The organism is Bradyrhizobium sp. th-b2, assembly GCF_000426785.1.
Classification (GTDB): Bacteria; Pseudomonadota; Alphaproteobacteria; order Rhizobiales; family Xanthobacteraceae; genus Bradyrhizobium; species Bradyrhizobium septentrionale.
In genome coordinates this window covers 1-112,200 of sequence record NZ_AUGA01000021.1, presented here as the reverse complement: position 1 = coordinate 112,200, position 112,200 = coordinate 1, and the positions used below count along the sequence as shown (strand labels likewise).

Here is a 112,200-nt window from a genome sequence, read left to right as displayed (position 1 = left end):
GCGTACGCCGCCGCGAACGCAAGAACATCGCCTCCGGCATCGCGCACGTGAATTCGTCGTTCAACAACACGACCATCACCATCACCGACGCGCAGGGCAACACCATCGCCTGGTCGTCGGCTGGCACCATGGGCTTCAAGGGCTCGCGCAAGTCGACCCCCTACGCCGCGCAGGTCGCGGCCGAAGACGTCTCCAAGAAGGCGCAGGAACACGGCATGCGCACGCTGGAGGTTGAAGTGGCCGGCCCGGGTTCGGGCCGTGAATCGGCGCTGCGCGCGCTGCAGGCTGCGGGCTTTACCGTCACCTCGATCCGCGACGTGACCACCATCCCGCACAACGGCTGCCGTCCGCGCAAGCGTCGGCGCGTTTGATCTGTAAGTCGCGGGCGGCGGTCTGCCGCCCTGCGATGGTTTTTGGAATTGACCGCGCGGACTGTTCCGCGATCTCCAACGCCAGGTTCGGCCATTCGACTGGCCCTGCGACTGGCAAAGGGTGAAAAAAGTGACGATCCAGAAAAATTGGCAAGAACTCATTCGACCGAACAAGCTGCAGGTGACGCCGGGCTCGGACGCGAGCCGGTTCGCCACCGTCGTCGCCGAACCGCTCGAGCGTGGCTTCGGCCAGACGCTCGGCAACGCGCTGCGCCGCATCCTGCTGTCCTCGCTGCAGGGCGCTGCGGTGCAGTCGGTGCACATCGACGGCGTGCTGCACGAGTTCTCCTCGATCGCCGGTGTCCGTGAAGACGTCACCGACATCGTGCTCAACATCAAGGACATTGCGATCAAGATGCAGGGCGAAGGCCCGAAGCGCATGGTCGTCAAGAAGCAGGGCCCGGGCGCCGTCACCGCTGGCGACATCCAGACCGTCGGCGACGTCGTGGTGCTCAATCCGGACCTGCAGATCTGCACGCTGGACGACGGCGCCGAGATCCGCATGGAATTCACGGTCGCGACCGGCAAGGGCTATGTCGCCGCCGAACGCAACCGTCCCGAGGATGCCCCGATCGGCCTGATCCCGGTCGACAGCCTGTTCTCGCCGGTCCGCAAGGTCTCCTACAAGGTCGAGAACACCCGTGAGGGCCAGATCCTCGACTACGACAAGCTGACCATGACGATCGAGACCAACGGCGCGATCACGCCGGATGACGCGGTGGCCTACGCTGCGCGCATCTTGCAGGATCAGCTCAACGTGTTCGTCAACTTCGAAGAGCCGCGCAAGGAAGTCACGCAGGAGATCATCCCCGATCTCGCGTTCAACCCGGCGTTCCTCAAGAAGGTCGACGAGCTCGAGCTGTCGGTGCGTTCGGCAAACTGCCTGAAGAACGACAACATCGTCTACATCGGGGACCTCGTGCAGAAGTCGGAAGCGGAAATGCTCCGCACCCCGAACTTCGGCCGCAAGTCGCTGAACGAGATCAAGGAAGTGCTGGCCCAGATGGGTCTGCATCTCGGCATGGAAGTGCCGGGCTGGCCGCCGGAGAACATCGACGAGCTCGCCAAGCGCTTCGAGGACCACTACTGATCCATTTTCACCGTCGTGGCCGGAAAACCTCCGGCCACGATTTTTTAATGGGCGAACGCAGGATGCCCACCTGCAAGACTTGTCGCTGAACCACCGCGGCAGAATTGAAGAAGGAAGAAGTCAATGCGTCACGGCAAGGTTCATCGGAAGCTCAACCGCACCGCCGAGCACCGGCGTGCGATGTTCGCCAACATGGCGGCCGCGCTGATCAAGCACGAGCAGATCGTCACCACGCTGCCGAAGGCCAAGGAGCTGCGGCCGATCGTCGAGAAGCTCGTCACCCTCGGCAAGAAGGGCGGGCTGGCCCTGCGCCGTCAGGCGATCTCGGAGCTGCGCGACGTCGACCAGGTCAGGAAGCTGTTCGACACGCTGGCGACCCGCTACAAGGACCGCCAGGGCGGCTACACCCGCATCATCAAGGCCGGCTTCCGCTACGGCGACAACGCGGCGATGGCCGTGATCGAGTTCGTCGATCGCGACGTCGACGCCAAGGGCCAGGACTCCGGTCCGACCCAGGACAAGGAAGCCGAGGCGGCGTAAGCCAGTCTCGAGCCAAGGTTTTGAGAACGGCGCCTTCGGGCGCCGTTTTTTGTTGGTGGCTGCGTTCTATCTCTTGTCGTCCTGGCGAAAGCCAGGACCCATAACCACCGACATTTGGGGTTGGAGAGACTGTGGCCCCAGCATCGCGTAACAATTCGCATCTGGGGTAATGGGTCCTGGCTTTAGCCAGGACGACGAGGTGTGTTCTACTTCCTCACGCGTCGGTGAGATGCAATTGCGGTGCATCATGCCGCGCCCGATATCTCGGTCAGCATCAATGGAGATGAAGCCATGAAAATCGACCTTTCCGGAAAAACTGCGCTGGTGACCGGCTCGACCGCGGGCATTGGCAACGCCATCGCCAGGGGGCTGGCCGGGACCGGCGCCGAGGTCGTCATCAACGGCCGCGGCCAGGCCAAGGTCGATGCAGCCGTTACCGCGATCGCCAAGGCGGTTCCGGGCGCCAAGCTCCGCGGCATTGCCGCCGACGTCTCGACATCGGCAGGTTGCAAGGCGCTGCTGGCGGCGCTGCCCGAGGTCGACATCCTCGTCAACAATGCCGGCATCTTCGAGCCGAAGGCGTTCTTCGACATTCCCGACGAGGACTGGAGCCGCTTCTTCGAGGTCAACGTCATGTCCGGTGTGCGGCTGTCGCGCGGCTACATGCAGGGCATGCTGAAGCGCAACTGGGGCCGCATCGTCTTCATCTCCTCGGAATCCGGCCTCAACATCCCGACCGAGATGATCCATTACGGCACGACCAAGACCGCGCAGCTTGCGATCGCGCGCGGGCTGGCGCAGCTGACCCGCGGCACCGCGATCACCGTCAACTCGGTGCTGCCCGGGCCGACCATGTCCGAGGGCGTCGAGACCTTCGTCAAGGATCTGGCGAAGCAGAACGGCCAGTCGGTCGAGGAGGCGGCCTCCAACTTCGTCAAGCAGCACCGGCCGACCTCGCTGCTGCAGCGCTTTGCCAGCACCGAGGAGATCGCCAACCTCGTGGTCTATGTCTGCTCCAAGCAGGCCTCCGCCACCAATGGCGCCGCGCTGCGCGCCGAGGGCGGCATCGTCAACACCATTGCATGAGGTCCGGCCATGTCAGCTTACGTGATTTCCGAGGTCGACGTGAAGGATGCCGCAGGTTTCGAGGCCTATCGCACGATCGCGGCCAAGGCGATCGCGCAGTATGGCGGGCGTTATCTGGTGCGCGGCGGTGCTGCTGACGTGGTTGAGGGCGGACCGCCGCCGAACAACATCATCGTCGTCGAATTCCCGTCGATGGCGCGTCTGCGCGAGTGGTACGCCTCAGCGGAATACGCTGAAGCGCTCAAGCATCGCCGCACTGCGCTCGACCGCAGGCTGATCTTCGTCGAGGGCGTGCCGCCGAGCTAACCTTTCGCTCCGTCGAGGAACTCGCTGAAGCCTGACGGGCGGTAGGGGCCGAAGCACAATTGCTCGAGAACGCCGATTCCGGTCCGGTCGCCCTGGCGGGCGCGCATCACCTGTTGCACGTGCACGTTCTCGCGCGCCAGCGGGTCGAGCGTCGAAGGATCGAACGATTCGCCGCCGATCTCGAGCTCACCCTTCCACATGCCCTGGCCCCATTGCGGATGACCGTAGCCGAGGCCCTTCATCTGGAATTTGAGGATCGGATCGAGCGCGATCGTGCTGGTGTGGCCGTCGACGTCGACCAGGTCGATTTCAGCCGACTGCGCCAAGCGTGTGTTCGGCACGTAGGTCACGCGGTGCCGCGCGGTCGCCATGCGGCGGTCGAGCCCGTCGACGACGCCGGGGATCTCGGCCTCGCTCCGGTAGAGCGGCGCGATGATGCCCTCGCGGACCAGCGCCTCGCCGCGCGTCCCATCGAAGAAGATGGCGTGCGAGATGTGGTCGTCCCAGACCAGCGGCGCCCACAGGAAGAACACGCTCGGCGGCGGCATCGGCGCGCCTCCGACATCGCGTTCGCCGACATTGCGAACGCCCCAGGAGCGATCCTTGGTGCCGTAGCATGAGCGATCGTCGACCTTGATCTCGCCATCGGGGTGGCTGATGACGCCGCGCCAGCGGCCGAACTGGTCGAACCGGGTCGAGTCCATGGCGCGGCGGTCGCCCGACCAAAGCGTCTGGCGCGCTTCCTGGATCGCAGCGGTGCGCGCGGAAAAGGTCAGGTCGCAGGCCAGCCCCGTCGCATTGTCGTCGAGCAGGACCCGGGTGCGCAGCATCGGTTCGAGCACCTCGAGTCTGAAAGGACCGACCTGCATCTCGGTACGCTCGATCGGCGCCCGCCGCGAACCGTAGAAGCAGTGCTGCCGTCCGCCGCGCTCGACGACGCTGAACGCGCAATCGAGGACCTTGCGGTGCGGGTAGATCGCGATGCCAATGCCGAAATAATACGCGCCGTCGGCGGTGTAGCCGTTGAACCAGGTGCGGTCGTAGACATTGCGGTCGCTGGTGATGGGAACCGCGATCGGTTCCGGCGTCTGGTGGATCGGGAAGTCGTCGAGTTTGTTGAGCACGCGGATCCCTTTCGGTACTCCCTAGTCCTGCCAGTATGCAAAACCGTCGTGATCCACGCTTGCGCGCAGGCGCCACGGGTCATCTTCAGGAACAGCGCGTCGCCGCGCTCGGAGCGCTGGACGCTCAGCGCGGAGACGACGCCCATCATGATGCCATGCAGGGTGTAGCGCCGGTAATCCCGCCAGCACTGATCCCAACCATAGTCCCGCACGCCGCGACGGATCAGTTCCGAATGATATGATCGCACCAGATCGGCTTCGTGAAGCCGCCGTTCCGACGGTTCGATGCCGGCCGACAGGAAATAGGCGACGTCGACGATTCCAGGGCCAACCGTCAGCGTCTGCCAGTCCAGCGTCGCCATCGGTCGGGTATTGCCGCGGACGTCGAACAGGATGTTATCCAGCCTGAAGTCCGCATGCTGCAGGGTTCGCGGCGTCGATTGCTCCGACTGGTAGCGCGGGACCGCGTCCGGAAGCCGGTCGATCAGATCAAGGAATTCCGGCTCGATCACGCCACGATATCGCTCCTTGTAGTGACCGATGATGGCGGGCAGCGTCGCGTGGAAATCCTTGCGCCGGCCTGCGGCCACCACGAAGCAGTGCACCGCGTCCAGCGTCGGATCGTTCCATCGCGGCGCGTGCAGGGCGGCGGCCTCGGCCATCGCTGTCTGGCAGTCCGCGATCGAGCATCCGGCGAGCTGGTCGCCCTGGCGTGCGGGCGCCAGATCTTCGAGAATCAGCGTGAAGTCGTCGGTCGCCGGATCGATTTCGGCGAGGATCGGCCGCGGCGTGTTGATGGCGACGGTCGCCGCCAGCTCGCGATAGAACGCGACCTCGCGAACATAAAGCATGTGCGCGGAACCGGAGCGGCGGCTGTCGGGATCTGCGGCAGGGAATTTGCCGATGACGCTTAGGGGCGCGTTCGGCGCCTCTCCGTCATAAGTGAGACGAAATCGATAGGAGTCGCCGACGAGGCCATTACCGACCGGCTTGCAGGCGAGATCAGTGACCCTGACCTGGTCGATCACACCGGCTTCGCGCAGCGCCCGCGTCATCCACTCCGGATCGATCCGCGACGGATCGGCCGTGAGCAAATTCATCGGCTTCCTCCCATCCCCGTGGGCGTCACCACCGTTCCAGCCGCGTCTCGCGTTGGCCGGATTGAGGACGGGGTGATCGTTGCGCAAACTATACAGGTGATGTCGCGTCTTTGGCAAAAGCGACGCGCCGGCCTGTGGGGAAGTCGGGTGGGGCGGGTTGGCGTCAGCGTCACCCGCCGCCCTTGGAGAGGTGGTGGGTTACGGCTTCGCCTAACCCACCACCCTACGCATTCGTCCCGATCCTACTACCAGCCTTCCAGCACGATCTTGCCGCGCGACTTGCCACTCTCTAGCAGCGCGTGGGCGCGCTTGAGATTGGCGGCATTGATGGTGCCGAAGGTTTGATCGAGCGTGGTGCGCAGCACGCCCTTGTCGAGGAGGTCGGCGACATCGTTGAGCAGATGGTGCTGCGCGATCATGTCAGGCGTCTGGAACGACGAGCGCGTGAACATCGATTCCCAGTGCACCGACACCGCCTTGCCCTTGAACGCGGCGACGTTGAACTCCGAGGGATCGTCGATCAGGCCGAACTTGCCCTGCGGCGCAATGAAGTCGGCGATCGACTTGTAGTGCTGGTCGGTGAAGGTGAGGCTGGCGACGAGGCCGACCGGCGGCAGCTTCAGCTTCTCGATCTGCTCCTTCATCGGCTGCGAGTGGTCGATCACCGCGTGCGCACCGAGATCGAGGCACCATTTTTGCGATTCCGGCCGCGTCGCGGTGGCAACTACGGTGAGGCCGGTGAGGCGGCGGGCAAGCTGGATCAGGATCGAGCCGACTCCGCCGGCGCCACCGGTGATCAGCAGCGTACGCGGGTCGAGGCTCTTGCCCGGCACCGCGCCGAGCCGGTCGAACAGCAATTCCCAGGCGGTGATCGAGGTCAGGGGCAGGGCGGCGGCCTGCGCGAAGGACAGCGATGCCGGCTTGTTGCCGGCGATACGTTCGTCGACCAGATGAAATTCCGAATTGGTGCCCTGGCGCAGGATCGAGCCTGCGTAAAACACCTCGTCGCCGGGCTTGAAGAGGGAGACGTCGGGCCCGACCGCGTCGACCACGCCGGCCGCGTCAAAGCCGAGGATCTTGTAGCTGCCGTCGGTCGGCGCCGCGCGCTTGCGCACCTTGTAGTCGACCGGGTTGGCCGAGATGGCCTTCACCGCGACCCTGATGTCGCGCCCCTTCGGCTCGGGCTTGGCGATCTCGAAATCGACGAGCGAATCCGCCGCCTCGATCGGCAGCGATTTTTGGTATCCGACGGCCTTCATGCCTTGTCTCCGTGGTGGGCGATTGCCTGCCGTGATACCTGTCGCGCTGGCGTCCATTTGGCAAGTACTGTAAAATCAGGGAACTAGTCCCTGTTTGTATACTATTGGGAAAATACCGATGAAACGGAAGAATTTTGCGCGCCGGCCGGGCTGCGCCGTCGAGGCGGCGCTCGACCTGATCGACGGCAAATGGAAGGGCGTGATCCTGTATCATCTGCAGGCCGGCACCCAGCGCTTCGGCGAGTTGCGGCGGCGGATGCCCGGCATCACCCAGCGCATGCTGACCAAGCAGCTGCGTGCGCTCGAGGACGATGGTCTCGTGATCCGCAAGGTCTATGCCGAGGTGCCGCCGCGGGTCGAATACACGCTCTCCGAACTCGGCGAGAGCCTGCGCCCGGTGATCGATATTTTGAAGGCGTGGGGCGAGGGCCATCAGGAGCGGCAGTCCTGCGCGCCGGCGCCGGAGGTCGTCGTGAAGAAGTCCAAGCGCGCGGCGTAGAAGCGTGCTCCTGCGTGAGCAATGCCATGCCTTTGTCCGGGAATTACGAGATGCAAATCAAGGTAACACCAGAAGAGCTGAGATACATAATTCGCTGCGGGGCTGCTCTCGCGCAAAATGTCCCTGAGAAATCGCTTCCGACATATTGCGGATTCGACAAGCAGCAGATCGTCGATTTTTCCGGTCGAATGAGGAGCGAACTGGATAAGGCCGGTCTAGATATGTAGACGCTGGAGCGGCAGTCGTAGCGCGCCCACGCCGTGAGAGCAGTTGAAATGAAAACGGCCGGAGCGATGCCCCGGCCGTCTGTTTATTGACGACAGATCGGATCGTCTCAGAACGCAACCTGCGTGCGCAGCGCGACCGCATCAAACTTCGAGCCGACATCCGCAGTCGAAGTCGCCGACGCCTGCTTGGCGACGTCGCCGTGCAGGTAGTTCAGCATGAAGCGGACGTTGTTGTTGACGTACCAGTTCAGCGCCGCGGTGTAGACGGTCTGCCGTCCACCGGCGATGCCGACCGCCTGGCCGATCTGATCGTTGAGGTTCATCTGGCTCACGCGGCCGGCGATTTCCCAGGCGCCCCAGCCGCCGCTGGCGAGCGAGAACGGATCATGCGGCTTGATACCGCCATAGGAGGCCGTTGCCGGGTTGTAGGCGTGATTCTCGCCGGTCAGCACATAGCCGACCTGCGCGTAACCGCCGTCGAATTTCAGGCTCGACGCACCGAACGGCGGCAGCCCGGTATTCGCAGTGCGATCGACGTTGAACCAGTAGTACTCGCCCTGTGCGATCAACGGGCCATAGGTCGCCGCCGCCTCGACGCCGTAGACCTGCGCCCCGGAGACGTTGGCGATCGCACCGGTAGAAATCAGCGTCGTCGGATCGATGCGCAGCTCGGGCCGGTCGCTGAGCGTGAGCGTCTGCGCCTGCGTCACCAGATTGCGCGGCGGCTGGATCAGCCATTCCGCGTCGGCACCGATATGCACCGAATAGTTATTCCCGCTGATCGGATTGCCGGCGACACGGACGACCGCGCCATACTGCTCCGATGATCCGGGCGGGGTGACGCTGGACGCCGAGTGAATCTGGCCGGTGGTCGGTCCGGTTGCATAGGCGCCGACCCAGAGCTGGTCATTCCACCAGCGGCTGCCGACGGTCGAACGGAAGTCACCTGCCGCGACGTTCTGCGCGATGATGCCGGCCGAGGCGCGCTCCATGAACAGGATGTCGTTCGAGCTGGTGGACTCGTCGAGCGTCCAGGCCAGATCCATGATGCCGCCTTCGATCGCCATCTTGCCGCCGAACGGCTTGAAGCCGGTATAGCTGAGATAGGCATTCTCGACGCCGGAGGTGCCGCCGCCGGGCAGCGATCCCGCCGCCGTGCCACCGAAGCCGTCGGACGAGCCGCCGAAGTCGTAGATCAGCGCGTAATTCCAGTCGCCGAAGAATTTGCCGATCACGCCGATGCGGGCGCGGCGGAGATTCTCGCCGCTGTCAAGCTTCTGCGGCGACGTGCCCGCGGTGTTCGGACGATAGTCGTAACCGCCGACATCCCAGTGGATGCGGCTCGTGATCGCGATGCAGTTCTGTTCGTCCGCGGTGCAGATCGTCGGCCGGTTGTTCGGCAATGTCACCACGACGCCGGACGGCGCGACCGGACCCTTGACCGGGATGGCGGCATTGGCGGTTACGACCCGCGCAGCCTTGGCGTCCGCGGCCTTCGCGTTGGCGTTTGCGCTGGCCGCCGTCGCGGTGTTGGCATTGGTCTGCTTCTGCAGTTTGTCGAGCTTCTGCTCGAGCATCTTCAACTGCTGCTTCAGTAGCGCGATCTCCGCATCGCTGCCGCCTCCGGCCGATTGTGAATAGGCCGGCGAGGCGGCGAGCGCCCCTGCCAGCCCTATGGCGATTGCACCAACTTTTGTCGCACTCATTGTGCACCCCTGTTGTGTTTGAAGTCCCCACTCACTCACTGAAACGTCCTAGGAGTTGATCGTGACTGACACACGACAGTGCTGCCTAGCATCGCAGTTCCGCTTGTTGTCCGCGGGCAACAAGCGGAGCGGCGCAGTGAGATTACAATCATCATAGAAGTTTGGCGGCGCGCTTCAACGCGGCTGCCACGGGTTTTGCACCGCGGCGGCGGGGGGCAGTTATCGGGCCCGGCGCCCTTCAATTGCCAGGCGAACACGCCTATATTCCGGCGTTTTTCACGAGAGGTGAGAATGCTCCGACCCGTCCGCTTTGCTGCCCTATCCGCTCTCTTCACGTTGGCTTTCATCGGGAATCTCGGCCCGGCCGCGGCCCAGGACCGCCGCGTGCCGTCCTCGCAGGCTGAGCTGCAGCTGTCCTATGCGCCAATCGTGCAGCGGGTGCAGCCGGCGGTGGTCAATGTCTATGCCGCCAAGACCGTGCAAAACCGCAATCCATTCCTGGACGATCCTATTTTTCGTCGATTTTTCGGCGTGCCCGGGCAGCAGCCCGAGCAGATGCAGCGTTCGCTTGGCTCCGGCGTGATGGTCGATGGCTCGGGCCTCGTGGTCACAAACAATCACGTGATCGAGGGCGCCGACCAGGTGAAGGTCTCGCTCGCCGACAAGCGCGAATATGAGGCTGAGATCGTGCTGAAGGACAGCCGCACCGACCTTGCGGTGCTGCGGCTGAAGGGGACCAACAAGGAGAAGTTCGCGACGCTGGATTTCGCGAACTCCGACCAGCTGCAGGTCGGCGACGTCGTGCTCGCGATCGGCAATCCGTTCGGCGTCGGCCAGACCGTGACGCACGGCATCATCTCGGCCCTGGCGCGCACTCAAGTCGGGATCACGGATTATCAATTCTTCATTCAGACCGATGCCGCGATCAATCCCGGCAATTCCGGCGGCGCGCTGGTCGACATGACCGGCCGGCTCGCCGGCATCAACACCGCGATCTTCTCGCGCTCGGGCGGCTCGCAGGGCATCGGCTTTGCGATCCCTGCCAACATGGTGCGCGTGGTGGTGGCCTCCGCGAAGGGCGGTGGCAAGAATGTGAAGCGGCCATGGCTCGGCGCGCGACTGCAGGCGGTCACACCGGAGATCGCGGAGACGCTCGGGCTGAAGCTGCCGACCGGCGCGCTGGTCGCCAATGTCGCGCCGAACGGCCCGGCGGCGAAAGCCGGGCTGAAGCTCTCCGACCTGATCGTGGGCATCGACGGCCAGGCGATCGACGATCCCAACGCGTTCGACTACCGCTTCGCGACCCGCCCGCTCGGCGGCAGCGCGGAGATCGAGGTGCAGCGCGCCGGCAAGCCGGTGAAGCTCACCGTGCCGCTGGAGACCGCACCCGATACCAACCGTGACGAGATCGTGCTGACTGCGCGCTCGCCGTTCCAGGGCGCAAGGGTCGCCAACATCTCGCCGGCGCTGGCCGACGAGCTGCATCTCGACGCAGGCGCCGAGGGCGTCGTGGTGACCGAGCTCGCCGATGACGGCACCGCCGCCAATGTCGGCTTCCAGAAGGGCGACATCATCCTCGCCGTCAACAACGAGAAGATCGCGCGGACCAGCGACCTCGAGAAGGCATCGAAGACGGGGACGCGGGTCTGGCGCATCACGCTGGTGCGCGGCGGCCAGCAGATCAACGTGACGCTCGGCGGATGAACCCCAAGTGAGCCCAAAGCAACCGCGCGAGGCCAGCAACCTGTTCGCTGCGGCGGGGATGGAGCAGGACGCTCCGCACCCGCTGCCGGACCGGTTGCGCCCGCGCACGCTGGCCGACGTCGTCGGCCAGGATCACATCCTCGGGCCCGACGGTGCGCTGACCCGCATGCTGGAGACGCGCACGCTGGGCTCGCTGGTGTTCTGGGGACCGCCCGGCACCGGCAAGACCACCGTGGCGCGGCTTCTGGCCGACGCCACCGAGCTGCATTTCGAACAGATATCCGCGGTGTTCTCCGGTGTCGCCGATCTGAAGAAGGCGTTCGATGCCGCGCGCGCCCGCCGCGAGACCGGCAAGGGCACGCTGCTGTTCGTCGACGAGGTGCACAGATTCAACCGCGCGCAGCAGGATTCCTTCCTGCCGGTGATGGAGGACGGCACCGTGGTGCTGGTCGGCGCCACCACCGAAAATCCGTCGTTCGAGCTCAACGCGGCGCTCTTGTCGCGCGCCCGCGTGCTGGTGTTTCACTCGCTCGATACCGCCGCGATCGAACGGCTGTTCGCCAATGCCGAGAAGGTCGAGGGCAAGAGCCTGCCGCTCGATGCGGAAGCCCGCGCCGTGCTGGTGCGGATGGCCGACGGCGACGGCCGCGCCTCGCTGACGCTCGCCGAGGAGGTTTGGCGCGCCGCGCGCAAGGGCGAGGTGTTCAACGCCGAGCAGTTGCAGGACATCCTGCAACGCCGCGCGCCGATCTACGACAAGTCGGCCGACGGCCACTACAATCTGATCTCGGCGCTGCACAAGTCGGTGCGCGGCTCCGATCCGGATGCGGCATTGTATTATCTCGCGCGCATGCTCGATGCCGGTGAGGATCCGCTGTTCCTGGCCCGGCGCGTGGTGCGCATGGCGGTCGAAGACATCGGGCTTGCCGATCCGCAGGCGCTGGGTGTCTGTAACGCCGCCAAGGATGCCTATGATTTCCTGGGCTCACCTGAAGGCGAACTCGCGATCGCGCAGGCCGTGGTCTATCTCGCCACCGCGCCGAAATCGAACGCGGTCTACAATGCGTTCGGCTCGGCGATGCAGACCGCGAAGCAGGGCGGCTCGCTGCTGCCGCCAAAGCACATCCTGAATTCGCCGACCAAGCTGATGAAGTCGGAGGGCTACGGCTCCGGCTATCAGTATGATCACGACATGCCCGATGCGTTCTCCGGCCAGGACTACTTCCCGGAAGCGCTGGGCCGCCAGACTTTTTACGATCCGCCCGACCGAGGCTTCGAACGCGAGATCCGCAAGCGGCTGGATTACTGGGACAGGCTGCGCAAGGAGCGGGGCGGCTAGCGCTTCACTTGACGCTCTTCACGAACTCCATGATCTCATCCGTCAGCCGTGTGTCTGACGTGTTGATCGCATAGACCTCCGACATGTGGCTGTGCTGCGGCAGCATGAAGCTGCGGGCGCAGCCGCTCGGCCGCTTGCAGCTGGCCTGCTTCATGAGTTCGAATTGCTCCACGAAGCGCGGCGGATCGAGCTCGGCCGCGGTGATCAGGAACGGGATCGGGCTCGCAACCAGGCCTTGCAGCGAGGAGCGTTCGGCGTAGCGCGACGAGTCGGAGCCGTAATAGGCGAGCTCGGCGTCGCCGGCCGGCGAGGCTGTCAGATCGTAGATGCCGGACACCATGATCGCGCCGGGGAGGCCGCCGCCCTTCACCTTGTGAAATTCGGCATGCGAGACATAGCTTGCGACATGGATGGCACCGGCCGACTGGCCCATCAGGAAGATGCGTTCGGGTTTGCCGCCGCGGGGCGCGATGTTCTCCGCGACCCATTGCACGATCGCGCCGATGTCTTCCGTGCCGGCCGGCCAGGGAAACGCCGGCGCCAGGCGATAGGTGGCGTTGACGCCGACAAAGCCGTTCTTGGCGGCCCACAACATGACGTTGTCGTAGAACGGACTGCCGGGCGTGCGCTTGTTGCCGGCAATGAGGCCGCCGCCGTGGATGTAGATCAGCACCGGGCGTGGCGGCGACGCTGTGTCCGGCGTGAAGACGTCGAGCAGATGGCGATCGGCGAGGCCATACTTGACGTCGCGCTCGACCTTGACGCGCTGATAGGGCTCCCTCTGTTGCAGCGGTGCGTAGAGCGCGGCCGTCTTGGGCATCTCGACGACGCGGCCGAGTTCCAGGAGCTTCCAGGCCAGATCTTCCGGCATCGGGCTCTCCTGGGCCAGCGCCGGGCCTGACAGCATCAGGGCCGCCGCCAAAGCCGATACCGCCAGTCTCATTCCAGGGCTCTCCGTCGCTTGCCGCGTGCGGCCGAAACTGGCCGTGTTGCGCGGGATTTATACCGATTTCGCCGTGACGATTCGCGGCATTTGCGCTACCCAACGGCTTAACTTCGGAGTTGCAACCCCATGAGCCGCCGCGTCAAGAGACCCCTCCGCCCCGCTGCCGACCGCGCCAAGGGCGCGCGTCCCAAGGGTGCGCGTCCCCATCGCGGCTCGGCGGCCGAGCGGGGGCCGGCGCATCGTCCGGGCGGCAAGCCAGCGGTGCGGCTTGGCGACAAGCAGCGTGCGCCGAAGCCGTTCGTGCCTGAGCCCGAGAAGCATGTCGCCGAGCCACCGCCGCTACCGACCAAGGTGCAGACCGTGGTTGTGACGGCGGACGAGAACAACATGCGGGTCGACCGCTTTCTCGAGGCGCGTTTCCCCGGCCTGTCCTTTTCCCACATCCAGCGCATTGTTCGTAAGGGCGAGTTGCGCGTCAACGGCAAGCGCGCCGACAGCAAGGACCGGCTGGAAGAAGGCCAGAGCGTCCGCATTCCGCCGCTAAAGCTCGATACGCCGAAGGCCGCGGCCAGCCTCTCCGAAGCCGCCAAGAAGACCCTTCAAGACCTCAAGGACATGACCCTGTTCGAGGACGCCGACGTGATGGTGCTGAACAAGCCTGCAGGTCTGGCGGTTCAGGGCGGCTCCGGTATCACGCGCAATGTCGACGACATGCTGGAGGTGATGCGCGACGCCAAGGGGCAGAAGCCGCGGCTGGTGCATCGGCTCGACCGGGAGACCTCGGGCTGCCTGCTGATCGCCAAGACGCGTTTTGCCGCGACCGCTCTGACCGGCTCGTTCCGCCATCGCTCGGCGCGAAAGATCTACTGGGCGCTGGTCGCCGGCGTGCCGAAGCCGAAGCAGGGCCGCATCTCGACCTACCTCGCCAAGGAGGAGAGCGAGGAGGACAGCATCATGCGGATCGCAGCGCATGGCGACGAGGGCGCGAGCCACGCCGTGACCTATTATGCCGTGGTCGAGACCTCGGCGACCAAGCTCGCCTGGGTGTCGCTCAAGCCGGTGACCGGCCGCACCCATCAATTGCGCGCCCACATGGCGCATATCGATCACGCGATCGTGGGCGATCCAAAATACTTCAACAAGGAGAACTGGCAGCTGCCCGGCGGCCTGCAGAACCGGCTGCATCTTCTGGCTCGCCGCATCGTGATTCCGCATCCGCGCGGCGGCGTGATCGATGCCACCGCGCCGCTGCCGCCGCACATGCTGCAATCCTGGAATCTGCTCGGGCTCGAGGCCGACCGCTTCGACCCGATCGAGAACGCGCCCGAGGAGTGACGGGCGGGCGCCCGCAAATCCGTTTCAGACAGCAAGAACGATCAAACCGCGCCGCGCGCAGCCTCTATCTTGCCGCGCGCCGGCCGTTGCCGGCGTGCAATCTTGAAAGGGGCTGTCCATGATCGGGACCTGGCTACGCGTCGCGCTTGTTGTTGTTGGCTCGGTTCTCGCCTCAGTGGCGGTGCATGCCGAGACCGTCGTGCTGCGCGGCGGCAGCGTTTACGCCTCGCCCGATGTGGCCGCGCTGCCGGATGCGGTGGTCGTGACGACCGACGGCGTCATCAGCGCGGTCGGCAAATCAGGCGATGTCCAGGTGCCCGCGGATGCGCGCGTGATCGATTGCAGCGGCAAGACCATTGTTGCCGGGTTCTGGAACAGCCATGTGCATTTCACGCAGAACTCCTGGCGCAATGCCGGTGCTGCGCCCGCTGCGGCGCTGACGCAGCACATGCAGGAGATGCTGACGCGTTGGGGCTTCACCACGGTCTGGGATCTCGGCTCCGATCCGGGCAACACGCTCTCGCTGCGCCGGCGCATCGCGGCGGGCGAGGTCGCCGGTCCCAACATTCTGCTGGCCGGCAATGTCTTCCCCAAAGGCGGTCATCCTGTGTACCTGCCGCCCGAGCTGCAGCTTCCGGAAGCTGCGACGCCGGAGGAGGCTGCGAAGTGGGCGCGCGACTGGCTCGCGATGGGCGAGGACGGCATCAAGCTGTTCACCGGCGCGTTCATGGGCGACAAGCCGGTCGTGAACATGGATCCGGCGATCGCCAAGGCGGCCGTCGATGCGGCGCACGCGCAGGGCAGGCGGGTGTTCGCCCACCCGCAGAACAAGATCGGCGTCGAAACGGTGATCGTAGCTGACGTCGATGTGCTTGCGCACACCACGCCGGGCGAGCGCGCCTATAGCGAGGACCAGCTGGCGCGGTTCAAGGCGCAGGGGACTGCGCTGATCCCGACGCTGGCGCTGTTCACCACCGTCGTGCTCGATCCCAACGTCACCAACCGTATGGTGGCCGCGACCGTCAACCAGCTCAAGCAGTTTTCGGAGAATGGCGGCACGGTGCTGTTCGGCACCGATGTCGGCTTCACCACGCAATACGACACCACGCAGGAATATGAGCTGATGCATCGCGCACTGTCGGAGCGTCAGGTGCTGGCCTCGCTGACCACAAATCCGGCCACGTTCTTCAAGGCCGCGAAGAAGGGCCGGGTGGAGCAGGGTTTTGACGCCGATCTCGTGGTGCTCGACGGCGATCCGCTCAGCGACGTCGGCAATCTCGCGAAGGTGAGCACCACCATCCGCGCGGGTCATGTGATCTATCGGAAGCCGTGATGGCTGGCCGCAGAACGCACTGCAGTGCAACGCGAGCACCTGCTACGATGCGCATCGTGCCTTGCCGGCATAACTGCGGGTGACGGTGGAGGAACTCCCCGCCGCAGGTGCGCGCTGCCAAAATATCGAAAACAACCCCATGCAAAGTAGCTGGCGGCTGCCGGCGTTCGACAAGGCAACTTGACACGTCGGGCAAATCAGGGATAAATTTCCAATATACCGAAATGCGCAAGCGTCCCCTCGACCGCAATGGCGTGCTCGCCAGTTGCGATTGCGGCCGAGTCCCCACAATTGAAATTGCCCCGGCTGGGTCGGTCTATTTCGCCGGAAGGCTATCCAAACGGGCCAGTTTGATTTCGTCTCATGATCTTGAGCGTGAGCAAGACCGCCCCGAGCACAAGAAACAGCAGGCCGACGACAATTGTGCTGGTGGATTCGAATGTCACACCCACTGCTGTCAGCAGGCAGCCAAGAACGATAGCAAAGAGCCCACCCAGCTTCTTTACCAGCAGAAGCTGTCCGTCGCTTGCGCGCGCCACCATGATCAACCTCACCATTCAAGTGATGCGGTCATTGCCGCCATCGCCGCGGGCCGGTGTTGTTTGGACAGGCGGCGGGCTCACATCCGCACGCGGCCATGGTACTCTCGAGCGCCAGCGATGGGAATCTCGTTGATGGCCCGATGACTTCTCTTTGATTCAATTGCGCATCTGATTGGGCAATGCTGCTTACCTGATAGCGCCGGAGCACCGCAGGGACAGATTGAACGGCGCATCTCGCAACGCGGCAATTCCGCGACAAGCAATGCATTCAGCACATTTGTCGTAAAGTGTTCTGGACCAGCACAAACACTGCAAGCGCCGTCAGAGCGGGTCGTTGACACCATGTTTTTTTGAGCGCCTACTTCTGGTTGCCGACTAGAGGACCTGAAACAACAAGGTCGAAATCGGGAAGGAAAGCCAATGTGGCCACCTTCGATCGCTGAACAGGCGGACCGGCCTTACATCTCGACGGGGCACTTGCCCGATCCCGAGATGGTGCAGGAGCTGGTTTCCCAAGCTCATCTGCGCTTCAAGTCGAACAGCGAAGGCACCAATTCGCAGGTTTATCCGGCCCTGGCCAGGGTGCCGAGTGAACTGTTCGGCATCTGCGTGGCCGGTGCCAGCGGGCGCATCTACGGTGCCGGCGATATCGAATACGAATTCTCGATCATGAGTGTGTCGAAGCCATTCGTGTTCGCGCTGGTGTGCGAGGCCATCGGCCCTGAAGAGGCGCGCGCAAGACTGGGCGCGAATGCGACCGGGCTGCCGTTCAATTCGCTGGCGGCAATCGAGCACGGGGCCGGGCGCACCAACCCGATGGTGAACGCAGGTGCGATCGCGACCACCAGCCTCGTTCCGGGTGCGAGCGCGGAAGAGCGATGGCGGTTGATCCATGACGGCCTTTCACGCTTTGCCGGTCGCAAGCTCCCGCTCAACGAGGAAGTCTACGCGTCGGCCTCAAAGACGAATTTTCGCAATCGAAGTATCGCACGGCTGCTGGAGAGCTATGACCGGATCTACTGCGACGCTCGACAGGCGACCGATCTCTACACCCGGCAGTGCTCCCTCAATGTGAGCGCCAGGGATCTCGCCGTGATGGGCGCGACGCTGGCTGACGGCGGGGTGAATCCAGTCACGCGGCAGCGGGTGGTCGATGCGGCCGTGTGCCACTATGCGTTGGCCGTCATGGTCACGGCTGGGCTGTATGAGACGTCGGGCGACTGGCTGTACGACATCGGTCTGCCCGGCAAAAGCGGCATCGGTGGCGGTATCGTTGCGGTGTCGCCGGGAAAAGGTGGTTTCGGCACCTTCGCCCCGCCACTGGATGCGGCCGGCAACAGCGTGCGAGGGCAGCTCGCCGCGAAGTTCCTGTCGCAAAGACTGGGCATGGATCTGTTCGTGTCCCAACCGGACGAGTGAAACAAGATGCTCTGAGGATCGGTAGGGCCGTGGCTCGATCGATCGCAACGCCAGGCAGGTTGGAGGACGCGATGGCAACGCAAGCTATCTCGATCGGCGACGTTCATCAGGAAGAGCGTGCATCATGGGTGCCCATGATCGCGATTGCGTTCGGTCAGATGATCATGTCGTTCAATGTCGCGTCGTTGCCGGTTGCCATGGGGGGAATGGTGGCCAGCTTCGGCGTGCCCCCGACCACGGTCGCGACCGGAATCGTGGCCTACTCGATGCTGGTGGCCGGGTTCGTGATGCTCGGCGCGAAACTCGCCCAAAGGTTCGGGGCGGTGCAGGTCTTTCGCGTTGCCGTCGTGCTCTTCATGATATCTCAGATCGCGATGACGTTCAGCCCCACGGCGTCGGTGATGATCTCCGCTCAGGCGCTTTGCGGCGCTGCGGGCGCGGTGATCGTGCCTTCGTTGGTGGCGCTGATTGCCGAGAATTATGCCGGACGCCAGCAAGCGACGGCCCTTGGTGCGCTTGGCTCGGCGCGGGCTGCCGCCGGCGTGCTGGCTTTTGTCGTCGGTGGGTTGCTCGGCACCTATATCGGCTGGCGCCCCGCGTTCGGAATTCTCATTGCTGCTTCGGCGATCGCTTTCGCTCTGAGTTTCCGTCTGCGGCCCGACCGCGGTCGCCCGGATGTTCAGATTGATCTGATCGGCGTCGCCCTTGCCGCGAGCGCAATCATCTTCATCAGTTTCGGGTTCAATAATCTGAACGGTTGGGGGGTGATCCTGGCGACGCCTAACGCGCCGTTCGACTTGCTGGGCGTTTCGCCCGCACCGGTCCTGATCGTGCTTGGCATTGTACTCGGGCAGGCATTCCTGATGTGGACGCATCGGCAGCAGGCCGCAGGGAAGACGCCCCTGCTGGCGTTGGAAGTGATCGACTCTGCAGAGGAAAGGTGCGCCGTCTACGCGCTGTTCGCAGTCGTGGCGCTCGAGGCTGCCCTGAACTTTACCGTGCCGCTCTACATCCAGATCGTGCAGGGACGTTCGCCAATTGCGACTGCGATCGCGATGATGCCCTTCAATCTGACCGTTTTTCTGTCGGCGATGCTGATTGTCAATCTCTACGAGAAACTGACGCCTCGCCAGATCGGACGCTTCGGCTTTGGCCTCTGCACCGTCGCGTTGCTATGGCTCGCGTTCGTCGTGCGCAACGACTGGAGCGAGTTTCCCGTTCTCTTTGGACTCGTGCTGTTCGGCATTGGCCAGGGCTCCCTGGTGACGCTGCTGTTCAACGTTCTGGTCACGTCCTCACCCAAGGCGTTGGCCGGGGACGTCGGGTCTCTGCGCGGCACCACACAGAATCTGGCGGCTGCAGTCGGCACCGCGGTTGCCGGAGCTCTTCTCGTCGGTCTGTTGAGTACGATCGCGCTCGGCAGGATCGCGGCCAGTCCGGTGCTGACCAAGGAGCTTCAGAGTCAGGTCGATCTCGGCAACATCACTTTCGTCAGCAATGACCGGCTGCGCAGTGTGCTCGAAGGCACCAGCGGTACGCCGCAGCAGGTCGAGGAAGCGGTGCGGGTCAACACCGAAGCGCGTCTGCGTGCGTTGAAGATCGGATTGTTGATCATGGCCGGCCTCGCCTTGCTCGCAGTCATTCCCGCGGGCCGGCTGCCGGATTACCGGCCGGGAGAAATACCGGACGACGGAGCGACAGGCGGGGGCGAGCGATCGGCCTAGTTGGGATGCGCCGCAGCTGCCTGGGATCGAGGAGGATGACATGGCTACCTATGAGAACAGTTCCACGATGCTCCGCGGCCTGCCTGGCCCGCCGTTATGGGTGTGCGTGCTGCTTGGGCTCGTCATGATCGCCGCGGGCCTTCTGGTCTTGGGCGATGTCGTGCTCTTCACCGTGATCAGCGCCATCTTCATCGGCTGGACGGCCATCGTCGCCGGCGCGTTCGAAATCCTGCACGCGTTCTGGACCAAGGGCTGGGGCGGATTCGTGTGGCAGCTTCTGCTCGGGGTCCTCTACCTTGCATGTGGAATCGTCCTGCTGAGCCAGCCGGTGACGAGTGCGCTGATCCTGACCTATGTCCTCGGTCTCTCGCTGTTGGTCTCCGGGGTTGTGCGTATGCTGGTCGGCATCGGCCATTGGCAGCAGTCCGGCTGGATCATGCTGGCCTCCGGGCTGTTTGGCGTCCTGGCAGGCCTCGTCATTCTGACCGGGTTTCCGGCAACCGGGCTGTGGGTGCTCGGGTTGCTGCTGGGGATCGATCTGCTGTCTCATGGCGTCGGATGGCTGACCTACGCTTTGCAGCCTGCTGCCAGAGCAGCCCGGTAGGCCGTCAATCCCTTCCAGCCGCAATCTGGTCGGCCCCTCGTACACAGCGAGATCAATGATAATCTCGAGCGATGTGCCATAGGCGGAGCGTGGACATGTCAGATTTGAGCAAAAGCTTCGGGGTGCCTGCACTGATCGCCTCGATTGGGTTGAGCCTTCTTGGCTCGCTGCCTGCGCAAGCTCAGCAGGATACTGGCGTGCTGTTCCAGAATGTCCGCGTCTTTGATGGCAAGAATGGCGCGCTCTCCGGGCCGTCGAATGTGCTGATCCGGAACAGCAAGATCGAGAAGATTTCGACTGCGGCGATCACGGCCGACGCGCAGGTGATCGCCGGCGACGGACGGGTGCTGATGCCCGGGCTGATCGACGCGCATTGGCATGCGATGCTGGTACGCCCGACGCCGGCGGCTGCGATAGCCGGTGATGTCGGCTACACCAATCTCCTTGCGGCCGCGGAAGCAACGGCCACGCTGATGCGCGGCTTTACCACCGTTCGCGACATGGGCGGGCCGGCCTTTTCCCTCAAGCGGGCGATCGACGAGGGGCTCGTCGCCGGTCCGCGCATCTACCCGTCCGGTGCCATGATCACCATCACCAGCGGCCATGGCGACTTCCGGCAGCTGTCCGAACTGCCCAGAACGATCGGCGGCATGCTCAGCCGCATGGAGAGGATAGGCGGCGCCATGGTCGCGGACAGCCCCGATGAGGTACGTGTGCGCGCGCGCGAGCAGCTCATGCAGGGGGCTACGCAGGTCAAGCTCACCGCGGGCGGCGGGGTCGCGTCGCCATTCAGTCCGCTCGATGTGTCCACGTTCACTGAACCGGAGTTGCGCGCCGCGGTCGAAGCTGCCGAGAACTGGGGGACCTATGTAGCGGTACACGCCTATACATCGGTCGCGATCCAGCGATCGATCGCGGCGGGAGCCAAATGTGTCGAGCACGGTCACCTGATGGACGACGCGACGGCCCGCCTGATGGCCGAGAAGGGAATTTGGCTGAGCACCCAGCCCTTCGTCGATCTGTCGGGCGCCAGCGCCCTTGGGCCTGCGGAGCAGGACAAGATGCGACAGGTCGTTGCCGGCACCGACAGGGTCTACGGCTTTGCGAAGAAGTACAAATTGAAGACGGCATTCGGCACCGACGTCTTGTTCTCGAAGGCGCTTGCTGACCGGCAAGGCGCCATGCTGACGACGCTCACGCGATGGTATACGCCGGCCGAAGCGCTCACGATGGCGACATCGACGAATGCCGAATTGCTCGGTCTGTCCGGGCCTCGAAATCCGTATCCAGGCAGGCTAGGCGTGGTGGAGGAAGGCGCGCTGGCCGACCTTCTGTTGGTCAACGGCGACCCGATCGACAACATCAAGCTGATAGAAGACCCGGCAAAGAACTTCCTGGTCATCATGAAGGATGGGAAGGTCTACAAGAATCTTCTTGGTGGTGACCGGAGCAAATAGACAGAGCAGGCCCGGCTTTGCGTCAAAGCATCAGCTTGTAGCCGATGTGGCTGCCGGTGAATCCCAGCCGCTCATAGAAGCGGTGCGCATCGGGGCGCGCCTTGTCGGTCGTGAGCTGCACGAGGTTGCAGCCTCTCGCCCTGCATTGCGCGATCGCCCATTCGAACATCTGCTGGCCGACGCCTGAACTCCGGTGCGTCTCCGCAATCCGGACCGCTTCGATCTGCCCGCGCCAGGCGCCCAGCCGCGCCAATCCGGGGATGAAGGTGAGTTGCAGCGTGCCGATCACCTCGTCATCCGCGGTCGCCACGACCAGCAGCTGGTTGGGATCGGCGAGGATGGTATCGAATGCATCGATATATCTTGGGTTCGGCGGCGAGCTCGCATCCTCGCGCTGCTGCCCCAGGACGTCGTCGGCGAGGAGCGCAATGATCGCCGGCAGGTCGGCGCGTCGAGCCTGGCGGAAAGCGATTGATGTCATTGAGCAGGATTTCCACAGAGACGAAGTCGGACACCTTACAGGCTCGCGCAGGCTATGGACATCCAGCTGGGTGAAAATGAAATCCGCCGGCCTTTCGGGCCGGCGGATTGGTGTGTCGCGAGGTGCGGTCGTCAGTGGTCCCAGCCGCCGCCGTGATCCCAGCCGCCGCCATGATGATGGTCGCCGCCGTCGAAGTCGAAGAAGTCGAAGAGATCGCTGAGCGCCGGGCTGTTGACCGGAACATAGGGATTATTGGGCGCCGCAACCGGGTTCGGGAAGTTGTCGCGGCTGCGATGGGTGATCGGCTGCAGGTCCCAGTTCCGCTCGATGAATTTGACGATCGAGACGTGATCGGCATATTCATGCGAGATGTGGCCCTGCCGCGCGAACGGCGACACCACGATCAGCGGAATCCGCGTGCCGTCGCCGAAGTAATCGAGCGGCTGCACATAGCCTGAGTCGAAGTAGCCGCCACCCTCGTCGAAGGTGATGAAGATCGCGGTATCCTTCGCATAGTCGGAGGCCTCGACCTGGTCGACGATCTTCTTCGTGAAGCCCTCGAACAGGTTGAGCTTGGACGACGACGGGTGACCGTCGGTGAAGCCGCTCGGCTTGACGATCGAGACCGCCGGCAGCGAATGCTTGGAGAGGTCGGAGTACAGGTCAGACGAGTCCTTGATATGGGCTGCGACCTGGTCCGGGTGCGACATGATCGAGGTGTCGTACTGGAACGGGTTGCAGATGTTGCAATACTCGTCCGCGTTCGGACCGGCCACGCCCCAGTTGAGCTGGTAGGGATCGTTGACGTAGTTGTTCCACTGGTCCCCGTAATACTTCCAGGAGATGCTGCGCTCGTTCAGGCTGTCGCCGATGCTCTTGCGGGTCGACGGCGGGATCGTGAACGCCGTGTTGGACGGATTGGTGTCGGTGTAGGCGTTCTTGCCGTTGCCGAAATAACCCGGATTGTAGTTGTTCAGGAGATAGTAGTGGCCCGGTTCGCAATTCGCGTTGATCCGGAGCCCCTTCAGATAGTCCAGGATCGGCTTGACGCCGGGCTGGCTCGGATCCGAGCAGTCGCTGTAGGAACCGCCGCCGGACACCGGACTCGTCTGGTAGGGTGCCGGGAAGCCACCATTGCCGCCGGCGCCGTAGCCGTCCTCGGTGTACCAGTTGTTGGTGCCCGAGGCCGGATTCGGGTTCTCGATCTGATGCACGATGCCGGCGTCAGGCGTGCCGCCGAACACCTGCGTGCCATTCGGCGGCACGGCGGCGTTGCCATAGGTGTCGCTGAAATAAAGCATGTCGGCATGACCGAACATGATGTGGTTGGCACCGGTGCCGCCGTTGACGGACTGGTGGAAGTTGTCGCTCATCGCGTATTTCTGCGCGAGAGACGTGAAGTACGGCACGTCGCCCTTCTGCACATTGTAGAAGCCGAGCGCCGTCGAACCTTCGCCCGTGGTCGTCGCCGTCGGCGAATAGTCCGTCGAGAAGTTGGAGGGCTGCGCCGCGCCGTTTGCGCCGGCGCCGACGGTCACCTCGACCCAGGCGAACAGATTGCCGCCGCAGCCCGACGGATTGTCGCGGCTGGCCGCCGAGTGGTTGCAGTTCAGCTGCTGCCACATCTGGTAGAAGCGATGCACCGGGCTTGCCGAATAGGTGTCGTAGGGCATCGTGTCGCTGTTGGTGAGCTGGAACGGACCGGCCGGCAGCGCGCTCACATTGGTGATGCGTGCGTCGGGGGTCGCCGACGTCTGACCGGTGCCGCCGGTCAACAGGTATTGGTAATACTCGGACGGCAGGCCGGATTCTGATTGCTGCGCCAGCGCAAGCGACGCCTCGCAGCTGGTGATCGGCGAGCTGCCGCATTTGTTGGGGATGTAGGAGACCTTGGGGCCGCCGACCAGCGGAGCCGGCAATTGATCCCTGGGGAAGTTCTGCTTCGGTGGGCTCAGCAAGAACGCATCGTTCAGGCCGGTATCGGTCGCGGCTTGCTGATGCGCCTTTTCGAAGTTAGGCCCGGGGATCGCGTTCTTGTTGTGATCGAGCTTGACGATGCCCTGCGAGAGCAGGTTGAACACGCTCTCCTCGTGCCGCTCAGGCACATAGGTCGCGAACACGTGGTCGAAGCTGCGGTTCTCGCCGATGATGACGATCACGTGCTTGATCGGCGACCGGGTCTCGTGTCCACCGTGATGGTTCCAGTCCTCCGCCAGCACCGGGCCGGCGGTGAACTGACCTAGCGCAAGCGCGCTGAGGGTAAGGCGGCATCCCTGCAGCCAACGTGACCTGTGCTTGTCGCGCATTAAAGCTCTCCTTTTTGCAGATTAGGCGGTTTGGTGGAACTTGCAGTGTCTCGCGGCACGACCTTGATCCGTCCCATCATGCCGCCGTCCTCATGTTCGAGGACGTGACAGTGGTAGACAAAGGTGCCAACGATGCTGGGATCGCGAAAATCCATGCGCAGGCGCACGCTCGGATACTTCAGCATCCGGCCGTTGTAGTAGGGCACATTGACGGTATCGCGCAGGAACGGCTCGTTGACGGCGACGCCGGACCAGTCGAGCAGCTGGAAGTGAAGCTGGTGGATGTGGAAATCATGCAGCTCCATCGAGCGGTTCTCGATGATCCAGTCCTCGACGTCGCCCTGCCGCACGGTGACGTCGGGAATATCAGATTGCGGATCGAACGGCTTCGGCGTCTCTCCGTCGAGGGTCATGAAGAACTTGGTCGGGCTGTTCGGGTCGTTCGGGTTCTCCGGCTGCTCGGAAAAGAACAGTTTTCTGACGCGCACTGGTGCGACGTCGCCGACCCACGGTCGGTCCGGTTTCCGCAGCGGCTCGGCGTGCGCGGGCAGAGCGGCCTGCGGTTCGCTCGCATTGACTGAGGTCGTGATGGCCACGAGCGCGCGGTTGGGGTCGTTCTCGCCGGCGGGCCCGGTGTCGACCGCGCGCGTCACCAGCAAGGCCTGCGCGCCGGCCGGCGGTCCTTCGACGATGAATTCGGCGCGCGCGCCCGGCGGCAGGCCGATATGGTTGACCCATTGCACCGAGGGCGACGGGCTGCCCTCGAACTGCAACGGCACCCCATCGAGCCCGACGATGCCGATCTGCTGCGGCGCGCGGCCGACCAGCAAAGCCAGGTTGAGATAGGTGATCGCGGACGCGTTCAGCACGCGCCAGAGCTGCCGCTCGCCCGGCTTCATCGTGAGCCCGGCCGGCGGATAGTTCGGATAGGGCACCGGCACGAAGTTGACGGAGAGATCCTTCGACGGCTTGCCGAATCCGGTGCCGGAATTGGCGACGTCGCCATCATTGTCGAGCTGGCTCTTGGTCATGACCGGCTCGAATTTCGACGGCGGTGCATCCGGATTGACCAGATCCTGGTCGCGGATCACGAGCACGCGCTCGGGGAGGCCGGCCAGCGACGGATCGGCGCGCTCGATGCCTTCGATGATCAGCGCGCCGGAGGCGCCGCCGAGCACCTGGGTCTTGCTGAAACCGTGCAGATGCGGGTGATACCAATAGAGGCCGGGCGGCGCGTCGTCCGGGATGCGCAGGCGATACTCGAACGGCGCATCGTCGGGCTGGATCGAGGTTTTCAGAACGTCATCCTGGTGGCAGACCGGCGGCACGGTCAGCCCGTGGAAGTGCAGATTGGTCGAAATCGGCGTCATCGCGCCGCTCGCGCAAACGTCGGCTTTCGGTCTCGTCGTGCAGATCGGTGCGCCGGCGAGTGGGCGGTCGATCGCAGGCGTTGCCGTGTCGAGGTCGACCAGGTCGTTCTTGAAATGGATGACCAGCTGATCGCCCGGCCTCACGCGCAACGTCGGCGATGGCTTGCCGTCCGGTGTCAGGTAGCAATAGCGGCTCGTTCCATCCGGCAGCTTCTGATCGTGGATACTGAGGTCGGTTTCGAGCACGCCGTCGCGGCTGCGCAATTCGGCGGGTTCCTCGAGCGCGCTGCCGGGCTCCGGCCGTGCACAAACGTCCTGTTGCGTTCGCGGCGCGTCCTGCAAACCCGTTGCGCCGAGCCAGGCGGTCATGCCGCTCGCAGCAAGCCCGAGGCAAGCCGCAGCGATGACACAACAAGCTGTCGAAAGTCGTCGTGCCACGCCGCCCTGCCAATACGTCGACATAGGCGCGCAAACGCGCAACCGACGCCATGCGTGACGTCAGTCCACGTCTTGCGACCGCAATGGTCGACAAATGCTTCTGTTTGGTATCGGAAGGCTAGCCGCGCGTTGTTGCCGAAATCTGGCAGGTTTTTAACACGCAGATGACAGCTTCTTGCGGCACTTCGACGCAGAACGCGAGCAGGATGTTCAAACTTGCTGAGCGATCAATCGGATGGACCATTCGCCGACGCAATTGCGGAGAAGGCGCGACGCGCCGGCAGCCGTCGGATATTTTTTCGTCGTCGCCGATTCTGTCATGTGCCGTCGTGCCGACGGCGGTTTGGTTCCAGCAAACCGCCGAGGCCGCAATCTCGCGCTACCCCGCGGCGGCCGTCGACAGGAAGTTGGCGTCTTGCTCGACGGGCTCGCCCAGTTCGTTCTCCCATTTTGCAACGACGGCGGTTGCAACGCCGTTTCCGATGACGTTGGTCATCGTCCGTCCCATGTCCAGGAAGGCGTCGATCCCGATCAGCAGGACCAGGCCGCCCGCCGGCAGGCCAAAGGTGGGGAGGGTGGCGGCGGCAACGACAAGCGACGCGCGCGGCACGCCGGCGATGCCCTTGCTGGTGATCATCAGGAGCAGCAGCATCGCGATCTGGGTGGTGAGCGGCATCTCGATGTTGAAGGCCTGTGCGACGAACAGGGCGGCGAAGGTCTGGTACATCATCGAGCCGTCGAGATTGAACGAATAGCCGAGCGGCAGGACGAAGCCGGTGATCCGCTCCGAGACGCCGAACTTCATCAACTGCTCGATCATCTTCGGGAAGGCGGCCTCGCTGCTGGACGTCGAGAACGCGATCATCATCGGTTGCCGGAGCAGGCGGAGCAATTCCTTGATCGACCCGCCGAGCACGACGCTGCCCGCACCGATGATGATCGCCCAAAGCACCACCAGTCCGAAGTAGAAGGCGCTGACGAACTTTCCATAGGTGACGAGGACGCCGAGCCCCTGCGTGGTGATGACCGCGGCCATGGCTGCGAACACGCCGAGCGGCGCAAAGCGCATGACGTAGTCGGTGAACTTCAGCATCACCGGAACGATCTGATCGATCGACCGCGCGATATCAGGGGCAAGCGTGCCTTTGACCGCACTCAGCGCAAAGCCGAAGAACATCGAGAAAACGAGGATCTGCAGCACCTCGTTGCCGGCCATCGCCTGGACGACGCTGATGGGGAAGACGTGGGCGGCGAAATCCTTGACGTTCAAGGCGCTGGTCTGGACATTGGCCGTGGCATTCGCATCGGGCAGCGCAAGACCGAGACCGTGTCCCGGCTGGAGCAGGTTCGCGAGCACCAGCCCGACCGAGAGCGACAGCAACGAGGCGGTGATGAACCAGGCCAGCGATTTGACGGCGATGCGTCCCACCGCACCGCCGCTGGCGCCGAGGCTGGAAATCCCGGAGACGATGGTGGCGAACACCAGTGGTGCGATGATCATCTTGATCATGCGCAGGAAGATGTCCGACACAATCGCGAAATAGCCGGCGATCGCCTTGGCTTGTTCCGGGTTCGCGAGAACGTTGCACGCGTAACCCACGGCGATGCCGAGAAACAGGCTCACCATGATGTACGTGGTCAGCCTGTTCGGGGTCTGGACTTTGCTGCCTGCCTGCATGACGTGATCCTTCGCCACCGGAGAGTAGCGGCATCCGAGCTGTGGCGCGCCGTTCCGGCGTCTCGGAGTGCCGCTAGAGCATGATCCGGGAAAGTGGAAACCGGTTTTCCGACAAGATCATGCTCAAACAAGGAGATTGAACGGAGAGCCGATCCGGCTAACCGAGCTTTGACAGAACGGCCGTACGGGCCTGGCTTGCTGGCGCGTTGCGGGCGCGGATCGCCTCGATGAGGCGGTCGATATCTTCAGTGGTGTTGAACATGGCGAGCGAGACGCGGATGCCGTCGCGCTCGGGCGAGACGCGGATGCCGTTCTGCGTGAAGTAATCCAGCCATTCGGCAGCCGGCAAGGCGATGACATAGATGTGCGGCGCGCGGTGCTGCCGCTCGCGCGGGCCGACCAGACCGACATCGAGCCGATCGAGCCGTTCGATCAGGTAATCGCCGAGATCGAAGCAATGCTGCTGGATCTTCTCGATCCCGACCTGGTTGATGAGATCGATCGCTGCGCCCAGGGCCTGGATGGCCGGAAGGTTGAAATTGCCGAGCTCGAAACGGCCCGCAGTCGCGGGCAGGGCCATGTTGTCCGGCCTGGCGATGAAGTCGAGCGGCGGTTCGGCGAGGCTTGCCGCCGCGAGATAGGCCGGCTCCAGCTCGGTCCGCGTCGCGTCCCAGTAGAGCAGGCCGAGCCCTTGCGGCACGAGCAGGCCCTTGTGCGTGCCGGAGCCGATGAACGTGGCCTTCATGGCCTTGGCGTCGATCGGCACCACGCCGATGCCCTGCATCACGTCCACGACAAAGTAGAGCGAATGCTGCGCGCAGAGTTGGCCGACGCTCTCCACATCGAAGCGATGACCGGCGTGAAAGGTGACGTGCGACATCGAGATCGCGCGCGTCCTGTCGTCGATATGCGGCCGGAAGCTCTCCGCGTCGATGATTTCAGTCATCGGAATGAAGATGATCTCGACGCCCTTCTTTCGCAGGTTGAGGAAGGCGTAGGCGTTGTTGGGATGATCGCCGTGGATCATCAGAACCTTGTCGCCGGCCCGAAGCGGCAGCGCGTTGGCGGCGATGTTCATGCTCTCGGAGGTGTTCTTGGTGAAGGCGATCTCATGCGGCTTGGCCCCGAGGAAAGCAGCAACTTTCGCGCGGGTCTCTTCCAGGCGATTGAGCCAGATCTGCTTGGGGCCCGCATTCTCGAAGCCTTCCCAGAGAAAGCGTTCGTAAGCCTCCTTCACCGGACGGGACAGGGGCGTCTGAAAGCCGCTGTCGAGATAGACCACGTGCTCGGCGGCTGGAAAGGCCTTGCGAACGGCTGATAGGTCGTAGTGCTGGCGCATGATCACTCCGGTGACTCGGGCATGGGCTTTGGGCACGGCAAAACATTCCGCCGGATAGCCGGCGGCGGCGATCAGTGCTGGTGATGGCGAAGTGGCCTTGATGCAGACTTGGAGAGAGCTGCCTCAATCGTGGTCAGCTCAATCAACTGCCCAGAGGATACACAGGATTTGCCCGAGATCGAGTTCAAATTCAAAAAATGAGAGTATTCATTCCGAAAAGTGAGAATCTATCAGGTCTTCTTCATAATCCTGTAGGATGGTTTCGGACAGCAGCGCTGCCGCCTCCTGCAATGGAGCGATGAAGGCATCGAGCCCTGCGAAGCCGACCCGCGCGGCAGGCACTGAAACGCCCAGGCATGCGATCAGATCGCCGGCCGGCGAGACGATCGGCACGGCGCAACCCACGACACCCTGCACGAATTCCTCGTTGGTCTTCGCCCAGCCTCTGCGCCGTGTCTCGTCAAGCAAAGCCAACAACGCGTCGGGGTCGGCAATCGTCGTCGGCGTGTAGCGGACGAGGGGGAGCGATTTGACCAGCCGCTCGCGGACCTTCGCGGGCAGCCGGCTCATGTAGATCTTGCCCGTCGACGTACAGTGGAGCGGAGCCGCTTCGCCGGGATTGAACTGCAACGCCTGCTGTTGCTTGGAACGAACGCTGTCGACATAGACCACGACGTTGTCGCGGACGACGCCGATCTCGCATTGTTCGCCGATGCGGTCGGCCACTGCGCTCAGCACAGCGTGGCGGCGCACGGTGCGGAACGCTGCGCCGATCGTCTTGGCGGCCAGCGTCACCAGCTTGCTTCCGACCACGTAGCGCTTGGTCCCGAGCGCCTTCTGGATAAGGCCTCGGGTTTCGAGATTGCCGATCAGCCGATGCGCGGTCGGAAGTGGAAGGGAGAGCGCGGCGGCGATCTCGGCAGCCGACAACGCCTTCTTCTGTTCGGCAACGAAGACCAGGATCGCGATGGCCCGATCCAGCGGCCCGTCGTTGGAACTGTCAGGTTCGTTGGCCACGATCCATCCCTCTGCGTCGATACCGCCCTATAGCTTCTACAGCAACGCAGACGCTTGCCTAGCGCCTGAACTGGGTCAGAAACAGTCGCAACGAATCATGTGGGCTCTCGACATCAGAGATCACCCAGCCGTCGGGACCGTTGACGACGATGAAATTGAGCGTGACCGCGCGGCCCTCATTGTCGAACGTGACAGTCGCATCGGTCCGGTCGAACTGCCTGCGCAGGATCGCGATCGAGATCGGGCCGATCCGCCAGCTCGGGCTCTGCACCAGGAAATCGTAGGGTGCGTCGTGCAGGGCGGTCCAGGCCGCGCGCAGGGGGGAATCGAAGAATTGCCGGGCGGTTTCCTCGTCGCGCGGCAGGCCATTGGAAAACGCCGCGCTGCCCTGTCCGTAATGGGCGTAGACGTTGCGGATCAGCGATTCCGGTGTGCGGAACCCGGCCTCGGCGCCGGCGGCTCCGAAGGCCACCGCAACGAGTGAAAAACCCGCGAGGATATTGACCCGTCCCATCAGCTTTATTTGCCGTTGCTGCTGACATATCTTGCAGGGAAATCCTTCTGAGCGAAAGCCTGCCGGCGTAATGCTGGCTACAGCGGCGCACTCGAAAGCGCAAAATACAACGCAAACAGGAAGCCTGCGACCGTCGGCAGCACGATGACCGATCCACCCTGATGGATCGCTTCCGGGATCATGGCGTGCGCGACGAGGGCAAGTACCGCTCCGCCGGCGACCGCCTGCAAGAAGGTCGAAACCAGCGACGGGGAGTTGCCGATCAGGTCATGCCCCGCCACCGCCGAGACGATGCCGGCGACCACAACGGTCGACCACAGCAACAGCACCGTCCCTGCGCTATACCCTGCCTTGCGAAGTATCGCGGCGCTTGCGGCCGCCTCCGGAATGCCGCCGATGAACATGCCGAGGATGAGGCTGAGCGACAGCGTCTGCATTCCATCGAACTTGGCCCCGATCACAAGGCAACCCGGGATCGTGTCCAGGATGTTGCCCAGCACGATCGCCAATCCCGCGCCATGGCCGGTCTTGACCCGCAACGTGTCCGACTCGCGCCGGGTGAGGTGATGGACGTTGCTGGCGGCGATCGCGGCCCAGGTCGCGGGATTGACCCCACTGGAGCTGAGGTTGCTGATGGCCCGTTTGTGACTGAGGCGCCTGACGGCGGCTTCCAGGTCACGATCTTCGTGGATCAGCCGCTCGAAATCGTCCTTGCCGATCCGCAGCAACTCGGTCGTTATCGTGGCGCGAATCGTCGCGCTGCGTGGATTGCCGGTCAGAAGCGCCATCTCCTCCAGGATCTGGCCCTCCGAAAGCTGCGCGATCGGCTTTTCCGCCGACGAGGTGTTCTCACCGCGATCCGGCAACACGGCGACGTTGCCATGCTTGACGATGTAGAGCGCATCGCCCTTGTCGCCCGCGCGAAACGGGTCGTCGCCTGCGTTCAAGGTCCGTACTTCAATGTACGGCAGCAACGCTTCGATGCGCTCCGGCGGAAGATGGCGCATCAGATCGGATTTGCTGAGCAGTCCGATCAACTCTTGCGAGCTCTTGCGCTTCTGATTGACGGCGAATTCGTAGAAGCGGGTCGGCAGGCGGACCGCCGCGCCGCGCTGCTCGAGGAACATCGCGCCGCAATAGTAGATCACCGCGCCGAGCGCGAAGCCGCCGCCGACGAATTGCCAGGCCTCGGTCCGGCCGAATTGCTGATGCTGGAGGGCATGGACGCTTTCAAGAGCAAGCTCTATGGCGAGCGCACAGATCAGCGAGCCCGCCGCGAAAGCCAGCAGCGTCGCCAGCACACTCTTTGGAATCCGCACCCAGAGACCAAGAAGCGCGCCGAGCATCGTCGATGATGTCGTGACAAAGCCGACGAAGGCCACGGCGGCTATGTCAACAAATCCGGTCATCGGCCCCGAGAATGCTCTCATCGGCACCGTATCGAGCCTGCTTATAGGAAATCGATATGAATCGGCCGGGGTCCGTATAGGCATGACATAGGAGCCTGCAGAATTCAGGTTGCGGGGCGATCATATCTGATGCATCTGGAACGAGACCTGCGGCGCGGACGTTTGTCTGCAGCAGTTCAATCGTGCAGGGAGCGACAGTCTTGAGACAGCGGGCTCGCCTACGACCTGTCGAAATCAATTCCGCGCCGGAGCGCGCCTCGCCGAGCGAGCCTGGCGTAGTGGCAGCGAGCGTCTACGTCAGCGGGCGACGGGTTTCCGATATTTCGATCGAGGAAGCCGGCGAGTGGTCGAAGAAATCCGGCCATGTGGTCTGGATCGGGTTGCATGAGCCTGACAAGGCACTGCTCGAGCGCGTTGCGGCGCAGCTGGACCTGCACCCCCTGGCGATCGAAGACGCCTCGACTGCACATCAGCAGCCAAAGGTCGAGCAGTACGACGACGCGTTGTTCGTGGTGGCGCGCACCGCGCAAATCGTCGATGACGAGATCGCATTCGGCGAGACGCATATCTTTGTCGGAACCGGCTACGTCGTCTCGGTGCGGCATGGCGCATCGAGCTCTTACAAGGCTGTTCGGGCTCGCTGCGAGTCGTGTCCGGCTTCGCTTTCGCAGGGCGAGGACTACATCCTCTACGCCATCCTGGACTTCATCGTCGACAATTACGGACCCGTTATCGAAAGCGTGCAGATCGAGGCAGACGAGCTCGAAAAGGAAGTGCTGCAGAGGTCGCTCGTCCGGCGGGAATTCGACCGCTTGTACAGGTTGCGGCGGGATCTGCTTAGTCTGCGGCGCGCGGTCGGTCCGGTGGTCAACGTCTGCAAACGGCTTGAGCATGCCGATCTGATCGCGATGGACAAGGAAATGAAGCCGCTGTTCCGCGACGTCCTCGATCATGCCAAGCGGGCCGAAGAGGATATCGATTCGCTCCGCGAAATTCTGGCCTTCGTCTTCGAAGCCAGCATGATGGCCGGACAGGCGCAACAGACGGCGATCACCCGCAGGCTGGCGGCATGGGCCGCGATCCTCGCCGTGCCGACGGCGATTGCCGGCATCTACGGCATGAACTTCGAGCACATGCCGGAGCTGAAGTTGGAGTACGGCTACTACTATGTGCTGGCCGGTATCCTCGGCACCTGCGGTCTGCTCTATGCGCGTTTCAAGCGTGATGGCTGGCTTTAGCCACATCCGCTTCTGCCAGACAATCCGGGGTCATCGGACGGGCCGGTCAACGGAACCCGGGATCGGCGGTGGCTGCTTCGAAAACCGCCGAGGCGGGCGAAAAACCCGCGAGGATATTGATCCGTCCATCAGCTTTATTTGCCGCTGTCCCTGACATATCTTGCGGGCAAATCCATCTGAACGAAAGCTGGCCGGCGCGATGCGCGAACTGTTTGACGAACCCGCAGAACAATCCCCGCTCGATCCGCAGGAGGCGGTGCGGCGCCACATCCGCACGCCCCGGCGCAAGCGTTTCTACACCGGCGCCGGCGTCACTGACGCAGACGGCGGATTTGCGATCACGCTCGACGGCAAACAGATCCGCTCGCCGTCCGGCAAGCCGATCGTGGTGCCGACGCGCGCCATTGCGGACGCGGTCGCGGCGGAATGGAATGCGCAGGGCGAGACCATCGATCCCATGACCATGCCGCTGACGCGGCTTGCCAACAGCGTGATCGAGGGGGTGATCGATCGCGTCGACGAGGTCGCCGAAGACGCCGCAAAATTCCTCGGCAGCGATCTGCTGTTCTATCGCGCCGGCCATCCGGATTCCCTGGTGGCGCGCGAGGCCCGGCATTGGGACCCGATCCTGTTCTGGGCCGCCGATGCGCTCGGCGCCCACTTCGTGATGGCCGAGGGGGTCATGCATGTCGGCCAGCCCGAGCCCGCGATCAGGGCGGCGCGCGCGGCGTTCCCGGCCGATCCATGGTCGGTCGCGGCGCTCCATGTGGTGACGACGCTGACCGGCTCGGCGCTGCTGGCGCTGGCCTTGATGCACGGTGTCCGCGACGAGGACCAGATCTGGGCCGCTGCGCATGTCGACGAGGACTGGAACATCGAGAAATGGGGCGTCGACGAGGAGGTCGCTGCCCGCCGCGCCGCCCGGCGGGTCGACTTCAAGGCCGCCGCCGGCGTCCTGAGGGAGCTCAAGCCGGCTGCCGGTTAACGAGGGGTTTACGGCGCCGGGCTAGCCTGCGGGCTGATCCTGCCGCCTGGCCGAGACCTCCGACATGGCACTTGCCATCAATCCCGTGCTGCCGGTGCTTGCCTCGAACGAGGCGGGCAGTGTTGCGCCAGACCTCACGCTCGAGGCGGGCAGCGTCGTCAATGCGCAGGTCTTGAAGGTGCTGTCGGCCGATCTGGTGCGGATCGCGATCGCGAGCCTGTCGATCGACGTCCAGACCGAGGTGCCGCTGCAGCAGGGCCAGAACCTGCAGCTTGCGGTCTCGCAGACCAGTGACGGCAGCGTTCGCCTGCAGCTGGTCGGGCCGGGCGCCGACAACGGCGATGCGGTGCAGCTGTCGCCGCGCGTCCAGGGGGCGGCCGACGTCAGCGCCGCGTCGCAGCCCGTCGCCACGGCGCCGAAGGCGGTGCTGACGCCACTCGAGCGCGTCACCATCACCGCAACGGCCCAGAACGCGGCGGCGGTGCAGGGCAGCCAGGCGCCGCTGTTTGCCAATCTCGCGGCGGTCGCCTCCGCCAATCTGCCGCCAAAGCTTCAGGCCGCGATCGCACAGGTGCTGGCGCAGCAGACCGGCCTCGACGAGAATCTGAGCGGCGATGCCGTCAAGACCGGCTTCCAGAAATCCGGCCTGCTGCTCGAGGCGACGCTTGCTTCGGGCGTTGCGCCCACAAGCGGCAGCGCGCCCGATCTGAAGGCCGCGCTGATCGTGCTGCGCCAGGCGCTGACGTCGGTTGGTGCCGGCGACACCGCCAGGCCTGCATCCACGCCGCTCGAGCGGCCGACGCTTGCCAATGCCGGCACGACGCCGAGCCTCGTGCCGCCGGCAACGCCCGACCTCGACGTTCAGGAGATCCTGCTGCCGCAGGCCCGCGTGCCGATCGCCGACGATCTCGGCCGCGGCGCCACCGGGCTCGCCGGGGCGCTCGCGGATGCGCTCGATGCCGGGCCGTCGTCGGGCGGCGCGCTCAATCTCATCCAGGAAGCGCTGCACGAGCTCGGCAACCCGGCACGACAAGGCGCCGCGCCAAGGGAGATGCTGCCGGGCGAGGTGCCCGCACGCAGCAACACGCCGCCACCGCCGTTTCACGGCGCGCTGCCGTCGGCGCAGGCCGTGGCCGAGCCGTCGATAGCGCCGGGCACGCCGATTGCTGCCGCCGCGCATCGCCTGTTGGAAAACACCGACGCGGCACTGGCGCGGCAGACGCTGCTCCAGGTCGCCTCGCTGCCGGATCGCGGCGACGCATCGCGTCCGCAGCTCGACGCGATGGTGCCGCGCTGGAATTTCGAGATCCCGTTCCTGACCCAGCAGGGCACGGCGATGGCGCAGTTCGAGATTTCCCGCGACGGCGGCGGCAGCGAGGTCGACGCGGCCAAGCGGGTATGGCGGGCGCGCTTCACGCTCGACGTCGAGCCGGCCGGCCCGGTGCATGCGCTGGTCTCGCTGAACAGCGAGCGCACCTCAGTGCGGATGTGGGCCGAGCGTCCCTCGACCGCCGCGCAATTGCGCGCCGGCGCATCCGAGCTGAGCCAGGCGCTGACCAGGGCCGAGCTCACGCCCGGCGATATCGAGATCCGCGACGGCAGCCCGCCGCAACCCGCGCCCGCGCGCGCCGGCCATTTTCTGGACCGCGCATCATGAGCGACGCGAAGAACCAGCTCGCCGTCGCCCTGCATTACGACCACGCCGGCGCGCCGCGCGTGGTGGCCAAAGGCAAGGGCGCGATCGGCGCCAAGATCATCGAGGTCGCCAAAGCCAACGATATCCCGATCGAGGAGAACGAGGTCCTGGCCGGTGCGCTCTCCAATGTCGAGCTCGGCGACGAGATCCCGGCCGAGCTCTACAAGGCCGTCGCCGAAGTCTTGGTGTTCGTGCTGCGGCTCTCGGGCCGGGTGCGCTAGCCGCTTCGAGCGAAGTGGGCACCGGCCCGCGTGAAGAAAACGCGTCAAACAAGCAAGCCTTATTGCCATCCTTTCACCACGATGGCATCAGCATCGTCGTCAACCCGAACCGTTTCAGGTCCTGTCGTGATCCATCGTCGCCATGCGCTCGGTCTGCTTGCTACCGCCTGCATCTTGCCGTCGCGCAGCTTCGCCAACGTGTCCTACCAGCGCAGCGAGTTTCGCGAGGATCTGGCAAAGCGCTTCTTCGATCTCGGCACCGAAGGCACCTTCGTCGGCTACAAGATCGACGACTATCTGATTATCGCGAGCGACAAGGTTCGCTCGGGCGAGGGCAAGTTACCGGCCTCGACTTTTAAGATCCCGAACGCGCTGATCGCGCTCGAGACCGGCGTGGTGCAGGACCCCGACAAGGACGTCTTCAAGTGGGACGGCACAACCCGCAGCATCGAGGCCTGGAACAAGGATCACACGCTGCGCTCGGCGCTCGCGGTATCGGCATTTCCGGTGTTTCAGGAGATCGCCCGCCGGATCGGCGAGGAACGGATGAAGAAGTACATCGACATCATCGACTACGGCAACCGCGACATCGGCGGCGGCATCGATCAGTTCTGGGTGACCGGCAATTTGCGGATCGATCCGGTGCAGCAGATCGATTTCCTCGACCGGCTGCGCCGCGGCGTGTTGCCGGTCGGCAAGCGCAGCCAGCAACTGGTGTGCGACATCCTTCCGGTGACGAAAGTCGGTGACGCCGTCATTCGCGCCAAGACCGGATTGACCGACAAGGAGCACGGCTCGCTCGGCTGGCTGGTCGGCTGGGCCGAGAAGGGCGGTGACGTCACGGTGTTCGCGATGAACATGGACTGCAAGACCCAGGCGCAGATCGACGCGCGGATGAGCGTCACGCAGCAATGCCTCACCGATATCGTCGCGTTGTGACGGGCTGACCTGCGCGCGCCGCGGCTGGTCGTGGCCGCGCGCCTCGACTAGCATCCTCCGACAAAAGCAAGAACCGGAGGAAATCATGCAATCAGCATCCGTCTGGCTGTCGTCGCTCACGCTGGCCGCGGCCGGCGGCTGGCTCGCGGCCACGATGTTCTCAGTGCCGGCCACCAGCAAGGAGCCGCGCTTCCCGCAGCTCACCATGGAGCAGCTCAACGACCTGCAAAAGCCGCTCGGCGAGCAGATCATGAAGGTGTCGAGCGTCGGCATCGGCGGCCCCTACAATCCGATCATCCGGAGTCCGGTGCTCGGCCAGCGGCTCTACGATCTCTTCTACTATTTGCGCTGGCAGACCTCGGTGCCGACCAGGCTGAACGAGTTCGCGATCCTGATCATCGGCCGGCAATGGCGCTCGCAGGTCGAGTGGTTCGCGCATGCGCCGCTCGCGGCTAAGGCAGGTCTGTCGGCGGACGTGATCGCCGAGCTGAAGGCCGGCAACCGGCCGTCGAAAATGGCCGAGGACGAGGCCGTCGTGTACGATTTCGTCACCGAGCTGACCACGACCAAGAAGGTCTCCGACGAGACCTTTGCGCGGGCCAAGAAGCTGTTCAACGATCAGCAGATCGTCGACCTCACCGCGCTCGCCGGCAATTACGTGATGGTCGCGATGATCCTGGCGATGGCCGAGGAGACCGTGCCGCCGGGCAAGGAGGAGCCGTTCAAGGTCGGCGAGAAGTAGCGAACGCCGCGGCGATCGGGTGCGTGCTACCGCCCGATCGCCCGCAGCAAGGCCGGCATCAGCTTCGGGTCGCGGCATTGCGCGACGTTGAAGCGCATGAAGGCGGCGGCCGTCTGCGAGGCGCTGAACACGTTGCCGGGCGCCAGCACGACATTGTCGGCGAGCGCTGCGCGCGCCACGTCGGCGGAGTCGCGGCCGTCGGGCAACTCGCACCACAGATAGAAGCCGCCGCGCGGCATCAGCCAGGGCTCGATGCCGATGCGCTGCAGTTTGTCGCCGACGTCGCGACGGGCGCGGGCGAGGCGGCGGCGCAGCTCCTCGACATGCTTGCGGTAGAAGCCGCTCGACAGCACGCTTGCGATGATCTCGGTTGCGACCGCGCTCGGGCCGCCAAAACCGGTCGCGACCTGGAGGTCGACGAGATCCTCGATCCAGTCAGCTCGAGCGGCGATGAAGCCGCAGCGCACCGAGGCCGACAACGTCTTGGAGAAGCTGCCGATCCGGATCACGCGGTTGAGCCCGTCGAGCGCCGCGAGCCGCGCCGATGGCTCCGGCTCGAAATCGGCGAAGATGTCGTCCTCGACGATCGTCACATCATGGGCCGCCGCGGCATTCAGCACGCGGTGCGCAGTTTGCGGCGACAGCGTCGCGCCGGTCGGATTATGCAGCGCCGAGTTGGTGACATAGAGCCGTGGCCGCTCGGCGGCCAGCACCGCCTCGAAGCTTGCGACGTCGGGTCCAACAGCGGTGTAGGGCACGCTGACGATCTTGACTTGATGTGCGCGCAGCAGCGCCCGGAAATTGAAGTAGCAGGGATCGTCGACCAGCACGGTGTCGCCGGGCCGCAGCAGGAAGCGGCAGACCAAATCGATCGCCTGGGTACCGGACGCGGTGAGCAGGAGCTGCTCGGGCGGCACCTCGAGGCCCTCGTCGGCAAACCGCGCCATGAGGATGCGGCGCAGCGCCAGCGAGCCGCGGGTCGCGCCATAGTCGGAAAGCACGGCGTCGTCGGCGCGCGCCAGGCCGCGCAACGCGCGCCGCAGCGCTTCGGTCGGCATCCACTCGGCCGGCAGCCAGCCGCAGCCCGGCTTCAGCGCGCCGTCTTCGGCATCGAGCGATTGCCGCGACACCCAGAACGGATCGACGGCGCGGTCGCGCTGCGGCTGGTCTTTTGCGAGAGCGAGCGGGGGCAGTGCGGTTGAGGAGACATAGAAGCCGGAGCCGGGCCGGGGCCGGATCAGGCCCTCGGCCACCAGTCGGTCATAGGCCTCGACCACGGTGGAGGGCGAGACGCCCATGGTGGCGGCAAGGCCGCGGATCGAGGGCAGGCGGTCGTCAGCCACCAGCGCCCGGCTCGCCATCCTGGCGCGGATCGCGTTCATCACGTCGGTGGTCCGCGTCGCCTTCGGCGGATCGGATTGCGGCGCATCGGATGGCTGTTGCAAGTGTATGCCTACCTTCATCCATACAGTTTTGCGATATTGTACTGATCTGTAGCTGCCTTGGCGAGCCCCCGACCGCTATGTTCGGCGGTCGGAAGGCAAGGTGTGATGGACAAGGCTTCGATCGAGGGCTGGGGCAGCGGCCTGCTCGGCGTGATTATCTTCAGCGGCTCGCTGCCGGCCACCCGCGTCGCCGTGGCCGGGTTCTCGCCGCTGTTCCTGACCTCGGCGCGCGCCGCGATCGCGGCGCTGCTCGGTGCCGCGCTGCTCGCGGTGCTGCGGCAGCCCTGGCCGCAGCGCAAGGACCTGGTCTCGCTCGTCATCGTCGCGCTCGGCGTCGTGATCGGCTTTCCGCTGCTGACCGCGCTGGCGCTGCAGCATATCACCTCGGCGCATTCGATCGTGTTCATCGGGCTGCTGCCGCTGTCGACCGCCGTATTCGCAGTGCTGCGCGGCGGCGAGCGGCCGAAGCCGCTGTTCTGGCTGTTCTCCTGCATCGGCAGCGCGACGGTCGCAGCCTTCGCATTGTCGGGCGACGGATCGGCGTCGCTGACCGGCGATCTCCTGATGGTTGCGGCGATCGTCGTCTGCGGCCTCGGCTATGCCGAAGGTGCGGCGCTGTCGCGCCGGCTCGGCGGCTGGCAGGTGATCTCCTGGGCGCTGGTGCTCTCGGCGCCGGTGGTACTGCTGATGACGATCATGACGCTGCCGCCGAATTGGGACGGCATCGGCGCGCCGGCCTGGCTCGGGCTCGCCTATGTCTCGATCTTCAGCATGCTGGTCGGCTTCGTGTTCTGGTATCGCGGGCTCGCCATCGGCGGCATCGCCAGCGTCGGCCAGCTGCAATTGCTGCAACCGTTCTTCGGCCTCGCGCTGGCCGGGCTGTTGCTGCACGAGCCGGTCGCCTGGTCGATGATAACAGCGACCATGCTGGTCGTGGTCTGCGTCGTGTTCGCGCGCCGGTTTGCTTGAGTGGGGTGGAGGAGGCCCGGGGGGGCCAGGCGCCACGAGCCAAATCGCAGCCCCACAACACAACGCCGTCCGCTTGAAATATCCGCGGGCGGCGTTGGTCCTAGCCCCAGGAAGGGTGTTGCAAAATCCCTGGCAGTTATAGGTCTGCCTGCCCCAGCAAAGGTTCAGGCAAAATCGCTCGCCGGGACGTCATCGCTTCAAGCTCCTCCCGGATAGACCGGGCTATGGCGATTTGCCGATCCGGCCGAGGTGGGTGGTGCTAAACCCGACCGAATATTTCAGCCCATAGCCGAGCGCGCGGTCGATCCCGATATGGGCGAGCCAGATCATCGCGATCGACAGCACCAGCGGCCCTTCGCCGGCAAAGCCCAGCGTCATCAGCGCCACCGGCGCCAGATAGGTGTGGGCGGCGTTGTAGGCGATGGCGCCGACGCGAGGGCCGGCGAGATAGGCGGCAAAGCTTAAGTCCGGCACCAGGAACAGCAGGACATAGACCAGCCAGGACCCATCCCATTTGTAATAGAGCACGGTCATCCCGACGAACAGCACCAGGCCCTCCAGCCGGAGCAGGGTGCGCACCCCGCCGGTTGCCGTGCCGGTCTCCGTCACGGTTGTTTCGGTCATCGCTGTCTCCCCCACATGTCGGAAAATCCTACCGTTTTTGCGCCCGATACCGCCCACAAGCGGCTTTCCGGTTCCGAAATTGCCGTGCTAAAGCCATTTCCGAACGAAGCGGGACCCCGGCTGGCGCCGGGACGCGGACTGTAGCTAACACGGGCGGAAACAAATGAAAGACATCCTCGACACCCTCGAAGAGCGGCGCGCCGGCGCCAAATTGGGCGGCGGCGAAAAGCGCATCGAGGCGCAGCACGCCCGCGGCAAGCTGACCGCCCGCGAGCGGATCGAGCTTCTGCTCGACAAGGGCTCGTTCGAGGAATTCGACATGTTCGTCGAGCACCGCTCGACCGAGTTCGGCATGGAGAAGACCAAGGTTCCCGGCGACGGGGTCGTCACCGGCTGGGGCACGGTCAACGGCCGCAAGACCTTTGTGTTCGCCAAGGACTTTACGGTGTTCGGCGGCTCGCTGTCGGAAACCCATGCGCTGAAAATCACCAAGCTGCAGGACATGGCGATGAAGGCGAGGGCGCCGATCATCGGCCTCTATGACGCCGGCGGCGCGCGCATTCAGGAGGGCGTCGCTGCCTTGGCGGGCTATTCCTACGTGTTCCGCCGCAACGTCATCGCCTCCGGCGTGATCCCGCAGATCTCCGTCATCATGGGCCCCTGCGCCGGCGGCGACGTCTATTCGCCGGCGATGACCGACTTCATCTTCATGGTGAAGAACACCAGCTACATGTTCGTCACCGGCCCCGACGTGGTGAAGACCGTCACCAACGAGGTGGTCACCGCCGAGGAGCTCGGCGGCGCCTCGGTGCACGCCACGCGCTCCTCGATCGCCGACGGCGCGTTCGAGAACGACGTCGATGCTCTCTTGCAGATGCGCCGGCTGATCGACTTTCTGCCGTCGAACAACACCGACGGCGTGCCGGAATGGCCGAGCTTTGACGATATCGGCCGGGTCGACACGTCCCTGGACACGCTGATCCCCGACAATCCGAACAAGCCCTACGACATGAAGGAACTGATCCTCAAGGTCGTCGACGAGGGCGACTTCTTCGAGATATCGGAGACCTTCGCCCGGAACATCGTCACCGGCTTCGGCCGCATCGCCGGCCGCACCGTCGGCTTCGTCGCCAACCAGCCGATGGTGCTGGCGGGCGTGCTCGACAGCGATGCCTCACGCAAGGCCGCGCGCTTCGTGCGGTTCTGCGACGCCTTCAACATCCCGATCGTCACCTTCGTCGACGTGCCGGGCTTCTTACCCGGAACCGCGCAGGAATATGGCGGCCTGATCAAGCACGGTGCGAAATTGCTGTTCGCCTATTCGCAGTGCACGGTGCCGCTCGTCACCATCATCACCCGCAAGGCCTATGGCGGCGCCTTCGACGTCATGGCCTCGAAGGAAATCGGCGCCGACATGAACTACGCCTGGCCGACCGCCCAGATCGCGGTGATGGGCGCCAAGGGCGCGGTGGAGATCATCTTCCGCAGTGACATCGGCGATCCCGACAAGATCGCCGCGCGAACCAAGGAATACGAAGACCGCTTCCTGTCCCCCTTCATCGCCGCCGAGCGCGGCTACATCGACGACGTCATCATGCCGCATTCGACCCGCCGCCGGATCGCGCGGGCCCTGGCGATGCTCAGGGATAAGAAGGTCGAGATCCCCGCGAAGAAGCACGACAATTTGCCGTTGTGAGGGGGATGCGCTCGTAGGCTAACATCCGATCCGAAAGGCTGGGCGCGTGTGGATTAAGTCTGTCGAGATAAGGAACTACAAATCGTTTGAACAAAGCGGTCGGCTCAATTTCGATCGGCATATGAACGTTGTGGTGGGTGCAAATCATTCAGGGAAATCGGCACTCCTGAGTGCGCTCGCAAATAAATATCGCGGAGCACCGCATAGGAGCTCTGCCCTGCGAAAGAGCGAGCCTTCTAATCCCACTTCGTCTGTAGATTTCCGGTTTTGTGTTTCGGGTCGGGAGGTGCGCGACGTCATTCTGGCGTACAACCTGAATTTAGATGTACCAATCCCTTTGGAGTGGGCTTCAGGTGCGTCGCAGAAGGAGGTGTTAGACCGACTGCTGAATATGGAGGAACTTACAGTATCGGCGAGGTCAATCGCCGGAGATAAGAATGGCCCCGGTTGGACTCAATCTCCTTTCCCTTCAACAAACCTCTTCGAGCTAGATGGTCCGGGAACCGCAGCGTTTCTACATGTCGTGGCACAACAGGAGAAGAATGACATTCTCGCCACGCAACTCGCTCCCGGACAGAATGACAGTTTTGCCGCCAGCATTGCACCGAGACTGGAGCAATCAATATATTTTTTTGACGCCCAACGTGTGCCGCGGAACCAGTATGCTTTCGGCTCGTCAACACAACTCAATTCCAATGCAGATAATCTCGCCGAAGTGCTGAATGTACTGCAGGCGAATCGAACAGCCTTTGCCGAGTACGTTGACGCTGTAGCTCGAGTCATTCCGGCTGTGAAATGGATCAGCGTGACGCCCTCAAGTGTGCACGGAAACCAAGTCGAAGTTCGAATTTGGAATGTTCCAGACTCTACGAAGAGAGATGATTTAGCCATCCCGCTGGCCGAGTGTGGAACGGGGGTCGGTCAAATTCTATCGATCCTGTATGTGGTTATGAGATCAAGTGGCAATGTCATCGTCATTGACGAGCCAAATAGCTTTCTTCATCCGCGGGCAGCTAAATCACTGATGGGCATTTTGAAGGAAGACAGGTCAAATCAATACATCATATCGACGCACTCTCCGGAAATTTTGGCGTCGTCGGAGCCGGACCGCTTCTATTCACTTAAGTTCGCTAAGGAAAAAACAGTTGTCACCGAAGTCACCAGGTCAGACTTTGCCAGTATCAAGCAGGTCCTGAGTGAGTTAGGCGCGCAGCTTTCAGACGTATTTGGTGCCGACAACGTGCTCTGGGTCGAGGGGCCGACTGAAGTTCAGTGCTTCCCACTTCTTTTGGCCGCAGGAGGACGTGTACCAGGCTCAGGACTGACCTTCGCTCCTCTCCGAAATACAGGGGACTTGGAAAGTCGACACGGAGCGATCGTCGCGGACATCTATCGAAACCTTAGCTCGGCTCATTCCATCCTTCCAACTACTGTCGCAGTTTCGCTGGACGGAGATCAGCGAAGTATAAAGGACCAAGAAAATCTCGAACGTGCATTTGGGAGTGTGCTGCATTTCTTGGATCGTCGCTGCTATGAAAATTACCTCATCCATCCGGTCGCGATTTGCAGTGTACTCAACGCGACCGAGACATTCGGAGGAGTGCTGACAGCAAGCCAAGTGCACGAATGGATACTTGAGAACGGGAAGGATGAGAGACTAAAGGCGCAAGAGTATGAAGTTTTGTCTCCGGAATGGCTCGCGCGAGTCGACGCGCCTCGGTTGCTGGAGCAGCTCTTCCAAGATATCTCCGGCGCGAAGGAGATTTACCGAAAGCCGTTGCACTCTGTTGCACTTACCAAGTGGTTGGTCGAACATGATCACAGATTTCTTGATGAACTGATCAATTATGTTGTTGGACTAGTGCCGAAGCTTGATGCGTAGAAGCTGGCGAAGTGCAACCCATCGCAACTCGAAATAGCTAGGTCGACGCTATAGCCGACGTCGCAACGAGGGCTGTCCGATGACCGAAGACGATCCGACCGACGATATTTCTGAGATCGAAGCGCGGATCGAGGAGCTTGCCGAGAGCGCCGAACGATCGCGGCGGATCATTCTCGGGTCGAAGGTCGCGATATTGGGTGGCTTCGCATTGCTGTTCGTCGCGCTGCTTGGCCTGTTCGGGGCCGGTCAGACCGCGGCGCTCGGATCGATTGCGCTGGTGCTCGGCGGCATCGTGTCGCTTGGCTCGAATGTCAGCACGTTGCGGCAGACCGAGGCCGCGATCAGCACCGCCGAGGCGCGTCGTGCGCGTCTGATCGGGGCCATCGACCTGCGCCTGGTTCATGATGCGCCGCTGAAGTTGATGTGACGCGATGATCGTAGCCCGGATGAGCGCAGCGATATCCGGGGGCCGGACTATCGGTGCGGCGCGCGCCGTTTGCGCGATGTTGGGGCCACAGCTTGCTTCAACAACGCAGCGCTGTGGTTATGGGTCGTCCCGGCTCCCGTGCGCAATTGCGCACTAGGCCGGGACGACAGCGGAGGGAGTTGCGTCCCCCTAATGCGACGCCAGCGGCACGTAATCGTAGTCGCCGACGCCTTGCAGCACCAAAAACATCAGCGACGTCGTGCCGGCGTTGGTGACGAGGTGAGGGCGGGTCGGTTTCACGGCGTAGACCTCGCCTACCTTCAGGTTCACTTCCTCCTTCGGCTCCTGCAGGAACAGCCGCATCTGTCCCTCCAGCACGTAGAACGTGTCGGGGATGTTGCTGTGGGTGTGCCACGGCACCTTCTGGGTCGGCGAGAGCTGCAGCTCGGTGATGCGGAAGCCGGGGCGGGCGGCGTGCTGGGCGCGGCGCTCGACTTCGTAGAGGTGGCTGGCATCCGTGATCGGTTGTCCTGGCTTCATGGCGGCCTCCCGGAGATGGTCTTGTGCCGCGATGCTAGTCCTGTTCGATGCAGCGCGAAACCGGCCGAATGGGCATGACGGGCACGACGCGATAGCGTGACGCGCGCGATCTCCTCGTGCTCGCGGAGGAGAAGACGGCGTGATGGTTATGTGACGTCACAACATCGCGAACGCAGCCGCGACGCATAGGGTTCCGCGAAAGCTGAACGCGCGGTTCAGCGAGCGTTCAGGCCGTGGCGAAAAAACTGGCTGACGCCTTGGTCCAACGCAGCAGCAAAGGAAAACACTCATGGAACGCCGGGATTTTCTGAAGATCGCCTTCGGTGTCGCCGCCGGTGCGGTGACGTTCGCAGCGACCGCGCAGGCCGCGCCGCTCGCGCCGCTTCCGCTCAATCAGGATGCACGTGCGCCAGCGGCTGGTGATGCGCATTCGGCCGTCACCACCGGCGAGGAGGTCGATCGCCTGAAGCCCGAGCAGGTGCGCTGGCATCATCGCCACTGGGGTTGGCATCACAGGCGCTGGCACCACAGGCATTGGGGCTGGCGCCGCCGCCATTGGCGCCGGCATCACTGGCGTCATCATCACTGGCGCCGCTGGTGACATTGACTTGATATCAAAGAAAAACCCCGCGCGAGGCGGGGTTTTGTTTGCGCAGGTGCGCCGCGATCAGATCGGGCGGCAGCGGCCGTAGCGCCAGGCAAAGCCGTAGGGGCAGGCGCGGACGCGCGGCGCGACCACGACCGGGCCGGGTGCGACGACGATGGGGCGCTCAACCACGACCGCGCCCGGAGCGACGACGACGGGGCCACGATTCCTGACGCAGCCGCCATAGGGGCCGCGGTGCCAGCCCGGGCCGCAGCCACCGGCAGCATCAGCGGCGCTGATGCCGGCGAATGCGGTCGTCACCAAAACTGCTGCTGCAAAAAGATACTTCATGTCTTCTCCTTTTTAATTGGGCCGCGCTGCGGCACCGCAACAAACTTTTACTTACCGATTCGCCCGGCCGGATCATTGCAGAAGCCGTGCCCGATGTCGCCGACCTTAATGTTGCGGGCTGAATGCGACATGAATGTTGCAGCTCACGGCTGCGTCAGCGCGCCGCAAGCAGGTTCAGCATCAATTCGAAATATTTCACAGGCGCGAAGGCGGTGCGCGCATGCCCGCTGGAATGCGCGATGCTACTCGCCCGCGCCGAACAGCGCGGCGAACCGCTTCTCGCCGTTTCGCGAAAAATTGACCACGCGGCTGCCCGGCGCAGCATCGCGCGCGGCCCATTTCAGCTCAGTGAAGCGGTCCATCATCGCGGCGCCCAGCGTGCCGGCGAGATGGTGCCGCCGCTCGCTCCAGTCGAGGCAGGCCTTGCACACCGGACGGCGCGGATGCGTCAGCGCATCCGCGTCGATCTGCAACTCCTCGGCCATGAAGCGCTTGCCTTCGCCGGTGAGCTCGATCGCCTGCTTGCTCTGGCGCACCAGCTTCTGCCGTCTCATGCTGTCGAGCATCTGCACGCCGAGATCGCCGGCGAGGTGGTCGTAGCAGATGCGGGCACGGCGCAGCGCCGGATCCTTCGGCCCGGTGCGCACCCGCATGTGGCCGGCGCGGGCGGCGATGCCCTGCAGGCCTTCGAGCACGTCGGCGACGTCGGGGTCAGAGAGCCGATAGTAGCGGTGACGCCCTTGCTTGTCGGGCTCGATCAGCCCGCCGGCCTCGAGCTTGGCGAGATGCGAGCTCGCGGTCTGCGGCGTGATGCCGGCTTCCTGCGCGAGCTCGCTCGCGGTCAGCGCGCGGCCGGTCATCAGCGCGGTCAGCATGTTGCAGCGTGCGGGATCGCCGACCAAAGCGGCGATCCGGGAGATGTCGGGTCCTGCTTTCATAGTTCGATGATAGCCGAAGCATTGGTGTCGGACAAGCGGGTAGTGTCAGCGTCGGAAGCAGGCTCGTCATTTGCGCTCGCAATGACGGACAAATCAGGAGGCCGCCAATGACCATCACCGTCTTCATCCGCTACCAGCTCGATCCGTTCAAGCGCGCGATGTTCGAGGAATATTCGAAGAACTGGCTCTCGATCATTCCGCGCTGCGGCGGTGACCTGCTCGGCTACTGGATGCCGCATGAGGGCACCAACAACATCGGCTTCGCGCTGATCTCGTTCGAAAGCCTCGCCGCCTACGAGGCCTATCGCGCGCGGCTGCGCCAGGACAGCGAGGGCATGGCGAACTTCCGCTTCGCGGAGGAACACCGGTTCATCCTCGCGGAGGAGCGGACATTTTTGCGCAAGGTCGGGGCTTAGCCATTGCGCTTCGCCGAGCACACTGGCGTGTTGCCCTGTGCGTGCCTATCTCTGCGCGGCCAACGATATCAGGGAGCGACCCATGCCACTGCCAACTGCTGACAAACGCGCCGCCTTCAAGAAGTTGCACGAGAGCGGATGCTTCATCATCCCGAACCCGTTCGATGTCGGTAGCGCCCGCGCATTGCAACATCTCGGCTTCAAGGCGCTGGCCTCGACCAGCGCGGGTTTTGCCTGGACCATCGCCAAGGCCGACAACCGCGTCACCGTCGATGATGTCTGCGATCATCTGACCGCGGTGTGTGCGGCGGTCGATATTCCGGTCAACGCGGATTTCGAGGGCGGCTTTGCGGTCGAGCCCGACAAGGTCGCCGTCAACGTCGCGCGCGGCGTCAAGACCGGCGTCGCCGGGCTGTCGATCGAGGATTCCACGGGAGACGCCGCCAACCCGCTGTTCGAGCACAAGCTCGCGGTCGAGCGCATCAAGGCGGCGCGCAAGGCCATCGATGCCGACAACAGCGGCGTGCTGCTCACCGGCCGCTGCGAGGCGTTCCTGTGGGGCAAGCAGGACCTCAATCTGGTGATCGAGCGGCTGCAGGCCTATTCCGACGCCGGAGCCGACGTGCTCTACGCGCCTGGCATCAAGACCAGAGAGGAGATCTCCGCAGTCGTGAAGGCGGTGGGGCCGAAGCCGGTCAATCTCCTGATCGGCGGCCCATCCGAGCTTTCGCTGCAAGCGGTGACCGATCTCGGTGTGCGCCGCATCAGCGTCGGTGGCGCACTGGCGCGGATGGCCTGGACCGGCGTGATGAAGGCGGCGAAGGAGATGGCCGAGAAGGGCACCTTCACCGAATTCGCCAACGCCTATCCCGGCGGCGAGCTCAACAAGATGTTCAAGTAGCCGTCACAAAAAAGCAGCGGGCCGCTGGGGCCCGCTGCTCGCGCCTGGTGAGTATCGGCGCTCGTTACTTCGCATTCTCGGCCGGCGGGGCGGCCGGCTTGTTCATGTCCGAATTGTTCATGTCAGACGGCGGGTTGGCTGGTGCCGCGGGGCTGGCCGGCGCCGCGCCCGTGGTCATGCCGGGCTGGCTGTTCGACTTCGGCGTCACGTCGCGCATGCCCGGAGGCGGCGCGGCCGGATTGACCGGCTGGGTCTGCGCGGTCTGCGTCGACGGCGTCGTGCCGGCTTCGTGCACCGACGTGTTGTTCAACCCGTAGAACAGTGCGCCGAGCACCACGGCCACCGCAACTGCGAACATCGTGACCTTGGTGCTGCTGGCCGGTCCGTCCTGGAGTTCCGGATCCGGCTGCAGCTCGTTGTCCAGGCTGTTGAAGCGCGCCTGACGGCGGATTTCCTCATCGGTCAGGTTGGCGCGATACGGATCGTCAGGTTGGTAAGCCATTTCAAAGTTCCTCCGTTTGCCCCCCAAAGGCTAGAAACAAAGGCTAGACGCGGGAGACAATTGCTGGCGCGCGAGGATGTTCCGCGCCAATGTTGCAACCCGTTCATGATGGAACCGCCGATTCCACGGTTCCGAACCTGTTCCATGAGGCCTCTCCGATGTGGACCATGCCGCCCACCGATTCGGTGCTGCACATCCTCTCGTTCATCGCGGTTGCGGCGCAGTCGATGACGGCGGCGCTGGCGGCCGGCAGGCGCAGCATGGATTGGGCCGGCGTCTGCATGCTGGGTGCGATCACCGCGCTCGGCGGCGGCACCATCCGCGACGTGCTGCTCGGGCATTATCCGCTGCTCTGGGTCAAGCACCCGATCTACCTCGCGATCGCGGCGGCGGGCGCCTTCGCCACCATCCTGCTGGCGCGGCTGGTGGTCAGGCTCAATCTCGCCTTCCTGGTGCTCGATGCGATCGGGCTCGTGGTGTTCACCATGGCCGGCTGCGATATCGCCTGGCAGGTCGACGCCTCGCTGCCGATCGTGATCGTCTCCGGCATGATCACCGGCTGCGCCGGCGGCGTGCTGCGCGACATCCTCTGCAACGAGGTGCCGCTGCTGTTTCGCAGCGAGCTTTACGCCAGCGTCTCCGTGGTCACAGGGCTGTTCTATGCCACCGCGTTCGGTCTGAACCTCAACCCACCGGTCTGGACCGTGCTGACCTTCGTGCTCGGCCTGACCTTCCGGATGCTGGCGTCCGCTACAAATGGGAGATGCCGAAATTCGTGTTCAGCGGCGAGGAGCGGTGATTGGCTACTCGCGCCCCGGACGCAGCGCAGCGCGCTCGCGGTGCGCTGCGTCCGGGGCCCATGTCAGCCGATGAGCCAGGTGGGTCCCGGTTCTGCGGAGCAGCGCTTCGCGCCGCGCCCGGGACACGATACCTATTTCGTCCGCATCTTGGCGACCTCGTCTGCGGTGACGGCCGGTGCCGCATTGCCCCAGGCATTGCGGATGTAGGTCGCGACGTCTGCGACCTCCTGGTCGGTGAGCTTCGGATAGGCCGGCATCGAGCCTGCGTTCGGCGCGCGCGGCGTGGTCACGGTCTGGGCGCCGTCGAGGATGATGCGTAGTGTGCTCGCCGGATTGGCCGATTGCAGATTGGCGTTGCCGGGCAGCGGCGGATAGATCCGCGGCGCGCCCGAGCCGTCGAGCTCATGGCAGGCGATGCAGGCCCCGCGATAGATCCGCTCGCCATTGCTCATCTGCGCAGGCGAGGGCGGGGTGACCGCAGGCTCCGGTGCGCCGGCCGGCAGGCTCTTCAGATAGACCGCGATCGCGCGCACATCGGCGTCACTCATCTTCGAGGTCGAATTGACTACCACCTCGGACATCAGGGGGCCGGCGTGGCTGTGTCCGTTGCGGCCGCTCTGCAGATATTCGGCGATGTCACCAGCACTCCAGGATTTCAGCCCGCTGCGCGCAGCGCCATCGAGCCTGGGCGCGAACATGCCCTGGACTGTGCTGCCGCCGAACGCCTGGTCGCGCTTGTCGGCGCCGAACGCATTCTTCGGCGTGTGGCAGGCGCCGCAATGCGCGAGGCCCTCGACGAGGTAACGGCCGCGATTCCATTCAGTGCCCTTGCTCTGATCCGGCTGGATGATGCCGGGTGTGAAGAACAGATAATTCCACGCCCGCATCAGCCCGCGATAGTTCAGCGGCCAGCGCAGCTCCGGCGGAGGCGCCTTGTTGCTGACCGGCGCGAGCGTCGCGAGATAGGCGCGGATCGCGATTATGTCGTTGCGGATCAGTTTGGTGAAAGAGGGATAGGGGAAGGCGGGATAATAATGCGTCCCGCCAGGCGAGACGCCGCTGCGCAGCGCGCGAAGGAAATCGTCGTCGCTCCAGCCGCCGATGCCAGTATCGCGGTCGGGGGTGAGGTTCGGCGAGAACACCGCGCCGAATGGCGTGTCGATCCGCTTGCCGCCGGCGAACGGCTTGGCCGGGTCGGCGGTGTGGCAGCTCGCGCAGTCGCCGGCGATGGTGAGCGCCTTGCCGCGGGCGATGACGTCGTCGGTGGCTTGAGCCGCGCATTCGCGGGCCGCGAACGCACTGCACAACAGCACAACGGCCAGAATCGCACCCGTCGCTCGATGTCGTCGCCGCATCCAATCACCTTCCGGTCCGCAAGACGCGTTACGCCATTTCGCCGCGGGCCTGTCCTGCGACAGAAACCGAAACGGCGCTCCGATATTCCCGGCACTAAGTTGCGATTTTTAGGCGACCGGCTTGGTCGCCCAGAATTGTGCTGCGCAGGCGAGAAAATCCGACATAGACTGGTTCTAACAAGTTCGGATGACTAGCTAAAAAGCAGTCGTCGCGACCAGCGCAAAGAGGGCTAAATGGGAATCAACCAAGGGCCTATCAGCCTCGACCAGAAATACACCCAGGGCACCGGCCACGTCTTCATGACCGGCATCCAGGCGCTGGTCCGCCTGCCCATGGCGCAGATCAGACGCGACCGCGCTGCAGGCCTCAACACGGCGGGCTTCATCTCCGGCTATCGCGGTTCCCCCCTCGGCGGTTACGACCAGCAGCTGTTCGCCGCCCGCAAGCATCTCGAGCAGTACAACATCAAATTCCAGCCCGGCGTGAACGAGGATCTCGCGGCCACCGCGATCTGGGGTTCGCAGCAGCTCGCCCTGTCGCCCGGCGCCAAATATGATGGCGCGGTCGGCATCTGGTACGGCAAGGGCCCCGGCGTCGACCGCTGCGGCGACGTGTTCCGCCACGGCAATGCGGCCGGCTCCGCCAAACATGGCGGTGTGCTTTGTCTTGCCGGCGACGACCACGGCGCAAAATCCTCCACCGTCCCGCATCAGTCCGACCACGCCTTCATCTCCGCGCTGATGCCCTACCTCTACCCCTCCAGCATCCATGAAATGATCGAGATGGGCCTCCTGGGCATCGCGATGTCGCGCTACTCGGGCTGCTGGGTCGGCATGAAGGTGATCACCGAGACGGTCGAGACCACCGCCGAGATCGACCTGACCGACGAGATGACGCCGTTCATCATTCCCCCCGATTTCGAGCTGCCGCCGGGCGGGCTCAACATCCGCTGGCCCGATGACCGTTTCGAGCAGGACCGCAGGCTGCAGGACTACAAGGGCTTTGCCGCGATCGCCTTTGCCCGCGCCAACAAGGTCAACCGCGTCACGATGGATTCGCCGAACGCGCGCTACGGCATCATGGCCTCGGGCAAGAGCTATGAGGATATCCGCCAGGCGCTGCGCGAACTCGGCATCACGCCTGAGATCGCCGCCAAGATCGGCCTCCGTCTCTACAAGATCGGCATGCCGTGGCCGCTGGAGCCGGAAGGCGTACGCAACTTCGCCGTCGGCCTCGAGGAAATCTTCATCGTCGAGGAACGCCGCGAGATCGTCGAGAACCAGGTCAAGCAGGAGCTGTTCAACTGGCGCGACGATGTCCGCCCACGCATCGTCGGCAAGATGGACGATCACGACAAGCGCTTCCTGACCTTCGCCGCCGAGCTCAGCGTGGCCTCGCTTGCAAGCTCGCTCACCGAACGGCTGCTTCGACTTAATCTCAATCCTGAAATCGCCGAGATGCTGCGCGCCAAGGCGGATTGGTTCAACGGCCGCCAGTCGACCCAGATGCAGGCGACCGCGCCCGTCACCCGCACGCCGTATTTCTGCTCGGGCTGCCCGCACAACACGTCGACCAAGGTGCCGGAAGGCAGCCGCGCGCTGGCCGGCATCGGCTGCCACTTCATGGCGCTATGGATGAACCGCTCGACCGAGACCTTCACCCATATGGGCGGTGAGGGCGTGCCGTGGGTCGGCATCGCGCCGTTCACCAACGAGAACCACATCTTCGCCAATCTCGGCGACGGCACCTATTTCCACTCCGGCATTCTGGCGATCCGCCAGTCGATCGCCTCCAAGGCCAACATCACCTACAAGATCCTCTACAACGACGCGGTCGCGATGACCGGCGGCCAGCGCCATGACGGCGATCTCTCGCCGCAGCAGATCACCTTCCAGCTCCACGCCGAAGGCATTCGCGAAATCTATCTGGTCTCGGAAACTCCCGACGCCTATCCGGCCGATACCATCGCGCCCGGCGTCAAGCTGTTCCATCGCGATGAGCTCGAAAACGTCCAGAAGATGTGCCGCGATACCAAGGGCACCTCGGCGATCGTGTTCGTGCAGACCTGCGCCGCCGAAAAGCGCCGCCGCCGCAAGCGTGGCCTGATGGAGGATCCGCAGCGCCGCGTGCTGATCAATCCCGCGGTCTGCGAAGGCTGCGGCGACTGCTCGGTGCAGTCGAACTGCATCTCGGTCGAGCCGCTGGAGACCGAGCTCGGGCGCAAGCGCACCATCAACCAGTCGACCTGCAACAAGGACTATTCCTGCGTGAAGGGATTCTGCCCGTCCTTCGTCACGGTCGACGGCGGCAAGCTCAGGCGGCGCGCGCCGCCCGATCTGGGAGCGATCGGCGATCTGCCGGAGCCGGCATCGAAGCCCGCGCTCGACCGGCCCTACAACATCGCGGTCGGCGGCGTCGGCGGCACCGGCGTCCTGACCATCGGCGCGCTGCTCGGGATGGCCGCTCACATCGAGGGCAAGGCCTCGATGATCCTCGACATGTCCGGCCTTGCGCAGAAGGGGGGCGCGGTGCTGAGCCATGTCCGGCTCTCCGAGCACACCGCTGATGTGACCTGTTCGCGCATCGTGACCGGCACCGCCGATCTGGTGCTTGCCGCCGACGAGGTCGTGGCGGCCTCCAAGGACACCATCACGCTGTGCGATGCGAGCCGCACCGTCGGCATCATCAACAGCCACGTGATCCCGACCGCGGATTTCATCCTCAATCGCGACTTCAACTTCCAGAGCCGCAAGGTCAACAGCGTGCTGGAGACCGAGCTGCGCAAGGACTCCGCTTTCTTCGACTTCACCAAGCCGGCCGAGGCGCTGCTCGGCGATAGCATCGCCACCAACATCATGATGATGGGCTTTGCCTATCAGCGCGGATTGCTGCCGCTGTCGGCGGAAGCGATCCAGCAGGCGATCGAGGTCAACGGCGTCTCGATCAAGATGAACACGCAGGCGTTCCAGCTTGGCCGTCTGGCCGCTGCCGATCCGGCACGGCTGAACGGGATGATGAAGTCCGAGGACGAGGTCGCTCCGCCGAAGACGCTGGATGCGATGTCGCTCGACGAGATCATCACCCATCGTATGGGATTGCTGACCGACTATCAGAACGCGCGTCTGGCAAAACGCTACCGCAAGCTGGTCGACCAGGTGCGCGACGTCGCCACCAAGGGCGGCTATGGCGAGGCGCTGCCGCGCGCGGTCGCGATCAACTACGCCAAACTGCTCGCCTACAAGGATGAGTATGAGGTTGCGCGGCTGTTCAGCGACGGCCGCTTCGAGAAGCAGCTGCGCGACCAGTTCGAGGGCGAGTTCAAGTTCAACTTCAATCTCGCGCCGCCGATCCTCGGCGGCGGGCTCGACGCGCAGGGCCGTCCAAAGAAACGCGCCTTCGGTTCGTGGATGATGTCGGCCTTCAGGGTGATGGCGAGATTCCGCTTCCTGCGTGGCACGCCGCTCGACATCTTCGGCTACAACGCCGACCGCAAGCTCGAGCGCGACCTGATCGCGGGCTATGAGAAGGACGTCGCGACGGTGCTGGGCCTGTTGTCGCCGCTCAATCACGACATCGCGGTCGAACTGCTGTCGCTGCCCGAGCGCATCCGCGGCTACGGTCCGGTGAAGGACAAGGCGATCAACGAGGCGAAGGTTCGCTACGCGCAACTCGCCGCCGACCTCGCCAACCCGCCGCCGGCGCCGCGGCAATTGGCGGCGGAGTAGGCGTAACCACACATTCAATGTCGTCCCGGGCAAGCGAAGCGCGACCCGGGACCCATAACCACAGGGTCGTGTTGTTAGAGCGAGCTGCGGCCCCAGCGTCGCGCAGCGACGAATAGCGGTGGTTATGGGTCCCGGCCTTCGCCGGGACGACACGTGTTTTGGGGCGCGCATATTGTGCGCTCATCGCAGTCTCGCCTGACGGAATATTTCCGCGCTTGCCAAGGCCGCTACGGCGGTTCAGAAAAACGCTGGAGCCAGGAAACGCCAGCGGAGAGCGATTTGACCATCAAGGGCAAGGCCTACATTGCCGGGATCTACGAACATCCCACCCGGCATGCACCCGATAAATCAACAGCACAGCTGCACGCCGAGGTCGCCAAGGGTGCGATCGAGGATGCCGGGCTCACCAAGGACGACATCGACGGTTATTTCTGCGCCGGCGACGCGCCGGGCGGGCTGTGGCCGATGGTCGATTATCTCGGCCTCAACACCAGGAAGCTGCGTCACATCGACTCCACCGAGACCGGCGGCTGTTCCTATCTGATCCATCTCGGCCACGCCGCCGAGGCGATTGCCGCGGGCAAATGCTCGGTCGCGCTGGTCACGCTGGCGGGCAAGCCGCGCACCGGCCCGATGCCGCCGCGCGCCTCGGGTGCCGAGGCCGATTTCGAATCCGCCTACGGGGCTACCACGCACAATGCCTACGGCATGTGTGCCATGCGCCATATGCACGACTACGGCACCACCTCCGAACAGCTCGCCTGGATCAAGGTCGCGGCCTCGCATCACGCGCAATACAATCCGCATGCGATGCTGAAGGAGGTCGTCACCGTCGAGGACGTGCTAAACTCGCCGATGATCTCCGATCCGCTGCATCGGATGGATTGCTGCGTCGTCACCGACGGCGGCGGCGCGATGATCGTCACCACGCCGGAGATCGCCAAGAGTCTGAAGAAGCCGCTGGTGCGGCTGATCGGCCATGGCGAGGCGGCGAAGGGCCCGCGCGGCGGCAAGGATCTCGATCTGACGTATTCCGCCGGCGTGTGGTCCGGCCCGCGCGCCTTCGAGGAAGCGGGCGTGACGCCTGATGACATCAAATACGCCTCGATCTATGACAGCTTCACCATCACCGTGCTGATGCAGCTCGAGGATCTCGGCTTCTGCAAGAAGGGCGAGGGCGGCAAGTTCGTCGCCGACGGCAATCTGATCTCGGGCGTCGGCAAGTTGCCGTTCAACACCGACGGCGGCGGGCTGTGCAGCAACCATCCCGTCAATCGTGGCGGCATGACGAAAATCCTCGAGGCTGTGCGCCAGTTGCGCGGCGAGGCGCATCCGAAGGTGCAGGTGAAGAACTGCGACCTCGCGATCGCCCACGGCACCGGCGGTCTGCTCGGCGTTCGCCACGCCGCCTCAACCTGCATTCTGGAGCGTGCGTGATGTCTGAAGCCAAGAAGTACAATGCCCCGGTGATCAACCCGGAGACCGCGCCGTTCTGGGAGGCGGCGAAGGTGGGCAAGTTCATGATCAAGCGCTGCACCACCTGCGGCGAAGCGCATTACTTCCCGCGCGCGATCTGCCCGTTCTGCTTCTCCGACAAGACGGTGTGGGAAGAATCGAGCGGCGAGGCCACGGTCTACACCTACAGCCTGATGCGGAAGTCGCCGACCGGTCCCTATGCGATCGCCTATGTGACGCTGAAGGAAGGTCCGTCGCTGCAGACCAACATCGTCGATTGCGATCTGGAGAAGGTGAAGATCGGCCAGAAGGTGAAGGTGGTGTGGAAGCCGACCGACGGCGCCCCGCTGCCGTTCTTCACGCCGGCCTAGCCTCAAAAGTACCTTCCCCCCTTGCGGGGGAAGGTGGCAGCGCAGCTGTCGGAAGAGGGGTTTCTCTCCGCGAGAGATGTGTTTGTGGAGATAACCCCTCTCCCAAGCGAGTTCGTGTTTGATGTCGGTGCAGCCCTCTCCCGCAAGGGGGGAGGGCGCAATAACGGGTAGCGCCGAAGAGAGACAACAATTCGGGGAGAAAACAACAATGCCGATCGTGTACGAACAGCTGATGGCCCTGAAAAATCTCGGCCAGGAATACAGCTACAGCGACCGCGAGGTGATGCTGTACGCCTATGGCATCGGCCTCGGCGCCGATCCGATGGACGAGAAGGAACTCGCCTTCGTCAATGAGGGCGTGCTGACGCCGCGCCCGCTCAAGGTGGTGCCGACATTCGCTTCGGTCGCCGCGTGGGGCGCCGGCCCCGGCGAGATGAATCTGAACCGCGTGATGGTGGTCGACGGCGAGCGCGACATCACGTTCCACAAGCCGTTCGCGACCGCGGCCCATATCACGGCCGACTCGACCGTGCTCGACGTGTTCGACAAGGGCAAGGACAAGGGTGCGGTGATCCGTCACCAGACCGTGCTGAAGGACGAGAAGGGCGAGAAGCTCGCAACGCTGGTCGCGTCGCGCTTCGCCCGCGGCGATGGCGGCTTCGGCGGCCCGTCGGACGGCCAGCCCGAACCGCACAAAGTGCCGGAGCGCGCGCCGGACAAGGTCGTCGATATCACCACGCGGCCCGACCAGGCGCTGGTCTACCGGCTCTGCGGCGACCGCAACCCGCTGCACTCCGATCCGGAGTTCGCTAAGAAGGCCGGCTTCCCGCGGCCGATCCTGCACGGCATGTGCACCTACGGCATCACCTGCCGCGGCGTGCTGCAGACCTATGCCGACTACGATCCATCCGCCTTCAAACAGCACGTGGCGCGGTTCTCCTCGCCGGTGTTTCCCGGCGAGACCGTGACCATGGAGCTGTGGAAGGACAGCAACGTCGTATCGTTCGAAGCCAAGGTGAAATCGCGCGGCGTCACCGTGATCAAGAGCGGCAAGACGGTGCTGGCGTAGCTCTCGTGCCCCGGACGCAGCGCAGCGCGCAAGCGGTGTGATGCAGAGCCGGGGCCCAGTCGCCGGGTGTGGGTCCCGGCTCTGCGAAGCAGCGTCTCACGCAGCATCGCGTCCGGACACGATAACAAGGGAGAAGAAACGATGGGATTGCTCGACGGCAAGGTGGCGCTGATCACGGGCGCCGGCGGCGGGCTCGGTGAAGCCTATGCAAAACTGTTCGCTCGCGAGGGCGCGGCTGTCGTGGTCAACGATCTCGGCGGCCCGCGCGACGGCTCGGGCTCCGACAAGTCGATGGCCGACAAGGTGGTCGATGCGATCAAGGCCGAGGGCGGCCGCGCGGTCGCCAACGGCGCCGACATCTCGACGCTGGCCGGCGGCCAGTCGGTGTTCGACGACGCCATCAAGCATTTCGGCCGCGCCGACATCCTGGTCAACAACGCCGGCATCCTGCTCGACGAGACCTTCCACAAGGCCAAGGAAGCCAACTGGGACAGGGTGATGAAGGTGCATCTGAAGGGCACCTTCTGCTGCACCCAGCCGGTGTTCAAATGGATGCGCGACAATGGCGGCGGCGTCATCGTCAACACGTCGTCGACCTCGGGCCTGATCGGCAATTTCGGCCAGACCAATTACGGCGCGGCCAAGGGCGGCATCTGGGGCCTCTCCAACGTGCTGGCGATCGAGGGCCGCAAGTACAACATCCGGATCTGGACGCTGGCGCCGGGCGCGCTGACCCGCATGACCGCAGACCTGCCCCGCTACAAGGAGAACCCGGGCGCGGCGCTCGGGCCTGATGGCATCGCGCCGGCCGTGCTGTACATGGTCAGCGACTTGTCGGGCGACCAGACCGGCAAGGTTCTCGGCGTCTCCGGCCCGCGCGGCGTCCGCGAGATGCGGATGATGGAAATGGAGGGCTGGAAGCCGCCATTCACCGGCTGGAAGGCCGAGGATATCGCCACCCACGCCAGGGAGATCTTCTTCTCCGAGCAGCAGATCAAGATGGGCGCGCGGCGGTTCTGATATATACAGTCAGGGCGTCCGAACGACGAACCCCAATGCGCAATCGCGCATTGTAGAACCTCGAGATTCCGGGTTCGATGCTGACGCATCGCCCCGGAATGACGGATAAGAGGATAGACCCGCCCATGACCAAACTCACCGCCCAGGCCGCAGGAACCTTTGCGATCGCGCCGACCCCGTTCCTTGACGACGGCCGCATCGACGAGGCGTCGATCGACCGGCTGACCGATTTCTATACCGAGGTCGGTTGCGACGGCGTCACGGTGCTGGGCATCCTGGGCGAGGCGCCGAAGCTCGATGCCGCCGAGGCCGAGCAGGTCGCGCTGCGCTTCGTCAAGCGCGCCAGGAAGCTGCAGGTGATCGTCGGCGTCTCGGCGCCGGGCTTTGCCACGATGCGCTCGCTGGCGAAGAAGTCGATGGATGCGGGCGCCGCCGGCGTCATGATCGCGCCGCCGCCGCATCTACGCACTGACGACCAGATCATCGGCTATTTCAAGCAGGCGCAGGAAGCGATCGGTGACGATATTCCCTGGGTGCTGCAGGACTATCCGCTGACGCTGACCGTCGTGTTCACGCCCGCAGTGATCCGCAAGATCGTGATGGATTCGCCATCCTGCGTAATGCTCAAGCACGAGGATTGGCCGGGCCTGGAGAAGATCTCGACGCTGCGCAACTTCCAGAAGGACGGTTCGCTGCGGCCGCTGTCTATTTTGGTCGGCAATGGCGGCTTGTTCCTCGATTTCGAGATGGAGCGCGGCGCCGACGGCGCGATGACGGGCTATGCCTTCCCTGAGCTCTTGATCGACGTCGTCAATTTGTCCAAGGCGGGCAAACGCGATGCCGCGCACGACCTGTTCGACGCGCATCTGCCGCTGATCCGCTACGAGCAGCAGCCCGGCGTCGGCCTCACCGTGCGCAAATACGTGCTGCAGAAGCGCGGCATCATCTCGTCCAGCGCCCAGCGCAAGCCGGGGGCGGTGATCACGCCGCAGGCGAGGGCGGAGGTCGACTATCTGCTCTCCCGTGTGGCGCGGGTCGACCGCCGCGCCAATCTGCAACCGCAATCCACTGCAGCAGGCTAATCATGACCGAGATCGTTGCTCCGCGCCTTGCCTCGACCGTGCTGTTGCTGCGTGACGGTACGTCGGCGCGTGAAATTGAAATTTTCATGATGGTCCGCCATCACCAGATCGAGTTCAACTCGGGCGCGCTGGTGTTTCCGGGCGGCAGCGTCGACAAGAACGACAAGGAGATCGCGGCCAACCCCGCGCTCTATTCGGGCGGGGAAGGGCTCGACGCCGACGCGCTCGGCTTCCGAATCGCGGGCATCCGCGAGACTTTTGAGGAAAGCGGCATTCTGCTGGCGCGGCCGCAGGGCTCGAAGGACCTGGTCGATGCCGGGCGCGCGAGCGAGATCGCGACCGCGCATCGCGCGGCCCTGAATGAAGGCAAGATCACCTTCCACAAGGTGCTCACCGACAACAGCATGGTGCTGGCGCTCGACGCGCTCGTGCCTTACGCGCACTGGATCACGCCGGAGGGCATGCCGAAGCGTTTCGACACCTGGTTCTTCCTCGCCGCTGCACCGCCCGAGCAACTCGGCGCCCATGACGGCAAGGAATCCACCGACTCGATCTGGGTATCGCCGCGCGAAGCGCTGGAGGGCGGCGAGACCGGCCGCTTCAAGCTGCCGTTCCCGACCACGCGCAACCTGATCAAGCTCGGCAAGCAGCCGAGTGTCGGCGCCGCGCTCGCCGACAGCAAGGACAAGTCGATCGTCGCGGTGATGCCCGTGATGACCAAGACCGCCACCGGCCGCCAGCTCCGCATCCCCAAGGAAGCGGGCTACGACGGCGAAGTGTTCGAGGTCGGGGCGCTGGGGTAGTCCCGTCACCCCCGCGCAAAGGCTTCGCCTTTGTCGCTGGAGGAGCGCGCTCTTGCGCGCCTCTCGAAGGGTCGACGGCCCGACTGTGGACGTGCATCCTTCGAGACGCCGCTGCGCGGCTCCTCAGGATGACGGTTCGGCATCTTCACACTTCGATCTGTAACGAAGGAGCGGCGCAACACATTCGATGTCGTCCCGGCCTAGTGCGCAATTGCGCACGGGAGCCGGGACCCATAGCCACCGATCTTCATTGTTGCGCGACGCTGGGGCCACACCTTTTTCCAACAATACAACCCCGTGGTAATGGGTCCCGGCTCCCGTGCGCAATTGCGCACTAGGCCGGGACGACGATCGGAAAGAGAATCGCTTTTTCATACTTCGGCCCGTAGCGAAGTATCATTGCCTCCCGCCGACGTAGGCTCCGTCTCAACATCGAGACGGAATCTGCAACATGACCACCACCACACCCCGCCAACCCGGCATGGCCTTCGAGCTGGCCTTGCTGCTCGCGCTCGCCACGCTCTGGGGCGGCTCCTACACCTTCATCAAGCTTGGCGTCGCGACCATCCCGCCGATCACGCTGATCGCGGCGCGCACCGCGATCGCGGGCGTGCTGCTGTTCGTCATCATGCGCCTACGCGGCGTGACGATGCCGACCGACGGCGCGAGCTGGCGCCGCTTCATCTTCCAGGCCTGCCTCAACAGCGTGATCCCGTGGACGCTGATCGCCTGGGGCGAGCGCTACGTCGATGCCGGGCTCGCCACCATCCTCAATTCGGCCTCGCCGATCTTCACCTTCCTGTTCACCGCCGCGATCACTCGCCATGAGACGGCTAGCCCGCGCGAACTGTTCGGGGTGATCGCCGGCATGGCCGGCATCTGCCTGATCGTCGGCGTCGATGCATTCCGCGATCTCGGCGACGGAATCGTGGCCGAGGTCGCGATCGTCGCCGCCACCATCTGCTACGCCTGCGCCGCGATCTTCAGCCGCGGCTTCAAGGGGCTCGATCCGATGGCGCCTGCCGCCGGCTCGCTGATCGCGGGCGCCGCGATCCTCATTCCGCTCAGCCTCGCCGTCGAACGGCCTTGGACCCTGTCGCCGTCGACGAGCTCGCTGCTCGCTCTGCTGGCGCTTGCGGTGTTCTCGACCGCGATCGCCTTCGTGATCTACTTCCGCCTGATCCAGACCCTCGGCTCGGTCGGCACCACCGCACAGGCCTATCTGCGGGTACCGATCGGGGTTGCGCTCGGCGTCGCATTTCTGGGCGAGCGGCTGAGCCCGACGGCCTGGATCGGGCTCGCCTGCGTCGTGATCGGCGTCGCCGCGATGACGATCCCTGCGCGAAAGATCGCCACCGCCTGAGGTCATCGCCGCGATGACGATCCTGGCGTCTGAAGTTTCGCCAGCCGAAACCGGCGCCTTGCTGCCGCCGGCCAGTCCCTGCATCCTGCCCGCAACGAGATCACGGGGTAGGGAAACGGGACGATGCTGCGGCGGATCAGCCTCATTGCCGGTGCGTGCCTGGTGTTGCTGGCGATGGCGGGCGCGGTGCGCGCGCAGGATTTTCCGAGCCGGCCGATCCGCATCGTGCTTCCCTATGCACCGGGCAGCGTCGCCGACGTGTTCGCGCGGATCGTCGCGCAGGACATGCAGGAGCAGTGGAAGGGCACGATCGTCGTCGAGGCCAAATCCGGCGCCAACGGCTCGATCGCGGCCGAGGAGGTCGCGCGCGCCGCGCCCGACGGCTACACGTGGCTGTTGGTGACGACCTTCTTCGCCGCAAGCCCGGCGCTCAGCACGCAGCTGCGCTGGGACCCGGTGAAAGACTTCGCGCCGGTCGGCCAGATCTGCCTCGCGCCGAATTTCTTCATCGTCCCGGCCTCGCTGCCGGTGAAAACCGTCGCCGACTACGTCGCGCTCGCCAAGGCCAAGCCGGGCACGCTGAACTACAGCCATCCCGGCAAGGGCTCGACCGGCCATCTCGGCTTCGAACTGTTCAAGCGGCTGGCCGGGATCGACGTCACCGCGATCGGCTATCGCGGCTATCCGCAGATGGTGCCCGACATCGCAAGCGGCCTGATCACCTCGAGCTTCCTGTCGGCCAACCAGGCGCTGGCCCAGGTGCAGTCCGGCAGCATCTGGCTCATTGGAGCGATCAGCGACGGCCGCTCGAAATATTTCCCCGATGTGCCGACCTTGGCCGAGCAGGGCTATGCCGAGGCGCAGGTGACGCCGTGGTTCGGCTTCGTGGTGCCGTCGGCCACACCGCGGCCGGTGGTCGAACATATCAGCGCGGCGCTGGAAACGGCGCTGGCCTCGGCCGCGGTGCGGAAGAAGCTCGATGTCGCCGGCTGCGACGCCAGGAGCACGCCGCTCGGGCGCTTCGCCGACATCATCAAGGCGGATGTCGCCCTCTGGGCCAGGGTGGTCAAGGAAGCCGGCATCCCGCCCGACTAGGCCCGACGTCGCCCTGTGCCGGAATCAGCCACCGGCTGCTATCATCGGGGTGACACAGATCACACCGCCGGCCCGCTCAGCCGCCTAGCATGTTTACCCAAAGCCCGTATTTTCCCGTATATTGGGCGTATTGGACCCCGGCCTTGATGACATGACCGCTGAATTGCCGCCGAATTCGCAAGCGCCGCGTGCGTTCTCCCTCTCAATTGGCCAGCTCACATTCGGCAGCTTCCTGCTGGTGCTGGCTGTGATCATCATCACATCCACGGCCAGCGTCATCGCGATCCGCCACATCGATACGACCTTCGCCGAGTTGCAGCGGCTGCAAAGCGTCGGCGACATCGCGGAGGACATCGACCGCCGCACCAACGAGCTGCGGCTGGCGGCGCGGGACTTCGTCACCGAGCCCGGCAGCCAGTCGCAGTCGGCCCAGGTCGCGCAGGCGGCCCAGTCGCTGAGCGAAATCCTGAAAAAGACCCGGATCGAGCTGGCGCCCGAGCAGCAGGACATGATCGACGGCGTCACCCAGCGGCTCGCGACCTATCGCGGCGGGATCGAGCGCATCTCGACGCTGCTCAGCCGCCGCGCCGAGATCGTCGCCGGGCTGCCGGCGCTGCGCGACGCCTTCGACAAGGCGGTCGACTCGAGCGGCGATGCGGCGCTGGCCAACGCGCTGTCACAGGACCAGAGCCGGATTGCCACCGCGCTCCTGGCGCATAATACGTCCGCCGCCGAGCAGGCCGCGCAAAGCATGCGGGCGATGACCGTCACCGACCCCGCCTTGCGCAGCGCCATCGACAATTATGCCGAGGCCATCATCGCGGTCTCGGTCCGCGAGGGCCAGATCGCCGACATCGACAGGGAGGTGCTCGGCGCCGAAGGCCGGCTGATTCAGAAGGTGACCGAGCTGTTGCGCGAGCTCTCCAGCCGTCGCGGCCATGTGCTGGCGCGCGATTTTGCGCGGACGCTGGCGGAAGCGAAATGGCAGAGCATCGTGCTCGGCACGGCGGGCGTGCTGATCGGCCTGTTCGCCTCGGTGCTGGTGGTTCGCCGCACCGTCCGCCCGCTCGCCAGGATCGCCGGATCGATCCGCAAGGTCGCGGGCGGCGAGAAAAGCGCGTTCATTCCCGGCGCCGATCTCGACAACGAGATCGGCGACATCGCGCGCGCCGCCGAAGTGTTCCGCCAGACCCTGGTCGACGCCGACAACGCGCGCGAGGCGGCGCTGCGCGCGCTCGCCGAGCAGCGGCTCGCCGAGGAGAGCTACCACAAGCTGTTCGAGGCGTCGGTCGACGGCATCTACGTCACGACGCCGGGCGGTACGCTGCTCAACGCCAATCCGGCGCTGGCGCGCATGATGGGCTATGCCACGCCGCAGGACCTGATCAACGGCATCGACGACATCGCAACCACCGTCTATGTCGATCCGGCGGCGCGGGAGCAGTATCAGAAGCTGATGCAGCGCGACGGCACGGTGCGCGACTACGAATACCAGGTGCGCGCGAGCGACGGCACCATATTGTGGCTGTCGGATTCCGCGACCGTCGTACGCAACGACGAGGGCGAGGTGATCCGCTACGAGGGCACGGTGCGCGACATCACCGACCAGAAGCGCGCCGAAGACGCCATCGCCGAAGGCCGCCGCATGCTGCAGATGGTCATCGACACGGTGCCTGCCGTCATCAACGTCAAGAACAGCGAGCTGCGCTATGTGATGATGAACCGCTACATGGCGGGAATCTTCGGCATCGATCCGCAGGACGCGCTCGGCCAGACCACCGCCGAGCTGATGTCGCGCTACGGCGCGGCCAAGACCGACGAGAACGACAAGCGCGTGCTGTCGGTGCGGCGCGAGCTCGGCTTCTACGAGGAGGAGTACAAGGACTCGGCCGGCAACATGCGGCAATGGCTGGTCAACAAGCTGCCGATCCTGGACTCGCAGGGCGACATCGAGAACATCGTCACGGTCGCGCTCGACATCGGCGATCGCAAGCGCTCCGAGCAGGAGATGCGCAAGGCCAAGGACTCCGCCGAGGCCGCGCTGCGCAATCTGCGCGAGACGCAGAATTCGCTGATCGAGGCCGAGAAGCTCGCCGCGCTCGGCCGCCTCGTCGCCGGCGTCGCCCACGAGGTCAACAATCCCGTCGGCATCAGCCTGACGGTGGCGTCCGCACTGGAGCGCAAGACCGCGATCTTCGCGACCCAGGTCGAGCGCGGCGACCTGCGCCGCTCGAGCCTCAACGATTTCCTCAACACGGCGCGCGACGCGTCCTCGCAGCTCGTCGCCAATCTCAATCGCGCCGCGGAACTGATCCAGTCGTTCAAGCAGGTCGCCGCCGACCGCAACTATTCGGACCAGCGCACCTTCGATCTCGGCGACCTCACCGAGCAGGTGGTGATGAGTCTGCGGCCCGGCCTGCGCAAGCACAATCTGACGCTCAACGTCGATTGCGAGCCGAACCTGATCATGAATTCCTATCCGGGGCCGTATGGCCAGGTGCTGACCAACCTGTTCCTTAACGCGGTCGCGCATGCGTTCCCGGACGGCAAGGCCGGCGAGGTCGAGATCCAGGTGCATGCGTCCGGCGGCGACAATGTCGAGGTGATCTTCGCCGACAATGGCTGCGGCATGAGCCTCGATGTCCGCCGCCGCGCCTTCGATCCGTTCTTCACGACGCGGCGCGACCAGGGCGGCACCGGCCTCGGCCTGCACATCGTCTACAGCATCGTCACCACGCGGCTCGGCGGACGGCTCTCGCTCGACTCCGCGCCGGGCAACGGCACGCGCATCCAGATGATCCTGCCGCGCGTCGCACCGCTGGAGCAGGCCGCGGAGTAGGTGGGACTCGCGGTGGCCGGAACGTCATTCGCTTTTGCTCCGTCATCCTGAGGTGCGAGCGGCGCGAGCCTCGAAGGATGCACGGCCTGGCCGGTGGCCGTCGATCCTTCGAGACGCGCGCAAGAGCGCGCTCCTCAGGGTGACGGCGACGGAATCGTCAGCACTCTGAATCGCTAATTGATATCCGCGAGCTTGTGCAGCGTGGCGCTGAAGATCAGGCTGGCCTTGCCGACCAGCGCGGTGCCGCTCATGGTGCCACGGGTGTCGGTGAAGGTGCCGGAGACACCGATGCCGACCGGGGCGGGCCCGCCGAACAGCGGGTTGTCGGTGTCGCGCGGCGTGGTGTGGCGTTGCACAAGGACTTCGCCCTTGAAGGCGTCACCTTTCACCGTGTAGCTGCCGGTGTAATATAGGTAGGCGTCGCCGCCCAGAATCTGGCCGTCGCGAAACAGAATGACGCCGCTGCCCTTACCGACGCGACCGTCCAGCAGGGTGACGTGAATTGAGTAGAGCCCGTTCTTCATAACGTCCCATGTACCGGCTGCCGCGCCCGCAGCAATCCGGATTGGTTTTTATGCCAAAGCGGGCAACCTCGTGCAATGCGGCAGGTTGATTCCCGGGTCTCCCGCGTTCGGGTGAACCCTCGGTTCCTGCCAGGCAGTGTGACGGCGCGATGACAGCGGACCGTACGCGCGAATCAAAGTGGCCCGCGAAATGCATAGCTCTGGTTGCACTGGCCGGTGAGTGCTGGAGCGAACAGATGACAGACTGGATTGAGTCCGGCGGCCGTTTGGCGCGCCCTCGCAGTGCCAATGGAACTTCGGCCCGTCGTGCGGGCCTCATGATGGTGTCACTCAGGCTCGGACTGGTGACGCTGGTGTCGGTGGTGGCCGTGCAAATCGCGCACGCGCGCGATCCCGACGGCCGCTATGCCAATTCACCGCTCAAGGAATGGTTCGACAGTCTACGCAGCGGCAAGGGGCCGTGCTGCTCGGATGCCGACGGCAGCGCGGTCAGCGACGTCGATTGGGAGTCCAAGGACGGACATTATCGCGTGCGTCTCGACGGCCAGTGGTTCGATGTTCCCGATGAGGCCGTGGTCACCGTGCCGAACCGTGCGGGCCGCACCATGGTCTGGCCGATCAAGAGCTACATGGGCGTCACGATCCGCTGCTTCATGCCCGGCAGCATGACGTAGCGAAGGGGATCGTCGGTCACACGTACTTCTTGTCGCGCTCGAGTAACTCGATCGAGATGCCCTGCGGGCCCCGGATGAAGCAGATCCGCACGCCGGGTCGGATCGTGGTCGGCTCCTTGGTGAACTCGACACCCTTGGCCTTGATCTCGGCCGCGACCGCATCGATGTCCTTCACCGTCAGTCCGAAATGATCGAGCCCCTGATAGGGCGTCACCGGGGCGGCGTTGACGCCGTCGCCTTGCGTCACCTCCGCGATAAACACCTGGGCGCCGCCGAGTTGGACGTCGATCCGGCCGGGGCCGCGGATGATTTCGCCGCCGAGAATGTCGCGCAGCCAGGTTGCGGTGGCCTCGGGATCGGGGCTGCGCAGATGGACGTGGTCCCAGGTGACGACAGGCATTGCGATCTCCTTTTTGTTCTTGCGCAGCTGGGGGCACGGCACGCGCTCTCGCGCGCGAAAGTAGCGAGCGGCCGGCCGTGACGCCATCCCTCCGTCACCGCAGTCGCAAGATTGTCGTCCCGGAATGAAACCATTCCGGCCGTCAGCGATTGTTTCTCGCGTGGCCGCTCGGCCTGCGGCCGTCCGGAAACCGCTCGGCGCGATGCCTGCGTGGCTTCCCCGGTGTGCGGCGGCTCGATCGGGCGTCCAGGGGGTGAGGGCACCACGATGCGGATCGGCTTGTCGTTTCAAAGGACTGCCGCCGGACGTCTCGGTCAGGGCGGCTTCTATGCCAGCCTGCTGCTGTCGGTCATCGCCATAGCCGGGATCGCCGCGTGGTTCATGCTCCCCGAGCCGAGCGATGCCGGGGACCAGGAGCTGTGGCCGATCTCGCCCGCCGTCATCCGCACTACGCAATACACATCGACCGAGGCCGAGCCCGCTCAGCCCGCAAAGGCCGCCCCAACCGCGCCGGCGGATGAGCCGGCCACGGTCGGGATGGCGACCGCCCCGCAGGCGGTCGAGGCGGCGAAGCCGTCGGAGCAAGGCGCTGAACGGTCGCCGCTGGAGAAGCTGCGGATCGCCTCGCAATCATGGCGGCGCGGCGGGCTGGGCTCGAAGGCGCTGGTGACCCTGACTCTGCGCAACGCCAATGACTTCGCGGTCAAGGACATCGAGATCGCCTGCGCATTCATCCGCCGTGACGGCAGCCCCCTGACCGAGCGCAAGCGGCTGATATCAGACACCATTGCCATGAAAAGCCGCAAGACCTACTCGCGGATGCTGATCGGGTTCGTCAACGTTAACGCAAACAAGGCGAAGTGCTCTGTCGTGACCGCCAGCCGCGTTTAATCCCCATTCCCGAAAAAGTGACCGGGAATTGACTTGCCGGGTGAACCGTAACGGCCAGGCAGGAACTAACTAATAAGCCGACCGTTAGAGAACGACCCGGGAGCGCGATGGCGCCTGTCCGGGTGATCATGCGCAAACGATGAGTTCGTTGCGCGATGACTGATGTCGTCGCGCCGAGATGAACCGCGCCCGTAGCGCGGGGGGAGCTACCAAAATGCCTGTGGCGCGTTATTTCCTGTACATGGGTGGTGTGCTGCTTGCGCTGCTCTTCGTCGTCAACCTCGTGGTGCCGCAAGAGGCCGTGGTCACCAGCCAGGGCCTGTCGTCGCCCGGTGTCGACAAGACCATGGTGCGCATCAAGTCGACCCAGAAATTGCCGGAGCGGGTGGTGTACGACACCAGCGTGCCGGCCATCGCTCCGTCGCAGGTGAATGTGGTGGCCGCTGCAGCCCCGCCGGCTGACCGCGATGCGTCGGCGCAGTCCCGCGTCCGCAATACGTTCGCCCAGTTCATTCCGCCGGAGAAGGCTGACGCGGGCAAGGGGCCGGTCGTGGCCGAAGCCAAACCGGCCGAGCAGCCGGCGCAGGCCCAGCCGCAAGCACCGAAGAAGCGCAAGGTCGCGCGGTACCACCCCCATCCCCAGCAGCCGATGCGGCTGGCGCAGCCCGGGATGTACCAGCCCTACCGTATCGCGCAGCAGCAGCCGCGCATGGGCTTCTTTGGCGGCTTCGGGACCTGGTAAGCGGGATCTCCCTAGCCCACATCGATACGCCGCCGCGAATGCTCGCGGCGGCATTTTCATGTCCGCGATATCAGGCCGGTCGCCGGGCGCCGATTGCGCAGGTGCCGCGCTACGCGGTTACCGCGGCAGGCGCGGAATCTTGTCGGCAAAACCGTTGTAGCAGGTCAGCCGCTCGTCCTCTTCCTTGACGAAGCGGCATTCGTTGACGCCCTTGGCAGGCGCCGCCTTCGGCTTGGGCTGCGGCTTGAAGATCTCGTCGTAGCAGAGCAGCCGCTCCTTGGTGGCGTCGTCGATGTCCCCGCAGGCCTGGAGCTTCTGCGCGACCGATTGCGGCTTGCCGGGTGCCGCGGGCTTCTCACCCTTCTTGGCAGCCGGCTTCTTGCCGACCTGAACCAGCGGCTTGTCGCCGATCATGGGCTGCTCGGCCGCCGCCGGCTTGTCGGCCGCGGCGGGAGGGGTGGTGCCTTGTGCAAGCGCGGCAGCCGGGCAGAGGAGCGCCAGCGCGAGGATGATATGTCTCATGTCGAAAATGTCCGAAATGGTGTGATGACCGGAAAGGAGGCGCCAGGATCGGAAAAGCCCGGCAAGCGCCGAGGCTTAGCGCAAGTTTTGCTCGAATCCTACCCCAGACGTGGCCCGCCCGGCACCGATCCACCGGCAAAAAGCAGGGCAATTCGCTCGCCCGGCGTCGTGATTTGCCTTTGGCAGGCCGGGCGGCTATGACCACGCCATCTGCGCGACTGGCGCTTGGATGGACTACCATCGGGGAGCGCAGAGACTGAACGCCGCGCGCCTGGGCACCGCTTCGAAACGGAGGTCCCATGACGGCGAATGTTCTCGATGGGCATGCACATGCCCAGATTGTCATCGATCAGGTTGCAAGCGAACTGGACCGGCTGCCCCGCGCACCGGGGCTGGCGGTCGTGCTGGTTGGCTGTGACCCGGCGAGCCAGATCTACGTGCAGAGCAAGGTCAGGATGGCCGAACGGCTCGGCCTGCGCGGCGAGGTCGAACGCCTGCCTGATGACGCCAGCGAGGCCGATCTGCTGGCCAGGATCGAGGCGCTCAACGCGCGCGACGATATCGACGGCATCCTCGTCCAGCTGCCTCTGCCGGCCCATGTCGACGCCTTGCGCGTGATGGCGGCGGTCGATCCCGCCAAGGACGTCGACGGCCTGCATGCCCTCAACGCAGGCCGGCTGTTTCACGGCGACGATGCGCTGGTGCCATGCACGCCGCTCGGCTGTCTCCGCCTGATCAAATCGATCCGGCCTGATCTCACCGGTGCGCATGCCGTGGTGATCGGCAGCTCCAACATCGTCGGCAAGCCGATGGCCGCGCTGCTGCTGCAGGAGCAGGCCACCGTGACGCAGACCCACATCCACACCCGCGGCATCAGCAAGATCTGCCGACAGGCCGATATCCTGGTCAGTGCGGTGGGGAAGGCCGGCCTCGTGCGCGGCGACTGGATCAAGCCGCAGGCCATCGTCATCGACGTCGGCACCACGCGCGTCGAGAAGCCGGACGGCGGCTACACGGTGCGCGGCGATGTCTCCTTCGACGAGGCGGTGCAAATCGCCGGCGCGATCACGCCGGTGCCGCGCGGCGTCGGCCCGATGACGATCGCCTGCCTGATGGAGAACACCGTGAAGGCCGCCAAGGCGAGGGCGGCACGGCTGCAATAGCGCGGCATGCGCATTGCGCGAGCGGCCGATGCCGCTCGCGTCACGTCTTCGCGCCCGGCGTCGCGTGCGCGAAGTTCATGACGTCAGAGGTCATGGAAAGCCCGCAGCGATCGTCTATCGTTGTGCCTCGCGGAGGTGCGCGATGCTGTATGCGGAAGATCTCACCGAAGGCCACACGTTCCAGCTCGGCAGCTATACGATCGGCGAGGCCGAGATCGTTGCCTTCGCCGGCAAGTATGACCCCGTGCCGATCCACACCGATCCCGCTGCGGCTGCGGCGGGTCCGTTCGGCGGCTTGATCGCAAGCGGCTTCAACACCATTGCGATCTATCAGCGCCTCGTCGTCGAGGCGATCTGGAGCAAGGTGGCAGGGATCGTCGGGCGGAGCCTGGAGATTCGATTGCCCAGTCCGGTCCGCCCGGGAGCCACGCTGACCGGCCAGTCGCAGATCCAGAGGATCACCATCAGGCCGGAGCGGCGCGACGCTGTCGTGATCTTCAGGACGGAGTTGACCAACGACGAGCAGCGCCCTGTCCTCGTCGTCGTGCTCGATGCTCTGATTCACATGCGGCCGGTCGCGAAGGAGCGGGCGTAGCGTCCGAGTTGATCGCCGATCGGGGGCCGTAGCCGGGATCATCGGGCTTGAAGCGGTGTTGCTCGGAAGTACCTTGCATTACATGGTACCTTGCTATATATAGCACCCAACACCCGCAGGAGTTCGATGGCGGAATCGACGATCCAGGTTCAGCTCAAGAAGGGAGCGCTCGAGATGTGCGTGCTGGCGCTGCTGGCCCGTGGCGAAAGCTATGCCTATGAGATCGCGAGCACGCTCGCTTCACGCATCGGCATGGGTGAGGGCACGATCTACCCCCTGATGCGCCGCATGCAGGATGACGGGCTGGTCGATACGCGCCTCGTCGAGTCGAGCAGCGGTCCGCCGAGGAAATACTACCGGCTGACGCCGGCGGGACGCGCGGCACTCACCGCCCAGAAGCGCGAATGGCAGGCCTTCACGGACGCGGTCGATCAGCTGCTCGGAGAGCGCAAATGAACCGGGCCGTCTTCCTGCGACGTCTCTCCGACGGATTGGCCGGCCTTCCGGCGCGCGAGGCCGAGGACATCCTCGACGATTACAGCGCCTATTTCGACGAGGGCCTTGCGGCGGGACGCAGCGAAGAGGACGTCGCGGTCGCGCTCGGCGATCCCTCGCGGCTGGCGCGTGAGCTGCGCACCGAGACCGGCCTGCGGCGCTGGGAGGATGACCACAGCCTGCGCAATTCAGCTTCAGCGCTGCTGGCGCTCGGCGGGCTTGCCGCGGTCGACATTTTCTTCCTGCTGCCGCTGCTGTTCGCGGCGCTGCTCACCGTGCTGATCCTCGGCCTCGTGATGTTCGTGCTCGGCATCGTTGGGATCGGGCTCCTGGTCAGCGTCTTCAAGCTCGCCGCGGTCGCGTCGATCGCCAAGCTGGTGCTGCGCGCGGTGGCGGGCATCGGCCTGATCTCCGCCAGCGCCGGAATTGCGATGCTGCTGCTGTTCGCCGTCAACGCGGCGATCGGCAAGCTCGGCAGCTATGCGCGCCTGCACTACCGATTGCTCAAACCCGAACAGCACGCCGGCTGACGATGCCGGCATCGGGAGGATGGCGATGATGCACATGCCGCAGAATCTCAATCCAACGATAAAGCTCGATCGCCGCAGCGTCCTGGCCGGGCTTGGCGCGAGCCTGATCGCGCCGCGGGTCGCGTCAGCGCAACCAACGGCCGAGGAGATCGCCCGTCGCCTGACGCAGGCCGAGAGTGCCGGCACGATCAGCGGCCTGCATGCGCTGCTGGTAAGCCGAGGTGGCAGGCTCGTGTTCGAGCATTACGGCAAGGGGGACGATGAGGCGGAAGGCCGCGGGCCGCTCGCCAACGTCGTGTTCGGCCCTGATGTGCCGCACGATTTGCGTTCGGTATCGAAGAGCGTGATCGGTCTTGCCTACGGCATTGCGCTTGCCGCCGGCAAGGTGCCGCCGCCGGAGGCGAAGCTGTACGACCAGTTTCCGCAATATGCCGATCTTGCGCGCCAGGTGGGCCGCGACCGCATCACCATCCATCACGTGCTGTCGATGACGCTCGGCCTCGAATGGGACGAACTCACCGTTCCCTATGGCGACGATCTGCGCAACTCGGAGATCGCGATGGAGGCGGCGCCCGACCGCTTCCGCTTCATCCTGGAGCGGCCGATTGTTGCCGAGCCCGGCACCAAATGGACCTATTGCGGCGGCGCGACCGCGATCCTGGGGCGCTTGATCTCGAACGGCACCAGCGAGGACTTGCTGGCCTATTGCCGCCGCGTGCTGTTCGATCCGTTGGGGTTTGGTCCTGTCGATTGGGCGAAGGGGGTGGGCGACGGCCAGTATCGCGCGGCCTCGGGCCTGCGCCTGTTGCCGCGCGACCTCCTGAAGATCGGCGAGCTCGTGCGCGCCGGCGGCGCGTGGGGCGGCCGGCAGATCGTGCCGCGCGACTGGCTGACGCGCGTGCTCGCGCCGGCGGTCGTGATGGAGAATGGCGGCCGCTACGGCTACCAATGGTATCTCGGCGCGTCCTTCGCAGCAGTATTGCCGCATCCCGAACGCTGGGCCGCCGGCATCGGTTGGGGCGGTCAGCGCCTCTATGTATTCCCCGCGCTCGACCTTGTCGTCGCGCAATGCTGCGGCAACTATGACAAGCCGTCGGCCGAACAGCGGCGCATCAATGATGCCATCATCGATGAGGTGGTGCTGCCCGGCATTTTGGCCGCGCACCCATAACGACGCGGACGTCGGCTTTGGGGTCTAGGCAGACATTTTTGCTCACCCAGAGCATTGCCGGTTTTGACTCACAGCGGAAATTGGATGCTTGGCTAGAAAAAGTCTTCGGTTGGAAAAAGATCGTCGCCTTCAATGCATTTTGAGAGGAAGATCGCAAGCCCTAGATCGCCGGTCCACAACGTGTAGCGGTACTGACCATACTGCTGCTTTGCTGCCTCACACTGGCCTATTGCGTGGGCCGCGAACTGTCGAGCACGATCCAGCCACATCTCTCTTCCGGTGCGCTTGAACAATTTGAGAAACGCAAAGCCGTTTCCAGCCGTGCCGTGACAGATGCAGCTACCTTTTTTCAGCGGGCCAACTTGCCAGATCGTCTCGCCAGCCGCAGTCAAGAGATCGTCAATGGCTGGGCCCGGAAAGGTAGCCATGGTGTTCACAATGCCAGGCGCACCATGACAGTGCTGCATCAGCATTGCGGTGCGGCCCGGTCGATGTTTGCCAACCGATTGCGGCCAATTGATCAACTCCCCCTCGCGCAATGCCGTCGCCCGCAGCGTGCGAGAAATGCAATCCAGCCATTGTTTTTGTTCGTTCTCGGGCAAGAGATGTCGGCCGCGCAACGCAGGAAAGGCATTTCCCGCGAAGCCGTGAACTGCGCCTAGATGTGTCGCCTTATGCCCTTGAAGATTTTGCTCCCAGATCAGGCAATCCGCGCCCTCGCAAGTTTCAAGCCGATCCCACAGAAGCCTGATATCGCGACGAAACCGCGACGCCCAAATGTCATCACCGGTTTCCTCAAACAGCGCGAGTGATAGGGTTGCTGTCCCCGGAGACCCAAACATAAATTCACGCACGGGATTGTCCTTACTATTATCAACAGCGGCTCCCAATTGATCTGCGACGGTGTTCAGCCCCGCCAATCGGCCTGCAACTAGAAGCAGTCCAGCGTCACCGATCAGAAGGCCGTCGGCGCCGTGGCTGCGCCACCGTCCGCCTTCGATCTGGGCGCGGTTGGCCTCCCTTAATTCAGGTATTACTTCCTGAAAATCGGGATGATCGACAATGGCTCCGATACGCCTCAGGTGGTTGAGCGCCCACGCAACACCACCCGCGCCAACATATAAATTATGAAAGCGAGTGCCCGGACGGGCTTCCTCCAGCGGATGTGTTGGCCATAGGTCGCGGCGAGAAAACGTTGCGTCGGCGTCGGCTGCAATGCGTTGAATGTATTCGCGTGAAGTCGCTTCGTTCCAACTTGACCCATTGAGGGCTTCGTGACGCGCGGCCTCGTAGATCATCAGGGAATATCCTTGGATGCTGCGGCCCCTTTCGCACGCTTTAATGCCCGATCATCGTGCTGAACTGGTCATCGCGTCAATGCGACAATGCTTCCGAAGATGGCCTTTTCGGACATGCCGCACTGGCTATCGAAAGTCCGGTGTCGGGGGTGAAGCGGACCTCACGGTTGCGCGTTCCGACTTCCGAGTTTGACCCAAAGCAGACGACCTTGATTTAGATCAACCGGTACAACCCGGTATGCCCTTACTTTGTCTATTCGGCGCCAACTATCACAGCATCAGCGGGGTATCAATGACAAGAAGCGTTCAATTGCTGATCGGGCTGTCGGTATTGTTTGCGGGTTTGTTGTCGTTTGACGCGTATGGCCAAACCCCGGGCGCCTCGTTGATTCCAACAGACGGCGGCGCGAGTGCAGCCCAGCACTTCGACCCGCTTGGAAAGCCACCGTCGAAGTTCACAATCGAACTGCGCAATGGCCAGAAGGCCGAACTTCCGTTCGCGGACAAGCGCGATTTCGACGAAGCGAAGCGAGGGTTCATCGCGGAGCCTCCCTACACGAAGATCATGGCCGACGCTGGCCACGTTGCATGGGATATGGCCAGCTACGGCTGGCTGTTGACCGGCAAGGACTTTGAGAGCATCCATCCGTCGCTGCAACGGCAGGCCGTTTTGAACATGGCCTACGGGTTGTATGAAGTGGTTCCGGGCCGCATCTACCAGGTGCGCGGTTACGACCTCGCCAACATCAGTTTCATCAAAGGCGATACTGGCTGGATTGTCTTCGATCCGCTGACGGCGCAGGAGACCGCACGGGCGGCGCTCGAGTTCATCAACGACAAGCTCGGCAAGCGTCCGGTCGTGGGGGTCGTCTACTCACACTCACACGTCGACCACTTTGGCGGGGTACGCGGAGTCGTCGACGAGGCCGACGCCACCAGTGGAAAGGTGATGTTGATTGCGCCGGAAGGTTTCCTGCAGGAGGCGATCGCCGAGAACGTGCTGGCTGGCAATGCGATGTCGCGGCGCACGCAGTGGCAGTACGCCGTGCTGCTGCAACGCGGACCGCATGGCCATGTCGATCAGGCGATCGGAAAGAACGTGGCCAACGGCAACACCGGGCTGATTGCGCCGAACCGGCTGGTGGGTAAGAACATCGAGGAGATTACGCTCGACGGCGTGAAGATGGTGTTCCAGAACGCGCCGGACACCGAGGCGCCGGTCGAGATGAATACCTACTTCCCGCAATTCAAAGCCCTCTGGACGTCGGAAATCATCACCGGCACCGTCCATAACATCCTACACGCTGCGTGGCGCGCGGGTGCGTAACGCCCTGAACTGGTCGAAGGAGATCAACGAAGCGCTGTACAAATTTGGGCAAGAGGCCGATGTAATGTTCGCGTCACACAGCTGGCCGCGCTGGGGTAACGCGCGTATTCAGGAAGTCCTGCGCGCGCAACGCGATGCCTATGCCAACCTGAATAACCAGGCGCTGCACTACGCTAATCGGGGGGTGACCCTCAACGAGATACACAACGTGTACGAGGTGCCGAAGAGCCTGCGCGACCAATGGGCTGTGCGCAGCTATCACGGTGACGTGCAGAATAACTCACGGGCAGTTATCAACCGGTTCCTCGGGCACTATGACGGCAATCCGGTCAATCTAATCCCCCTATCGCCGAAGGATTCGGCGCCGTTGTATGTGGAGATGATGGGCGGCCCGGCAAAGATCGTCGCGAAGAGCGAGGAATTGCTGGGGCAGGGCAAGTATCTACTTGCGACCGAGATCCTGAACAAGTTGGTCTTCGCCGAGCCGCATAACCAGCAAGCGCGGCGGCTGCTCGCCGATGCGTACGAGCAACTCGGTTACCGGGCGGAGAGTACCAGCGTGCGCAACGGCTTCCTGCAAGGTGCCTTTGAACTGCGCAACGGTCTCCCGGGGGGCGTTCCCCCACGTAGCACAGGACCGGACGTCGTGCGCGCGATGTCCACCGAACAGTGGCTCGACTTCATTGGCATTAGCATGGATCCGAAAAAGGCCGATGGGATTCGGTTTACCATCAACCTCGCCACGCCAGATAACGGCGAGCAGCACGCGATCGAGATGAGCAATGCGACACTCACCAACATCAAGGGCTTCCAGGCGAAGAACCCGGATCTGACAGTTACCGTCGATCGCTCCGATCTCAATCAAGTGATGATGGGTCAAGCGTCCTTCGACGATTTGCTCGCGTCCGGCAAAGCGCGATTCGAGGGCGATCGGAGTGGATTCGACCGGCTGCGCGCCATCCTTGTTCAGTTCACGCCTGACTTCGAGATTCTGCCTGGCACCGCCACGAAGGCATCGACGCTCGGGCCAAAGCCCTTTGAGGTTCGCGATCTCGTCGACTACGACTGAAAACCTGTTGCGCTGGCGCGGCGCTGGAAGGGCTGCTATTGGCCCTTAGCTGACGTTTGCTCGGAATGCCGTAATGTCCGCTGCCGGGAGGGAAGCTGGCCAAGGTCGAGCGAGTGTCGTGGTCGGCTTTTGACCCCAAGCGGACTTCTGTTGATCTAGATCAACATGAGCGGGCGCGACACTCCGTTTTCTTGCGTCGTTGTGGCCGCAGTGCTCTCCATAATCCCGGGTAGATCAGCATCCAGGACGACCCCGATGAGATGTAGATTGATCAGTCTGACGTTTGCTGTCTCGATAGTTCCGATCGTTGCGAATGCGCAGGTAACCATTGATATGGGCAAGATCATATGTAGCCAATATCTCGCTATGCCGCAGTCACAGTCGGATAAATTTTCTGCCTGGATGAGCGGCTGGTTCAGTTATCAGAACAGCAGGACTTTTGTGGATCTTGCCTTGCATCAACAAAATATCGCCAACGTAAAGGCATGGTGCCAATACCATCCAGCGGAAAGCGTTATGTATGGCTTGCAACAATCGGTAGGCAAGAATTGACGGCTCGAGAGTTTGGAGGATCGTTATGAGATGCAGGACTTTTGTCGTTTCTGTGATTTTGATAGGCGCGGCCTCAGCGCCAGCCGCGGCTCAGATCAGGCTGGACATGAACAAGATCACTTGTGGAAATTGGCTAGGATACGGTTCAGCAGATCGGGATTTCGTAAGGTATTTCATGAGCGGTTACTATAACGCGGCCGCAAAAAATAATGTCTTGGACTACGACCGTTTGCAAAAGAATTCGGAAAAGGTTGCGGCCTATTGCAAAAAGCACAAATCCGACACGCTGCCAACCGCCATTCAAAAAAGTGCCAGCTAGATTGTGAACCCCGACGGGCGTCGCCGCCGGAGCCTTAGCCGGCGATATTCCCACGCCTCGACCGAGAGTTGAACGGGCCACGGGAACTGCGCAACCGCCTCCTTATCGTTGCTCGCATAACCGTGCGTCGCTTCAGTACGTCTCCTTTTGGCCCTTTTCGGACGTGCCGCACTGGCTATCGAAAGTCCGGTGTCGGGGGTGAAGCGGACGTCACGGTATAAACCGCAGCATGTCGGCTTCTTGCCCGTCTCGGACTTTGTGCAATGTCCGCTTCCGCGTCGCCGTTGGGGGAGCGGACATCGCGGATTTAGAGTACACGCCCTGGTTCCGCTATGCGCCATAGGGCATTGGCCTGGATGTGTGCGCCGTGAAAAGCAGCAAGCAGAAGCGCGGAGAGATCGACGCCAAGCGGCGCAAGGCCGAGGAATGGCGTCGCCTGCAGGCGCAGCGTGCCGCCGAACAGCGCCGTCTTCGCGACTACAAGATTGCGCTGGCGCGCGGCGAGGTTCCAGTGGTGACGAGCGAGCTGGCGCCGTCGAACAGCTATTCGATCCCCGATTTCGTCGAGCGCGGAACCTATCGACCGGAGCCGTTCGTGTGCAAGGACTGCGGCGTTGCCGAGGTGTGGACTCCGTTGCAGCAGAAATGGTGGTACGAGACCGCCAAGGGCGACGTGTTCACCACGGCCGTGCGTTGTCGGGCCTGCCGCACCAGGGAGCGCGCACGCAAGTCCGCCGCGCGCCGCGTGCATCTCGAAGGACTTGCGAGGAAGAAGCCTTCCGCGCCGTGAAGGGCGCATGCGTGACGTCAAGCCGTGCTTCCCGCATCGATGGACATGGAACCCGCACGCCCGCGGTCAATGCGTCGCGCGTGCGGAACGTTTCGTTGCCTGATCGGTTCGAGACTTCGAAGCCCCCGAACGAGGGGCGTGGGCGGGAAGGAAGCCAGCCAGGGAAACCAACCAAGGAAGCCAGCCAGGGAAACCGGTCAAGGCCGGAACCAACAAGAAGGAGCAGCGGATGAAGCTTAATGCCACGCAAGTCAAGCAGACCATGACGCAACTGAACGCCCAGGTGCTGCCGGAGGATCATCCGGCGGTGGCGCAACTGAACAGCGTGTTCGGCGAGCACACCTTCTTCGTCGATACCAGCGGACTCAAGGTGCTCGAACTGGCGCAGACCTCTGACAAGCCGGGGCAGACGGGCGAGGTCGTGAGTCTCGCCGAGTGGAGCGATCCGGAGCTGACGTCGCTTCGGCCGCACGAGCCGGAGCCGACCGGCGTGCTCATCACGCTCGAACCCAGCAAGCACTGAAGCATTTTCCAGCGAAGTGGGCACCGGTTCGCGTCAAGAAAATGCGACCAAACAAAGGGACCAGAGCAAGATCCGATCAATCGGATCATGCTCTGAGCGCCGCAGCGCGCGGCATCGCGATCGGCCCTCTTGATGGCGATAGCTCGAACGTCACCTCAAGAGGTGCCGAAAGTCACATGGCAAATCAGCGCCGCCTGCGTATGCATTTTGTTTGAGGTGGGTATCCAGGCGGTGAGGGGCAGATGGGGATCGTGCGGCGCTGGAGCTCGGACGAGGACGAGAAGCTCCGCCAGCTCGCCGGGGCCGGCAAGAATGCTCTCGAGATCAGCAACGAACTAACCCGCAGCGCGTCGGCGGTGCGCCGGCGCGCCGAGGTCCTGTCGGTTCTCATCATCGCCAAGGCGTTTCGTGCCCGCCCGTCGCATGTCGCCACCCATCTCGAGCGGGTCGCGATCGACGCGATCAAACATCGCCGGCCGTTTCCCGCGGGGGTCGGCCCGAGCACGCTAGCCGGCATGATCGACAAGGGCTGGATCATCCCGGAGGTGGGGCGGAGATATCGCGTCACCGACGCCGGCCTGGAGGCGGTGCGGCGCAAGATCCCGAGCAGTTAAAGGCGCTGCGTGGCTGCGCGCCCGGCGCGACCCGAATGTGGGTTGGCGGGTTTCCCGTAAATGCACGGGACGCCAGGCGGAATATTTGCGGCCCGAGCGCAAGATTTTGCGCCCGAGACGGAGGCGCTCGCCGTTCAACCATCGGGGGCGCATCAGCTGCGGTCTCCTCTTGCCCTTCCGTCAGAGTTGATGGTGCCGATGCTCAACGTCCCGCAGGCTCAAGCCGACCGATATCAGCGTTTTGCCGATCTCTCCGATTCCGTCGGTGAGGCAGTCGATGCGATCGCCGGACTGAGCGCAGCAGAGCGTACCGACGTGGCATTCCTCGAGCGGGAGTTCATCCCCGCGCTCGGCCTCAACGACGAGCTGCTGCGCGAGCAGCCGCCGGAATTGTCGGCGAGCTTCGGCAAGGGCCTGCACCTCTGGCAGTATCCGAGCCAGCTTGCGCCGTATCTGGCCTGGCTCGCGCGCAACGCGTCCGGCGTCTCATCGTACATGGAGATCGGCTGCCGCTGGGGCGGCATGTTCATCCTGGTTGCGGAGTGGCTCCGGAATAGCGGCGCCGACCTCAAGACCGTGATCGCGGTCGATCCGATCGATCCGACACCGTTCATCACGGCCTATTTCGACCTGCTGCGCGAGCGGGCGGAGATCGAGCCGGTCTATCTTCAGGCCTTCTCCACCGCGCCGGTCGTCAGTGCCTATGTCGATCGGGTGAAGCCGGACTTCGTCTTTATCGACGGCGATCACAGCCTGCGCGGTGCGATGCTGGACCATCTGCTGGTCCGCGCCCACGCCAGGATCATCGTGCATCACGACGTCCACTCCCAGGCCTGTCCGGATACGACGCTGCTCTGGACGGCCCTCAAGGAGTTCGAAGCGCCGATCTTCGATACGTTCGAATTCACCAGCCAATATCCGTCCGTCGACGGTTCATTCCTCGGCATCGGCGCGATGAAGCGGCGGTCAGCGTAGACTACACAGGGCTCACGGTGTTGGCGGCGTCTCGAAGGCGCGCCAGTTGATCACTCGGAGATCGCCGCGCTGATAGGGCTGCGGCACGCGCTGCCGGGTCGGCATCGATAGCTGCCGATGCAGCACCGGAAATTTCTGCGCCAGCGTTCCGTTGGTGGGCGGATCCTGCGTATCGGTCGCGGTTAGGCTCACCAAACGATAGCCCGATCCGAACGCCCGCTCGAATGCGCCGGGCTCGAGCTTCCGGATCGTGTTCGGATCCTCGATATCGCCAAAGGTCACGATCATCGGCGTCCTGTTCGCTTGAAAGCTGCCATCGGCCTGTATCGATTCCGGCAGAAGGCTTTCCGAGATCGGTCTCTCGTCGAGCTGGTTGTTGATGGTGACGAACACATAGCGCCTGCCGCCAAGATCGGCGTAGGGCGCTTCGCCCCGCTCGGAGGTCGCGCCCTTCACCGCGGCCGGGTACCACCATGGTGCATGCGAGTGGACCATCTCGATCACGGATGCGCCGCGTGCCGTGCCGTTCGGTGTCGCCACCTCGATCGAAATCTTCTTGCGGATCGGCTTGGACGTCGACGATCCGCCGAACACCAAGAGATATCCGCCGCCGAGCACGAGTAGCCAGATCACCAGGCGCCGGACCGCCCAGTTGAGCAGGTTCGTCCGCGGCATGCGCTGCTCCGCTCTACCCGGCGCGTTGTGCCGAGGCTGACGCCCCGTTGAGCGCGCGCGGCGCAGCGCCTCGCTCCTCGAGATAGGCGTTGCCCCAGCTCCACAGCGAGTGGATCACGGGTTCGAGCGAACGCCCGCGCGCCGTCAGCGAATACTCGACGCGCGGCGGCACCTCCGGATAGATCTCGCGGTGGATCAGATCAGCGGCTTCCAGCTCGCGAAGCTGCCGCGTGAGCATGCGCTGTGAAATCCGCGACAGCCGCCGCCCGAGTTCGTTGAATCGGATGGTATCGCCGAGCAGGTGATAGAGGATCACGGCCTTCCACTTGCCGTCGATCAGATCGAGCGTCGCCTCGACGGGGCAGCCGGCCGCACAATCATAGCTCTTCGCATCGCGCCCCTTCATGGTTCACTCCCTGATACTACCGGACATTCCTGTGCGTAATTGTCAGCGCCCAACTTAGCGCGCAACGTTGGTCCCGCAAAGCCGAACCTTGCCGATCAAGGCCGGTCCGGCGTGCAACGACACATCAACGGCAACAGGGAGGGGACCCGCGTGAAGCGAGGGATTTTGTTGATCGCCGCGATGACGGCGAACGTATTGCTATCAGTTGCGCGTGCGGACGAGCCGGCGGTCCGTGCCGAGATCGTGGCGCGGTTGCCCGAGTCGGTCGGCAACATCGCCATCACGCCGGACAACCAGCTGATCTTCAGCCATCACCCGTTCTTCAGTCCGGAGATCAGGGTCGCGAAGCTGACGTCGCCGACGACATTCCAGCCGTTTCCGAGCGCAGAGTGGAATACGCCGCGGAAGGGCACCGATCAGTATCTCGACAACGTGCTCGGGCTCCGCTCGGACGAGAATGGCGTGGTCTGGATCATCGACATGGGCTTCCGCACCAACATCACGCCAAAACTGGTAGGATGGAATACGCGCAGCGACCGGCTCGAGCGCATCTATTACATGCCGGATCCCGTCACGCGGACGGGATCGCAGCCGCAGGACATCGTGATCGATCAGAAGCATCGCAAGTTCTACATCGCCGACGAGAATATCGGCCCGGGCGGCGACGGATCGCATGCCGCGATCATCATCATCGACATGGACACCGGGCGCGCCAGGCGCGTGCTTGACGGAGACCGTTCCACGATCCCCGAAGACCTGCCGATCACGGTGGACGGCAAGGATCTCACGGTGTCGGGCAAGGACGGCAAGCCATCGATCATCAAGGTCGGCTGTGACGGGATCACCATGGATGTCAGGTCGGAATGGGTCTACTTCGCGCCGCTCAGCGGCCGCTCGATCTACCGCGTGCGGGTTGCCGATCTCAACGACGAGAAGCTGACGCCACCCGAGCTCAGCGCCAAGGTCGAGCGCTATTCAGACAAGCCGAACAATGGCGGGCTTTCGATCGACTATGCCGGCAATCTTTATCTGACCGCAGTCGAGAGCAAGTCGGTCGGCGTCATCGGCGCCGATCGCAAATATCGCACCTATCTGAGCGATGCGGAGATGGTCTGGCCCGACGGCATCACGGCGTCCGCGGACGGCTACATGTACGTATCGGCGTCGCAGATCTCCGCGGCCGCGATGTTCCACGGCGGCAAGGGCGAGAACAAGGCTCCGTATCTGATCTATCGCTTCAAGCCGCTCGCGGCCGGCTACGTGTCGCGATGAGTGCGGGCGCAGCGCATTGACGACGACGCCCGGCCTGTTTTGCAGGCCGGGCGACAGTTGCAATCACGAACTCGCCGGCTGGTCGCGCAGATTAAGCTTGCTCTTGTCGCCGCCGGCCCAGGCCAGTGTCTTCGGGTCCATCACCCGGAACCAGAGCGGCGGGATCGCCGCCAGTCCGAACATGCCGGTGTAGCCGTTCGGCAGCCGCGGAATGTCGTCGAAATCGCGCAGCGACTGGTAGGGGCGCATCGGGTTGGCGTGGTGATCGGAATGACGTTGCAGATGGAACGTCATCAGGTTCGAGACGATGTGGTTGGTGTTCCAGGAGTGGCGCGGCTCGACCGCCTGGTAGCGGCCGTTCGGCAGTTTTTCGCGCAGCAGCCCGTAATGCTCGACATAGTTGGCCTGGGTCAGCGCATACCAGCCGAGGAAATGATGCGCGACGATGAAGGGGGCGACCTTCCAGCCGAACAGCGCGATCAATATAGCCGCGACCACGAATGTCAGCGCAAAACCCTGCAGGATCTCGTTGTTGACAGACCAGACCGGTTCGCCGCGCCTGGTCAGCCGCTCGGCCTCATTGCGCCAGCCGCGCTTGAAGGCGCCCGGCAATTCGCGCAGCGCGAACGCATAGATCGATTCACCGAACCGCGCGCTGGCGGGGTCCTCGGGCGTTGCGACCCAGGTGTGGTGGCCGCGATTGTGCTCGACGCGGAAGTGGGCGTAACCGACCGCACAATTGGCGAGCGTGCCGAACATGATGTTGAGCCGGTCGGATTTGTGGCCGAGCTCGTGCCCGATCAAGAGCGCGCCGCCATTGATGGTGCCGACGCCGAGCAGCAGCGCGACGTAGGACCACCACGGCAGCTCCTGGGTGCCGAAGAAGGCGATCAGGGCGACGTAGTTCACCCAGGGAAACACCACGGTGAAGCGCGCCAGCCGCAGATAATACGGATCGGCCTCCATCGCGGCGACCACCTCCGCCGGCGGATTGTGGGTGTCCTCGCCGAACAGGACGTCGAGCAGCGGGATCAGGATGAAGATGAAGACGAAGGGGATCAGCGTCACCAGCGGATTGTGTGTCCGCAGGAACAGCCAGTAGGACAATAGCGGGATCAGCGGCGGGATGAACGAGAGCATCCACAGATAGCGTTTGCCGTCCCGATAGGTGATGGTTTCGCCAGCGGCATTGGTGCCCGTGAAGATCATCGCATTCCCTCCAGCATCTCGCGTCGCGTCGGCATTCGCCGTTGTTGCATCAAGAATGCCGCGAGGCGGGCCTGCGCCGCCAGTTCACAACAGGCCAAATTTGTGGCATTTTGCGCCAAGCCCATTTCGTCAGACAGCCCGGGGAGGCCGCCGACACCATGCAGGGATCTGACACAGATGCCCTCCGCGCGCCGGTCACCGTGAGCTATGCACGCGCGCTGGTCCGCGCCTTCGGCAAGACGCGCGGCGAGCGCGACGAGCTGCTGAAGGGCACGGGGATCCGGCTCGAGGCGCTCGACCAGCCGGGTGCGCACATGCCGGTGTCGGGGCTGGTGGTGCTGGCCGCCAACATCACCCGCCGGCATGGCGAGCTGTGGCCGTTGTCGGCCGCTGCGGTCTGGTCGACATCGCTGCAGGGAGCGCTCGACGTCGCGACCCGGACGGCACCGACCATCGAGGATGCCTTGATCACCGGCGCGCGCTTCGGATCGACCCGCGCGCCCTTCATCCGCAACCGGCTGCGCCGCACCGCGCGCGCGATCCAGATCGAAATTTCTCCCGCGGTGGCGATGGATGACGCGCTGTGGCACGCCGTGGCGCTCGCCGTCAGCCTCAACGTGCACGCGGTGTACACGCAGCTGCTCGAGGATGCGATCGGCCAGGCGACGCTGCAATTTCCCTGGGCGCCGCCTGCGGACGCCGAGCGGCTCGTGCCGCATTATGCCTGCGCGGTGAAGTTCAACGCGGCCGCCTTCCTGTTCGATGTGCCGAAAGAATTGTGCGCGCGACCGTCGCCGTTTGCCGATCCGGAATTGCACGCCAAGGCGATCGAAGCCTTGGAGACGATCGAGAAGCCGCGCTCGGACAGTGAGGCGCTGACACGGATCGTGGAGAACCTGATTGCGTCGCGCCTGCCGCAGCGGCTCGGCGAGGAGGAAGCTGCGCGCCTCGTCGGCACCTCGCGGCGCACGCTGGTGCGGCGGCTGGCGGAGGGGGGCGGCGCCTTCCGCCCGCTGCTCGACGCCGTGCTGCGCGAGCGCGCGAGGGTGATGCTCGCGGCAGGCACCCAATCCCGCGACGAGATGGCAGCCGCGCTCGGCTACACCGATGCGACGAGTTTCAGCCGGGCGTGCCGGCGCTGGTTTGCGGCGAGGGGCGTGCGGGGCTAGCGGATCATGGCGTGCGGCGCGGTTCGCGTCAGCCCAACACATCTGGTTGGAGGCTGGGCGCCTCGGCCGATGAAGATGGGCAGTATTGTTTCAGCCGTGGCACAATGACGCGGCGGTCGCTGTCACGAGCATTGCCAGGATCATGATCCGGTTTCATACTCTGAAGGCCGGAAAGCGGAGACAGCGATGCTGTTTCGTCTCGCATTTGCTTTTGTAGCGATGGCGGCGCTGCTGGTGGATCCGATTGACGCCGTCGCGCAGGACATGCTGCGCGATGTCGACCTCAACAGTCCCGACATGACGACGTCGGAGATGACGCGCGCCGAGGTCGACACGCTGCTCGAGGCGGCACGTCAACAGCCGGTGAACCGACGCACGGCAGATTTGGAGGGAAAGCGGCTGTCGCACCTCGATCTCTCGGGGCTCGACTTCTCCGGCGGCAATCTTCGCCTCGTCAAACTCAACCGCGCCAGCCTGAAGGGCGCGCGCTTCGACGGGGCCATCCTGAACCAGGCCTGGCTCATCGACGCAGATTTGACCGGCGCATCCCTCGTCAGGGCATCGCTGCTGGGCACCCAGATGCAACGCGCCAGGCTTGGCGGTGCCAATTTGAGCGGCGCACGCATCACCGCCGATCTTTCCGGCGCCAGCATGATCGGGGCCAAACTTGGGGGCGCCGATTTGAGCGCTGATATGCGCAACCAATCGATGGGCATGATGCGCGGCGTGCTCAATTCCGCCGATCTGCGGAATGCGGATCTGAGCGGCGCCAATCTCTCGCGCGCCGATCTCGAATTCGCGAAGCTGCAGAACGCCAATCTGGCCAATTGCAATCTCAGCCGCGCTAACCTCGTGGGAGCCGACTTGTCCGACGCCAATCTCGCCGGCGCCGATTTCACCGAGACCGACCTTGCGTCGGCCCTCCTGCCGGGCGCGGCGGCGCTGGCCGATACCCGCAATCTGGACAAGGCCCGGAACTTGAACCTGGCGCGGCGCCCAAATTAGCAGGCGAATTGCAGTGCCCAGCAACTGGACTTATGCTCTGCGTCGAGAACCACGCTACCGCTCATCGTGCGGCGGGCAGGGCCACGGTGGATGGTTGCATGTCGCACCAGAGGTGACGTCATGACCATTTCTCCCACACTGCACAAATATCTTGCTGCCGAAAACATTGCGTACGACGAAATCCCGCATGTGCTGACGATGTCGTCCACCCATAGCGCCCAGGCATGTCACGTCTCAGGCGATCGCCTGGCCAAGGCGATCGTGTTGCGTCGCGACGGCGGCTACATGCTCGCCGTGCTGCCGGCCTCACATCACCTCAGGCTTGAGGACCTGAGGGCGAGATTCGGCGACGATATCGCCATGGCCGCTGAAAGCGAGATCGATCGTCTGTTCGCGGACTGCGCGCACGGGGCGGTTCCCGCCGCCGGCATCTGTTACGGGCTTGACGTTATCGTCGATGACAGCATCGAGATGCAGCCCGACGTCTACATTGAAGCCGGCGATCATGAGACGCTGCTGCATCTCGGTCGTGCGCAATTCGCACGCCTGACCGCCAACGCTCTGCGCGGCCGCATCAGCGCGCACGACTGATGCGGTGGATGGCGCGACCATCTGTCGGCGCGCCCTGATCAAGGCGCGGCCCACATGCGGTCACGCCCGATCTGCTGTATAGTTGCAAGCGAGGGGGCTGCTGCCTTGCAAGGGAGGTCCTCCATGAAGGTCAAGGACGTGATGCACAAGGGCGTCGATTGGGTGAGCCCCGATACCCCGATCACCGAAATCGCAAGATTGATGCAAGGGCACGACGTCGGCTGTATTCCGATTGGAAAGGACGATCGTCTGATCGGGATGGTGACGGATCGCGATATCGTCTGCAAAGGTGTTGCGAGCAAGGACTTCAACTCTATGCGCGCCACCGCGCGCGATGTGATGACCGAGGGCGTCCACTGCTGCCGGGAAGATGACGATCTGGCAAAGGCGGTGCATCACATGGAGACCCTGAAGGTCCGCAGGCTGCCCGTCATCAACAAGAGCAAGCGGATGGTCGGCATGATCAGCTTGGGCGACGTCGGCCACTTCGCCGGTGCCGATCTCGTGTCCCAGTGCATGAAGAGCGTGTCGGCTCATCATTGAGGCGAGGCCGGTCTGCCGGAAACGACCGGCAGATCGGCCGGCACCGTGGTCGCACGACAGAACGTCACGATGAATTTAGAGCTTGCTCAATACTTCCGGTTGCTGCGGGAGACGCCGATCCCTGTTGCACCGACGCATCAACCGTCGAGCGATACATTCGTGCCGATGGAATTTCTTTTGACTGATCGCGGACGGCCCGTTTTGCTGTGCCCATTATGTTTGACGCAGCGATTTCCATACTTTTCATTGTGAGTGTTGGCATCCTCCTCGCTCACGCGATCGATGCCTTCAGATCGTGACATCAGCAGCGTGCTGCGTGAGTAAGCGGACTATCACAAGCCGGGAGGTATCACGGCGCGGTGTCTATCGAGAGGGCGCGCTGGCGGTGCTGCGATCAGCCGAGCAGCTTGTGACCGGCTTCCCGTTTGAGGCCTGTCCCTCGAGGCAGGGTGTTTCAAGAAAAGACGCCGCCGGTTTCAAAAATACACGCCCGGCGGCGTTTCCTTCCTGAACTGGGACACTGAAATCCCCAGCATGGTCTCCATTGCACCGCCCATGCCAAAGCGGTTCAGGCTGGTGGGACCTGACGGCAGGTCGTGAGGACGAACCCGGCCTTGCTGCATTGCCACTCACTGCCGAGCGCAGCGCTCGAAACGGGGTGAGGAGCAGCCATCGCCAGCAGCATGACAGCCGCACCGGCCAGCAGACTTACGACCACCAGCATGCGTACTTTGTGGGTCCACATCGTCGTCGCTCCCTTGGGTCAGTGGGCCAGAAGCTTTGTGTCGGACTGCGTTGCAATCGCGTGCTTTCTGTCGGTCGCTCTCTGTTGGCGAGCGAGACCGAGATTCTGGATGTACTGCCTTATCCAGAGACCCAGGTCGGCGGAACGCCTGATCTGTGCGGTACGCAAAACCTGGTCGAGATCCTGGAATTTGATGCCGTTGTCTTGCTGCATGGCTTTACCCCGGAAATGTTCAGGTGATGAAAACACCGGGGATGCTGAGCGCCGTTTGTTTCGGGCTCGCTTCGAGGGCCAGGAAATGATGTTTCGTTCACGCGGAGGTTATTAGGCGGGGTGGGCGGGGGGCCCGAGGCACTCGCGCCCGTGGTTCACAGGCGCTCGGAGAGCCGGCAAGATATTGATAAGATGAGTATTTATATTGTCATCGTCGCGAACCGCCCATTCTGGGGGCGACACCCATCCTCCCGTGGCCCCGATGGCGATAAGCGAAAAGCCCGCTGCCGTATGTCGAGTCCAATGTCGGACCAGTTGCATAGGCGAGCGCGGCTCGGTCGCGCTCGAACCTCAATCGCTCTTTCTCTGCCTCGATTTGCCGCATCTCGATCGCGCGCTGTTTATCAAGCTGCGTTCTTCTTTCAAAGGCGCGTTCATTTCGTGCGCGCAGATCGGCGTCGTCGAGGACCTCACCGCCAGGCCCGTAGATGTGCTCGATGTCTCCCGTGATGACCCGCACCTGCTGAGCTCGCGATGGCGACGTTACAGCCAGACAGGTAGCGATGAAGATTGCTGCTCGGAACACGCTAAATCTCCCAAGCGTGGTGGTGTGCGAACCTGATGTAAGTCCCGACTTGGCGTCGTTTCAACATGACAGCATTCACAACGCCTCACGTTCGCGTTCAGCGAGCGGAAGCAGGCTCGTGACGAGCATCGTTGCCGTGACTTGAGCCGTTCACAACCGCCGGGTGGGACTTGAATATGCTGGCGTCCACCGGAGGCCGGAAATGAGGTCTTTGCTGCGGCTACGCAGCTTTGTTGACGCTCGCGATCACGGTCCGCATATCGGTCGCCAGGTCGCGATAGCGCGCACCCAACCGCAGATATAGTTCGCGACTGCTCCCATCCTGCACACGGCTAGCGATCATTTCGCATTCGGCGGCAAGAACCTCAAATCGTTCCAGCTTTGCATGGAGAGCAGACATGGGGCGCGTCCCTGACTGATACCGAGGGACTTGCGACGCTACTCCTCTGATTGCGTCTGATTAAGCATTATTATCGGGTAGAACTAAAATTCTTACCGCGCCGCCATTTCGGTCATTGTCGCTGTCGCTCTTCCGGGCACTGCTGACGAAAGGGGGTGCATGGCGGGGGGGTCATGGAAATGGTTTCATGCCTGCGCCGAGTTCTCTTTCTGAGAGACGCCTTTCAAGGGTGGCAATGGTTCCCTTGAGATTATCGTACCGCTCGTTCAGCGACCTTGCCAAAATCGAATACCTTCTGTCCGATCGGTCGGAAATCCCAGCGCGCACTTCCTCGGCCGTGATGTCGTCCTGGATCGTCTGACAGGCGAGGACCAGATCGGCCAATATTTTGCTGATCGTCAACTCTCGTGGAGTGCTTTCGCGGGCTGTCTCAAAACGAGGATGCATGTTCATCTTGGTGCTCCGAATGTTTGAGTTCGGCACACCGAGAATGGTTGGCGCCGAACTATTCACGCATGCGTCGCAAGTTGCTTGCCAGTGTCGGGCCCGTAAGAGCACGGTAGGAGCGGTCGCACGCGGGCTCGGCGCCGGCGGCGAGCTCGCTCCGGATTTTTACGGTGGAGGACACTGCCCCGGCAGATCTATTCTCGGCGCCACGTTGGAATGCAAGCGCCTAGCGTGGCGCGCTTGTAGTCTCGAGCTGCAGTCTGATCTCCAGCTGTCTCGGCAAACCTGACCGCGGCCTCCAGGTCTTGAGCCGCAGACGCGCTATCACAGAACAGGCTGCGAATTTCAGCCCGGTATCGATATGTCCTGTAGTTCATCGGGTTGTACTGAAGCGCCAGGTTGTAATTGTTCTGCTCGTCGGTGGCACCTCGGCGCGCTTCATCGGACTGACTGTTGAAGTTGGCCAGGCGATTGAGCGCCTGGAGTGTCCCGAGCTCCGTGTAACGTAGGGACATTGCGCCAAAGGTTGCTGGGAGCGCTTCGCCCGACGAAGGGAGTTGCTTCACCGGGGCAAGCGCGCGTTCAATTTCAATCTTCTTGTATTTGATGGCGTTGCTGTAGTCCCGCAGGCTTTGGAACGCGCTCGATATTTCGCCATTGATCGGAGCGACATAGGCGGCCGAGAGTCGTCGATCCCCGAGCAAGTCGAGGCATGCGCGTATCTTTGCCTGAGGAGGCAAGACATCGCGACACTCCTTGTCAACCACACGCCACTCGTCCCATGCATGCGCCGTCGGCCGCGTCTGCGCAGCAGAAGGCAGCATAATAACCAGTGCAAAGAAGATCGCTGATTTGCGACCGCGACTTAGGCCATCCATTTTATCTCCTCGCCGTTAGCCCGATCTCGACCCGCCGCCGGATAGAATCGAAGCGGGTAGGAGCGTCGTCCAGGGGGTTATCGCCGCGCTCACCGGGCGCAGCCCAGAGGACATCGAGCGCATCTTGCAGGCGCACGATCTCGGCGGCAAATTCGAGTTGGCAGAGCAGGCTGTTGTGGAGCTTGAGCAGCAGGTTAGCGAAACGTGAATTGCAAGCCGGTCTGCAAACCGGCAATACCGTTCCGGTCTGTCTCAAGCCAATTGATGGACTTTATTGGCGCGCTCGGAGAGATTCGAACTCCCGACCCTCGGAATCGAAATCCGATGCTCTATCCAGCTGAGCTACGAGCGCGTTGCGGGTCGATTATCAGACTTGGGCGGTGAGGGCCAGCAGCCCCGCGCGGCCGCCAGGCGGTGCCCGCGCGTCCGGCCGGCCGTGTCCCGCGAAGCCCTCAGAAGCAGGGATGGCGGCGGCGATCCTGGCCGATATAGGCGGCCGAGCTCTGGTAGCACTTGTTGCGCGAGGGGCCGTCGTAATAGGCGAAAGTGCCGGCGGCCGGGCCCGGGCCGTAATTGTGCAGATAGCTGATGTGGTAGGGCAGGCCCCAATGGGCGTGGTGGTAGTGATGCCGGTGGTGGCGCGGGTGGGCCGAGGCCGCCGGGGTGAGGGGCAGGATGGCCAGGGAAACAGTCACAGTGAGGGCGGCGAAAAGCTTGGTCTTGGTCATGGGCTGCCTCCGGGCATTCACGCTGGAATCGGCATTTCGGGCCGATCCGAAGCCCATTTAACCCGGAATCGGGCGAAAAGCTGCGGGAAATCAGTCACAGCGCGCCAAATTTTGCCTTTTTGCGGATGCTTAACGGATTGCCAACACAGTCCGGCCAGAGTCTTGCGGTCAGGTCCGCCCGGATCTGGCATTCCCTCGGTCTCGAACGTTCCATGCGCATCACGCTCCTTGCCGCCTTGCTGCTCCCGGTTCTGGCTGCGACGCCCGCGCGGGCCGTGCTGCACATCACGCGCGACCACGGCGGCTATGTCGAGGAGTACAAGGCCAAGTACAAGCAGGTCCGCGACCGCCGCGAGCGCGTCGTGATCGACGGCATCTGCAACTCGGCCTGCACGCTGGTGTTCGGCATCGTGCCGCTGAACAAGATCTGCGTCACGCCGAAGGCCAGCATCGGCTTCCACCAGGCCTATTACGACAAGGCCTTCACCTTCGGCATCAAGGTCACCAGCCTCGACGGCACCTCCGACCTGATGTCCTACTACCCCGACACGGTGAAGAACTGGATCCGCCGCAATGGCGGGCTCACCACCGAGATGAAGAAGATCAAGAACGGGGTCGATCTCTGGAACATCGTCGATCCCTGTCCGGACGAGTGGTAGGTGCGGGCGCGCCAGCGCTCCGAACCATCCTCTTCGGGTTTGCGCTTGAGGTCTTCGGCCTGACGTCGCCGTCCGACACCCGTCAAAACTGACGCCTTCGACTTGCCGGGCACGGCCGCAGCGATGCTGCCGTTCGCTCATGATCCGTTCATCCGCATGATGCGATTGTGCTCCACCAGCGAGCCCGACCGCCGGAGCGGCTGGGCCTCGGCTCGTACGCACAGGAGGTTGTGATGGCAACCAGATCCAATCTTTCGAAGGCTGAACTCGCGCGCAGCGTTGCCGGCGCCGCGTCGGCGCTGGTGCTGAGCGGGCTTGTGTTGTTCGTGGCCGCCCATCATCTCAGCGGCGGGTAGGGGCACGCGCCTCAGCTGGCGCCGCATGGTCTCGCGTGACGATGAATTACGAGAGCCAAAACACCCCGATCAACAGACCGGCCGCAAATGCCCAAAGCCCCAGTGTGCAGGCCGAGATGACCCGCACAAAATTCCGCAAGTCGACATCTTGCATTGAATCGCGGGATCGATCGGTCAATTGCAGGCACCCCCCTGCGGTGGCCGCCCTGGCATGCCATCCTGGCATCTCCGCAGAATAGCCTGTTCCCGATCGATGCCCAAATGAAGGCAGGGAACGGTCACGCAGGATCACGCATTTGCGAGGCCCGCCGGCCCGGCCGGGCAGCTGGGATGCCTGTTCCTGGCCGTATCTCCAGGGACTTCGGGCCGTATCGAGACGGGGCCGGGGCAGGGAACGTCTTGCCGGCCGGGTCCTCCGGCCTCACGCCGGTGCCGCCCTTCGGCTGTGCGGCCTTTGCGGTCCCGGCCGAGGCCCAATCATTGTCCGCGATCAAGGCGCGCGCTAGAGGAGGGGCCCGGCAAGCGAGGGCCCGAGAGAACGTGTCGTTCAGGATATCTGCCACCACGCGCATCGTGATCGGATCGGCGCTTTTTGCCCTGGCGTCGAGCGCATTGCTTTATCTGTTGCCTCCGAGCCCGGCCGATCCAACGCTCCGCGGCACCTTCCGTTTTTTGCAGGGACACGCCTACCTGATCCCCGTCAAGTATTTCAGCGGCGAGCTCAACGCTGCGCGACTGTATGAGGATGATCGACCTCTCGGCCCGGCCAATAGCGACCGCCGGGAGATCGAGACCAAAGGCGCCGGCCGGTTCGAACTTCACCGGGACACAACAAATTGGTTCGGCCCGGTCCTGGTGTTCTCGACAAGCGACAATACCGACCCGAATAAGAATGGAAGAAAATATCGCCTCGAGTGATGACGGCGCTTCAAGGCTGCGCGAGGCTAGAGCATGATCCGGAAAAGTGCGAAGCGGTTTTCCCTCGCGACAAACGCGGAGCGTTTGCGCGGAGATCATGCTTAGACAAAAGAACTATAGCGCGATGACGATTCGACCCAATCTCATCGCGCTTTAGGGAGCGATCCAGATACCAAGCGCGATGATCGCGATGGAGATCGCGATCACCAGCATGTCCGTCGTGAGCCAGTCGGGCATTCCGGTTGATGGCTTGTCGCTCATGTCAGCGACTCCTCTGTTCGCGTCGAGCCCGCATCTTGGAATGCCTGCCTGCGAACGCAGGTGAAGCAGTTCACACAGAAAACGGGAAAGGTGACAACTCGAATTTTGATCACCCGCGCGCGTTGAAGTTGCGATGCGCGATGCGGATGTCGTCTGGGTTTCTGAACATGTTCTGCAGGCAAGATCGGCGAGAGCAAGCGAGATCAAGGATTCGGACTGCGGACGATGTGACCAATGGAGTTTGCTCGCTTCGTTGAAGATCGCCCACGACGCCAGCGATAGACCCGCCGACATCAGCATCATCCGGCGGATCGGATGCCTCGCGGAACGGTATCCCGGTGCGAGGCGACGTAGTCGATCTCGCCACGCCCAATCCCGATATCCATCAGCTCCCGATCGCTCAGGCTGCAAAGATCGGTGCGCAGCCGCTCCCATTTGCGCCATTCCTGAAATGCACCCCAAAAACTTTGGAGGGTGCGGGGGCCACGCGGCGTGGATGCGGTCGTCCGGGCTAAACTCGTCGTCGTGTAGGTCGTGCTCATTGCTGCACCTCTTCTCCACCCGGACAAGGTGCCTCAGCGCGATTGTGCGCGCTTCACGGGCGGCTTACATTTTCCTCACCGGCAGCTTATTCTTTGCGCCAGGCGGCCTTGCAACAACCGGAGGCCCACCCGAGGGATTGGCACCTTGCGCTATCTCTTCGAGGAGTACGCATTCGACACGGACCGGCGCGAACTGCATCGTGACGCGGACCTGGTTCCGGTCACGCCACAGGTATTCGATCTGCTCGACTATCTGATCCGCAACAGGGAGCGGGTCGTCAGCAAGGACGAACTCATCAACGCCATTTGGGACGGGCGCAGCGTGTCCGATGCGGCGCTGACGACCCGTCTGAATGTCGCCCGCAGTACAATAGGCGATTCCGGTGAGGAACAACGCCTGATCAGGACACTACCCCGCAAGGGCTTTCGTTTCGTCGGCTCGGTCCGCGAAGCGAATGAAGCGTCCACTGCCTTGGCGCCTTCCGACGATGAATCCTCAAACAGGCCGCTGACGGTGCCTGAGCGGCCGTCGATCGCCGTCCTGCCATTCCAGAACATGAGCGGCGATCCGGAGCAGGAATACTTCGCCGACGGGATGGTCGAGGAGATCACGACCGCACTGTCGCGATTCAGGTGGTTGTTCGTGATCGCCCGCAATTCGAGCTTTACGTTCAAGGGCCGGGCCATCGATATCAAGGAAGTCGGGCGTAAGCTTGGTGTGCGGTATGTCCTTGAGGGCTCCGTACGAAGGCGTCGGGCAAGGTCCGCATCGCGGGGCAGTTGATCGACGCAGTGACGGCCGAACTGCTGTTCGGCACGACATCGCGACCCGACGGGCAACTCAGCAAAACCTGTCACGCCTAGCGTGCGATATTTCGCTTTATCAGAAATGCAGTGTGAAGAGAGGGCGGAACGAAGAGCAGGACTCGGACAAATCATGTCGCGAGAATGCGAAGCTGCGTCCCCACCCACATCTGTCATCGCCCGGCTCGACCGGGCGATCCAGTACGCCGCGGCCTCTCGGCTCAAGCATCAGCGTCTCTGGAATACTGGATCACCCGCATGCGCGGGTGATGACACCGCCTGTTTAAACGCGAACGGCAATGGCATCGGCGCATCAACCCGCAAAAATTCGCGATTGCCCGCCGCCTTATCTTCAGGCAATGACTGTCGGCAATGAACAAGAGCTTCGAGGAAACTGCCGCTCGCCTGGCGCCGGCGATCTTTGTCGTGCTGTGGAGCACGGGATTCATCGGCACCAAATACGTCATCAACAATGCGGAGCCGCTGACCTATCTGGCGATCCGGATGGCGTTCGTTGTGGTGGTGATGGCTGTGATCGCCGCGGTCGCGCGGCCGAAATGGCCGGACCGGACGGGCGTGTTTCACAGCACAGTCGCCGGCCTTCTGGTGCACGGCTTCTATCTCGGCGGCACCGCGATTGCGATCGCGCATTCGATTCCCGCCGGGCTCTCGGCCTTGATCCCGGGGCTGCAGCCGATCCTGACCTCGACGATTGCCAACCGCTGGCTTGGCGAGCGCGTCACGCCGCTGCAATGGGGCGGGCTGGTGCTCGGCCTCGCCGGCGTCGTGCTGATCCTGCACAACCGGCCGATGACGGGCGAAGCGGGGTGGGGCTGGCTCGCCTCCGGCGTCTCGCTGATCTCGATCACGCTCGGCACGCTCTATCAGCGCCGCTACTGCAACCAGATCGACTGGCGCGCCGGCAATCTGGTGCAATACATCGCGGTGACGATCTTCTTCGGCATAGGCGCCTTCCTGTTCGAGAGCAATGTCGTGCACTGGACCAGCGAGTTCGTGCTGGCGCTGGCCTGGCTGGTGTTCGCGCTGTCGATCGGCTCGATCGGGCTGTTGTACTGGCTGATCCGCCACCATGCCGCGACCTCGGTCGCGAGCCTGTTCTATCTGGTGCCGGCGGTGACCGCGCTGATGGCCTATGTGCTGTTCGGCGAACGTTTAGACTACGTCGCGATCGCCGGCATGGCCGCTTGCGCCGCGGCGGTGCTGCTGGTCAACCGTCGCACCTGATCCTTGCTCTAATCCTTGCCGCGAATCTTCGCGTAGGCCGCAAGCGCACGTTCGCGGCCCTGCTTGTGATCGACGATCGGCCGCGGATAGCTCGTGCCGAGCTCGACGCCGGCGCCGGCTTGCTCGATCGGCGTTGCGGTCCAGGGCTGATGAATCAGCTCGTTGGGCAATCGCGCAAGCTCCGGGACCCAGCGCCGGACATAGGCGCCGTCGGGATCGAACTTCTCGCCCTGCAGGATCGGATTGAAGACGCGGAAATAGGGCGCGGCGTCGGCACCGGAGCCGGCGACCCATTGCCAGTTCGCCGGATTGGAGCCGGCATCGGCATCGACCAGCGTGTCCCAGAACCATTGTTCGCCGGCGCGCCAGTCGATCAAAAGGTGCTTCACCAGGAAGGAAGCGACCACCATCCGCACCCGGTTGTGCATCACGCCGCTGTGCCAGAGCTCGCGCATGCCGGCATCGACGATCGGATAGCCGGTCAGGCCGCGTTGCCAGGCCTTCAGCGCGCGCGCGTCGCGCTTCCACGGAAAGGCGTCGAAATGCTGCTGCAGATTCCGCTCGGCCAGGTCGGGGACGTCGAACAGCAGATGGCGGCAGAACTCGCGCCAGCCGAGTTCGCTGAGAAATTTGTCGATGTCGCCGGCCAGGCGCGGGTGCTCGGCGGCGGCGAAACGCGCGGCGTGCCAGAGCTGGCGCGGGCTGATCTCGCCGAAGCGCAGATGCGGCGACAGGCGCGAGGTGCCGTCGCGGTCGGGCCGGTCGCGGTCGTCGGTGTAGCCGCGGACGCGATCGTCGAGGAATGCCTTCAGCCGCGCCTGCGCCGCGGCTTCGCCCGGCGTCCAGTTCTCGCGCAGGCCGCCGGCCCAATCCGGCCTGACAGGTTCGAGGCCCCAATCGTCGACGGCTTCGCTGGCGATGCCGCTGACGGAGGTGAGCTTCTTCGGCGCCGGCAGCGGCTTCGGCGGATCGCCAAGCCCCTGCACGCGCCGCCAGAATGGCGTGAAGACGCGCAGTCCCCGGTTGTCCTTGTTGCGGATGGCCTTGGGTTCGACGAGCAGGTCGCCGGGGAAAATCTGCGAGTCTCTTCCGTCGCTTGCCAGCGCGGCCTCAACGTCGGCGGCGACAGCTTGATGCGGCGTCTGCGCGATGTCGTTGCAAAACACGGCGCGCGCATCGGTTTCACGCGCCAGCGTGGCGATCACGGACGCGGCCGGTCCGGTGCGCAGCACCAGCGTTCCGCCGATTGCCTCGAGACTCCTGCCGAGCGTGCGCAGCGATTGCGCCAACCACCAGCGCGTCGCGCCCCCGAGGGGGCGCGCGGCTGGAGGTTTCAGGGCAGGGCTTTGTTCGTCGCGAACATAGAGGCCAACCACGGGCACGCCGCGGCTGGCGGCTTCGTGCAGGGCCGGGTGATCCGACAACCGCAGATCGTCGCGGAACCAGACGATAACAGGCTGCGCGCGGGCCACCCGGAGGATGCGTATCTGCCCTTACTTTGGCTGCGGCACGATGCGGATGTAGGGCTTCGGCTCCTTCCAGCCCTGCGGATAGATCGTCTTGGCCTCGTCGTTGGTCACCGAGCCCGCGATGATCACGTCCTCGCCCTGCTTCCAGTCGGCAGGCGTGGCGACGCGGTGCTTGGCGGTGAGTTGCAGCGAGTCGATGACGCGCAGGATCTCCTGGAAGTTCCGGCCGGTGGTCATCGGATAGACCAGCACCAGCTTGATCTTCTTGTCGGGGCCGATGATGAAGACGTTGCGCACCGTCTGATTGTCCGCCGGCGTGCGGGTGAGGGGATCGCCGGACGTCGAGGCCGGCAGCATCTCGTAAAGCTTGGAGACGTTGAAGTCGGTGTCGGCGATCAGCGGATAGTTCGGGGCGGCGCCCTGCGTCTCCAGGATGTCCTCGGCCCATTTGGCGTGACGATCCGCGGGATCGACCGAGAGGCCGATCAGCTTGATGCCGCGCTTGTCGAATTCCGGTTTCAGCTTGGCCAGCGCGCCGAGTTCGGTCGTGCAGACCGGGGTGAAGTCCTTCGGATGGGAGAACAGCAGGGCCCAGCTGTTGCCGATCCAGTCGTGGAACTTGATTTTGCCCTCGGTGGTCTGGGCCTCGAAGTCCGGTGCGGTCGTGCCAATCGGAAGTGTCATGATTTTACCTCATCTCATTGATGTTGCATATGAATTTGTATTTGAGGCGATCGGTTCCATTATAGGACGGGACAAGACTTAAGTGAACTGGTTCATGAAAAAGGTGAGATTGTTCTCACGGCTGGGGAATTCCAAGCAACTTGTTTTGATCCAACCCCCTTCGACGAAATATCAGATGCGGCACAAAAGCTTGGAAATGCCCAGATAAAGCCGCTTATCGCCGTCATCACGCCGGCCCCGGCTGCTATAGGACTGAACCGTGACAGCTTCCAAAGCGACCAATTGGCAACCATCTAAAAATCTCGGAACGCAAGTTTCGAATCATTAACCACTCGTTTACGCCCGCATGGAAAAGCTGGCCTAAGATAGGAATTGAAAGCTCCCACAATGTCCGCCCCAAGTACCAAGACCGCTGAGGCTCTCAGCGGTGCGTTACATCCATCCTGCCGCAAGACCGCTGCCCATGCGCTGACCATCGTGCGCGACGGCGTGATCACCGGCGAAGGCCCGACCACCAAGGGCCGTATCCATTTCTCCCGCTCACTCGACGCCGATGACGCAGCCTGGTGCGCGCTCATCCTGACGGCGGCCGCGGTCGAGCATCAGCCGGTCAGCCGGGCTGAGATCGAGGCACTGTTTTCGATCAACGAGGCCGCCGCCGAGCGCAGCGATGACGGCAGGTTCGACGATCTGCTCGCCAAGGCGATCGCCCATCATGCCGCCTCGGAGTCCGGCCTGCCGGTGCCGCCGCGGACGGTGGCGCTGTCGCCCGACACCGAGATCGATCGCTGGGCGCCGACGCAAGGCGCCAAGATCGACACCAAGGTTCTGGAATGGATCGCGGGCCAGATGCGCGGCCAGCGCCGCACCGGCCGTGCGCTGGCGGCGATGGTGGCGACGCTGGTCGGCGCGACCGCGCTGCCGCTCGCAGCCCAACTGCCCAACGTGTTCGACATCGGGATGATGTAGGCCATCATCCCGAGTGACTAATCTTGACGAGAGCGGCGGGGATTACTTCCCCGCCGTTTTCTGTTTGCCGTCGGTCTCCTCGAGCCCGAGCGTCCGCCCCGGGAATCCGGCGACGTCGAAATAGCGGGTCGAGAGCACGCGCTGGAATTTCAGCACAGTGCGCAGGCCATTGGCCGACGGCTTCTTCGACATCAGGGTGCCCTCGGCCATCTTCGGCACGATGCCGTTCGGCAGCGCTTCCGACATCACCCGGCCGATCAGCCCGCCATTGTTCGGCGCACGCAGGCCGAGCAGCTGCGCGGCGGTCATGCCGACATCGGCGTTGCTGACCGGCAGCGGATCGACATAGCCCGCCTTGAAGTCGGGCCCGATCGCCGCGGTGAAGTTGAAGGTGTCGCCGCGGCTGAAGCTGCCATGCATGCCCTGGCCCTGGCGCAGCACGGTGTCGGCGATCTGCACCGAGCAATTGGTCGGGATCGCGCAGCCGCTCGACCAGGAGCGGAAATTGACCACGATCGACGGGTTCGGCGTCACTGCCTTGCCCTTCAGATTGAGGTTCGACATCGGCAGCGTGCCGGGGAAGTTGCCGAGCTTGTCGTCGACAAACAGGCCGCTGACATAATCCTGCTCGAGCAGCGCCTTGATGACGCGGTCGGCGAGCTTCTTGTCGCGGTTCGGCAGATAGATCAGGTCCGAGCCGCCATTGGTCGCGATCACGACATCGGGCTTGGCCGGGTCCTGGCCGAGCACGCCGTTGCCGGCCTTCGGATGGGCGTTGTCGGTGACCTTGGCGTTCTTGTCGTTGGGGTCGAACAGCGGCAGGTTCAGCGCCTTGGCGAGATCGATCGCCAAAAAGCCCATCGGCAGGAAATCCTTCGGCGTGTCGTCAAAGGCGATCTTGGCCGAGGGGCTGGTCTTGCTCTCCTTCGAGATCGTCGAGAAGCCGTGGTCGGAGGAGACCATGATGTTGGTGTTGGCGGAAAGCCCGAGTTCGTCGAGCGCCTTGCGGAGCTGGGCGAGGTTGTTGTCGGCATTCTTGATGCCGGCCATCGAGGTCGGGCCGTTGATGCCCGGCGTGATCGTGTTGAGGCTGTCGCCGGTGTTGTGCTGGCTGCCGTCCGGATCGCGCGACCAGAACACCAGCACGAACGGCTTGTTGCGCGCCTTGAACATCGGCAGCACGACCTTGGTCGCGACATCGGCCATGTAGGCCTGCTGGGCGACGTTGGCGACCGTCGTGCCCGGTGTCTTGGCGTCGCCGGCCTTGGCGTTGTCGCCGCGGCTCGGGGTGGCGAGCGGCAGGCCGGCCTTGGTCAGCGCCTCCTTCACCTCGTCGGAGAGCGGCACGCCGGTCTTGCCGCCGGTGGAATCGTCGACCACGATCGTGTTCTTGCCGCGATCGGTGTGGTCGAACAGCAGAGTCGGGCCGACCTTGCCGATGGCGGCGGTGCTAAAGCCCTGGCCACGGGCCATCTTCAACAGCGTCTCCTCGTTGAGGTAGTCGCCATTGAAGTGATCGTCGACATCGGCGAGCACGGCGTCGTTCTCGATGAACGGCACCACGGTGTCGCCGGCCGGCACCGAGGTGTAGCCGGTATAGATCGTGTTGGAGAAGGTGCCGGTGTCGCCGAGATAGTGCCCGGTCGAGAGCGCCGAGCTGTTCGCCATCGTGAAGGTCGGGAACAGCGAATGCGAATTCTTGAAGTTGATGCCCTTGTCGCGGATCTCGGCCATCGTCGGTGCCGTCTCCGGCGTCACGATGCCGCCGCGCAGGCCGTCCGGAACGAACAGGATGAGGTTGCGGGGCTTGGCGTTCTGCGCCGCGGCGGCGCCCGCCGAAAGCGCGATCATGCTCGCGGACAGTAACGTAATGGCTCGACGCATTCTTTAATTCCCCCAAATGAAGCCCGCGGCAGCCCGCCGCCGCCTTCGTTTAGTTTTGCCACATGACAGAAATGTTACAGTGTCTGCTCGGCGCCGAAACTGCCGGATTTTTCTTGGCGACGGCCGGTCAGCACACCTTCATTCCGCGGGCTGAGTCGCGGCTCTCTCATTGCGCGCAGCACTACCGGCATGTCCGTACCGTGCATAGAGCGCAGGCAGCACGGCAAGCGTCAACAGGGTTGCGCTGATCAGCCCGCCGATCACGACGGTGGCGAGCGGCTTCTGCACCTCGGCGCCGGTTCCGGTGGCGAATGCCATCGGCACGAAGCCGAGCGAGGCCACCAGCGCGGTCATCACGACGGGCCGGAAACGGGTGAGGGCGCCTTGCTCGATGGCCTCCCGCAACGGCACGCCGCGCTCGCGCAATTGCCGGACGAAGCTCAGCATCACGAGCCCGTTCAGCACCGCAACGCCTGAGAGCGCGATGAAGCCGACCGCCGCCGAGATCGAGAACGGCATGCCGCGGAGCCACAGCGCCGCGATGCCGCCGGTCAGCGCCAGCGGCACCGCGCTGAACACCAAGAGGGCATCGCGCGCCGAGCCCATCGCCGCCAGCAGCAACAGGAAGATCATCGCAAAGCAGGCCGGCACCACGACGGCAAGGCGCTGGCGCGCCGCCGCGAGATTTTCCGACTGGCCACCCCAGGTCATCCAGTAGCCCGGCGGCAGCTTCACCGATTGTGCGACGTTGGCCTGGGCTTCCTCGACCACCGAGCCGAGATCGCGGCCGCGGACATTCGCGGTGACCACGATGCGGCGCTTGCCGTTCTCGCGGCTGATCTGGTTCGGCCCTTCGGTGAAGGAGAACTGCGCGACGCGGTTGAGCGGCAGGCTCTGCACAGGTGAGTTCGGCGTTGCCTTCGGCAATGCGACCGGCAAATTGCTCAACGCCTCGAGATCGGAGCGCACGCTCTCCGGCAATCGCACCACGATGTCGAAGCTGCGATCGCCCTCGTACACGACGCCGGCATCCTGGCCGCCGACCGCGGTACCGATCACGTCGTGCACTGCGGAGACGCTCAAACCGCGCCGGGCAATCGCCGCCTTGTCGACCTTGATCTCGAGGATGGGGAGGCCGCTCGTCTGCTCGACCTTGACGTCGGTCGCGCCGCGCACGCTCCGCAGCGCCGCCGCAACCTGGTTGGCAGCCTTCTGCATCGGCTCGAACTCGTCGCCGAACACCTTGACCGCGATGTCGCCACGAACGCCGGCGAGCAGTTCGTTGAAGCGCATCTGGATCGGTTGGGTGAATTCATAGACGTTGCCAGGCAGCCGGCCGACCGCCTTCGAGATATCCCCGATCAACTGCTCCTTGGTCATCGACGGATCCGGCCACTGCTCACGTGGCTTCAGCATGATGAAGGTGTCGGACGCATTCGGTGGCATCGGGTCACTCGCCACTTCCGGGGTGCCGGTCTTGGAAAAGACGAACGACACCTGCGGAAAGCGGCTGACGGTCTTTTCGACCGAGAGCTGCATCGCCTGCGACTGCGATAGCGACGTGCTGGGAATCCGCAGGGCGTGCATCGCGATGTTCTTCTCGTCGAGCGACGGGATGAACTCCTGGCCGAGGCGAGAGAAACCGAACAGGGCGGCCCCGAACAGCACGACCGCCACTGCGATGACCGGGATCGGTGTTGCAACCGCCCGCCGCAGCAGGGGGTGATACCAGCGCTTCAGTGTGGCAACGAGGCGGTTTTCCTCCTCCTGTACGCGGCCGCTGATGGAGATCGCGATCAGCGCGGGAACCAGGGTCAGCGACAGCACGAAGGCCGCGGCAAGTGCGAGGATCACCGTTAGCGCCATCGGCTCGAACATCTTGCCTTCGACCCCGGTGAAGGTAAGGAGCGGTACATAGACCAGCAGAATGATGGCCTGGCCGTAGAGGCTCGGCTGGACCATTTCGACCGCGGAGGCGTGCACCGTCGCCAGCCGCTCGTCGCGCGTCAGCACGCGGCCAAGGGCGCGCTGCTTCTCGGCGAGGTGACGCAGGCTGTTCTCGGTGATGATGACGGCACCGTCGACGATCAGGCCGAAATCGAGTGCACCGAGGCTCATCAGATTGGCGCTGATGCGCCCCTGCCACATGCCGATAGCCGTCATCAGCATCGCGATCGGGATCACCAGGGCCGTGATCAGCGCGGCGCGGAAATTGCCGAGCAGCATGAACAACACCGCGATCACGAGCAACGCGCCTTCAGAGAGGTTACGAGCCACGGTGCCGATGGTCGCATCGACGAGCTCGGTGCGATCGAGCACCGTCGTGACCTCGACACCGGGGGGCAGGGACGGCGTGATGCTCCGAAGACGCGCGTCGACTGCGGCCGACACCGTTCGGCTGTTGGCGCCGATGAGCATCAGCGCCACGCCGACCACGACCTCGCGGCCGTCTTCGCTGGCGCTGCCGGTGCGGGTCTCGCCGCCGATCGACACGGTTGCGATGTCGCGTATCCTGATCGGAACCCCGCCACGGGTGGTGACGACGACGGCGCCGAGCTCATCGATGTTCTGGAGACGGCCGCCGGACCGAACCACAAGACCTTCGCCATTGCGCTCGATGTAGCGCGCGCCGCGGCTGACATTGTTGCTCTCGATGGCCCTGGCGACGTCGGCAAAGGTGAGGCCGAGCGCGATCAGCTTCGCCGCGTCGGGATAGACGTGGTACTGCTTGAGGTAGCCGCCGATCGAATCCACCCCGGCGACGCCCGGCACCATTTTGATCCGCGGTTTGATGATCCAGTCCTGCACCGTGCGCAGATAGGCGTCTTTCTCGACGTCGCTTTGCAGCATCTGGCCATCAGCCGTGAGGAAGCGTCCGTCGCTCTGCAGACCCGGCGCGCCGTTGGCCGGCGCCGGCTGCCCGGAGAAATGCACGGACCACATGTAGACTTCGCCAAGGCCAGTCGAGGTCGGGCCCATCCGCGGCTCGACGCCTTGCGGCAGGCGTGCCCGGACTTCCGTCAGGCGCTCGCCGACCTGCTGGCGGGCGAAATAGATATTCGTCGCTTCGCTGAACACCGCGGTGATCTGCGAGAAGCCGTTGCGTGACAGCGACCGCGTGCTTTCCAGCCCGGGCGCCCCTGCTAGTGCGGTCTCGATCGGGAAGGTGACCTGCTTCTCGATTTCCGCCGGCGACAGTGCCGGCGCGAGCGTATTGATCTGGATCTGCTTGTTGGTGATGTCGGGCACCGCGTCGATCGGCAGCCTGGTCAGCGCAAGGCCACCGAGGAACATCGCGATCGCGGCGAGAGTGACGACGACCCAGCGCCGCTGGATGGCAAGGCCGATGATGCGCTCAATCATGGTCGTGCTCCGCCTCGTCCTTCTCGATCTCGGCCTTCAGCGTGAAGGTGTTCTGCACCGCGATAGTTTCGCCGGCTGACAGGCCGGCGACGATTTCGATATCGTCGTCGTCTTCACGGCCGGTCCGCACCGACCTGGCCTCAAAGCCATCGGCATCCCGCACGAACACGGTCGGCGTCCCCTTGATGGTTTGAATCGCCTTCTTCGAGACGATCACGGTCGACGGCGCGTCTCCGAGCGGCACTTCTGCGGTGACGAAGGTGCCGGGCTTCCAGCGGTGGTCCTTGTTGGGCAGGGTCGCGATCACGCGCGCGTTCCGGGTATCGCGGTCGAGCAGGGGGCTGACGAAGATTACATCCGCACTGGTCTCATCCTCGGTGCCGATGGCGCGAATCTTGACAGACAGACCTTCGCGGACCGCGGCGATGTCCTCGGGTGAAACCGCCAGATCGACCCAGACATCGTCGAGATTGACGATGACGTAGAGTTCGCTTTCCTGCCCCTCGCGCCCGATCAGTCCGCCAAGATCGACGCGCCGTTCGGATACCCGGCCTGAGATTGGCGAGCGCAGGAATTGGGTTCGCAGGCTCTCCGGCGGCTGGTTCGGCAGGTCGGCGATCTCGCTTTCCGACAGGCCCAGCGCAAACAGCTTCTGCCGTGCGCCGTCGAGCTTGATCTGGGCGTCGTTCGCGGTCAGCCGCGTGCGCAGGAACTCGTTCTCCGACACGACCCGGGTCTCGACCAGCGTCTTTTGCCTGGCGTAGAGGGTTTGCCGGAGATCGTTGGTGAGCCGCGCGGCGAGGTATTCGCTCTTGGCGTCGGCCACCTCGCGGCTTTCGATCGCAGCCACGATCTCGCCCTTCTCGACGACGTCGCCGAGGCGCTTGCGCAGTTCCGTGACCGTCGCAAGCACGCGCACCGAGACGCGGCCGATATGGTCGGCGTCGGGAATCATTGAACCCGGCGCGAGGAAATGCCGCTTCAACATGCCGCCGCTGGTTTGCGCGAGCGTGATGGCGGCGTCGCGAATCTGGTCTTCGCTCAGCTCGATATGTCCGGCGGCCTCATGCTTGGCCTCGGCCTTCGCTGTGCCCGCGGTCGCAGTCTCCTGCGTCGTGGCCGGAAATTGGACCGGCCAGCCGATCCATCCGGCTGCCAGAACGACCAGTGCAATGCCGGCGGCGACGCCGGCGAAAAATAGAATGATCCGTTTCATCTGCGCCTCCGCAGCGCACGCTCCTGGCCGTGCGCCGTCGCAACTTCGTTCTGTGCGGAAACATGCTCGCCGCCTGACGGCGGCGAGTCGCGGCCGGTTAAGCCGGCCGGATCAGGCGCGTGGTGGTTTGAACGGGGAGAGGTGACCGGCTGAAGCCGGCGGCTGCACGCTCGCGTCACTATATGTATGCGGCGCGTACGCGATGGCGATCACAGTATCCTGCGGGATCATGGGGGCGACGTGCGTCAGGCAGTGATCGCAGTGAAGCGAAGCCGGATGAGCAGGAGCCTTATCGCCGGTTTCGCTGCTCGATTGTGCGATCGAGACAGCAGATCCAGTGTCGTCGACACTGTCGCAGGCGCAGGGGTGAAACAGCGACAGCACCAGCGCAAGCGAAATCAGTCCCGCAAGCAGGCTGCGCCAGCGGCGCGATCCTGTTGCGTGAAGGAAAGACTGAATCATGGTGCGCGAAGCGTCCATGGCACCTCATTAGCGCCGCGACCGCGCACATTCAAGTTTGGGTTCGCGACAGATTGGCCGTGGATACTATAACGTTACACGCTATCTGCGGTTCGGCGCATCAGCCAGCGGCGCGCCGCGACGACGGCCCAGATCGCTTCGACCAGGCCCGAACGGCCAGGCGCCTTGCAGGAAACCGTAGGCCGAGCCGAGCGCGCAGGAGACCGCGAAGGCCAGGATGAACCAGGGGCTGCGATCTTCGGCCGCATAGCAGACGAGCATCATGGTCACGGCGAACAAACCGAACAGCGTGAGCGCATCCATCGCGCAGGTGAACCTCGTTATATCGATGTTGATATCTGAGCATGCCTGGGGTGGAATATCCATCCAGCGTCGCCGCCCGGAAGGACTCCCCCATGAAGCGCATGCATGTTCACGTCGCCGTCAAGGACATTTCGCAATCGATCGGCTTCTACTCGGCGCTGTTCGGGGCTGGGCCTACGGTCGTGAAGTCAGACTATGCCAAATGGATGCTCGACGATCCCCGCGTCAACTTCGCGATCTCGAGCCGCGGCCGCGAGCCGGGCCTCGATCACCTCGGCATTCAGGTGGAGAGCGCGGAAGAGCTCGGCGAGGTCTATGGACGGCTGCGCAAGGCAGGCGGCGAGGTCATCGAGCAGGGCCAGACGGTGTGCTGCTATGCCAAGTCGGAGAAGTCGTGGATCGACGATCCCGCCGGGATCGCGTGGGAGACGTTCCATACGACGGGCGAGAGCATCGTCTATGGCGACGGCACCGGCGAGCGAACCGCGCGCGTCGCGCACGAGAAGCCGGGCGAGACACAAAGCGCGTGCTGCGCGCCGCAGCCCCAGATCGCGCCTTCAGAGACATCGAGCTGCTGCCTTTCCTGAACAGAACAATTCGCGTCGATGAATTGCGTCGACGCGTTCGCCGGTCGTGGGTATTCCGTCCGGCCATCGGGTGGGACTTCGGAGCCCGCTGCAATCGGCGGTGGTGGACTTGGCCGACTGCCTATCGCCGCTTGAATGCAGCAGTAGATTCTAGCCGATCTTCGTATGAACGGTTTGAGGCACCTCGCGGGCGCTGACGCACCACGCTACCGCTGTAAGCAAAGGCTTAATGCCTGCTACATAATATCCCGCGATCAACTGCCCCCCGCGCTAACCGCCGGTCAACCATGCGGCTTCTGCCACTCAAGGATCCCGAGCGGTCCTGGCGTCACATCAAGGCACAATGGAGGAAGGACGCTGAAGGCGTCGGTGAGGATTTTCCACCATCGGAGGCATCACCGCTTTCGAGGCGCTGGCGTCGAGAGAGGGCGACAGCCAGGGGCTGTATCACCTGACCGACGGCGAGCGCGTCCATGCGGTCTGCCAGGTGAGACGTCTCTTGATCAGCAAGTATACCGGGCCGGCGCTCAGTGCGCGGTTCGTCAACGTCTCTCCGATCTATGATCTCGGCCTCACCGATTCCGGCAGTTACGGGCAGATGCTCGTGGCGCTGTTCTCGGGTGTCGTCTGGCTGTCGAGGGATGCGCTGTCGGCCACCCATATCCGTTTTCTTCTGAAGAGCCCGGGCGATTCGCAATTCTTCGCTGCGCTCAAGGTCGCGACGCCATATTCACCGTTCTCGAAATTCACCATCGAGGGGGCGCTGATCGAGTGCAGCCTGAAGGAGGCCGGCGCGGCGTCCGGAGCTGTCTCCTGACGGTGGATCGCTTCTGGTCTGCATTCCTCTTAACCGTCCGATAACTGATTTTCCTAACCGCCCCTTGGGTTGTGTTCCCCTACAAGGGCAGCCGCAAGGGGCGGAAAATGTCGGTTGTCTCCACGAACAGCGCGATGCCGGAATACCGGCGGCTGTCGATCAAAGGTGTGTCGCGCACCACAAGGATGGGCGCCATCCAGTGGCTCGTCTTGAGTGCCGCGCTGCTGGTGCTCGCGATCACGCTTGGCACCGGCTATCTTGCGCTGCAGTTTCGCGAGCGTGCGCTCGAGATGTCCGAACGCGAGCTCAACAACACCGCGCTGTTGCTGTCGCGGCATTTCGACCAGCAGCTTGTCGATCTCCAGCACGTCCACGACGACGTCGTGAATTATTTGCGGGCCGAGCAGGTCGAGACCGCCGATCAGTTCGAAAAGAGCATGTCCCTGCTGAGCGCGCACGAAATGCTGCGCACGCGGCTGGCGACACTGCCGCATGTCGGCGGGCTCAATCTGTTCAATGCCAAGGGATGGCTGATCAACTCGTCTGAGATGTGGCCGGTGCCCGACATCAGCGTCGCGGACCGGCGCTATTTCCAGGAGTTCACCTCGGGACGGCCCACGTCGCCCGTGATCGTCGAGCCGGCGATGAGCAAGGTGACCGGCAACTGGACCACGATCTTTGCGCGCAAGATCACCGGGCGCAATGGCGAGATCATCGGCTTTGCGAGCCGCGGCGTCGAGCCGAGCCATTTCGAGGATTTCGTGGCCTCGCTGGCGCTGAACGGCGACACCGTGATCTCGATCATCCACCGCGACGGTACCATCATCGCGCGCTATCCGCAGGATGCCAGCGTGGTTGGCCGCAACATCGCCGATCAGCCGGCGTTCCGGAAGGTCATCAGTCTTGGCGGCAATCTGTCGGGACGCTTCGTCGGCGCGTCGGGCGACGAAAATGTCGGGGCCGTGAAGTCACTGTCGCACTTTCCGATCCTGATCCTCGCCACCACGCGAACCTCGAGCGCGCTGGAGGACTGGCGTGCCCAGACCAAGCTGCAGTTCTGCGCTGCGGTGCTCGCGGTGCTGATTGTCATCATGACGATCTTCCTGATCGTGCGGCAGCTGCGGCGGCAGCACGACGCGGCTCAGCGCCGGCTGTCCGAGCAGAGCCAGCAGCTCGACACCGCCATCAACACCATGACGCAGGGTCTGCTGCTGTTCGATGACTCGGCGCGGCTCGTGATCTGCAATCAACAATATATCGACATGTTCGGCCTCTCGCCCGACATCGCCAAGCCGGGATGCCATCTGCGCGACCTGATCCTGCATCGCCAGGCGACCGGCTCTTTCGTCGGCGATGTCGATGCGTACTGCGCGCGCTTCATCAACCCGGACAGCGACAAAGTCCAGGACGCTGTGATCACGATCCCGGACGGCCGCAGCATCCATCTGATCTACAAGCGCTCGCCCGACGGGGGCTGGGCCACCACGCTCGAGGACGTCACCGAAGGGCGGCGCGCGCAGGCGCGCATCGAATATCTCGCGCATTACGATGCCCTGACCAATCTGCCGAACCGGACGCTGCTGCAGCGCCACGCGGAAGGGCTGCTGCTCGAGCCGACGGCGCGCGAGTTCGCGAGTCTTTATATCGATATCGATGAGTTCAAGCGGATCAATGACACGCTGGGTCATCTGATCGGCGACGAATTCCTCCGGCGCGTTGCCGAAAAGCTGCGCCAATCGGTCGGCTCGGGCGACTTCATCGCGCGGCTCGGCGGCGACGAGTTCGCCATCGTCCAGCGCGACATTGCCTCGGATGACGACGTCAGCGACCTGGTTGCGCGCGTCTATCAGTCGCTGCGCACGCCGTTCGACTGTCTCGGCCATCGGCTGTCGAGCGATGCCAGCATCGGCGTCGCGATCGCACCACGCCACGGCTCCGACCTGTTCGACTTGCTCAAATGCGCCGATCTGGCGATGTACGCCGCCAAGGCGGCCGGTCGCAGGACCTATCGGTTCTTCGACCCGGCGATGGAGAAGCACGCCAATCTGCGTCGGGCGCTGGAGGCCGACTTGCGAACCGCGCTGGCCGACGGCGGCTTCGAGCTGCACTATCAGCCGCTGGTCGATTTGCGCAGCGACGAGGTCACCGGCTGCGAGGCGCTGCTGCGCTGGCGGCACCCGGTGCGCGGCATGATCTCGCCGGCCGAGTTCATACCCCTTGCCGAGGAAACCGGCCTGATCGAGGAGATCGGGCAATGGGTGCTGCACACTGCCTGCACCGAGGCGACGGCCTGGCCCGCGCATGTGCGGCTCGCGGTCAACGTGTCCCCCGTCCAGTTCAAGTCGGAGACGCTGGCGCTGAAGGTCGCGAGCGCGCTCGCCGAGAGCGGGCTCGACCCGCGCAGGCTCGAGCTCGAGATCACCGAGGCGGTGCTGATCGCCGACGACGATGCGGCGCTGGTCACGCTCGGCCAGCTCCGCGCGCTCGGTGTCCACATCGCGCTCGACGATTTCGGCACCGGATACTCGTCGCTGCAATACCTGCAGCGCTTCCCGTTCGACAAGATCAAGATCGACCGCAGCTTCGTCAAGGAAGTCACCCGCAACAGCGGCTCGGCCTCGATCATCCGCGCGGTGGTCTCGATCGCCGCCGACCGCAACATGATCACCACCGCCGAGGGCGTCGAGACCGACCAGCAGCGCGACACCGTGCAGATGCTCGGCTGCACGCAGATGCAGGGCTATTTGTTCAGCAAGCCGGTTCCCGCGCAGGACGTCCGGACGCTGCTCGCAGCCGATGCGGTCGAGGACGCGGCCTAGGTATTTAGTCCCAAGCTTTGATGGTGCATTCTGATTCGAAGGATGCGCTATGGGACAGGTTTTACACGGCTGCGCCACCACGACGGAGGCAATCCGTCGAGCAATACAAGATAGTCAAGAGAGCCTGAGAGCGCTCGCCAGGCGCTACGGGATCAACCAAAAGACCGTCGCGAAGTGGAAGGGGCGCGAGACAGTCGCCGATCTCCCGACAGGCCCAACGGAAGCCAAATCGACCGTGCTTTCCATCGAGGAGGAGGCGATCATTGTTGCTTTCCGGCGGCATACGCTATTGCCGCAATCGACGATTGCCTCTATGCGCTTCAGCCGACCATCCCACATCTGACGCGATCATCCCTGCATCGCTGTCTCCAGCGCCACGGCATC

At 63.9% G+C, this 112,200-nt stretch carries 109 protein-coding genes, 1 tRNA gene, 6 pseudogenes and 1 riboswitch (1 of these 117 only partly in view); of the genes and pseudogenes, 72 read left to right on the top strand and 44 right to left on the bottom strand.

Annotated elements, in window-relative coordinates; translation table 11 throughout:
• From rpsK to K359_RS0124775, 5 genes are all read left to right on the top strand, one after another.
• Nucleotides 1–371 carry the 3' portion of a 30S ribosomal protein S11 gene (rpsK, locus tag K359_RS0124795; RefSeq protein ID WP_006021048.1) on the top strand. 19 nt of this gene lie to the left of the window's left edge, so only the last 371 of its 390 coding nucleotides appear in the window; the start codon falls outside the window, past its left edge; the stop codon is at nt 369–371.
• Between the two features lie 130 nt (nt 372–501).
• A complete protein-coding gene (locus K359_RS0124790) occupies nt 502–1,521 on the top strand; it encodes a DNA-directed RNA polymerase subunit alpha (protein WP_029081753.1) in 1,020 nt (339 codons plus the stop codon).
• Nucleotides 1,522–1,644: 123 nt separating this feature from the next.
• A complete protein-coding gene (rplQ, locus tag K359_RS0124785; protein ID WP_028335465.1) occupies nt 1,645–2,061 on the top strand; it encodes a 50S ribosomal protein L17 in 417 nt (138 codons plus the stop codon).
• A gap of 291 nt (nt 2,062–2,352) precedes the next feature.
• A complete protein-coding gene (locus K359_RS0124780) occupies nt 2,353–3,147 on the top strand; it encodes an SDR family NAD(P)-dependent oxidoreductase (RefSeq protein ID WP_029081752.1) in 795 nt (264 codons plus the stop codon).
• A gap of 9 nt (nt 3,148–3,156) precedes the next feature.
• Nucleotides 3,157–3,453 carry a DUF1330 domain-containing protein gene (locus tag K359_RS0124775; RefSeq protein WP_029081751.1) on the top strand — a complete coding sequence of 99 codons (297 nt, stop codon included), beginning with the start codon at nt 3,157–3,159 and terminating at the stop codon, nt 3,451–3,453.
• On the opposite strand, the gene K359_RS0124770 is transcribed toward K359_RS0124775, so the two are convergent.
• From K359_RS0124770 to K359_RS0124760, 3 genes and pseudogenes are all read right to left on the bottom strand, one after another.
• Nucleotides 3,450–4,577 (bottom strand): hypothetical protein, encoded by a 1,128-nt coding sequence (locus K359_RS0124770; RefSeq protein ID WP_029081750.1) that lies wholly within the window; start codon nt 4,575–4,577, stop codon nt 3,450–3,452. The two genes, K359_RS0124775 and K359_RS0124770, sit on opposite strands and share 4 nt — an antisense overlap.
• 224 nt (nt 4,578–4,801) lie before the next feature.
• Nucleotides 4,802–5,428, bottom strand: a pseudogene (locus K359_RS64580) (phosphotransferase family protein); the annotation flags it as partial.
• 494 nt (nt 5,429–5,922) lie between these two features.
• Nucleotides 5,923–6,936 carry a zinc-binding alcohol dehydrogenase family protein gene (locus tag K359_RS0124760; RefSeq protein WP_029081748.1) on the bottom strand — a complete coding sequence of 338 codons (1,014 nt, stop codon included), beginning with the start codon at nt 6,934–6,936 and terminating at the stop codon, nt 5,923–5,925.
• Nucleotides 6,937–7,054: 118 nt separating this feature from the next.
• On the opposite strand from K359_RS0124760, the gene K359_RS0124755 reads away from it, so the two are divergent.
• On the top strand, nt 7,055–7,435 hold the full coding sequence (locus K359_RS0124755; RefSeq protein WP_029081747.1) for a helix-turn-helix domain-containing protein: 381 nt from the start codon (nt 7,055–7,057) through the stop codon (nt 7,433–7,435).
• Between the two features lie 50 nt (nt 7,436–7,485).
• Complete coding sequence (locus tag K359_RS0124750; protein ID WP_156928647.1) at nt 7,486–7,662, top strand: hypothetical protein; 177 nt, start codon at nt 7,486–7,488, stop codon at nt 7,660–7,662.
• Between the two features lie 107 nt (nt 7,663–7,769).
• Here K359_RS0124750 and K359_RS0124745 read toward each other — a convergent pair whose 3' ends face one another.
• Nucleotides 7,770–9,368, bottom strand: a complete 1,599-nt coding sequence (locus tag K359_RS0124745; protein WP_029081745.1) for an OprO/OprP family phosphate-selective porin — start codon at nt 9,366–9,368, stop codon at nt 7,770–7,772.
• Between the two features lie 291 nt (nt 9,369–9,659).
• Between K359_RS0124745 and K359_RS0124740 the strand changes: the two genes are divergently transcribed.
• Both K359_RS0124740 and K359_RS0124735 read left to right on the top strand, forming a co-directional pair.
• Nucleotides 9,660–11,072, top strand: coding sequence for a DegQ family serine endoprotease (locus K359_RS0124740; protein ID WP_029081744.1), 1,413 nt, complete (start codon nt 9,660–9,662; stop codon nt 11,070–11,072).
• Between the two features lie 7 nt (nt 11,073–11,079).
• On the top strand, nt 11,080–12,411 hold the full coding sequence (locus K359_RS0124735; RefSeq protein ID WP_029081743.1) for a replication-associated recombination protein A: 1,332 nt from the start codon (nt 11,080–11,082) through the stop codon (nt 12,409–12,411).
• A 4-nt stretch (nt 12,412–12,415) separates the two neighbouring features.
• On the opposite strand, the gene K359_RS0124730 is transcribed toward K359_RS0124735, so the two are convergent.
• Entirely contained in the window at nt 12,416–13,354 is a 939-nt protein-coding gene (locus tag K359_RS0124730; RefSeq protein ID WP_029081742.1) for an alpha/beta hydrolase, read from the bottom strand.
• A 129-nt stretch (nt 13,355–13,483) separates the two neighbouring features.
• Between K359_RS0124730 and K359_RS0124725 the strand changes: the two genes are divergently transcribed.
• Both K359_RS0124725 and K359_RS0124720 read left to right on the top strand, forming a co-directional pair.
• Nucleotides 13,484–14,692 (top strand): RluA family pseudouridine synthase, encoded by a 1,209-nt coding sequence (locus K359_RS0124725; RefSeq protein ID WP_029081741.1) that lies wholly within the window; start codon nt 13,484–13,486, stop codon nt 14,690–14,692.
• 118 nt (nt 14,693–14,810) lie between these two features.
• Nucleotides 14,811–16,025: an amidohydrolase family protein gene (locus K359_RS0124720; protein ID WP_051346358.1), complete on the top strand. Its 1,215-nt coding sequence runs from the start codon at nt 14,811–14,813 to the stop codon at nt 16,023–16,025.
• 332 nt (nt 16,026–16,357) lie between these two features.
• Here K359_RS0124720 and K359_RS0124715 read toward each other — a convergent pair whose 3' ends face one another.
• Nucleotides 16,358–16,567 (bottom strand): hypothetical protein, encoded by a 210-nt coding sequence (locus K359_RS0124715; RefSeq protein WP_029081739.1) that lies wholly within the window; start codon nt 16,565–16,567, stop codon nt 16,358–16,360.
• Nucleotides 16,568–16,987: 420 nt separating this feature from the next.
• On the opposite strand from K359_RS0124715, the gene glsA reads away from it, so the two are divergent.
• From glsA to K359_RS0124695, 4 genes are all read left to right on the top strand, one after another.
• Complete coding sequence (gene glsA, locus K359_RS0124710) at nt 16,988–17,986, top strand: glutaminase A (protein ID WP_051346357.1); 999 nt, start codon at nt 16,988–16,990, stop codon at nt 17,984–17,986.
• A gap of 71 nt (nt 17,987–18,057) precedes the next feature.
• Nucleotides 18,058–19,710, top strand: coding sequence for an MFS transporter (locus tag K359_RS0124705; protein WP_029081737.1), 1,653 nt, complete (start codon nt 18,058–18,060; stop codon nt 19,708–19,710).
• A 40-nt stretch (nt 19,711–19,750) separates the two neighbouring features.
• Nucleotides 19,751–20,314 carry an HdeD family acid-resistance protein gene (locus K359_RS0124700; protein ID WP_029081736.1) on the top strand — a complete coding sequence of 188 codons (564 nt, stop codon included), beginning with the start codon at nt 19,751–19,753 and terminating at the stop codon, nt 20,312–20,314.
• 95 nt (nt 20,315–20,409) lie between these two features.
• Nucleotides 20,410–21,771: an amidohydrolase family protein gene (locus K359_RS0124695; RefSeq protein WP_035977008.1), complete on the top strand. Its 1,362-nt coding sequence runs from the start codon at nt 20,410–20,412 to the stop codon at nt 21,769–21,771.
• Between the two features lie 22 nt (nt 21,772–21,793).
• On the opposite strand, the gene K359_RS0124690 is transcribed toward K359_RS0124695, so the two are convergent.
• The 8 genes from K359_RS0124690 to K359_RS0124655 all read right to left on the bottom strand — a co-directional run bounded on the left by K359_RS0124690 (nt 21,794) and on the right by K359_RS0124655 (nt 32,407).
• A complete protein-coding gene (locus K359_RS0124690; protein WP_029081734.1) occupies nt 21,794–22,252 on the bottom strand; it encodes a GNAT family N-acetyltransferase in 459 nt (152 codons plus the stop codon).
• Nucleotides 22,253–22,383: 131 nt separating this feature from the next.
• The gene (locus K359_RS52895; RefSeq protein WP_051346355.1) at nt 22,384–24,558 is read right to left on the bottom strand and encodes an alkaline phosphatase family protein; all 2,175 of its coding nucleotides are present in this window, start codon (nt 24,556–24,558) and stop codon (nt 22,384–22,386) included.
• Nucleotides 24,558–26,297, bottom strand: coding sequence for a multicopper oxidase family protein (locus K359_RS52890; RefSeq protein WP_051346353.1), 1,740 nt, complete (start codon nt 26,295–26,297; stop codon nt 24,558–24,560). Before K359_RS52890 ends, K359_RS52895 begins: the two co-directional genes overlap by 1 nt.
• Nucleotides 26,298–26,745: 448 nt before the next feature.
• Nucleotides 26,746–28,044, bottom strand: coding sequence for a dicarboxylate/amino acid:cation symporter (locus K359_RS0124675; RefSeq protein WP_029081733.1), 1,299 nt, complete (start codon nt 28,042–28,044; stop codon nt 26,746–26,748).
• A 157-nt stretch (nt 28,045–28,201) separates the two neighbouring features.
• Nucleotides 28,202–29,383: an aminotransferase class V-fold PLP-dependent enzyme gene (locus tag K359_RS0124670; protein WP_084518499.1), complete on the bottom strand. Its 1,182-nt coding sequence runs from the start codon at nt 29,381–29,383 to the stop codon at nt 28,202–28,204.
• A gap of 207 nt (nt 29,384–29,590) precedes the next feature.
• Complete coding sequence (locus K359_RS0124665) at nt 29,591–30,400, bottom strand: IclR family transcriptional regulator (protein ID WP_029081731.1); 810 nt, start codon at nt 30,398–30,400, stop codon at nt 29,591–29,593.
• 58 nt (nt 30,401–30,458) lie between these two features.
• Entirely contained in the window at nt 30,459–30,914 is a 456-nt protein-coding gene (locus tag K359_RS0124660) for a hypothetical protein (protein WP_051346352.1), read from the bottom strand.
• A gap of 77 nt (nt 30,915–30,991) precedes the next feature.
• On the bottom strand, nt 30,992–32,407 hold the full coding sequence (locus K359_RS0124655; RefSeq protein WP_084518496.1) for a cyclic nucleotide-binding domain-containing protein: 1,416 nt from the start codon (nt 32,405–32,407) through the stop codon (nt 30,992–30,994).
• Between the two features lie 116 nt (nt 32,408–32,523).
• On the opposite strand from K359_RS0124655, the gene K359_RS0124650 reads away from it, so the two are divergent.
• The 6 genes from K359_RS0124650 to K359_RS0124625 all read left to right on the top strand — a co-directional run bounded on the left by K359_RS0124650 (nt 32,524) and on the right by K359_RS0124625 (nt 38,144).
• Nucleotides 32,524–33,561, top strand: a complete 1,038-nt coding sequence (locus K359_RS0124650) for a magnesium and cobalt transport protein CorA (RefSeq protein WP_035977005.1) — start codon at nt 32,524–32,526, stop codon at nt 33,559–33,561.
• Between the two features lie 199 nt (nt 33,562–33,760).
• A complete protein-coding gene (locus tag K359_RS0124645; RefSeq protein WP_029081727.1) occupies nt 33,761–34,546 on the top strand; it encodes an ATP12 family chaperone protein in 786 nt (261 codons plus the stop codon).
• A gap of 64 nt (nt 34,547–34,610) precedes the next feature.
• Entirely contained in the window at nt 34,611–36,203 is a 1,593-nt protein-coding gene (locus tag K359_RS0124640) for a flagellar hook-length control protein FliK (protein WP_029081726.1), read from the top strand.
• Nucleotides 36,200–36,463: an EscU/YscU/HrcU family type III secretion system export apparatus switch protein gene (locus K359_RS0124635; RefSeq protein ID WP_029081725.1), complete on the top strand. Its 264-nt coding sequence runs from the start codon at nt 36,200–36,202 to the stop codon at nt 36,461–36,463. The genes K359_RS0124640 and K359_RS0124635 overlap by 4 nt, the downstream gene beginning before the upstream one ends.
• 126 nt (nt 36,464–36,589) lie before the next feature.
• Nucleotides 36,590–37,402, top strand: coding sequence for a class D beta-lactamase (blaOXA, locus tag K359_RS0124630; RefSeq protein ID WP_029081724.1), 813 nt, complete (start codon nt 36,590–36,592; stop codon nt 37,400–37,402).
• Nucleotides 37,403–37,487: 85 nt separating this feature from the next.
• Nucleotides 37,488–38,144, top strand: a complete 657-nt coding sequence (locus K359_RS0124625; protein ID WP_029081723.1) for a carboxymuconolactone decarboxylase family protein — start codon at nt 37,488–37,490, stop codon at nt 38,142–38,144.
• 26 nt (nt 38,145–38,170) lie between these two features.
• Here K359_RS0124625 and K359_RS52885 read toward each other — a convergent pair whose 3' ends face one another.
• Nucleotides 38,171–39,526, bottom strand: a complete 1,356-nt coding sequence (locus K359_RS52885; protein ID WP_035977036.1) for a PLP-dependent aminotransferase family protein — start codon at nt 39,524–39,526, stop codon at nt 38,171–38,173.
• A 168-nt stretch (nt 39,527–39,694) separates the two neighbouring features.
• Here K359_RS52885 and K359_RS0124615 point away from each other — a divergent pair, with 168 nt between their 5' ends.
• Nucleotides 39,695–40,558: a DMT family transporter gene (locus tag K359_RS0124615; protein WP_029081722.1), complete on the top strand. Its 864-nt coding sequence runs from the start codon at nt 39,695–39,697 to the stop codon at nt 40,556–40,558.
• Nucleotides 40,559–40,780: 222 nt separating this feature from the next.
• Here the strand turns inward: K359_RS0124615 and K359_RS0124610 are convergent, their stop codons facing one another.
• On the bottom strand, nt 40,781–41,182 hold the full coding sequence (locus K359_RS0124610; protein ID WP_029081721.1) for a DUF4260 domain-containing protein: 402 nt from the start codon (nt 41,180–41,182) through the stop codon (nt 40,781–40,783).
• Between the two features lie 163 nt (nt 41,183–41,345).
• Here K359_RS0124610 and K359_RS0124605 point away from each other — a divergent pair, with 163 nt between their 5' ends.
• From K359_RS0124605 to K359_RS0124595, 4 genes and pseudogenes are all read left to right on the top strand, one after another.
• Nucleotides 41,346–42,878: an acyl-CoA carboxylase subunit beta gene (locus K359_RS0124605; protein ID WP_029081720.1), complete on the top strand. Its 1,533-nt coding sequence runs from the start codon at nt 41,346–41,348 to the stop codon at nt 42,876–42,878.
• 46 nt (nt 42,879–42,924) lie between these two features.
• Nucleotides 42,925–43,047, top strand: a pseudogene (locus tag K359_RS66235) (AAA family ATPase); the annotation flags it as partial.
• 117 nt (nt 43,048–43,164) lie between these two features.
• Complete coding sequence (locus tag K359_RS0124600; RefSeq protein ID WP_029081719.1) at nt 43,165–44,760, top strand: AAA family ATPase; 1,596 nt, start codon at nt 43,165–43,167, stop codon at nt 44,758–44,760.
• 79 nt (nt 44,761–44,839) lie between these two features.
• Nucleotides 44,840–45,187: a hypothetical protein gene (locus K359_RS0124595; protein ID WP_029081718.1), complete on the top strand. Its 348-nt coding sequence runs from the start codon at nt 44,840–44,842 to the stop codon at nt 45,185–45,187.
• 189 nt (nt 45,188–45,376) lie between these two features.
• On the opposite strand, the gene K359_RS0124590 is transcribed toward K359_RS0124595, so the two are convergent.
• The gene (locus K359_RS0124590) at nt 45,377–45,727 is read right to left on the bottom strand and encodes a cupin domain-containing protein (protein ID WP_029081717.1); all 351 of its coding nucleotides are present in this window, start codon (nt 45,725–45,727) and stop codon (nt 45,377–45,379) included.
• 289 nt (nt 45,728–46,016) lie between these two features.
• On the opposite strand from K359_RS0124590, the gene K359_RS0124585 reads away from it, so the two are divergent.
• Nucleotides 46,017–46,328 carry a twin-arginine translocation signal domain-containing protein gene (locus tag K359_RS0124585; protein ID WP_029081716.1) on the top strand — a complete coding sequence of 104 codons (312 nt, stop codon included), beginning with the start codon at nt 46,017–46,019 and terminating at the stop codon, nt 46,326–46,328.
• A gap of 66 nt (nt 46,329–46,394) precedes the next feature.
• Here K359_RS0124585 and K359_RS0124580 read toward each other — a convergent pair whose 3' ends face one another.
• Both K359_RS0124580 and K359_RS0124575 read right to left on the bottom strand, forming a co-directional pair.
• Entirely contained in the window at nt 46,395–46,664 is a 270-nt protein-coding gene (locus K359_RS0124580; RefSeq protein WP_029081715.1) for a GCG_CRPN prefix-to-repeats domain-containing protein, read from the bottom strand.
• Between the two features lie 242 nt (nt 46,665–46,906).
• Nucleotides 46,907–47,602 (bottom strand): helix-turn-helix transcriptional regulator, encoded by a 696-nt coding sequence (locus K359_RS0124575; RefSeq protein WP_029081714.1) that lies wholly within the window; start codon nt 47,600–47,602, stop codon nt 46,907–46,909.
• 107 nt (nt 47,603–47,709) lie between these two features.
• Between K359_RS0124575 and K359_RS0124570 the strand changes: the two genes are divergently transcribed.
• Both K359_RS0124570 and K359_RS0124565 read left to right on the top strand, forming a co-directional pair.
• Nucleotides 47,710–48,018, top strand: a complete 309-nt coding sequence (locus K359_RS0124570) for an NIPSNAP family protein (protein ID WP_029081713.1) — start codon at nt 47,710–47,712, stop codon at nt 48,016–48,018.
• A gap of 82 nt (nt 48,019–48,100) precedes the next feature.
• Nucleotides 48,101–48,919: an oxaloacetate decarboxylase gene (locus K359_RS0124565; RefSeq protein ID WP_029081712.1), complete on the top strand. Its 819-nt coding sequence runs from the start codon at nt 48,101–48,103 to the stop codon at nt 48,917–48,919.
• Between the two features lie 64 nt (nt 48,920–48,983).
• Here the strand turns inward: K359_RS0124565 and K359_RS52880 are convergent, their stop codons facing one another.
• On the bottom strand, nt 48,984–49,421 hold the full coding sequence (locus tag K359_RS52880; protein ID WP_051346350.1) for a hypothetical protein: 438 nt from the start codon (nt 49,419–49,421) through the stop codon (nt 48,984–48,986).
• A 158-nt stretch (nt 49,422–49,579) separates the two neighbouring features.
• On the opposite strand from K359_RS52880, the pseudogene K359_RS52875 reads away from it, so the two are divergent.
• Nucleotides 49,580–50,220: pseudogene (locus tag K359_RS52875) on the top strand (trimeric intracellular cation channel family protein).
• 132 nt (nt 50,221–50,352) lie between these two features.
• Here K359_RS52875 and K359_RS0124550 read toward each other — a convergent pair.
• Nucleotides 50,353–51,576: a cytochrome c gene (locus tag K359_RS0124550; protein ID WP_029081711.1), complete on the bottom strand. Its 1,224-nt coding sequence runs from the start codon at nt 51,574–51,576 to the stop codon at nt 50,353–50,355.
• Between the two features lie 234 nt (nt 51,577–51,810).
• On the opposite strand from K359_RS0124550, the gene K359_RS0124545 reads away from it, so the two are divergent.
• From K359_RS0124545 to K359_RS0124500, 10 genes are all read left to right on the top strand, one after another.
• Nucleotides 51,811–55,302: an indolepyruvate ferredoxin oxidoreductase family protein gene (locus K359_RS0124545; protein WP_029081710.1), complete on the top strand. Its 3,492-nt coding sequence runs from the start codon at nt 51,811–51,813 to the stop codon at nt 55,300–55,302.
• Between the two features lie 279 nt (nt 55,303–55,581).
• A complete protein-coding gene (locus tag K359_RS0124540; protein ID WP_029081709.1) occupies nt 55,582–56,739 on the top strand; it encodes a thiolase domain-containing protein in 1,158 nt (385 codons plus the stop codon).
• Nucleotides 56,739–57,128, top strand: coding sequence for a Zn-ribbon domain-containing OB-fold protein (locus K359_RS0124535; protein ID WP_029081708.1), 390 nt, complete (start codon nt 56,739–56,741; stop codon nt 57,126–57,128). The genes K359_RS0124540 and K359_RS0124535 overlap by 1 nt, the downstream gene beginning before the upstream one ends.
• 208 nt (nt 57,129–57,336) lie before the next feature.
• The gene (locus K359_RS0124530) at nt 57,337–58,197 is read left to right on the top strand and encodes a MaoC family dehydratase (protein WP_029081707.1); all 861 of its coding nucleotides are present in this window, start codon (nt 57,337–57,339) and stop codon (nt 58,195–58,197) included.
• 141 nt (nt 58,198–58,338) lie between these two features.
• A complete protein-coding gene (locus K359_RS0124525) occupies nt 58,339–59,217 on the top strand; it encodes an SDR family oxidoreductase (RefSeq protein ID WP_029081706.1) in 879 nt (292 codons plus the stop codon).
• A gap of 125 nt (nt 59,218–59,342) precedes the next feature.
• A complete protein-coding gene (locus K359_RS0124520; protein ID WP_029081705.1) occupies nt 59,343–60,299 on the top strand; it encodes a dihydrodipicolinate synthase family protein in 957 nt (318 codons plus the stop codon).
• Nucleotides 60,300–60,301: 2 nt separating this feature from the next.
• Nucleotides 60,302–61,102 (top strand): NUDIX hydrolase, encoded by an 801-nt coding sequence (locus K359_RS0124515; protein ID WP_029081704.1) that lies wholly within the window; start codon nt 60,302–60,304, stop codon nt 61,100–61,102.
• A gap of 451 nt (nt 61,103–61,553) precedes the next feature.
• Nucleotides 61,554–62,465 carry a DMT family transporter gene (locus tag K359_RS0124510; RefSeq protein ID WP_029081703.1) on the top strand — a complete coding sequence of 304 codons (912 nt, stop codon included), beginning with the start codon at nt 61,554–61,556 and terminating at the stop codon, nt 62,463–62,465.
• 123 nt (nt 62,466–62,588) lie between these two features.
• Entirely contained in the window at nt 62,589–63,560 is a 972-nt protein-coding gene (locus tag K359_RS0124505; RefSeq protein ID WP_029081702.1) for a tripartite tricarboxylate transporter substrate binding protein, read from the top strand.
• A 151-nt stretch (nt 63,561–63,711) separates the two neighbouring features.
• A complete protein-coding gene (locus tag K359_RS0124500) occupies nt 63,712–66,399 on the top strand; it encodes a PAS domain-containing sensor histidine kinase (RefSeq protein WP_029081701.1) in 2,688 nt (895 codons plus the stop codon).
• A 173-nt stretch (nt 66,400–66,572) separates the two neighbouring features.
• On the opposite strand, the gene K359_RS0124495 is transcribed toward K359_RS0124500, so the two are convergent.
• The gene (locus K359_RS0124495) at nt 66,573–66,923 is read right to left on the bottom strand and encodes a GrlR family regulatory protein (protein ID WP_029081700.1); all 351 of its coding nucleotides are present in this window, start codon (nt 66,921–66,923) and stop codon (nt 66,573–66,575) included.
• Between the two features lie 236 nt (nt 66,924–67,159).
• Between K359_RS0124495 and K359_RS0124490 the strand changes: the two genes are divergently transcribed.
• Nucleotides 67,160–67,597 (top strand): hypothetical protein, encoded by a 438-nt coding sequence (locus K359_RS0124490; protein WP_084518494.1) that lies wholly within the window; start codon nt 67,160–67,162, stop codon nt 67,595–67,597.
• Between the two features lie 16 nt (nt 67,598–67,613).
• Here the strand turns inward: K359_RS0124490 and K359_RS0124485 are convergent, their stop codons facing one another.
• On the bottom strand, nt 67,614–67,997 hold the full coding sequence (locus tag K359_RS0124485; RefSeq protein WP_029081698.1) for a VOC family protein: 384 nt from the start codon (nt 67,995–67,997) through the stop codon (nt 67,614–67,616).
• A gap of 210 nt (nt 67,998–68,207) precedes the next feature.
• Here K359_RS0124485 and K359_RS57385 point away from each other — a divergent pair, with 210 nt between their 5' ends.
• Together K359_RS57385 and K359_RS0124475 are read left to right on the top strand one after the other, a co-directional pair.
• Nucleotides 68,208–68,888 carry a hypothetical protein gene (locus tag K359_RS57385; protein WP_156928646.1) on the top strand — a complete coding sequence of 227 codons (681 nt, stop codon included), beginning with the start codon at nt 68,208–68,210 and terminating at the stop codon, nt 68,886–68,888.
• Nucleotides 68,889–69,102: 214 nt separating this feature from the next.
• Nucleotides 69,103–69,630: a hypothetical protein gene (locus K359_RS0124475; RefSeq protein ID WP_029081697.1), complete on the top strand. Its 528-nt coding sequence runs from the start codon at nt 69,103–69,105 to the stop codon at nt 69,628–69,630.
• Nucleotides 69,631–69,747: 117 nt separating this feature from the next.
• On the opposite strand, the gene K359_RS0124470 is transcribed toward K359_RS0124475, so the two are convergent.
• Nucleotides 69,748–70,152: a hypothetical protein gene (locus K359_RS0124470; protein WP_029081696.1), complete on the bottom strand. Its 405-nt coding sequence runs from the start codon at nt 70,150–70,152 to the stop codon at nt 69,748–69,750.
• A gap of 204 nt (nt 70,153–70,356) precedes the next feature.
• Nucleotides 70,357–70,436, top strand: a riboswitch (ZMP/ZTP riboswitch).
• A 15-nt stretch (nt 70,437–70,451) separates the two neighbouring features.
• On the opposite strand from K359_RS0124470, the gene K359_RS0124465 reads away from it, so the two are divergent.
• The 5 genes from K359_RS0124465 to K359_RS0124445 all read left to right on the top strand — a co-directional run bounded on the left by K359_RS0124465 (nt 70,452) and on the right by K359_RS0124445 (nt 74,106).
• Nucleotides 70,452–71,315 carry a bifunctional 5,10-methylenetetrahydrofolate dehydrogenase/5,10-methenyltetrahydrofolate cyclohydrolase gene (locus K359_RS0124465; protein WP_029081695.1) on the top strand — a complete coding sequence of 288 codons (864 nt, stop codon included), beginning with the start codon at nt 70,452–70,454 and terminating at the stop codon, nt 71,313–71,315.
• A gap of 142 nt (nt 71,316–71,457) precedes the next feature.
• Entirely contained in the window at nt 71,458–71,910 is a 453-nt protein-coding gene (locus K359_RS0124460) for a MaoC/PaaZ C-terminal domain-containing protein (protein WP_029081694.1), read from the top strand.
• Between the two features lie 126 nt (nt 71,911–72,036).
• Nucleotides 72,037–72,366: a PadR family transcriptional regulator gene (locus tag K359_RS0124455; protein WP_029081693.1), complete on the top strand. Its 330-nt coding sequence runs from the start codon at nt 72,037–72,039 to the stop codon at nt 72,364–72,366.
• Nucleotides 72,363–72,935 (top strand): DUF1700 domain-containing protein, encoded by a 573-nt coding sequence (locus tag K359_RS0124450; RefSeq protein WP_029081692.1) that lies wholly within the window; start codon nt 72,363–72,365, stop codon nt 72,933–72,935. Before K359_RS0124455 ends, K359_RS0124450 begins: the two co-directional genes overlap by 4 nt.
• Nucleotides 72,936–72,960: 25 nt before the next feature.
• Nucleotides 72,961–74,106 (top strand): serine hydrolase, encoded by a 1,146-nt coding sequence (locus K359_RS0124445; RefSeq protein WP_198031176.1) that lies wholly within the window; start codon nt 72,961–72,963, stop codon nt 74,104–74,106.
• A 92-nt stretch (nt 74,107–74,198) separates the two neighbouring features.
• Here the strand turns inward: K359_RS0124445 and K359_RS0124440 are convergent, their stop codons facing one another.
• Nucleotides 74,199–75,404, bottom strand: coding sequence for a LanC-like protein (locus K359_RS0124440; protein WP_035977002.1), 1,206 nt, complete (start codon nt 75,402–75,404; stop codon nt 74,199–74,201).
• 310 nt (nt 75,405–75,714) lie between these two features.
• Here K359_RS0124440 and K359_RS64575 point away from each other — a divergent pair, with 310 nt between their 5' ends.
• The 8 genes from K359_RS64575 to K359_RS0124405 all read left to right on the top strand — a co-directional run bounded on the left by K359_RS64575 (nt 75,715) and on the right by K359_RS0124405 (nt 81,573).
• Nucleotides 75,715–76,731, top strand: a complete 1,017-nt coding sequence (locus K359_RS64575; RefSeq protein WP_063618948.1) for an MBL fold metallo-hydrolase — start codon at nt 75,715–75,717, stop codon at nt 76,729–76,731.
• Complete coding sequence (locus tag K359_RS64570; RefSeq protein WP_063618947.1) at nt 76,724–77,800, top strand: alkyl sulfatase dimerization domain-containing protein; 1,077 nt, start codon at nt 76,724–76,726, stop codon at nt 77,798–77,800. Before K359_RS64575 ends, K359_RS64570 begins: the two co-directional genes overlap by 8 nt.
• 267 nt (nt 77,801–78,067) lie before the next feature.
• A complete protein-coding gene (locus K359_RS64565) occupies nt 78,068–78,352 on the top strand; it encodes an HdeA/HdeB family chaperone (RefSeq protein WP_223974847.1) in 285 nt (94 codons plus the stop codon).
• A 25-nt stretch (nt 78,353–78,377) separates the two neighbouring features.
• Entirely contained in the window at nt 78,378–78,671 is a 294-nt protein-coding gene (locus K359_RS64560) for an HdeA/HdeB family chaperone (protein WP_084518493.1), read from the top strand.
• A gap of 367 nt (nt 78,672–79,038) precedes the next feature.
• Nucleotides 79,039–79,461, top strand: coding sequence for a zinc-ribbon domain containing protein (locus tag K359_RS52855; protein WP_035977001.1), 423 nt, complete (start codon nt 79,039–79,041; stop codon nt 79,459–79,461).
• A gap of 229 nt (nt 79,462–79,690) precedes the next feature.
• A complete protein-coding gene (locus K359_RS0124415; protein ID WP_029081687.1) occupies nt 79,691–79,984 on the top strand; it encodes a hypothetical protein in 294 nt (97 codons plus the stop codon).
• 242 nt (nt 79,985–80,226) lie between these two features.
• On the top strand, nt 80,227–80,598 hold the full coding sequence (locus K359_RS0124410; protein WP_029081686.1) for a hypothetical protein: 372 nt from the start codon (nt 80,227–80,229) through the stop codon (nt 80,596–80,598).
• 198 nt (nt 80,599–80,796) lie between these two features.
• Nucleotides 80,797–81,573, top strand: a complete 777-nt coding sequence (locus K359_RS0124405) for a hypothetical protein (protein ID WP_156928645.1) — start codon at nt 80,797–80,799, stop codon at nt 81,571–81,573.
• Nucleotides 81,574–81,585: 12 nt separating this feature from the next.
• On the opposite strand, the gene K359_RS0124400 is transcribed toward K359_RS0124405, so the two are convergent.
• Together K359_RS0124400 and K359_RS52850 are read right to left on the bottom strand one after the other, a co-directional pair.
• Nucleotides 81,586–82,248, bottom strand: a complete 663-nt coding sequence (locus K359_RS0124400; protein WP_029081684.1) for a hypothetical protein — start codon at nt 82,246–82,248, stop codon at nt 81,586–81,588.
• Between the two features lie 13 nt (nt 82,249–82,261).
• A complete protein-coding gene (locus K359_RS52850) occupies nt 82,262–82,654 on the bottom strand; it encodes a helix-turn-helix domain-containing protein (RefSeq protein ID WP_035977000.1) in 393 nt (130 codons plus the stop codon).
• Nucleotides 82,655–82,804: 150 nt separating this feature from the next.
• On the opposite strand from K359_RS52850, the gene K359_RS0124390 reads away from it, so the two are divergent.
• A complete protein-coding gene (locus K359_RS0124390; protein WP_051346343.1) occupies nt 82,805–83,926 on the top strand; it encodes an L-dopachrome tautomerase-related protein in 1,122 nt (373 codons plus the stop codon).
• Between the two features lie 63 nt (nt 83,927–83,989).
• On the opposite strand, the gene K359_RS0124385 is transcribed toward K359_RS0124390, so the two are convergent.
• Nucleotides 83,990–85,135: an alkane 1-monooxygenase gene (locus K359_RS0124385; RefSeq protein ID WP_029081682.1), complete on the bottom strand. Its 1,146-nt coding sequence runs from the start codon at nt 85,133–85,135 to the stop codon at nt 83,990–83,992.
• A 158-nt stretch (nt 85,136–85,293) separates the two neighbouring features.
• Here K359_RS0124385 and K359_RS0124380 point away from each other — a divergent pair, with 158 nt between their 5' ends.
• The 4 genes from K359_RS0124380 (at nt 85,294) to K359_RS0124365 (ending at nt 88,443) form a co-directional block, all read left to right on the top strand.
• Nucleotides 85,294–86,304: an AraC family transcriptional regulator gene (locus tag K359_RS0124380; protein ID WP_029081681.1), complete on the top strand. Its 1,011-nt coding sequence runs from the start codon at nt 85,294–85,296 to the stop codon at nt 86,302–86,304.
• Between the two features lie 186 nt (nt 86,305–86,490).
• The gene (locus tag K359_RS0124375; RefSeq protein WP_029081680.1) at nt 86,491–87,309 is read left to right on the top strand and encodes a pentapeptide repeat-containing protein; all 819 of its coding nucleotides are present in this window, start codon (nt 86,491–86,493) and stop codon (nt 87,307–87,309) included.
• Between the two features lie 120 nt (nt 87,310–87,429).
• Complete coding sequence (locus K359_RS0124370) at nt 87,430–87,900, top strand: aminoacyl-tRNA deacylase (protein ID WP_029081679.1); 471 nt, start codon at nt 87,430–87,432, stop codon at nt 87,898–87,900.
• Nucleotides 87,901–88,023: 123 nt separating this feature from the next.
• Entirely contained in the window at nt 88,024–88,443 is a 420-nt protein-coding gene (locus K359_RS0124365; RefSeq protein WP_029081678.1) for a CBS domain-containing protein, read from the top strand.
• Between the two features lie 568 nt (nt 88,444–89,011).
• On the opposite strand, the gene K359_RS63375 is transcribed toward K359_RS0124365, so the two are convergent.
• Nucleotides 89,012–89,188 carry a hypothetical protein gene (locus K359_RS63375; protein ID WP_165124029.1) on the bottom strand — a complete coding sequence of 59 codons (177 nt, stop codon included), beginning with the start codon at nt 89,186–89,188 and terminating at the stop codon, nt 89,012–89,014.
• 84 nt (nt 89,189–89,272) lie between these two features.
• Here K359_RS63375 and K359_RS61485 point away from each other — a divergent pair, with 84 nt between their 5' ends.
• Nucleotides 89,273–89,428: a hypothetical protein gene (locus K359_RS61485; protein WP_156928644.1), complete on the top strand. Its 156-nt coding sequence runs from the start codon at nt 89,273–89,275 to the stop codon at nt 89,426–89,428.
• A gap of 181 nt (nt 89,429–89,609) precedes the next feature.
• On the opposite strand, the gene K359_RS0124350 is transcribed toward K359_RS61485, so the two are convergent.
• The 6 genes from K359_RS0124350 to K359_RS0124320 form a co-directional block, all read right to left on the bottom strand.
• Nucleotides 89,610–89,987: a hypothetical protein gene (locus tag K359_RS0124350; protein ID WP_156928643.1), complete on the bottom strand. Its 378-nt coding sequence runs from the start codon at nt 89,985–89,987 to the stop codon at nt 89,610–89,612.
• 220 nt (nt 89,988–90,207) lie between these two features.
• Nucleotides 90,208–90,387, bottom strand: coding sequence for a hypothetical protein (locus K359_RS0124345; protein ID WP_029081675.1), 180 nt, complete (start codon nt 90,385–90,387; stop codon nt 90,208–90,210).
• Between the two features lie 171 nt (nt 90,388–90,558).
• Nucleotides 90,559–90,840, bottom strand: a complete 282-nt coding sequence (locus tag K359_RS0124340; protein WP_029081674.1) for a hypothetical protein — start codon at nt 90,838–90,840, stop codon at nt 90,559–90,561.
• A 188-nt stretch (nt 90,841–91,028) separates the two neighbouring features.
• Nucleotides 91,029–91,712 (bottom strand): hypothetical protein, encoded by a 684-nt coding sequence (locus tag K359_RS0124335; protein ID WP_029081673.1) that lies wholly within the window; start codon nt 91,710–91,712, stop codon nt 91,029–91,031.
• A 275-nt stretch (nt 91,713–91,987) separates the two neighbouring features.
• Nucleotides 91,988–92,064, bottom strand: a tRNA-Arg gene (locus tag K359_RS0124325).
• Between the two features lie 100 nt (nt 92,065–92,164).
• On the bottom strand, nt 92,165–92,440 hold the full coding sequence (locus K359_RS0124320) for a hypothetical protein (RefSeq protein WP_029081671.1): 276 nt from the start codon (nt 92,438–92,440) through the stop codon (nt 92,165–92,167).
• Between the two features lie 212 nt (nt 92,441–92,652).
• Here K359_RS0124320 and K359_RS0124315 point away from each other — a divergent pair, with 212 nt between their 5' ends.
• The 3 genes from K359_RS0124315 (at nt 92,653) to K359_RS0124300 (ending at nt 94,373) form a co-directional block, all read left to right on the top strand.
• Nucleotides 92,653–93,099 (top strand): hypothetical protein, encoded by a 447-nt coding sequence (locus K359_RS0124315; RefSeq protein ID WP_029081670.1) that lies wholly within the window; start codon nt 92,653–92,655, stop codon nt 93,097–93,099.
• Nucleotides 93,100–93,332: 233 nt separating this feature from the next.
• The gene (locus K359_RS65845) at nt 93,333–93,455 is read left to right on the top strand and encodes a hypothetical protein (protein ID WP_256375172.1); all 123 of its coding nucleotides are present in this window, start codon (nt 93,333–93,335) and stop codon (nt 93,453–93,455) included.
• Between the two features lie 540 nt (nt 93,456–93,995).
• A complete protein-coding gene (locus K359_RS0124300) occupies nt 93,996–94,373 on the top strand; it encodes a hypothetical protein (protein ID WP_245284707.1) in 378 nt (125 codons plus the stop codon).
• A 153-nt stretch (nt 94,374–94,526) separates the two neighbouring features.
• Here the strand turns inward: K359_RS0124300 and K359_RS63370 are convergent, their stop codons facing one another.
• Entirely contained in the window at nt 94,527–94,937 is a 411-nt protein-coding gene (locus tag K359_RS63370; protein WP_165122992.1) for a hypothetical protein, read from the bottom strand.
• Entirely contained in the window at nt 94,934–95,176 is a 243-nt protein-coding gene (locus tag K359_RS59010; protein ID WP_084518492.1) for a DUF1127 domain-containing protein, read from the bottom strand. Before K359_RS59010 ends, K359_RS63370 begins: the two co-directional genes overlap by 4 nt.
• A gap of 145 nt (nt 95,177–95,321) precedes the next feature.
• Here K359_RS59010 and K359_RS52835 point away from each other — a divergent pair.
• Nucleotides 95,322–95,974 (top strand): annotated as a pseudogene (locus K359_RS52835) (winged helix-turn-helix domain-containing protein); the annotation flags it as partial.
• Nucleotides 95,975–96,352: 378 nt separating this feature from the next.
• Nucleotides 96,353–97,225, top strand: a complete 873-nt coding sequence (locus tag K359_RS0124285) for a DMT family transporter (RefSeq protein WP_029081668.1) — start codon at nt 96,353–96,355, stop codon at nt 97,223–97,225.
• Between the two features lie 8 nt (nt 97,226–97,233).
• Here K359_RS0124285 and K359_RS0124280 read toward each other — a convergent pair whose 3' ends face one another.
• Nucleotides 97,234–98,697, bottom strand: a complete 1,464-nt coding sequence (locus K359_RS0124280; RefSeq protein WP_029081667.1) for a deoxyribodipyrimidine photo-lyase — start codon at nt 98,695–98,697, stop codon at nt 97,234–97,236.
• A 21-nt stretch (nt 98,698–98,718) separates the two neighbouring features.
• Entirely contained in the window at nt 98,719–99,378 is a 660-nt protein-coding gene (locus K359_RS0124275; RefSeq protein ID WP_029081666.1) for a peroxiredoxin, read from the bottom strand.
• 387 nt (nt 99,379–99,765) lie between these two features.
• Here K359_RS0124275 and K359_RS0124270 point away from each other — a divergent pair, with 387 nt between their 5' ends.
• On the top strand, nt 99,766–100,347 hold the full coding sequence (locus tag K359_RS0124270; RefSeq protein WP_029081665.1) for a hypothetical protein: 582 nt from the start codon (nt 99,766–99,768) through the stop codon (nt 100,345–100,347).
• A 42-nt stretch (nt 100,348–100,389) separates the two neighbouring features.
• Here K359_RS0124270 and K359_RS0124265 read toward each other — a convergent pair whose 3' ends face one another.
• From K359_RS0124265 to K359_RS52830, 5 genes and pseudogenes are all read right to left on the bottom strand, one after another.
• Nucleotides 100,390–102,231 (bottom strand): alkaline phosphatase family protein, encoded by a 1,842-nt coding sequence (locus K359_RS0124265; RefSeq protein WP_029081664.1) that lies wholly within the window; start codon nt 102,229–102,231, stop codon nt 100,390–100,392.
• Nucleotides 102,232–102,369: 138 nt separating this feature from the next.
• Nucleotides 102,370–105,594, bottom strand: a complete 3,225-nt coding sequence (locus K359_RS0124260; protein WP_029081663.1) for an efflux RND transporter permease subunit — start codon at nt 105,592–105,594, stop codon at nt 102,370–102,372.
• Nucleotides 105,587–106,810, bottom strand: coding sequence for an efflux RND transporter periplasmic adaptor subunit (locus K359_RS0124255; protein ID WP_029081662.1), 1,224 nt, complete (start codon nt 106,808–106,810; stop codon nt 105,587–105,589). The genes K359_RS0124260 and K359_RS0124255 overlap by 8 nt, the downstream gene beginning before the upstream one ends.
• Nucleotides 106,811–106,921: 111 nt before the next feature.
• Nucleotides 106,922–107,290 carry a hypothetical protein gene (locus K359_RS61480; protein ID WP_156928642.1) on the bottom strand — a complete coding sequence of 123 codons (369 nt, stop codon included), beginning with the start codon at nt 107,288–107,290 and terminating at the stop codon, nt 106,922–106,924.
• Nucleotides 107,291–107,364: 74 nt separating this feature from the next.
• Nucleotides 107,365–107,593: pseudogene (locus K359_RS52830) on the bottom strand (hypothetical protein).
• 92 nt (nt 107,594–107,685) lie between these two features.
• Between K359_RS52830 and K359_RS0124245 the strand changes: the two are divergent.
• The 4 genes and pseudogenes from K359_RS0124245 to K359_RS52825 all read left to right on the top strand — a co-directional run.
• Nucleotides 107,686–108,180 (top strand): ArsI/CadI family heavy metal resistance metalloenzyme, encoded by a 495-nt coding sequence (locus K359_RS0124245; RefSeq protein ID WP_029081661.1) that lies wholly within the window; start codon nt 107,686–107,688, stop codon nt 108,178–108,180.
• Between the two features lie 499 nt (nt 108,181–108,679).
• Nucleotides 108,680–108,997, top strand: a complete 318-nt coding sequence (locus K359_RS0124240; RefSeq protein ID WP_029081660.1) for a hypothetical protein — start codon at nt 108,680–108,682, stop codon at nt 108,995–108,997.
• A 107-nt stretch (nt 108,998–109,104) separates the two neighbouring features.
• Complete coding sequence (locus K359_RS0124235) at nt 109,105–111,816, top strand: EAL domain-containing protein (protein WP_029081659.1); 2,712 nt, start codon at nt 109,105–109,107, stop codon at nt 111,814–111,816.
• 49 nt (nt 111,817–111,865) lie between these two features.
• Nucleotides 111,866–112,200: pseudogene (locus tag K359_RS52825) on the top strand (IS481 family transposase); the annotation flags it as partial.

What these genes read in the sequence shown, in the direction of transcription:
- K359_RS0124475 (WP_029081697.1), top strand. Translation starts at nt 69,103, where the DNA reads ATGCCTGTGGCGCGTTATTTCCTGTACATGGGTGGTGTGCTGCTTGCG.
- K359_RS0124670 (WP_084518499.1), bottom strand. Translation starts at nt 29,383, where the DNA reads ATGCGCCAGCACTACGACCTATCAGCCGTTCGCAAGGCCTTTCCAGCC.
- K359_RS64560 (WP_084518493.1), top strand. Translation starts at nt 78,378, where the DNA reads ATGAGATGCAGGACTTTTGTCGTTTCTGTGATTTTGATAGGCGCGGCC.
- K359_RS0124780 (WP_029081752.1), top strand. Translation starts at nt 2,353, where the DNA reads ATGAAAATCGACCTTTCCGGAAAAACTGCGCTGGTGACCGGCTCGACC.
- K359_RS0124255 (WP_029081662.1), bottom strand. Translation starts at nt 106,810, where the DNA reads ATGAAACGGATCATTCTATTTTTCGCCGGCGTCGCCGCCGGCATTGCA.
- K359_RS0124450 (WP_029081692.1), top strand. Translation starts at nt 72,363, where the DNA reads ATGAACCGGGCCGTCTTCCTGCGACGTCTCTCCGACGGATTGGCCGGC.
- K359_RS0124590 (WP_029081717.1), bottom strand. Translation starts at nt 45,727, where the DNA reads ATGAAGCCAGGACAACCGATCACGGATGCCAGCCACCTCTACGAAGTC.
- K359_RS0124385 (WP_029081682.1), bottom strand. Translation starts at nt 85,135, where the DNA reads ATGATCTTCACGGGCACCAATGCCGCTGGCGAAACCATCACCTATCGG.
- K359_RS0124645 (WP_029081727.1), top strand. Translation starts at nt 33,761, where the DNA reads ATGCGCGAACTGTTTGACGAACCCGCAGAACAATCCCCGCTCGATCCG.
- K359_RS0124730 (WP_029081742.1), bottom strand. Translation starts at nt 13,354, where the DNA reads ATGAGACTGGCGGTATCGGCTTTGGCGGCGGCCCTGATGCTGTCAGGC.
- K359_RS0124775 (WP_029081751.1), top strand. Translation starts at nt 3,157, where the DNA reads ATGTCAGCTTACGTGATTTCCGAGGTCGACGTGAAGGATGCCGCAGGT.
- K359_RS0124320 (WP_029081671.1), bottom strand. Translation starts at nt 92,440, where the DNA reads ATGACCAAGACCAAGCTTTTCGCCGCCCTCACTGTGACTGTTTCCCTG.
- K359_RS0124505 (WP_029081702.1), top strand. Translation starts at nt 62,589, where the DNA reads ATGCTGCGGCGGATCAGCCTCATTGCCGGTGCGTGCCTGGTGTTGCTG.
- K359_RS0124655 (WP_084518496.1), bottom strand. Translation starts at nt 32,407, where the DNA reads ATGCCTATACGGACCCCGGCCGATTCATATCGATTTCCTATAAGCAGG.
- K359_RS0124580 (WP_029081715.1), bottom strand. Translation starts at nt 46,664, where the DNA reads ATGAAGTATCTTTTTGCAGCAGCAGTTTTGGTGACGACCGCATTCGCC.
- K359_RS59010 (WP_084518492.1), bottom strand. Translation starts at nt 95,176, where the DNA reads ATGAGCACGACCTACACGACGACGAGTTTAGCCCGGACGACCGCATCC.
- K359_RS0124610 (WP_029081721.1), bottom strand. Translation starts at nt 41,182, where the DNA reads ATGACCGAAACAACCGTGACGGAGACCGGCACGGCAACCGGCGGGGTG.
- K359_RS52895 (WP_051346355.1), bottom strand. Translation starts at nt 24,558, where the DNA reads ATGCGCGACAAGCACAGGTCACGTTGGCTGCAGGGATGCCGCCTTACC.
- K359_RS0124575 (WP_029081714.1), bottom strand. Translation starts at nt 47,602, where the DNA reads ATGAAAGCAGGACCCGACATCTCCCGGATCGCCGCTTTGGTCGGCGAT.
- K359_RS0124335 (WP_029081673.1), bottom strand. Translation starts at nt 91,712, where the DNA reads ATGGATGGCCTAAGTCGCGGTCGCAAATCAGCGATCTTCTTTGCACTG.
- K359_RS0124315 (WP_029081670.1), top strand. Translation starts at nt 92,653, where the DNA reads ATGCGCATCACGCTCCTTGCCGCCTTGCTGCTCCCGGTTCTGGCTGCG.
- K359_RS0124535 (WP_029081708.1), top strand. Translation starts at nt 56,739, where the DNA reads ATGTCTGAAGCCAAGAAGTACAATGCCCCGGTGATCAACCCGGAGACC.
- K359_RS0124750 (WP_156928647.1), top strand. Translation starts at nt 7,486, where the DNA reads ATGCAAATCAAGGTAACACCAGAAGAGCTGAGATACATAATTCGCTGC.
- K359_RS0124470 (WP_029081696.1), bottom strand. Translation starts at nt 70,152, where the DNA reads ATGAGACATATCATCCTCGCGCTGGCGCTCCTCTGCCCGGCTGCCGCG.
- K359_RS0124745 (WP_029081745.1), bottom strand. Translation starts at nt 9,368, where the DNA reads ATGAGTGCGACAAAAGTTGGTGCAATCGCCATAGGGCTGGCAGGGGCG.
- K359_RS52850 (WP_035977000.1), bottom strand. Translation starts at nt 82,654, where the DNA reads ATGAAGGGGCGCGATGCGAAGAGCTATGATTGTGCGGCCGGCTGCCCC.
- K359_RS0124370 (WP_029081679.1), top strand. Translation starts at nt 87,430, where the DNA reads ATGACCATTTCTCCCACACTGCACAAATATCTTGCTGCCGAAAACATT.
- K359_RS0124410 (WP_029081686.1), top strand. Translation starts at nt 80,227, where the DNA reads ATGGGGATCGTGCGGCGCTGGAGCTCGGACGAGGACGAGAAGCTCCGC.
- K359_RS52880 (WP_051346350.1), bottom strand. Translation starts at nt 49,421, where the DNA reads ATGGCTTACCAACCTGACGATCCGTATCGCGCCAACCTGACCGATGAG.
- K359_RS0124585 (WP_029081716.1), top strand. Translation starts at nt 46,017, where the DNA reads ATGGAACGCCGGGATTTTCTGAAGATCGCCTTCGGTGTCGCCGCCGGT.
- K359_RS0124490 (WP_084518494.1), top strand. Translation starts at nt 67,160, where the DNA reads ATGACAGACTGGATTGAGTCCGGCGGCCGTTTGGCGCGCCCTCGCAGT.
- K359_RS0124635 (WP_029081725.1), top strand. Translation starts at nt 36,200, where the DNA reads ATGAGCGACGCGAAGAACCAGCTCGCCGTCGCCCTGCATTACGACCAC.
- K359_RS65845 (WP_256375172.1), top strand. Translation starts at nt 93,333, where the DNA reads ATGGCAACCAGATCCAATCTTTCGAAGGCTGAACTCGCGCGCAGCGTT.
- K359_RS0124510 (WP_029081703.1), top strand. Translation starts at nt 61,554, where the DNA reads ATGACCACCACCACACCCCGCCAACCCGGCATGGCCTTCGAGCTGGCC.
- K359_RS0124445 (WP_198031176.1), top strand. Translation starts at nt 72,961, where the DNA reads ATGATGCACATGCCGCAGAATCTCAATCCAACGATAAAGCTCGATCGC.
- K359_RS63370 (WP_165122992.1), bottom strand. Translation starts at nt 94,937, where the DNA reads ATGATGCTGATGTCGGCGGGTCTATCGCTGGCGTCGTGGGCGATCTTC.
- K359_RS0124740 (WP_029081744.1), top strand. Translation starts at nt 9,660, where the DNA reads ATGCTCCGACCCGTCCGCTTTGCTGCCCTATCCGCTCTCTTCACGTTG.
- K359_RS0124285 (WP_029081668.1), top strand. Translation starts at nt 96,353, where the DNA reads ATGAACAAGAGCTTCGAGGAAACTGCCGCTCGCCTGGCGCCGGCGATC.
- K359_RS0124260 (WP_029081663.1), bottom strand. Translation starts at nt 105,594, where the DNA reads ATGATTGAGCGCATCATCGGCCTTGCCATCCAGCGGCGCTGGGTCGTC.
- K359_RS0124625 (WP_029081723.1), top strand. Translation starts at nt 37,488, where the DNA reads ATGCAATCAGCATCCGTCTGGCTGTCGTCGCTCACGCTGGCCGCGGCC.
- K359_RS0124465 (WP_029081695.1), top strand. Translation starts at nt 70,452, where the DNA reads ATGACGGCGAATGTTCTCGATGGGCATGCACATGCCCAGATTGTCATC.
- K359_RS0124760 (WP_029081748.1), bottom strand. Translation starts at nt 6,936, where the DNA reads ATGAAGGCCGTCGGATACCAAAAATCGCTGCCGATCGAGGCGGCGGAT.
- K359_RS61480 (WP_156928642.1), bottom strand. Translation starts at nt 107,290, where the DNA reads ATGGACGCTTCGCGCACCATGATTCAGTCTTTCCTTCACGCAACAGGA.
- K359_RS0124675 (WP_029081733.1), bottom strand. Translation starts at nt 28,044, where the DNA reads ATGCAGGCAGGCAGCAAAGTCCAGACCCCGAACAGGCTGACCACGTAC.
- K359_RS0124265 (WP_029081664.1), bottom strand. Translation starts at nt 102,231, where the DNA reads ATGCGTCGAGCCATTACGTTACTGTCCGCGAGCATGATCGCGCTTTCG.
- K359_RS0124690 (WP_029081734.1), bottom strand. Translation starts at nt 22,252, where the DNA reads ATGACATCAATCGCTTTCCGCCAGGCTCGACGCGCCGACCTGCCGGCG.
- K359_RS0124515 (WP_029081704.1), top strand. Translation starts at nt 60,302, where the DNA reads ATGACCGAGATCGTTGCTCCGCGCCTTGCCTCGACCGTGCTGTTGCTG.
- K359_RS0124725 (WP_029081741.1), top strand. Translation starts at nt 13,484, where the DNA reads ATGAGCCGCCGCGTCAAGAGACCCCTCCGCCCCGCTGCCGACCGCGCC.
- K359_RS0124485 (WP_029081698.1), bottom strand. Translation starts at nt 67,997, where the DNA reads ATGCCTGTCGTCACCTGGGACCACGTCCATCTGCGCAGCCCCGATCCC.
- rplQ (WP_028335465.1), top strand. Translation starts at nt 1,645, where the DNA reads ATGCGTCACGGCAAGGTTCATCGGAAGCTCAACCGCACCGCCGAGCAC.
- K359_RS0124245 (WP_029081661.1), top strand. Translation starts at nt 107,686, where the DNA reads ATGAAGCGCATGCATGTTCACGTCGCCGTCAAGGACATTTCGCAATCG.
- K359_RS0124235 (WP_029081659.1), top strand. Translation starts at nt 109,105, where the DNA reads ATGTCGGTTGTCTCCACGAACAGCGCGATGCCGGAATACCGGCGGCTG.
- K359_RS0124715 (WP_029081739.1), bottom strand. Translation starts at nt 16,567, where the DNA reads ATGGTGGCGCGCGCAAGCGACGGACAGCTTCTGCTGGTAAAGAAGCTG.
- K359_RS0124405 (WP_156928645.1), top strand. Translation starts at nt 80,797, where the DNA reads ATGCTCAACGTCCCGCAGGCTCAAGCCGACCGATATCAGCGTTTTGCC.
- K359_RS0124270 (WP_029081665.1), top strand. Translation starts at nt 99,766, where the DNA reads ATGTCCGCCCCAAGTACCAAGACCGCTGAGGCTCTCAGCGGTGCGTTA.
- K359_RS0124565 (WP_029081712.1), top strand. Translation starts at nt 48,101, where the DNA reads ATGCCACTGCCAACTGCTGACAAACGCGCCGCCTTCAAGAAGTTGCAC.
- K359_RS0124720 (WP_051346358.1), top strand. Translation starts at nt 14,811, where the DNA reads ATGATCGGGACCTGGCTACGCGTCGCGCTTGTTGTTGTTGGCTCGGTT.
- K359_RS0124440 (WP_035977002.1), bottom strand. Translation starts at nt 75,404, where the DNA reads ATGATCTACGAGGCCGCGCGTCACGAAGCCCTCAATGGGTCAAGTTGG.
- K359_RS52885 (WP_035977036.1), bottom strand. Translation starts at nt 39,526, where the DNA reads ATGAACGCGATCCGCGCCAGGATGGCGAGCCGGGCGCTGGTGGCTGAC.
- K359_RS0124755 (WP_029081747.1), top strand. Translation starts at nt 7,055, where the DNA reads ATGAAACGGAAGAATTTTGCGCGCCGGCCGGGCTGCGCCGTCGAGGCG.
- K359_RS0124500 (WP_029081701.1), top strand. Translation starts at nt 63,712, where the DNA reads ATGACCGCTGAATTGCCGCCGAATTCGCAAGCGCCGCGTGCGTTCTCC.
- K359_RS0124365 (WP_029081678.1), top strand. Translation starts at nt 88,024, where the DNA reads ATGAAGGTCAAGGACGTGATGCACAAGGGCGTCGATTGGGTGAGCCCC.
- glsA (WP_051346357.1), top strand. Translation starts at nt 16,988, where the DNA reads ATGTGGCCACCTTCGATCGCTGAACAGGCGGACCGGCCTTACATCTCG.
- K359_RS0124345 (WP_029081675.1), bottom strand. Translation starts at nt 90,387, where the DNA reads ATGTCTGCTCTCCATGCAAAGCTGGAACGATTTGAGGTTCTTGCCGCC.
- K359_RS0124705 (WP_029081737.1), top strand. Translation starts at nt 18,058, where the DNA reads ATGGCAACGCAAGCTATCTCGATCGGCGACGTTCATCAGGAAGAGCGT.
- K359_RS0124340 (WP_029081674.1), bottom strand. Translation starts at nt 90,840, where the DNA reads ATGAACATGCATCCTCGTTTTGAGACAGCCCGCGAAAGCACTCCACGA.
- K359_RS0124640 (WP_029081726.1), top strand. Translation starts at nt 34,611, where the DNA reads ATGGCACTTGCCATCAATCCCGTGCTGCCGGTGCTTGCCTCGAACGAG.
- K359_RS0124400 (WP_029081684.1), bottom strand. Translation starts at nt 82,248, where the DNA reads ATGCCGCGGACGAACCTGCTCAACTGGGCGGTCCGGCGCCTGGTGATC.
- K359_RS0124530 (WP_029081707.1), top strand. Translation starts at nt 57,337, where the DNA reads ATGCCGATCGTGTACGAACAGCTGATGGCCCTGAAAAATCTCGGCCAG.
- K359_RS0124595 (WP_029081718.1), top strand. Translation starts at nt 44,840, where the DNA reads ATGACCGAAGACGATCCGACCGACGATATTTCTGAGATCGAAGCGCGG.
- K359_RS0124525 (WP_029081706.1), top strand. Translation starts at nt 58,339, where the DNA reads ATGGGATTGCTCGACGGCAAGGTGGCGCTGATCACGGGCGCCGGCGGC.
- K359_RS0124695 (WP_035977008.1), top strand. Translation starts at nt 20,410, where the DNA reads ATGTCAGATTTGAGCAAAAGCTTCGGGGTGCCTGCACTGATCGCCTCG.
- K359_RS0124375 (WP_029081680.1), top strand. Translation starts at nt 86,491, where the DNA reads ATGCTGTTTCGTCTCGCATTTGCTTTTGTAGCGATGGCGGCGCTGCTG.
- K359_RS0124605 (WP_029081720.1), top strand. Translation starts at nt 41,346, where the DNA reads ATGAAAGACATCCTCGACACCCTCGAAGAGCGGCGCGCCGGCGCCAAA.
- K359_RS0124455 (WP_029081693.1), top strand. Translation starts at nt 72,037, where the DNA reads ATGGCGGAATCGACGATCCAGGTTCAGCTCAAGAAGGGAGCGCTCGAG.
- K359_RS0124415 (WP_029081687.1), top strand. Translation starts at nt 79,691, where the DNA reads ATGAAGCTTAATGCCACGCAAGTCAAGCAGACCATGACGCAACTGAAC.
- K359_RS0124660 (WP_051346352.1), bottom strand. Translation starts at nt 30,914, where the DNA reads ATGGGACGGGTCAATATCCTCGCGGGTTTTTCACTCGTTGCGGTGGCC.
- K359_RS0124495 (WP_029081700.1), bottom strand. Translation starts at nt 66,923, where the DNA reads ATGAAGAACGGGCTCTACTCAATTCACGTCACCCTGCTGGACGGTCGC.
- K359_RS0124570 (WP_029081713.1), top strand. Translation starts at nt 47,710, where the DNA reads ATGACCATCACCGTCTTCATCCGCTACCAGCTCGATCCGTTCAAGCGC.
- K359_RS0124545 (WP_029081710.1), top strand. Translation starts at nt 51,811, where the DNA reads ATGGGAATCAACCAAGGGCCTATCAGCCTCGACCAGAAATACACCCAG.
- K359_RS0124380 (WP_029081681.1), top strand. Translation starts at nt 85,294, where the DNA reads ATGCAGGGATCTGACACAGATGCCCTCCGCGCGCCGGTCACCGTGAGC.
- K359_RS0124275 (WP_029081666.1), bottom strand. Translation starts at nt 99,378, where the DNA reads ATGACACTTCCGATTGGCACGACCGCACCGGACTTCGAGGCCCAGACC.
- K359_RS0124550 (WP_029081711.1), bottom strand. Translation starts at nt 51,576, where the DNA reads ATGCGGCGACGACATCGAGCGACGGGTGCGATTCTGGCCGTTGTGCTG.
- K359_RS52890 (WP_051346353.1), bottom strand. Translation starts at nt 26,297, where the DNA reads ATGACCGCCTGGCTCGGCGCAACGGGTTTGCAGGACGCGCCGCGAACG.
- K359_RS0124520 (WP_029081705.1), top strand. Translation starts at nt 59,343, where the DNA reads ATGACCAAACTCACCGCCCAGGCCGCAGGAACCTTTGCGATCGCGCCG.
- K359_RS63375 (WP_165124029.1), bottom strand. Translation starts at nt 89,188, where the DNA reads ATGTGGACCCACAAAGTACGCATGCTGGTGGTCGTAAGTCTGCTGGCC.
- K359_RS0124615 (WP_029081722.1), top strand. Translation starts at nt 39,695, where the DNA reads ATGGACAAGGCTTCGATCGAGGGCTGGGGCAGCGGCCTGCTCGGCGTG.
- K359_RS0124460 (WP_029081694.1), top strand. Translation starts at nt 71,458, where the DNA reads ATGCTGTATGCGGAAGATCTCACCGAAGGCCACACGTTCCAGCTCGGC.
- K359_RS0124700 (WP_029081736.1), top strand. Translation starts at nt 19,751, where the DNA reads ATGGCTACCTATGAGAACAGTTCCACGATGCTCCGCGGCCTGCCTGGC.